This is a genomic window from Xanthomonas sp. LMG 12461 (assembly GCF_009192935.1).
Taxonomy (GTDB): Bacteria; Pseudomonadota; Gammaproteobacteria; order Xanthomonadales; family Xanthomonadaceae; genus Xanthomonas_A; species Xanthomonas_A sontii.
Genome location: NZ_NQYT01000004.1, coordinates 1 through 96,499, shown reverse-complemented (window position 1 = coordinate 96,499; position 96,499 = coordinate 1). Strand labels below are relative to the sequence as shown.

Genomic DNA, 96,499 nt, shown 5'->3' with positions numbered 1-96,499 from the left:
CCATTCCCCATTCCCCATTCCCAGCACCAAATGCCCGACCCCCGCACCCAACAGGCCGACGCCCTGATCGGCGAACTGCAGCGCGAGCGCGGCGGGCGCCTGACCGTGTTCCTCGGCGCGGCGCCGGGGGTCGGCAAGACTTACGCGATGCTGTCGCGTGCGCGGCAGTTGCAGCAGCAGGGCAGCAACCTGGTGGTCGGCGTGGTCGAGACCCACGGCCGCGCCGAGACCGCGGCGCTGCTGGAGGGCCTCACCGTGCAGCCGCGGCGGCGGCTGGAGTACCGCGGCCGCACCCTGGACGAGATGGACCTGGATGCGCTGCTGGCGCTGCGCCCGCCGCTGGTGCTGGTGGACGAGTTGGCCCATCGCAACGCGCCGGGCAGCCGTCACGAGCGGCGCTGGCAGGATGTACAGGAACTGCTCGACGCCGGCATCGACGTCTACAGCACGGTCAACATCCAGCACCTGGAAAGCCTCAACGACGTCGTCCACCGCATCACCGGCGTGCGCGTCAGCGAGACCGTGCCCGATGCGATCTTCGACCGCCTGCGCGACATCGTGCTGGTCGACCTGCCGCCACGCGAGCTGATCGAACGCCTGCAGCAGGGCAAGGTCTACCTGCCCGAGCAGGCCGGGCAGGCGCTGCAGGCATTCTTCTCGCCGTCCAACCTGGCCGCGCTGCGCGAGCTGGCGATGCAGACCGCCGCCGACCGCGTCGACAACGATCTGCGCGACGTGCAGGCCGCGCAGGGCCGCACCAGCGTGGCGCTGCGGCGCACGGTGATGGTGGCGATCGACGGGCGCGGCCAGTCCGACTACCTGGTGCGGGTGGCGCGGCGCCTGGCCGAGCGCCGCGGCGCGCCGTGGACGGTGGTCACCGTGCAGACTCAGGCGCAGCCGGATGCCGACTGGCAACTGGAGATCGACCGCGCCTTCGCGCTGGCGCGCCGGCTGGGCGGCGAGGCCGCGCTGCTGCACGGCGCCAACGTCGCCGACGCCTTGCTCGACCATGCCGCGCGCAGCGGCGTGTCCACCCTGGTGCTGGGCCGCACCCGCGAGCGCCCGCTGGCGCGCATGATCAACCGCACCCTGACCCAGCAACTGCTGCAACGCGGCGCGCACTACGAACTGGTGATCATCAGTTCGCCGGAAGCGCGCGCGCGGGCGCGGCGGCGCTGGCGCAGCCCCGCGCACTGGCTGTCGCGCGACGACCTGCTGTTCGCTACGGTGGCGTCGGCGCTGGCGGTGGTGGTGGCGTGGATCGCCGAAAGTTGGGTCGGCATCGACGACCTGTCGATGGTGTTCATCGTCGCGGTGGTGATGGTCGCGTCGAAGACGCGGATGACCGCGGCGGTGCTGGCGGCGCTGCTGAGTTTCTTCAGCTACAACTTCTTCTTCATCGAACCGCGCTTCACCTTCCAGATCGGCGCGCGCCAGGGCGTGGTCACGGTGCTGCTGTTCCTGGTCGCCGCCCTGGTCGCCGGGCGCCTGGCCTCGCGCCTGCGCATGCAGGTGCTGGCGCTGCGCGCGGTCAATGCGCAGACCACCGCACTGCAGCGCCTGGGCCGCGAACTCACCAGTGCCGCCGACCTCGGCCAGGTGCTGGAGGCCGGGCGCCGCGCGCTCGCCGGCACCCTCGATGCCGAGGCCTGGCTGCGCCTGCAGCCGCTGGAGCGCGCGCATGACGGCGCCGACGACTACGCGCCGACGATGGCCGCGGTGGACCGCAGCGCCGCCGACTGGGCGCAGCGCCACGGCCAGGCCACCGGGCGCTTCACCGATACGCTGGCCGGCGCGAGCTGGTGGTTCCTGCCGGTGCGCCACGAGCGCGGCACCATCGGTGTGGTCGGCCTGCGTTTCGGCGCCGGCGTGCAGCGCCCGGGCCTGGAGCAGCAGCGCCTGGCCGAGGCGATGGTGGAGGACATCGGCCAGGCCGCGCTGCGCACGCGCTTGGTCGCCGACCTGGAGAGTGCCCGTGTCAGCGGCGAGACCGAGCGGTTGCGCTCGGCCCTGCTGTCCTCGGTCTCGCACGACCTGCGCTCGCCGCTGGCGGCGATGATCGGCGCGGCCAGCAGCCTGTCCAGCTACGGCAAGGCGATGGACGCGGACGATCGCCGCAGCCTGCTCGAGACGATCCAACTGGAAGGCGAACGCCTGGACCGCTACATCCAGAACCTGCTGGACATGACCCGGCTCGGCCACACCGGCTTGACCTTGAACCGCGACTGGATCGGCGTGGACGAACTGATCGGCTCGGCCGCGCGGCGCCTGCAGCGCTACCAGCCGCAGGTGCGCCTGGACATCGCCCTGGCCGCGGAACTGCCGACGCTGTGGGTGCACCCGGCGCTGGTCGAGCAGGCGATCTTCAATGTGCTGGAGAACGCGGCCAAGTTCTCGCCGGCGGATGCGGCGATCCGCGTCGCCGCGGGCATGGTCGAGGACCGCCTGCGCATCGACATCAGCGACCGCGGCCCGGGCATTCCCGAGGACGAGCGCGCGCGCATCTTCGACATGTTCTACAGCGTCGAGCGCGGCGACCGCGGCCGCCATGGCACCGGCCTGGGCCTGACCATCTGCCAGGGCATGATCGGCGCGCACGGCGGCAGCGTCGAGGCGCTACCCGGCCCCGATGGCCGCGGCACCACGATCCGCATTACCCTGCCGCTCATCGAACCCGCCGCGCCGCCGTCCCGCCCCGATGCCGACTGAGTCCCACGCCGATCCGATTCCGCCGCCGCGCGTGCTGGTCATCGACGACGAGCCGCAGATCCGCCGTTTCCTCGACATCAGCCTGCGCGCGCAAGGCTACCGCGTGCTGCAGGCCGACACCGGCGCCGCCGGCCTGGCGCAACTGGCCGCGCACGGCGCCGAACTGGTGGTGCTGGACATTGGCCTGCCCGACCAGGACGGGCACAGCGTGCTGCGCGAACTGCGGCAATGGTCGTCTGTGCCGGTGATCATGCTCACCGTGCGCGCTGGCGAGGACGAGAAGGTGCAGGCGCTGGACGCCGGCGCCAACGACTACGTGACCAAGCCGTTCGGCGTGCAGGAACTGATGGCGCGCATCCGCGTGCTGCTGCGCATGCAGCCGGTGGCCGGGGAGGCCGAGCCGGTGTTCGACGATGGCCACCTGCACATCCACCTGGGCCTGCGCGAAGTGCGCCTGGACGGCGAAGCGCTGCCGCTCAGTCGCAAGGAGTACGCGCTGCTCGCCCTGCTGCTGCGACACAGCGGCCGCGTGGTGACGCAGCCGCAACTGCTGCGCGAACTATGGGGCCCCACCCACCAGGACGACACCCACTACCTGCGCATCCTGGTCGGCAAGCTGCGGCAGAAACTCGGCGACAGCGCCGTGGCCCCGCGTTACATCGCCACCGAGCCGGGCGTGGGGCTGCGTTTCATCGGCGTGAACGAACGCAGTAGCTGATTCAAGCGAGTGGACGCATCGATCACGCATGGTCGGCACCGGACGTACTCGCTGTGGAAACGGGGTTTGATCCTGGTCTGGTCCGAGTAGGCCGTCTTGCTCGCCATGCGCGTCGTAGCGACGCGCCGAAGGCGCCGTCTTGTGCAAGCGGGTGGATTTGAATAAATTCCGCGGCATCGTAGGAGCCGGGCCGGACACATGCATGTTAGGGCCATGAGTTGCTGGACGCGAGCCATCCCCGTTGTGCGGTGCCACGGGCATCGATGGCGATGGTTGAGCATCTCGATGTCTTGCCTGATCTTTGCGGCGTGCACCCGCGATGCCCAGCTAGATCGCGCTCGCAGCGTGGCGCCAGCCGTATCCGCCTCAGAGAGCAAGGAGAGTCCGATGGAACGCATCAAGCGGGTGGTGGATCGTCTGGTCGATACGCGATTCGACGACATTGCAGCAATCAACGCACAGCTACAGACTAGCCTCGGTGCCGTACAGGCGGGGGATGGTTTCGACGTGCGCACCAGCGACAGTGGCTCGCTTGGCGGGATACCCGTCAGCGACATTGAATTGCGTAGCGCGAAAGACGATGCGTCGCATGCCACGTTGCTGCTGCGTTTCCCTTTGCCGGGAGTGCCGCTTGAAAGCGCGCCATGGCCGAACGCGACGTTGTATCCGCCTCGGCCCGATGCAGTCGATTCGGCAGCTTACTGGTCCGTTGACGCCGCACCGGACACCCGCGTGATCCTGGGTCTTTCTGCCGACGAGAAGCATCTGATCCAGATGACGATTCGGAAGAACTAAGAACTGTATGCCTTTGGCAAAGGAGTTGCAGCATGGTCGAGTCGATGTCGGAACCCGGCGCTTCGCAGGCGTCGCCAAATTCCTCTCCGCCGCGCCCGGCTACACCGCTGCAGGATCCTTCGCTGCAGTCATTCCTGGAGGAGTCGCCGACGTTGCGAAGCGGATTGGCGCAGTTGCGTCACGACCGCATCGAGGTGATCTGGGGAAGGGCAGGAGGTGGAACCTATGTGGATCCTGGTCGTGCCATCGTCATCGATGAAAACGCGATGGGACATGGTGGGCGAATCGCAAGGTCGATTTCTCACGAAATAGGCCATCATCGATTTACCGAGATACCCGATAAGTCGTCGCGGGAGACCTATGTCGCCAGCATGCTGCGTGGCGAGGCCGCTGCGACGTTGAGCAATGCCAAGGTCAGACAGGAAATCCTCGCTCGTGGTGGAGCCGATATCGGCATCTCCGGCAGTGGAGATCGGCCTAGACAGTACGCGGCAATCGCGGATCAGTACCTGGCCGGTCGGCTAGGGCGGGATGCCGCGCTCAACCAGATCGGTCAGGTGTTCAAGACGGAACAGCCATCGGTCAGTCCCCATTCGACCTATGAGCAATACTACGGTGACTATTACGATCGGGCCATCGCTCCCACGCTGCGTCGACCCGGCACGCCGCAGCCTTCCGAGGTCGACGCGGTTCCGCAAGGACATGCCGTCTATTCCATGTATTCGACCTTGCGTGAGCGGTTTCCGGCGTCTGTCTCCGATGCGCACGTGCTGCACGTGTCGGTCCTGGCAAAGGCCGAAGGGATTCGCGAGAACGATGCGCAGGTCTTCATGAAGGACGATCAGGCATGGGTGGCCGCATCGTTTCCGCCTGGGACCCGCGTCCAAATCGACTTGGGCGCGGCTGCGCCTTCGATGTCCGACGCCTTGCAACAAGCCGCACAACAGGACGGGCAGCATCAGGACGCCGCGATCCATGCCCAAGCGCCGAATGTGCCATCACGCTGAAGTGGCGTTTGGGGAGTCCCTCATCCCGGCGGCAACACCTTCCCCGGATTGAGGATCCCATCCGGATCCAGCGCGCGCTTGATCGCGCGCATCGCGTCAAGGGTCGCGGCATTGAAGGCCTGGTCCATATAGTCGCGCTTGGCCACGCCGATGCCGTGTTCGCCCGAGAGGGTGCCTTCCAGCGACAGCACCAGCGCGAACAGCCGCGGCAGCGCCGCCTGCGCGCGCGCGGTTTCGGCGGCGTCGTCGGGCGCGTACATGATGTTGACGTGCAGGTTGCCGTTGCCGGCATGGCCGAAGGCGACGATCGGCAGGTCGAACTCGGCGGCCAGCGCTTCCACGCCGGCCACCAGGTCGGGGATGCGCGATACCGGCACCACCACGTCTTCGTTGATCTTGCCGGGGCGGATCGTGCGCAGCGCCGGCGACAGCGCGCGGCGCGCGGCCCACAGGCGGTCGCGCGCGCTGCCGTCGGCGGCTACGTCCAGCGCCAGCAGGCCGTCGCCTTCGGCGGCGGCGCCCAGCGCCTGCAGCGTATAGGGCAGGGTGTCGTGGTCGCCGTCGGCCTCGATCAGCAGCATCGCGCCGGCCTCGGGCACGTCGCTGCCGTTGCGGCGCAGCAGCGCGATCGCGCTGCGGTCCATGAACTCGAGCATGGTCGGCGTGCTCGGCTGCGCCATCAGTCGCGACACCGCGGCAGCGGCCGCGGCGGCGTCGCGGTACAGCGCGCGCAGCCCAGCCTGCGCCAGCGGCCGTGGCGACAGCTTCAGCGTCGCTTCCACGATCAGCGCCAGGGTGCCTTCGCTGCCGACCAGCAGGTGGGTCAGGTCGTAGCCGGTGGCGTCCTTGGTATAGGCGCCGCCACAGCGGATCAGCTCGCCGCTGCCGGTCACCGCGACCAGGCCGAGCACGTTGTCGCGGGTGGCGCCGTACTTCACCGCGCGCGGTCCGCCGGCATTGGTCGACAGGTTGCCGCCGACGCTGCAGATCTCCGCACTGGACGGGTCCGGAGGCCAGAACAGCCCGTGCGGCGCCAGGGCCTGTTGCAGGTCGCCGTTGAGCACGCCGGGTTCGACCACCGCGCAGCGGTCGGCCGGGCGCAGCTGCAGGATGCGGTTCATGCGTGCGAACGACAGCACCACGCCGCCGGAGAACGGTACCGCGGCGCCGGCGGTGCCGGTGCCGGCGCCGCGCGCCACCAGCGGCACGCGGTGCGCACGGCAGGCGCGCACGATCGCCTGCACCTGCTCGCGGGTCTGCGGCAGCGCCACCGCATCGGCCAGGGCCCAGCGCCGCGAATCGTCCTCGCCATAGCTGCGGCGGCTGTCGGCGTCGGTGCGCCAGCCCTCTGGGCCGAGAAGGGCGGAAAGGGTGTCGGTGAGCGCGGTGGGCAGGGCGGTGGTCATGGTGAAGGTGGCGACGACGAAGTGGAGGGCGAGGGCGGCTGCAGCAGTTTCCAGGTGAGCACCGCCAGCGCCAGCGGCAGCCACACCCAGCGCAGTTCGGACCACAGCGTGGCCACGCCGCGCGCGCTGAAGAAACCGTTGGCGAACGGCGAGACCCGGATCGGCCGCCATGGCGCGAACCAGCGCTGTTCGCTCCACGGCCAGGCCAGGGCCACGCCGAGGCCGCCGGAGGTCATCGCATCGAGCAGCGGATGCGAGGCGGTGCAGACGAACATCCAGACGGCCGCCTGCAGCGCGCCGGCGCGCAGGGGCCGGTGCAGCAACGCGCCGAGCATGCCCAGTACCGCGGCGAACAACAGCGAGTGGCTGGCGCCGCGATGGCCGAAGGCGTCGGCGTAGGGGATGTGCAGGGCGAAGCCGAGCACGTCGGCGTCGGGCAGCATCGCCGCGACGATGCCGGCGCCGAGCAGGCGCGTGGAGATGCGCCCGCGATCGGCGGCGGCCCACAGCGCCAGCGGCACCGCGGCGTGGGTGAAGACGCTGGGCATCTCAGCAATCCTCGGCGCGGAAGGCGTCGCGCAGCCAGGTCAGCCGCGGCGGATCGCCTTCGGCCTCGACCACGTCGAAGCGGCACGGCCAGTTGGCGTACTGCGGATGCGCGGCCAGGAACAGTTGCGCCGCCAGCAGCAGGCGGCGGCGCTTGCGCAGGTCGACCGAGGCCGCGCCGCCACCGAACGCGGTGCTGCGCCTGTAGCGCACTTCGACGAACACCAGGCTCTGCGCCTGCTGCATCACCAGGTCCAGCTCGCCGCCGCGGAAGGCGACGTTGGCGGCGATCAGGCGCAGGCCGGCGCGCTCCAGTTCGGCGCGCGCCGCCGCTTCCACCGCGTTGCCGCGTCGGCGCCGCTCAGTTTCCATCGGGCAGCGGGGTCGGGCGCCCGCCGCTGAAGGTGGACCAGGCCGGGGTGCGCACGATGTTGCCGAAGCCGTCCAGGTGCAGCACGCCGGTGGCGCCGCGCAGGCCGCTGTCCTTGCCGGTCGCCAGCTTCTCCAGGTAGGCGGTGATCTGCCAGGCGTCGTAGCCGAACGCGAACAGCCGCCCGGCCGGGCCGCGCGCGGTCGGCAGCATGTCGGCCACGCTGGTCGCCGCCGGCAGGCCGCCGACGCCGCGCACGTTCCACAGCTCGCTCGGGTAGACAATGCCGTCCAGCACCAGGTCGTCCTCGGGCTTGCCGGTGCCCAGCACCAGCTGCGAGGTCGCCACCCGGGTCTTGCCGGCGAAACCGGCCAGCGCCAGCTGCGGCGCCAGCGCGCGGGCAGTATTGCCCTTCACCGCCAGCAGCACCGAGTCGGCGGCGCCGGCGTTGCGCAGTTGCGCGCCGATGTCGCCCGGGGTGTCGGCCACGCTGACGCTGCCGGCGACCTTGCCGCCGCGCTCGCTGAAGCGGTCGCGGAACGCGGCCACCGCGCGGCGGCCGTTGTCGTCGTTGCTGCCGATCACCAGCGTATTGCGGCGTTCGTGCGCTAGCAGGTACTCGGCGGCGGCGATGCCGTCGTCTTCCGGAGCCAGCGAGAAGCCGGCGCTGCCGCCGGGCGGGGCGTGGGTGCCGCGGTTCAACGCCAGCACCGGCACCGGCAACGCGTCGCGCCCGAACAGCGCGGTGACCTCGTCGCGGCCGAGCGGGCCGACCACGAAGTCGGCGCCGCCGTCGACCGCCTTCTGATAGGCGGCCAGCGCCCCGGCCGGGGTGCCGGTGGTGTCGATGAAGTCGATCGCAGGACGCCGCCGGGTCTCGCCGTAGTAGCCGGCAAGCAGACCGTCGCGTACCGGCGCGGCCGCGGTGGCCAGGCTGCCGCTCAACGGCAGCAGCACCGCCAGCTTGGCCGGCGGGCGATAGCCGTCGCGCTCGGCCGGCGGCCGCTTGCTGGTGTCGAAACCCCACTGCTCGCCGCGGTCGAACGGACGCGGCAGCGCCAGTCCGCGGCTCAGCAGCGCGCGGCCGACGAAGTTGTACAGCGGGTCGCCGGCCGGCAGCGCGGCGGCGCGCGCCTGCAGGGTGGCGTCGTTGAGCGTGGCCAGCTGGCGCACGATGGCGCGCTGGTTGTCGCTGCGCGCCTGGCCGCTGAGGCCGTTGTCGGCGCGGGCGCGTTCGTCCAGCGCCGCGGTGGCGTCGCCGGTGCCTTCCAGCGCCTGCGCACGGGCCAGATGCCAGCGCGCGCGCAGGTTCTGCGGCACCGCCTGCGGATCGCTGCCCAGCGCCTGCAGCGCCTTGGCCGGCTGGCGGTCGGCCAGCGCTAGCTCGGCCTCGACCAGCGCCACCCGCACCTTGCTCAGTGGCGGCAACTGCCGCGGCTGCACCTGCGCCAGCAGGCTGCGCGCACGGGCGGTATCGCCGGCCTCGTACCAGGCGAAGGCGGCGTCGCCCAGCAACTGGTTGCGGGCGCTGCCGGTGGCGCCGGCGGCCTGCGCCTCGAGCTGCTGCGCCGCGTCCCGCGGCTTGCCCTGGTCCAGCAGCGCCAGCGCCGCCGACTGGGCCGGCGAAGCGCTCGGCGTCACGCTGGTGGTGGCGCAGCCGGCGACGAGCAGCGCCAGCAGCGACAGGGCGGAAATCCTTGCGAATCGCTTGTTCATTTCTGGTCCATTCGGCTGGGCACGCCGGGCGCGCCGGGGAAAACCGCTACGATTCTACCCTTGACCATGGAAAGCCGTAGATGAGCGCCCAGCCCGGAACCCTGCATGTCGTCGCCACGCCGATCGGCAACCTCGCCGACCTGACGCCGCGCGCCCAGGAGACGCTGCGCTCGGTCGCGGCGATCTGCGCCGAGGACACCCGCCGCAGCGGCCAGCTGCTGGCCCACTTCGGCATCGAGCGGCCGCTGCTGGCGCTGCACGAACACAACGAGGAGGCGCTGTCGCAGCGCATCGTCGCGCGCCTGCTGGAGGGGCAGTCGCTGGCCCTGGTCAGCGACGCCGGCACCCCGTTGGTCAGCGACCCCGGCTACCGCCTGGTGCGCGCGGCACGCGCGGCCGGGGTCCGGGTCAGCCCGGTGCCCGGCGCCTGCGCGGCGATCGCCGCGCTCAGCGTCGCCGGCCTGCCCAGCGACCGCTTCGCCTTCGAGGGCTTCCTGCCGGCCAAGGCCTCGGCGCGCCGCGAGCGCCTGGCGCGGTTGGCCGGCGAGCCGCGCACCCTGGTGTTCTACGAAGCCTCGCACCGCATTGCCGAGTCCCTGGCCGACTGCCGCGCCGCCTTCGGCGATGCCCGCCCGGCAGTCATGGCGCGCGAATTGACCAAATTGTTCGAGACCGTGCTCGACGGCACCCTGGCCGACCTGCACGCGCGGGTCGAGGCCGACGACAACCAGCGCAAGGGCGAGTTCGTGCTGATGGTGCAGGGCGCCGGCGACGACGCCGACGCGCAACTGGCCGAAGGCCGCCGCGTCTACGCCAAGCTCAGCGAACATCTGCCGCCGTCCACCGCCGCCAAGCTGGCCGCCGAACTGACCGGTGCGTCGCGCAAGGCGTTGTACGGCGGTGTCTAGCAAGGTCGCGCGTCAGCAGGCGCGGGAGTTGGCTTGGCTGAACCTTGCTAGAGCCGTTATGCCGGAAGAAATTCCTGACGGCGTTGTAGAGCAACCGCAGCCGCCTGCCCCTGACTTTTTGATTCGAAGCGATGGCACGGTCTTTGGCATTGAGGTCACTCAGCTTTTTCAGTGTGATGACCCAGCATTGCGTCTGCAGCCTCGAGAAATTGAACCGGCACAGCACAACATCGTCGATGATGCTAGATCGTTGTACGAGTCTTCGTACGGCCATCGCTTGTTCGTCAACGTCTTATTCAATGGTGCTCCGCCTGAAAAAAAGCCAGCGGTCCGCGAACTTGTCGCGCTTGTGCATAAGCATCGTCCGGAAACGGGTGAGATGTTCCAGGCATTGGATGCTCGCTCCCGCGCTCTCCTTCCCTGGTGGATCGAGGGATTGACGATCTGTGAGCAAGAACCAGACGAGCCTTCCCAGTGGATCGGTGGCTCTGTATGGAGTACGCCGGATTTGACGCACGACATGCTGCAGGCCGCAGTTTCGATAAAGAATGAAAATGTCGATAGCTACTTAGCGTGCTGTGATCAGGTGTGGCTCTTGGTCATATGTGATCTGTGGCCGATGGCCGCAAGTTTGTCGATACCGCGAAGTGCAACGGAGTGGCAGTTGGAAAGCCGTTTCGCGCGGGTACTATTGGTTTCCCGTGACGATAAGGGGATCAGCTTCTGAACGGGAAACATGCGACAATACTCATGGCGGAGCCGGCCAGACAGTCGCGTCATCCCCTCGCATTTCGGTGCGGCGGGATGCCGAGGAAAGTCCGGGCTCCATAGGGCAAGGTGCCAGGTAACGCCTGGGCGGCGCGAGCCGACGGACTAGTGCAACAGAAAGATACCGCCTACGTCTGCGCAAGCAGGCCGGTAAGGGTGAAATGGTGCGGTAAGAGCGCACCGCGAGTCCGGTAACGGACCGGCACGGCAAACCCCACCTGGAGCAAGACCAAATAGGGACCTCATGGCGCGGCCCGCGTCGGGTCCGGGTAGGTTGCTTGAGCGTACCGGTGACGGTGCGCCTAGAAGAATGACTGTCCACGACAGAACCCGGCTTATCGGCCGGCTCCGCCACTTTTCTTCTTCACAGACGCGCGCTCTGGCGCTCGCTCGCTTGCCTCGAATGCAGGGCTGGCGCTGCCCCGGCGGCGCTATGGAGCCTGGCTTGTCGCCGTTGCCGATTCTGTTCGCTTCGCCGCCGTCGCTGCTCCATTGTGGGAGGGACTTCAGTCCCGACTGCACGCACCTGACGTGCCAACACAGGTCCGCCACGCCATCGTTGCTGGAAGGTGGTGGCTGAGCGCAGGCGTTACCGCCTCCCGGTGTCCGCCCCTGGGGGCCAGTTCTCCAGCCGCGTCTCCCCCTGAAACACTCCGTCCGGGCCGAACCGGCGCTCATGGATCCAGCCGTGCCCGGCGGCATCCACCGCGACGATAGTGCTGGCGCGGGTGCCGTAGTCGTGGCCGCGGATGAAGGCCGGCGACAGCCGCCGTTCCAGGTCCGGGCCGACCCCGGTGTCGGGCAGGTCGGCCGGGTCGGCCAGGGTCTCGTCGGCCAGCGCCCGCCACAGCGGCGCCAGGTCGTCGTCGCCGGCGGCGATCCAGGCGCTCACGGCCGCGCGCAGGCGCAGGGTCTTGGGCCAGGGCGCGTCGAGCGCGCCGTTGGACATGCCGTGCACACCGGATTCCAGGGCGCTGCGGCCGGGCGGGTGGTTGCCCACGTAGGCGGCGCCGGCGGCATCGGCCAGTAGCAGGTTGAACGGCGGGTAGGCGTCGGCGCGCGCCGCCAGCGCGTCGGCGAAGGCGGCGGCCGGCTGTTCGCCGCTCAGGTAGTCGGCGATCAGGGCGCCGCGCGAGGCGCCGGACATCGACGCCAGCGGGTCGCGCACGTTGGTGACCACGGCGCAGCGGCCGGCGGCGTCCAGCCCCACCCAGGTGCCGCCGGAGCGCAGGTCGCGCCCGGCCAGCAGGCGCTGCGCCGGGGCCGGCCAGCGCTGCAGCGGCGCGGTCGGGCGCGCGTGGAATTCGTCGCGGTTGCCGACCAGCAGCAAGCGCCATCGCGGGTGCGCAGCGTGCGCGAGAACGACCAGACACATGCCCGGCAGTGTGCGCGCTTGCGCAGCGCGGCGCGAGCCCGGGCGCCATGTCGACGGCCGGTGACGACCGTCTTAACGCCGCGTACACAGGCCTGAATTTCCGTTCAATCTCAAAATTTGAGACGAAACAGTAACTTGTGGATAAGCCTTGAACAAGTCTCTAAAGATCGTTGCAAACCATTGATCCCGCTAGCGATTTACCGCTCGCAAAGTTGTTGACAACCCGTTGCGCGCTGCTAAGGTGGGCACTTGAGGGGAAACCGGGTTTTTTGTGGTTTTTCGTGGTTCAATGACCGCCCAGGCGGATTCGGAAAGGTGCAGGCGTCGTGTTTCAGGGCGAGACCGCAATCACTGTGGACGACAAGGGGCGTATGGCGGTTCCCACCGCGTACCGCGACCTCGTCGCGCGCGTGAGCGGCAATCGGCTGGTGCTGACCTACAACCCGTTCGAGGCCGGCTGCCTGTGGCTGTATGCGGAGAAGGAGTGGGAGCGGGTCCGTGACGACGTCATGGCCAAGCCCAACACCCAGCGCGTGGTGCGGGTCCTGCAGCAGAAGCTGGTGGGTTCGTCGGCCGCGCTGGAGCTGGATGCCAACGCCCGCATCACCATTCCGCCGAGCCATCGCGCCGCGGTGGGCATTGAAAAGCGCGCCGTGCTGTTGGGCATGGGCGACAAGTTCGAACTGTGGAGCGAGCAGGCTCATCGCGCACTGATCCAGCAGACGTTGTCTGACGAGGATCTGGGCGATGGATTGCTCGATCTGAAGTTGTGAGTCGGGGTGTCCGGATGCGCGGACAGGCGCAGGCCGGTCACCTCCCGGTGTCGCAACCATCGGCGGCGCATGTGCCGGTGTTGTTCGCGCAGGTCCTGGACGGGCTGCAGGTGATCGAAAACGGAATCTATCTGGATGGCACGTTCGGGCGTGGCGGACACGCGCGCGGGGTGCTGCACAAACTCGGCCCAGGAGGCCGGCTGCTGGTGATGGACAAGGATCCCGAGGCGATCGCCGAAGCCGAACATGCGTTCGGCGGCGACGCGCGCGTGTCCATCTATCGCGGCAGCTTCGCCGAGCTGGGCCAGTGGGATGCCGCCACCGCCCTGGACGGGGTGCTGTTCGACCTGGGCGTGTCCTCGCCGCAGCTGGACGTGGCCGCGCGCGGCTTCTCCTTCGGCAAGGACGGCCCGCTGGACATGCGCATGGACCCGGACGCTGGCGAGAGCGCCGCGCAGTGGCTGGCGCGCGCCGAGGAGCGCGAGATCGCCGACGTGCTGTGGACCTACGGCGAAGAGCGGCAGAGCCGGCGCATCGCCCGCGCCATCGTCGCCCGCCGCGAGAAGCAGCCGCTGACCCGCACCGCCGAATTGGCCGAGCTGATCGCCAGCGTGATGCCGCGCGGCGACAGCAAGACCCACCCGGCCACCCGCAGCTTCCAGGCCATCCGCATCCTCATCAACCGCGAGCTGGCCGATCTGGAGACCGGCCTGGACGCGGCGCTGGCCCGGCTCAAGCCCGGCGGCCGCCTGGCGGTGATCAGCTTCCACTCGCTGGAAGACCGCATCGTCAAGCAGTTCATGCAGCGCCACGCCAAGGCCCCGCCGAGCAACCGCCGCCTGCCCGAGGCCACCACCTTCGTGCCGACCCTGCGCCTGCACGGCGGCGCGATCAAGGCCGACGCCGACGAACTGGCGGTGAACCCGCGCGCGCGCAGCGCGGTGTTGCGGGTGGCGGAGAAGCTGGGAATCGGGAGTCGGGAATCGGGAATCGGGAAAGGCGAAAGCAAGAGCGCGCTTCCCGGGACGGAAGGTTTCCGTGTGCGGTCGACCGGCTCTTCCCCATTCCCCATTCCCGTTTCCCCATTCCCGCCGGCCCATGGCGCGCTCCACAGGAGCGCCCCATGAGCCGGCTGCTGCTGCTCGTGCTGCTCGCCTGCACCATCGCCTCGGCGATCGGGGTGGTGTACATGCGTCACCGCCATCGCCAGTTGTTCGTGGAGCTGTCGCGGCTGGAGCACAACCGCGACGAGCTGAACATCGAGTTCGGCCGGCTGCAGCTGGAGCAGGCGACCTGGGCCGAGAGCAATCGCGTCGACCAGGTCGCGCGCGAGCGGTTGGGGATGAAGTTCCCCGAGACCGGCGACATCGTGGTGGTGCGTCCGTGAACAAGAGCGGCCGCAATCGCCCCCGCAGCAACTTCAACCTGCGCGGCCGCCTGGTGCTGGTCGGCGCCGCGCTGGGCCTGTGCTCGGTGACCCTGATCGGCCGCGCGGCCTACGTGCAGCTGATCAACAGCGATTTCTACCAGCGCCAGGGCGAGGCGCGCTACCTGCGCGAGCTGCCGATCGCCACCTCGCGCGGCATGATCACCGACCGCAACGGCGAGCCGCTGGCGGTGTCCACGCCGGTGGAGTCGATCTGGGTCAACCCGCAGGAACTGCTGCGCAGCCCGGACCGCATCCCGCAGCTGGCGCAGGCGCTGGAGCTGCCGGTCGACGAACTCACCGCCAAGCTCTCGCAGAAGGCGGACAAGGAGTTCATGTACCTCAAGCGCCGGATCAATCCGGACAAGGCGCATGCGGTGGTCGCGCTGGGCATCCCCGGCGTGTTCTCGCAGCGCGAATTCCGCCGCTTCTACCCGCAGGGCGAAGCGATGGCGCATGTGCTGGGCTTCACCAACATCGACGACCGTGGCCAGGAAGGGCTGGAGCTGGCGTTCGATTCGTGGCTGCGCGGCAAGCCGGGCGCCAAGCGGGTGATCCGCGACCGCAAGGGCGCGATCGTCGAGAGTATCGACCTGGTCAAGCCGGCGCAGCCGGGCAAGGACCTGACCCTGAGCATCGACCGCCGCATCCAGTTCCTGGCCTACAAGGAACTGCGCAACGCGCTGGTCGAGAACAAGGCCGCCGGCGGCTCGATCGTGATCATGGACGTGGCCACCGGCGAGATCCTGGCCATGGTCAACCTGCCGACCTACAACCCCAACGCGGTCAACGGGGTCAACCCGGACGTGCGCCGCAACCGCGCGGTCACCGATCTGGTCGAGCCGGGCTCGACGATGAAGCCGCTGACCATCTCCACCGCGCTCAAGGCCGGGGTGGTGACCAAGGACACGCTGATCGACACCAACCCCGGCTACATGTCGGTGGGCCGCTTCACGATCAAGGACGTGCCGCGCAACAACGGCGTGCTGACCGTGACCGGGGTGATCACCCGCAGCTCCAACATCGGCGCGGCCAAGATCGCGGCCAAGCTGCCGGACCAGACCTTCTACGACCAGGTCCACAGCTACGGCTACGGCAGCTCCCCGCACAGCGGCTTCCCCGGCGAATCGGCCGGCGTGTTCCCGTCGCCGGCGCGCTGGAGCGGCTCGTCCAAGACCACCATGTCCTACGGCTACGGCCTGTCGGTGACGCCGCTGCAGATCGCCCGCGCCTACTGCGCGCTGGGCAACGGCGGCCGCCTGGTCACCCCGACCTTCGTCAAGGGCCAGCACGAGGACAGCAAGCAGGTGCTGGACCCGGCGATCTCCAAGGAAGTGGTGGCGATGATGGAGACCGTGGTCACCCAGGGCGGCGCCAAGGGCGCGGCGATCCTGGGCTACCACGTGGCCGGCAAGACCGGCACCGCGCGCAAGGCCGGCCCCGGCGGCTACGAGCGCGGCCACTACAACGCGCTGTTCGCGGGCCTGGTGCCGGCGAGCAACCCGCGCTTCGCCACGGTCATCGTGATCAACGACCCGCAGGGCGCCAAGTACTACGGCGGCCTGGTCTCGGCGCCGGTGTTCCACAACGTGATGGAAGGCGCGCTGCGGCTGATGGACGTGCCGCCGGACGACATCCAGTCGTGGCTGGCCGCGCAGGCCGCCGGCAAGAGCGGCCACGCGCCGCCGCCGGCGCCGGTGGAGCCGGATCCGGCGACCGTGCCCGACGCCGCCGCCGAAGTCGATGCCGCGCTGCCCAGCGCGCGCGCCGTGGCGCCGCCGGCGCCGGCCGCGTTGCCGGCTCCGCTGCAGGAGACCCGCCAGTGACCCGCGCGATGTCGCTGTCGCAACTGCTGCCGGGTGTGGCGCTGGCGCACGATGTGCAGGTGTCCGGGCTGGTCATGGACAGCCGCGCGGTGCGCCCGGGCGATGCTTTCGTGGCGATCGCCGGCTTCGGCGCGCATGGCCTTGGCTTCGCCGAGCAGGCGCGCGCCAACGGCGCGGTCGCGGTGCTGTACGACCCGCCGGCCCCGGCCGAGCTGCCGGCGCCGGCCGACGCGATCGCGGTGCCGGGCCTGCGCGCGCGCATGGGCGCGATGGCCGACCAGTTCCACGGCCATCCGTCGCAGACCATGACCATGGTCGGGGTCACCGGCACCAACGGCAAGACCTCCACCGTGCAACTGCTGGCGCAGGCCTGGCACCTGCTGGGCACGCGCAGCGGCAGCATCGGCACGCTCGGCGCCGGCCTGTGCGGGCAGGTGCAACCGACCGGCTTCACCACGCCGCTGGTGCTGCCGCTGCACGCGCTGCTGGCGCAGCTGCGCGACGCCGGCGCGCAGGCGGTGGCGATGGAAGTCAGCTCGCACGCGCTCGACCAGGGCCGCGTGGACGCGGTGCATTTCGACGTGGCGGTGTTCACCAATCTCACCCGCGACCATCTCGACTACCACGGCGACATGGCCAGTTACGGCGCCGCCAAGGCGCGCCTGTTCGCCACGCCGGGGCTGAAGTCGGCGGTGGTCAACCTGGACGATGCGTTCGGCCGCGAGTTGCTGGGCACGCTGGATCCGGCGCTGCGCCGCATCGCGGTCAGTTCGCGCGGCCAGGATGGCGCGCAGGTGCGCGCCGAGGCGCTGCGCCTGGACGCGCGCGGCATCGGCTTCACCCTGGCGATCGGCGAGGAGAGGCATCCGCTGCAGTCGCCGTTGCTGGGCCGTTTCAACGTCGACAACCTGCTGGCCGTGGCCGGCGCGCTGCACGCGCTGGACGTGGCGCCGGTGCGCATCGCCGCCACCCTGGCGCAGCTGCAGCCGATCCGCGGGCGCATGAACCGGCTCGGCGGCGATGGTGCGCAGCCGCTGGTGGTGGTCGACTACGCACACACGCCCGACGCGCTGGAACAGGCGCTGCAGAGCCTGCGCGCGCACGCGCAGGGCCGCATCACCTGCGTGTTCGGCTGCGGCGGCGAGCGCGACACCGGCAAGCGCCCGCAGATGGCGGCGATCGCGCAGCGCCTGTCCGAGCGCGTGGTGGTCACCGACGACAACCCGCGTGGCGAGGACGGCGACCGTATCGTCGCCGACATCCTGGCCGGCTTCGACGGCATGCAGGCGGTGCAGGTGCAGCGCGACCGCGCGCAGGCCATCGCCATGGCGGTCGCCGATGCCGGCGCCGAGGACATCGTGCTGATCGCCGGCAAGGGCCACGAGCCGTACCAGGAGATCGCCGGCGTGCGCCATCCGTTCGACGACACCGAGGTCGCCGCGCAGGCCCTGCGCGCGCATGCGGCGGAGGCGGCCCGATGAAGCGCCTGCCGTTGTCGATGATCGCGCACTGGGCCGGCGCCGAACTGCACGGCGACGACGTGGCGATCGACGCGATCAGCCACGACACCCGCAGCCTGGCCGCCGGCAGTCTGTATGTGGCGCTGCGCGGCGAGCGTTTCGATGGCCACGCCTTCGTCGCCGACGCCGCCGCGCGCGGCGCCAGCGCGCTGCTGGTGGAGCGCGTGCAGCCGCAGATCGAACTGCCGCAGATCGTCGTCGCCGACACCCAGCTGGCGCTGGCGCGGATCGCCGCCGGCATGCAGCGTGGCCGTGCCACCCGCGTGGCCGCGATCACCGGCAGCAACGGCAAGACCAGCGTCAAGGCGCTGCTGCTGGCGATCCTGCAGCATGCCTGCCGCATCGACGGCGGCAGCGTCTACGCCAACCCCGGCAACCGCAACAACGAGATCGGCCTGCCGCTGGCGGTGATCGAGGCGCCGGACGACGCCGACTACGCGATCTACGAGATGGGCGCCGGCAAGCCGGGCGACATCGCCTATCTCACCGACATCGCGCCGCCGCAGGTGTCGCTGGTCAACAACATCGCCGCTGCGCACCTGGAGCGCATGGGCAGCCTGCTCGGCGTGGCGCAGACCAAGGGCGCGATCTACACCGCGCTGCAGGCCGACGGCACCGCGGTGATCAATGCCGACGATGCCTTCGGCCTGTGGTTCGAGCAGCGTCTGGCGACCGGCGAGGCGCGGCCGCAGGTGCTGCGCTTCGGCCTGCAGCCGGGCGCCGAGGTCGGTGCCGCGCAGGTCCGCATGGCCGCCGACCGTACCCAGTTCGTGCTGACCACCTCGCGCGGCGACGTCGAGGCGACGCTGCCGCTGCCGGGTCGGCACAATCTGCAGAACGCCCTGGCCGCCGCCGCGCTGGCGCTGGCGCTGGACGTGGCTCCGGCGCGTATCGCCGCCGGCCTGGCGCAGGTGCAGCCGGTGCCGGGCCGGCAGATCACCCACACGCTGCCCAACGGCGCGGTGCTGATCGACGACAGCTACAACGCCAACCCCGGCTCGCTGGCTGCGGCGATCGGCGCCCTGGCCGCGGCCGGCGGCGAGCGCTGGCTGGTGCTGGGCGACATGCGCGAACTCGGCGCCGGCGCCGAGGCGCTGCACGCCAGCGGTGGGCGCCGCGCGCGCGATGCCGGGCTGACCCGGCTGTACGCGCTCGGCCCGCTCAGCGCCCACGCTGCGCAGGCGTTCGGCGAGAACGGCCGCGTCTTCGACAGCCATGCGGCGCTGATCGAGGCGCTGCAGCGCGATCTGGCTGCGGTGGCCGGGAATCGGGAATCGGGAGCCGGGAATCGGCAAGAGCAGGATCAAGAGCAGGAAGTGAAGCAGATGCATGAGAACACCAGCGCGCCGTCCGATGGCGCGCTCCCACGGGTCCCGGGTCCCGGGTCCCGGGTCCCGGCCACGCTCCTGATCAAGGGCTCGCGCGGCAGCGCCATGGACACCGTGGTGCGTGCGCTGCTGAACCAGGCACAGGAGGCGCCGCATGCTGCTTGAACTCGCCCGCTGGCTGCAGCAGCTCGAAAGCATGTTCGGGCTGTTCGGCTATCTGACCTTCCGCGGCATCCTCGCGGCGCTGACCTCGCTGTTCCTGTCGCTGTGGCTGGGCCCGGCGGTGATCCGCAAGCTGGCGCAGTTCAAGGGCGGCCAGCCGATCCGCCAGGACGGCCCGCAGACCCACTTCTCCAAGGCCGGCACTCCGACCATGGGCGGCTCGCTGATCCTGCTCACCGTGCTGCTGTCGGTGCTGCTGTGGGGCGACCTGCGCAACCGCTACGTGTGGCTGGTGCTGGCGGTGATGCTGGCGTTCGGCGTGATCGGCTGGTACGACGACTGGATCAAGATCGTGCGCCGCGACCCGAACGGGCTGAAGTCGCGCTGGAAGTACCTGCTGCAGTCGATCTTCGGCCTGGCCGCGGGCCTGTTCCTGTACTACACCGCCGACGTACCGGCGGCGATCACCTTCTACATCCCGATGTTCAAGTCGATCGCGCTGCCGCTGGCCGGGATCAGCTTCGTGGCCATCGCCTACTTCTGGATCGTCGGCTTCTCCAACGCGGTCAACCTGACCGACGGCCTGGACGGCCTGGCGATCATGCCGACGGTGCTGGTGGCCTGCGCGCTGGGCGTGTTCGCCTATGCCTCGGGCAACGCGGTGTTCTCCGCTTACCTGAAGATCCCGACCATTCCCGGCGCCGGCGAGCTGATCATCATCTGCGCGGCGATCGCCGGCGCGGGCCTGGGCTTCCTGTGGTTCAACACCTACCCGGCGATGGTGTTCATGGGCGACATCGGCGCGCTGGCGCTGGGCGCGGTGCTGGGCACCATCGCAGTGATCGTGCGCCAGGAGCTGGTGCTGGTGATCATGGGCGGCGTGTTCGTCATCGAGACCCTGTCGGTGATGATCCAGGTCGCCTCGTTCAAGCTCACCGGCAAGCGCGTGTTCCGCATGGCGCCGATCCACCACCACTTCGAGCTGAAGGGCTGGCCGGAGCCGCGGGTGATCGTGCGCTTCTGGATCATTTCGGTGGTGCTGGTGCTGGTCGGCCTGGCCACGTTGAAGGTGCGCTGATGAACGACCCCGCCCGCCAAGCGACCCGCCTGGAGGCCATCGGTGGCCGCTACGACCCGTGGCTGCTCGGCGCCGCGGTGGCGCTGGCGTCGCTGGGCGTGGTCATGGTCGGCTCCAGCTCGATCGAGCTGACCACTAGCCCGTTCTACTACCTGAGCCGTCACCTGCTGTTCCTGGCCGGCGGTGTCGGCCTGGCGATCTGGGCGATGCGCACCGAGCTGAAGAACATCGAGCAGTACAACCAGTTGCTGCTGCTGGCCTGCTTCGGCCTGCTGCTGGTGGTGTTCGTGCCCGGGCTGGGCAGCACCGTCAACGGTGCGCGGCGCTGGATCAACCTGGGCATCTCGCGCTTCCAGACCGTGGAAGCGGTGAAGGTGCTGTACATCGTGTGGCTGTCCAGCTACCTGGTGCGCTTCCGCGACGAGGTCAACGCGACCTGGCCGGCGATGCTCAAGCCGCTGGGTGTGGCGGTGGCGCTGGTCGGCCTGCTGCTGCTGCAGCCGGACTTCGGTTCCTCCACGCTGCTGCTGGCGATCACCGCCGGCATGCTGGTGCTGGGCGGGGTGAATCTGCCGCGCATGTCGATGCCGATCGTGATCGGCCTGCCGGTGTTCGCCTTCATCGCGATCCTCGAGCCGTACCGCCTGCGCCGCATCACTTCCTTCCTCGATCCGTGGGCCGACCAGCTCGGTTCCGGCTACCAGCTGTCCAACGCGCTGATGGCGGTGGGCCGCGGCGAACTGTTCGGGGTCGGCCTGGGCGGCTCGGTGCAGAAGCTCAACTACCTGCCGGAAGCGCACACCGACTTCATCTTCTCGGTCATCGCCGAGGAACTGGGCTTCGTCGGCGTGTGCCTGATCATCTCGCTGTACGCGCTGCTGGTCGGCCGCGCGTTCTGGCTGGGCATGCGTTGCGTGGAAATGAAGCGCCACTTCTCCGGCTACATCGCCTTCGGCATCGGCCTGTGGATCAGCCTGCAGAGCTTCGTCTCGGTCGGCGTGAACCTGGGCATCCTGCCGACCAAGGGCCTGACCCTGCCGCTGATCTCCGCCGGTGGTTCCAGCGTGCTGATGACCTGCGTGGCGATGGGCCTGCTGCTGCGCGTGTCCTACGAACTCAATCGCGCCGAGCGCCAGGTGGCGCTGGTGCGCAGCGACGCGGCGATGCCGGTCAAGCAGACCGTGGACAACGCCGAGGACCTGCAGGCCGCACGCGAGGCCAGCGCCAGCGCGGTCGCCGCGGCGATCCAGGGCGGCACCCCGGGGCGCGGCACCAGCCGCATGCAGCCGCGCGTGGAACCGACCTTCGGGAGGCTCGGATGAGCGCGGTGCAGGGCGATCGTCCGGTGATGATCCTCGCCGGCGGCACCGGCGGGCACATCTTCCCCGCGCTGGCCGTGGCCAAGGTGCTGCGCGCGCGCGGCGTGCCGGTGGTGTGGCTGGGCGCGGCCGGGCGCATGGAAACGCGGCTGGTGCCGGAGCACGGCATCGAGCTGGACACGATCGAGATCGGCGGGCTGCGCGGCAAGGGCGCGCTGGCCCTGTTCGGCGCGCCGGTGCGGGTGATGCGCGCGGTGCGTGCCGCCGGCTTCGTGCTGCGCCGGCGTGCGCCGCGCGCGGTGATCAGCTTCGGCGGCTTCGCGGCCGGTCCCGGCGGCCTGGCCGCGCGCCTGCTCAAGCTGCCGCTGCTGGTGCACGAACAGAACCGCGCGCCGGGCCTGACCAACAAGGTGCTGGCGCGGGTCGCACGGCGCGTGCTGACCGGCTTCCCCGGCAGCTTCGCCACGCGCGAGGAAGCGGTGGGCAACCCGGTGCGCGCCGAGATCGCCGCGCTGGCGCCGCCGGCGCAGCGCCTGGCCGGGCGCCACGGCGCGCCGCGGCTGCTGGTGCTGGGCGGCAGCCAAGGCGCACGCGTACTCAACCAGGCGCTACCGCAGGCGCTGGCCGCGCTCGGCACGGCCGTGGAGGTGCGCCACCAGTGCGGCGAAGCGCTGCGCGAGGAAGCCGCGCGCGCCTATGCCGATGCCGGCGTCGCCGCCAGCGTCGAAGCCTTCATCGGCGACATGGCCGCCGCCTATGCCTGGGCCGACCTGGTGGTGTGCCGCGCCGGCGCCTCGACCCTGGCCGAACTGTGCGCGGTCGGCATCGGCAGCGTGCTGGTGCCGTTCGCCGCCGCCGTCGACGACCACCAGACCCGCAACGCCGAATACCTGGTCGAGCGCGGCGCCGCCGTGCTGCTGAAGCAGGACGACGCCCTGGCCGGCCACCTGCAGCGCGTGCTGCCCGACCTGCTGGCGCAGCCGGCGCAGCGCCTGGCCATGGCCGAGGCCGCGCGCCAGCTGGCCAAGCCGGATGCGGCCGAGCGGATTGCGGACATCGTTTTGGAAGAAGCCGGGAATGGAGAACCGGGAATGGGGAATGGGTACAAGCACAATCAAGGGCAGAATCACGCAGTGACACACGCAGACACGAACACGCGACAGGCACGGATCGCTGCAGCCGCCGCGCTTCTTCCAATTCCCGATTCCCGTTTCCCCATTCCCGCCTCCGCAGGAGGCCAGCAATGATCCGCCGCCTCCACGACACCGGCGATCTGGTCCGCGCGTTCCCGCGCGTGCACTTCGTCGGCATCGGCGGCACCGGCATGAGCGGCATCGCCGAGGTCATGCTGACGCTGGGCTATGAGGTCTCCGGTTCGGACAACGCCGACAACGCGGCGACCCGGCGCCTGGTCAAGCTCGGTGCGCGGGTGATGCGCGGGCACTCGGCCGCCAATGTGCTCGGTACCGACTGCGTGGTGGTGTCCAGCGCGATCCGCGAAGACAACCCGGAACTGATGGAGGCGCGCAGCCAGCGCATTCCGATCATGCCGCGCGCGGCGATGCTGGCCGAACTGATGCGCTTCCGCCGCGGCATCGCGGTGGCCGGCACCCACGGCAAGACCACCACCACCAGCCTGGCCGCGGCGGTGCTCAGCGAAGGTGGGCTGGACCCGACCTTCGTGATCGGCGGGCAACTGCTCGCCGCCGGCGCCAACGCCAAGCTCGGCGGCGGCCAGTGGCTGGTGGCCGAGGCCGACGAGAGCGACGGCAGCTTCCTGCGCCTGAACCCGCTGATCTCGGTCATCACCAACATCGATGCCGATCACCTGGAGAACTACGGCAACGACTTCGCCCGGGTCCAGGCCGCGTTCGCCGAGTTCCTGCAGCGCCTGCCGTTCTACGGCCTGGCGGTGCTGTGCATCGACGATCCGGAAGTGGCCGCGCTGGCGGCGAAGACCCCGCGCCACGTGATGAGCTACGGCCTCAGCGAGAACGCCGACGTGCGCGCCGAGGACGTGGTGCAGGACGGCCCGCGCATGCGCTTCACCCTGCGCCTGCCCGAAGGCAGCAGCATCCCGGTGACCCTGGCGCTGCCGGGCCGGCACAACGTGCTCAACGCGCTGGCCGCCGCCGCCATCGGCTGGCAGCTCGGCGTGGCGCCGGAGGCGATCGCCAGCGCGCTGCAGAGCTTCGCCGGCATCGGCCGCCGCTTCAACGACCTGGGCGAAGTGACCACCGCCGGCGGCGCGCGCGTGCGCGTGGTCGACGACTACGGCCACCACCCGCGCGAGCTGGCCGCGGTGTTCGCCGCCGCCCGCGGCGGCTGGCCGGACAAGCGCCTGGTGGTCGCGTTCCAGCCGCATCGCTACAGCCGCACCCGCGACCAGTTCGACGCCTTCGCCGCGGTGCTGTCGGAAGTGGACGCGCTGGTGCTTAGCGAGGTCTACCCGGCCGGCGAGGCGCCGATCCCGGGCGCAGACGCGCGCTCGCTGGCGCGCGCGATCCGCGCGCGCGGCCGCAGCGAACCGGTGGTGGTCGGCCAGGTCGGCGAACTCGACAGCGTGCTGCCGGACGTGCTGCAGGACGGCGACCTGCTGCTGATGATGGGCGCGGGCGACATCGGTTACGTGGCCCAGCACATCGCCCAGCATGGCTTCGCCGGCGGAGCCGACGCATGAGCGCGCAGACCCTGCCGCCGCCGCGCGTCACCGACCCGGCCGCGTTCGGCCGCGTCGCCGTGTTGCTCGGCGGCACGTCCAGCGAACGCGAGGTGTCGCTGAACTCCGGCGCCAACGTACTCGAGGCGCTGCGCAGCCGCGGCGTCGACGCGCAGCCGGTGGACGGCATTCCCGCCTTGCTCGAGCGCATCCGCGCCGGCGAAGTCGATCGCGTGTTCAACATCCTGCACGGCGGCGACGGCGAGAACGGCGTGCTGCAGGGCCTGCTGCGCGCGCTGCAGGTGCCGTTCACCGGCCCCGACGTGCTCGGTAGCGCGCTGACCCTGGACAAGATCCGCACCAAGCAGGTGTGGATCGCCGCCGGCCTGCCGACCCCGGGCTTCGCCCGCATCGACGCCCAGGCCGACCTGGCCGCGGCCGCCGCCGCGCTGGGCTACCCGCTGTTCGTCAAGCCCGCCTGCGAAGGCTCCAGCGTCGGCGTGTTCCGCGTGCTGTCCGAGGCCGACCTGGCGCCGGTGCGCGCCTTCGCCGCCGACTACCGCGGCGAACTGCTGATGGAGCAGATGGTGCAGGGCGAGGAGTACACCGTCGGCATCCTCGGCGACGTCGCGCTGCCGTCGATCCGCATCGTCCCCGCCGGCGACTGGTACGACTACCACGCCAAGTACATCGCCGAGGACACCCAGTACCTGTGCCCGGGCATGCAGGGCGAGGACGAGACCCAGATCCGCCAGCTCGCGCTGCAGGCCTTCGCCGCCGCCGGCTGCAGCGGCTGGGGCCGCGTGGACGTGATGCGCGACCGCGTGCGCGGCCTGCAACTGATCGAGGTCAACACCGCCCCGGGCATGACCAGCCACTCGCTGGTGCCCAAGGCCGCCGCGCAGCTGGGCGTGGATTTCGCCGGCCTGTGCTGGCGCATCCTGGAGCAGACGCTGTGACGCCGGGAATCGGGAATCGGGAATGGGGAATGGGCAAGAGCGGTGCCGCGTGCGCGGCCGCTTGTGCCTTGCCCATTCCCCATTCCCGATTCCCCATTCCCGCGCACCGGACGGTGCGCCCATGAACGCCTCCCTGCGCATCCTCGCCTGGCTGCTGGCGCTGGCCCTGGTCGCGCTGCCGATCGTGGCCGTGCTCAACGGCTGGGTCGGGGCCGAGCGCTGGCCGCTGAGCCGGCTGCAGGTGAGCGGCGATTTCAAGCGCGTGTCCGCCGAGCAGTTGCGCCAGGTGGTGCTGCCGTATGCGCGCCGTGGTTTCTTCGCGGTGCGCCTGCAGGATGCGCAGGACGCGATCGAGCGCCTGCCGTGGGTGGAGAGCGCGCGCGTGCGCAAGCGCTGGCCGGACGTGCTGGAAGTGCGCGTCGTCGAACACCGCCCATTCGCGCGCTGGGGTGCGGACCGCATGCTGTCCGAGCAGGGCCGCATCTTCGCCCTGCCCAACGAACTGCGCGACGTGGCGCTGCCGCATCTGGCCGGCCCGGACGCCAAGGCCGCCGACGTGGTCGCGCTGTACAACACCTCGCGCGCACTGTTCGCGCCGGTCGGCCTGCCGGTGCAGGGCGTGGCACTGGACGCGCGCGGCAGTTGGTCGCTGGCGCTGGGCAACGGCGTGCAGGTGGTGGTCGGCCGCGACGACGCGCGTGCCCGCCTCGAGCGCTTCGCCCGGGTGCTGCCGCAACTGCTGCAGCCGGGCCAGCCGCCGCTGGCGCGCGCCGATCTTCGCTACACCAACGGATTCACCGTGGCATGGGTACCCGAGAGCAAAGAGCCGAGTAAGGAGCCGGGCAAGGAAAAGAAGCCTGCGGCACCGGCCCAGCCCGCGCGGCACGCGGCACTGGCCGACCCTCCATCCCATCGCGAGAGCCCGCTCTTCTCCCTTCCCCATTCCCGATTCTCTATTCCCGGCTCCAAGACATGAACCGCAAAGGCGACAAATCCCTCATCGTTGGACTGGACATCGGCACCTCCAAGGTCGTCGCGCTGGTCGGCGAATACTCGCCCGGCAACCCGATCGAGGTGATCGGCATCGGTTCGCACGAGTCGCGCGGGCTCAAGCGCGGCGTGGTGGTGGACATCGAATCCACCGTGCAGTCGATCCAGCGCGCGATCGAGGAAGCCGAGCTGATGGCCGGCTGCGAGATCCGCTCGGTGTACGCGTCGATCTCCGGCAACCACGTGCAGTGCAAGAACTCGCCGGGCATCGTGCCGATCCGCGACGGCGAGGTGACCTGGAACGACCTGGACCGCGTGCTGGAAGCGGCCAAGGCGGTGGCGATCCCGGCCGACCAGCGCATCCTCCACGCGATCCCGCGCGAGTACGTGCTGGACGATTCGCAGGAAGGCATCCGCAACCCGGTCGGCATGACCGGCGTGCGCCTGGAGGTGCACGCGCACCTGGTGGTGTGCGCGCAGTCGGCCGCCGCCAACATCAGCAAGTGCGTGCAGCGCTGCGGCCTGCAGGTGGACGACCTGATCCTGTCCTCGCTGGCGTCCTCGGTGGCGGTGCTGACCGCCGACGAGCGCGAGTTGGGCGTGGTGCTGGTGGACATGGGCGCCGGCACCACCGATCTGGCGGTGTTCGTGCAGGGCGCGATCTGCCACACCGCCTCGCTGCCGATCGCCGGCGACCACGTCACCAACGACATCGCGCACATGCTGCGCACGCCGACCCCGGAAGCCGAGCAGATCAAGGTGCGCTACGCCTGCGCGCTGGCGCAGCTGGCCACCGCGGAAGAGAGCATCCAGGTGCCCAGCGTCGGCGACCGCCCGCCGCGGCGCATGCCGCGCCATTCGCTGGCGCAAGCGGTGCAGGGCCGCTACGAGGAAATCTTCGAGATGGTGCAGGCGGAACTGCGCCGCTCCGGCTTCGAGGAACTGGTGCGCGCCGGCATGGTGCTGACCGGCGGCGCCTCGAAGATGGAAGGCGTGGTCGAACTGGCCGAGGAAATGGTGCAGATGCCGGTGCGCGTGGGCATTCCCCAGCACGTCACCGGCCTGGGCGAAGTCGTCGGCAACCCGGTGCACGCCACCGGCGTGGGCCTGCTGCTGATGGGCAGTCAGATCGAACACCCACGCCGCCCGTCGCTGCCGACCGGCCGCGCCGGCAGCTTGTTCAAGAAATTGAAGAACTGGTATCGCGGCGAGTTTTGAGAGCCGGGAATGGTGAATCGGGAATTGGGAATGGGTAAGAGCAAAAGCAAAAGGCGGTGCTGCGGTGAGATCGGTGGAGAGCGGTGAGAGAAGGTAGGTAGGCGTGGTTTTTTTGCAATTCCGCTGAGGAAAGGGTCCCGGGCTGGAGACGCGCTGTTGCGATTCCCCACTCCCGATTCCCCATTCCCAGCTTCCAAACAACAACACTCGCCGAAATGCGGGTGTCGGGACAGCGAACGGAGCGATCCGATTCCCCATTCCCGATTCCCCATTCACGGCTCAAAGAGGAAACGGACATGGCGCATTTCGAACTGATTGAAAAGATGGCACCCAATGCAGTGATCAAGGTGGTCGGCGTGGGCGGCGGCGGCGGCAACGCGGTCGCGCACATGGTCAGCAGCAGCGTGGACGGCGTGGAGTTCATCACCGCCAACACCGACTCGCAGGCGATCAAGAACTGCGGCGCCAAGCTGCAGCTGCAGCTCGGCACCAACGTCACCAAGGGCCTGGGCGCGGGCGCGAACCCGGAAGTCGGCCGCCAGGCCGCGCTGGAAGACCGCGAGCGCATCATGGACGCGCTGCAGGGCGCGGACATGGTGTTCATCACCGCCGGCATGGGCGGCGGCACCGGCACCGGCGCCGCGCCGGTGGTGGCACAGCTGGCCAAGGAAATGGGCATCCTGACCGTGGCCGTGGTCACCAAGCCGTTCCCGTTCGAAGGCCGCCGCCGCATGCAGGTGGCGCTGAAGGGCATCGAGGAACTGAGCCAGCACTGCGACTCGCTGATCACCATTCCGAATGAAAAGCTGATCACCGTGCTCGGCCGCAACGCCACCATGATCCAGGCGTTCCGCGCCGCCAACGACGTGCTGCAGGGCGCGGTGCAGGGCATCGCCGACCTGATCGTGCGTCCGGGCCTGATCAACGTCGACTTCGCCGACGTGCGCACCGTGATGTCGGAAATGGGCCTGGCGATGATGGGCACCGGCTCGGCCCGCGGCGACGACCGCGCGCAGGCCGCCGCCGAAGCGGCGATCCAGAACCCGCTGCTGGACGACGTCAACCTGGCCGGCGCCAACGGCATCCTGGTCAACATCACCGCCGGCCCGGACTTCACCATGGCCGAGTTCGACGAGATCGGCCGCACCATCGAAGGCTTCTCCTCCGAGGACGCCACCGTGGTGGTCGGCACCGTGCTGGATCCGGACATGCAGGACGAAGTGCGCGTGACCGTGGTCGCCACCGGCCTGAACCGTGCGGTGTCGCGCCAGTCGCAGCGTCCGGAGCAGCGCGCGCCGATCAAGCTGGTGCGCAACGCCACCACCGGCCAGCCGGAGTTCGGCGACTTCGAGCATGGCGGCGACGCCGTGTCCAAGGCGGTCGGCGGTGCGATGGGCCTGGGCCTGCGCCGTCCGAGCGGCGACGGCATGGGTGCAGCGCCGTCCGCCCCGGCACCGGCCGCGGCCGACCTGCCGAGCGACTACCTGGATATCCCGGCGTTCCTGCGCCGTCAGGCCGACTGATGCCGTCCCTGGCGCAGCCGTCCGGCTTGCGGATGGGCCTGCCCGGCCATCCGTGGCCGGGCGCGGGGCCGCTCGCGACGCAGTGCGTCGCAAGCGAGCGGCCCGCCCTGCGCCGCCAGGCCGACTGAGGTCGATGCGTCATCGGCCGGCGTTCGCGCCGGCCCGCAACACCGCCGTCCAGGAGCGCCTCCCTGGCCGGCGCGCCGTGTCCCTTGCTGCCGGGTCCTTGCGACCCGGCAGGTTTTTGCGACCGCGACGCCGACACGGGCCAGCGTTGCACCGATGGGATGCTGTGACCACTTTGTTAAAATTTAGCTAAACGCGTGATATTCTCGTTGTCTGTTCAGTTCCCGTGCGAACAGACGTTCCCAGACTGTCTGCCATGACCCAGCAACGCACCCTCAAGAACACGATCCGCGCCACTGGCGTGGGCCTGCACAGCGGCGACAAGGTCTACATGACCCTGCGCCCCGCACCGGCCGACCACGGCATCGTGTTCCGACGCGTGGACCTGGATCCGGCGGTGGACGTGCCGGCCGATGCCGAGCTGGTCACCGAGACCACGCTGTGCACCGGCCTCAGCCGTGGCCAGGCCAAGATCCAGACGGTGGAGCACCTGATGTCGGCGATGGCCGGCCTCGGCGTGGACAACGCCATCGTCGAACTGTCCTCGGCCGAACTGCCGATCATGGACGGCTCGGCCGGTCCGTTCGTGTTCCTGCTGCAGTCGGCGGGCATCGTCGAGCAGGACAAGGCCAAGCGCTTCATCCGCATCAAGCGCGAAATCGAAGTGCGCGACGGCGACAAGATCGCCCGTTTCGTGCCCTACGACGGCGGCTACAAGCTCGGTTTCACCATCCAGTTCGACCACCCGATGATCCCGGCCAAGCAGTCGCGCCAGGAGATCGAGTTCTCGACGATGGCCTACATCAAGGAAATCTCCCGCGCGCGCACCTTCGGTTTCATGCGCGACCTGGAGTACATGCGCGAGCGCAATCTCGGCCTGGGCGGTTCGATGGACAACGCCATCGTGCTCGACGAGTTCCGCGTGCTCAACGACGACGGCCTGCGCTACGCCGACGAGTTCGTGCGCCACAAGATCCTCGATGCGATCGGCGATCTGTACCTCGCCGGCGGTGCCATCCTCGGCGCCTACGAGGGCTACAAGTCCGGCCACGCACTGAACAACAAGCTGGTCCGTGCCCTGCTCGCCGAACAGGCGGCATGGGAGTGGGTCAGCTTCGAATCCGCCGCGCAGCAGGCGCCGGTGGCTTACGGGGCGGCGGCTTACGCCTGAACCGTTCAACCCGGTGACGGCCGGGTGGGTATCACGGAATCGGCAATCGGCCGTTCCTTCTTTTCCCCTTAACGCCGATTTAACGAATCGGTAACGACCTCGCGCCCGACGCCCGCTAGGATGCGTCGGTCGCGGCGTGCGTGTCTACGTACGTCGACGGCCACGGTCGGAGCCCGTGGTCGCATCGGGCGTCGCGGAGACGACGTCCTGCAGGGAAGCCAGGGCCTCGCGCAACCCCTTGTGCGTGGACGCAGAAACCGGAGCCGGCGTGCTTCTTGCCTGCTGCATTGGGGAATGCGCAGGTGCAGTCGCAGTCTTGACGGTCACTTTGGTGGCTTTCAGCCCGAGGGAACGGGCCGCAGCAAGGATGTCGGCCTCGGCCAGCCTGACCCGGGCGTGCCAGACCGGAGACTCAACGAGAAAAACGAGCTGTTCGCCGTTCACATTGGCCAACCGGCAACGGGGCGCCAGGTTCGGCGGCAAATGGGGGCGTAACTGCCGGTCCAGCGCGTCGAGCCACAGGGCGCGGCGCAACGGGTCGCCCGCCTTGTCCGCCAGTGCGGCGTCCAGCGCCGGCTGCGGCGTGGCGGTATGGCCTTCGCCGGACTTTCGCTTAGACATGAAAACTCATATGACCTTCAAGAAGATCGTAATCCGTTCCAGTGAAAAGGGGGTCAAGACGTTGCCGTGGCGATTGCGCGAATTCGCCGATCGTCGCCCCCTCGCCGCGCTCGGTGCGGTGCTCGGCCTCGGCATGGTACTCGGCATCGGCGTCAGCGCCGCAGCCGGATGGGGTGGTTCGGCGCAGATGCGCGCCAAGCTCGAGCGGCAGGACCAGGAACTGGCGCAGGTGCGCCGCGACGCGCAGACCCAGGTCAACGCCCTGGCGGCCCGGCTGGGCGAGCTGCAGGCGCAGGCGACCCGGCTCAACGCGCTCGGCGATCGCCTGACCCGCATGGGCAAGCTGCAGGACGGCGAGTTCGATTTCGACCAGCCGGTCGGCGTCGGTGGCGGCGACGACGAACCCAGCCACGACATGCCCGCGCAGCAGCTCGGCAAGGAACTGGACGGGCTGCAGCAGCAGTTCGCCACCTCCGGCCAGCAGCTGTCGGTGCTCGAATCGCTGCTGTTCGACCACCAGCTGGACCAGAACGCGGTGCCTTCGCGGATGCCGATCCGCAACAGCTACATCACCTCGGCCTTCGGCGGCCGCGCCGATCCGTTCGGCCGCGGCACCGGCAACCACAAGGGCATCGACTTCCACGCCAACGTCGGCGACCCGGTGCTGGCGGTGGCCGACGGCGTGGTCAGCTACGCCGGCGTGCGCGGCGGCTACGGCAACGTGGTCGAGGTCGACCACGGCAATGGCTATGTCACCCGCTACGCGCACAATTCGCGGCTGTCGGTGAAGGTCGGCGACCTGGTGCGGGTCGGCCAGGAAGTGGCCAAGGCCGGCTCCACCGGCCGTTCCACCGGTGCCCACGTGCATTTCGAGGTCTGGAAGGACGGGGTGGTGGTGAACCCGGCCAAGTTCCTCGGCGATGGCGCCATTCCGGTGGGCCGCCGCGGCCGTGGCTGAGCCGCGCGGGGGCTGGCGTGCCGGCGCTTGAATCGCCGGGCGCCGCCCCAAGCTACAATGTGCTTTGCCATCGACAGGGCGCCTCGCGCCCTGTTTCGTTTGCGGCCCGTCGATTCCCTGGGGATCGGGCCGTCGAGGCGTTCCTTTCCAACCGGTTCCTTCAATGATCAACAGTCTGCTTACTCGCGTTTTCGGTAGCCGCAACGAGCGCCAACTGCGCCAGCTCCACCGTATCGTCGCCAAGATCAATGCGCTGGAGCCGGAGATGGAGCAGCTCTCCGACGAGCAGCTGCAGGCCAAGACCCCGGAACTGCGTGGGCGCATCGCCGGCGGCGAGACCCTGGACAAGGTGCTGCCGGAAGCGTTCGCGGTGTGCCGCGAGGCCAGCCGACGCGTGCTGGGCATGCGCCACTACGACGTGCAGTTGATCGGCGGCATGGTCCTGCACCTGGGCAAGATCGCGGAAATGCGCACCGGCGAGGGCAAGACCCTGGTCGCGACGCTGCCGGTGTACCTCAACGCGCTGGAAGACAAGGGCGTGCACGTGGTCACCGTCAACGACTACCTGGCGCGCCGCGATGCCGCGCAGATGGGCAAGCTGTACAACTGGCTGGGCCTGAGCGTGGGCGTGGTGTACCCGGGCATGCCGCACAGCGACAAGCATGCCGCCTACGCCGCCGACATCACCTACGGCACCAACAACGAATTCGGCTTCGACTACCTGCGCGACAACATGGCGCTGTCCAAGGCCGATCGCTTCCAGCGCGGCCTCAACTACGCCATCGTCGACGAGGTCGACTCGATCCTGATCGACGAAGCGCGCACCCCGCTGATCATCTCCGGCCCGGCCGACGAGTCGCCGGAGCTGTACATCCGCGTCAACCGCATCGTGCCGCAGCTGGTCAAGCAGGAGTCGGAAGAGGGCGAGGGCGACTTCTGGGTCGACGAGAAGGGCAAGCAAGTGCACCTGTCCGAGGCGGGTATGGAGCACGCCGAAGAACTGCTGCGCGCCGCCGGCATCCTCACCGACGAGGAAGACCGCCTGTACGGCGCGCAGAACCTGAGCGTGGTCCACCACCTCAACGCGGCGCTGCGCGCACACGCGATCTACCAGCGCGACGTCGACTACATCGTGCGCGACGGCGAGGTGGTGATCGTCGACGAGTTCACCGGCCGCACCCTGCCGGGCCGGCGCTGGTCCGACGGCCTGCACCAGGCGGTGGAAGCGAAGGAAGGCGTGCCGGTGCAGCGCGAGAACCAGACGCTGGCCAGCATCACCTTCCAGAACCTGTTCCGCATGTACAAGAAGCTGTCCGGCATGACCGGTACGGCCGATACCGAAGCCTACGAGTTCCAGAGCATCTACGGCCTGGAAGTGGTGGTGATCCCGACCAACCGCCCGACCATCCGCAAGGACTGGCCGGACCAGGTGTTCCTCAACCGCCAGGGCAAGTTCAACGCGGTGCTGGCCGACATCGAGGACTGCGCCAAGCGCGGCCAGCCGGTGCTGGTCGGTACCACCTCGATCGAGACCTCGGAGATGCTGTCCGAGCACCTGCGCAAGGCGGGCGTGAAGCACGAAGTGCTCAACGCCAAGCAGCACGAGCGCGAAGCGCAGATCGTCGCCAACGCCGGCCAGCCGGGCGCGGTGACCATCGCCACCAACATGGCCGGCCGCGGTACCGATATCGTGCTCGGCGGCTCGCTGGAAGCCGAACTGCACGCGCTGGGCGAGGAGCTTGACGACGCGACGCGCGCGCGCCTGAAGGCGGCCTGGCAGGAGCGCCACGACGCGGTCAAGGCCGCCGGCGGCCTGCACATCATCGGCACCGAGCGCCACGAGTCGAGGCGTATCGACAACCAGCTGCGCGGCCGTTCCGGCCGCCAGGGCGACCCGGGTTCCTCGCGGTTCTACCTGTCGCTGGAAGACAACCTGATGCGCATCTTCGCCTCCGACTGGGTGCAGAAAGCGATGCGCATGATGGGCATGAAGGAAGACGACGTCATCGAGGACAAGCTGGTCAGCCGGCAGATCGAGAAGGCGCAGCGCAAGGTCGAGGCGCACAACTTCGACATCCGCAAGAACCTGCTCGACTTCGACGATGTCAACAACGACCAGCGCAAGGTGATCTACGCCCAGCGCGACGAACTGCTGGACGCCGAGTCGGTCAAGGAGAACGTCGACGGCATCCGCGACGACGTGATCTACGACATCGTGTCGCGCTTCGTGCCGCCGAACTCGGTGGACGACCAGTGGGACCTGCCGGGCCTGGAAGCCACGCTGGCCAGCGAACTCGGTCTGTCGCTGTCGATCACCGACCTGGTCAAGCGCCACGAGGAACTGGACGCGGACGGTATCGTCGAGAAGGTGCGCGAGGAAGTGGACCGCCATTTCCGCGAGAAGGAATCGGCGATCGGCGGCGAGACCATGCGCGCGCTGGAGAAGCACGTGATGCTCACCGTGCTCGACCAGAGCTGGAAGGAGCATCTGGCGCGCATGGACTACCTGCGCCAGGGCATCCACCTGCGCGGCTACGCGCAGAAGCAGCCCAAGCAGGAATACAAGAAGGAAGCCTTCGAGCTGTTCTCGGAGATGCTGGAGCACGCCAAGCGCGAAGTGGTCACCCTGCTGGCGCGGGTGCGCATCCGCAGCGAGGAGGAAGTGGCCGCGCTCGAAGCGCAGGAGCGTCAGCAGGTGGAGGCGCAGTTGCGCCAGGCCCAGTTCCAGCACCAGGATGCCGGCGGTTACGGCGCCGACGAGGAAGCCGAGCAGGTGCAGCGCGGCGAGGCGGGTGCGCCGACCGTGGCGCAGGTGACCCGCGAAGCGCCGAAGGTCGGGCGCAACGATCCGTGCCCCTGTGGCAGCGGCAAGAAGTACAAGCACTGCCACGGCCAGCTGAGCTGAGCCTGGCGTTGTGCGGACCGCTGCGCAATCGCGCGGCGGCCCCGCTTCGGCGTCGCACGCTGTGGGTGCCGGGGCGCCAGTCATGACACCCCCACGCCGGCTCGTGCACTCCCTTCGGTGAAGGAGTGAGCGACGGATGCAGGTGTCGGATCGATCACACGTTTGCGAATAGCCCCGCCTTGCGCGGGGCATTCTGTTTTTGGGAAGGGCTTGGAGCGATGCGCTTGCCGACGTGGCGTATCGTGCGTGCGGCGCGTAGGCTGGCCGATGTCGCCATTGCCTCTGTAGGCCTGCCGTGGAGCCTTCGCCCAGCCTGGAACTGAAGGTCTTCGTGCCGGCGCAGGATCTCGCGCTGTCTGCGCGGTTCTATGCCGACGTAGGCTTCGCGCCCGAGCCGCTCGGCGACGGCCTGATCTGCTTCCGCCATGGCGACCGTTGCGCGTTCCTGCTGCAGGATTTCTACCACGCGGGCCTGGCGCGCAACCTCGTGCTGCATCTGTGGGTGGAGGACGCCGATGCCTGGTGGCGGCGGCTGCATGCAGCCGACCTGGCGGGCCGTTACGGCGCGCGCCTGTGCGAGCCCGGGGACCGTCCCTGGGGCATGCGCGACTTCACCCTGCACGACCCCGGTGGCGTGCTGTGGCGGATCGGCCGCAGCCTGGGCGCCTGAGCGGGCGGCGGTGGTGGAAGTGCGGCAATCACCGCCATGCGCGCCGCCGCAGCGCGCTGCGCGTCGCGCGCCGGGCAGCGTTGCAGGTGGACAAGCGCCCACTCACGGCCATTTCTGATGACGCTCTGGCGTTGGTGCGGTAGCGCCTGCCATCAGTGGCGCGCCGCCAAAAAGGCCATCGCCTGGGACTGCCTGGCTGCGTGGGCGTCGCTGCCCTCCACAGCCGATCGGCGCCAATGTGATCCTGGTTGATTGCGCTGGCGCTGCCGGAAACGGCAAGCTTGCGCCATGTCCGAACCGCTCAGATCCATTCATGTCGTCGCCGGCGTCATCACCGATGCGCGTGGCCGTATCCTGCTGACCCGCCGTACCGAGGGCCGCGACCTCGCCGGCCTGTGGGAATTTCCCGGCGGCAAGCGCGAGCCCGGCGAGACCTCGGAGCAGGCGCTGGTGCGCGAGTTGCAGGAGGAACTGGGCATCGAGGCCGTCGTCGGCGAGTGGCTGATGGAAGTGCCGCAGCGCTACCCGGACAAGCGGCTGCGCCTGGAAGTGCGCCAGGTGGCGGCGTGGAAGGGCACGCCGCGCGGCCGCGAGGGCCAGGCGCTGACCTGGGTGAGCGCCGACAAGCTGGGTCGCTACGCGATGCCGCCGGCCGACCAGCCGGTGGTGGCGATGCTGCGCCAGCCCGCCTGCTACTTGGTGACGCCGGAGCCGGCCGAGCCGGGTCCCTGGTTGGCGGCGCTGCAGCGCGCGCTGGACGCCGGCGTGCGCCGCGTGCAGTTGCGTGCGCGCAGCCTGCCGGCCGAGCAGTGGGCGCCGCTGGCGCGGACCGCGGCGACGTTGTGCGCGACGCGTGGCGCGCAGGTGCTGCTCAACCGCGACGTGGCGCTGGCCCAGGAACTGGGTGTCGGCGTGCACCTGGGCGCGGAGCAGTTGCCGCAGTGGCAGGCGCGCCCGTTGCCGGCCGGGCAGGCCGTGGCGGCGTCCTGTCATACCGTTGAAGAATTGAAGGCCGCGCAGCGCATCGGCTGCGATTTCGCGGTGGTTGGGCCGCTGGCCCCCACCGCCAGCCACCCAGGCGCCACGCCGCTGGGCTGGGAGGCGTTCGAGCGCCTGCGCGAGCAGGTCGCCCTGCCGATCTATCCGATCGGCGGCCTGGCGTCGACGCACGTTGCCGAGGCGCGCCGCCATGGCGGCCAGGGCATCGCCGCGATCCGCGGGCTGTGGCCGCTGGCGGCCGATGTGGCGTGAGTGGGGCGACAGCAACCGCTCCCCTGGTCAACTGTCATGCAACCGCGAAACGCGAAGTGGCGTGCTTCCGATGGCGCAATGCGTCGGGACTGAAGTCCCTCCCACAGTGATCCTCCAACGAGGCTGAAGCCGCTCCTGTGCAAGGGGGAGGCGCGTACGCGGAAGCCGCTGTTGCGATTCCCCAATCCCCATTCCCCATTCCCGGCTCCTCAGAAACTGATCCAGAAGCAGTCGTACTGCCGGCGCAGGTCCAGCACGGTGGAGGCGGGGGTGATGCTGCCGGCGAGGGTCTGCTGCAGGCGCAGGCCGGTCGGATGCGGGCGCGATGGTGCCTCGCCACCGTCGGCATCCGCCGCGGCCGACGTGGCCGTTGTCGCGGACGCGGCTGTCGACGACGTGCCGGCTGCGGGAGCGGTCGTCCCGCCGGTGTCCGGCAACACCGGCACGATCGCAACCAGGGGGCGGTGCACGATCGCCTCCAGGCGGTCGAAGATGCGTTGCGCGCCGTCGTCGGAGACGCCGTTCCACCAGTACAGTGCCGATAGCCGATTGACGTCGCGGGCGTCCACGGCGCTGCGGATCTGCTGGACCAGCACGCTGAGCCGGCGCACGCACTGCGGCGGTGCCAGGCCGCGAGCGTTGCCGCCGACGTTGCCAGGTGCGGCCGGTGGCGGCAGGCGATCGATCGCGCCGACGTCCTCGCAGCGCCGATCGCTGAACACGGTGGTGCCGTCGGGCCCGGTGCAACGGTTCACCCGTTGCGCGGTGGCGGGCGTGGCGAGGCCCCACAGGCACAAGAGCAGCAGCATCGGCGGGAGCAGGCGCATCGCCGCAGGGTAGCCGCAGCCGGCGTGACCGCGGAGCGAATGCCTTACGAGCGGGGATTGGGGATTCGGGATTGGGGATTCGCCAAAGCGAGGCCTCGCGCCGCTGTTACCAATCTCTAATCCCGAATCCCTAATCCCAGCGTTCGGCCAGCGGCCGCGACACTCAGCCGGCGGCGACGTCGCCGCGCAGACGTGCCAGGACGTTGGTGGTGGGCTTGGCCAGGTTGAGCGTATAGAAATGCAGCCCGGGCGCGCCGCCGTCGACCAGGCGTTGGCACAAGGTGGCGACCACGTCGGCACCGAACTCGCGAATGGCCTCGGCATCGTCGCCGTAGGCCTGCATGCGCTTGCCGATCCAGCGCGGGATTTCCGCGCCGCACTGCTCGGAGAAACGCCGCAGCTGGCTGAAGTTGGAGATCGGCATGATGCCGGGCACGATCGGGATCTGCACGCCGAGCTTGCGCACAGCGTCGACGAAGTGGAAGTAGGCGTCGGCGTTGTAGAAGTACTGGGTGATGGCGGCATCGGCGCCGGCATCGACCTTGGCCTTGAAGTGGCGCAGGTCGCTGAGCGCGTCGTGGGCCTGCGGGTGCGTCTCCGGATACGCGCCCACTTCCAGGTGGAAGGCGTCGCCGTGCTCGGCGCGGATGAAGGCGATCAGGTCGGCGGCATAGCGCAGGTCGCCGGGGTGGCCCATGCCCGACGGCAGGTCGCCACGCAGCGCGACCAGGCGGCGGCAGCCGATGGCGCGGTACAGCTTGAGCAGCTCGCGGATCTCCTCGCGGCTGCCGCCCACGCAGGACAGATGCGGCGCGGCCTCGAAACGGTGGTGCTGCTTGAGGTGACGCACGGTCTCGGAGGTGTAGCTGAGGGTCGAGCCGCCGGCGCCGAAGGTGCAGGAGACGTACTCCGGGGCGTAGGCCTTGAGCCGCGCGGCGGTGCGGTCGAGCTGCGCGCGCTGTTCGTCGGTCTTGGGCGGATAGAACTCGAAGCTGATGGCGGTCATGGGCGCAACGCAGCGGGCGGTGTGGCGAGTATATCTCTTCATCCGGATGGATGTGCAAGAGGTCGCGGCCGCGCGATCGCCGCGTCGCCCGGGGGCGGCGAAGCGCTCCCCGCGCGGCGCGCCGGTGGGCGCGCCGCGTCCGCTCTCAGGCTCAGCGCTTCCACATCCGCGCCTGCCGCGGCGGCAGGCTGAAGGTGTAGCTGCCGCTGGAAATACGCACCACGCTGCCGGAACCCAGCGCATCGGTGTAGTCGACGTTCCAGCGCAATACGCTGCCGTTCATCGGTACCGCGGCGGTGACGGTATTGCCGCACTTGTTGATGCCGACGATGCCAAGGTCGCCGCGGCGGAACAGCAGGTAGCAGGCGCCGTGCGCCAGCACCTGCATGTCGCGGCCCTGCGCGGCGTTGTGGAAGCCGACCATGCGCTTGAGGTCGTCGCGCTGGTAGGCGTTGACCCAGCGGTTGTCGCCGCTTTCGTTGTTGTCCGAGTACACCATCGGCACGCCGCCGTCGCGGCCAAGCAGGTAGGCGTAGGCCAGGGTCTCGTCGACCGGGTCCATGATCGCGTAGCGGAAGCCGGCGTTGTTGGGGATGTCGTGGGTGATGGCGAAAGTCACCGCGCGCGCACCGGGCAGCGCCTGGCCGTAGGCGCCCGGATCCACCAGCAGGTCCATGCTGCCGCCGTAGGCGAAGGCGTTGCGCACCGAGTTGAACAGCGGGAAGTCGTAGGCCGCGTGCGGGGTGGCCTGCAGGTACGGTGCCAGAAACTGGTCGTAGTCGGAATTGCCGCTGCCGCCGCCGGTGATCACCTCGCCGAACACCATCACCCCGGAGCGCACCTGCGCATCGAGCACCTTGTTCAAATGGTCGAAGGTCATGTGCTTGGCCGCGTCGATGCGGAAGCCGGTGACGCCCAGCGCCTTCAGCGCCAGCAGGTAGTTGCGCTGCTGCTGCACCACCCAGTCGTTGCCGACCAGATCCGGCAGGCCGGGATCGTTGCCGCCGCCGCAGATGCGGTAGGTGCGCACCTGGTAGGGATCGTTGTAGTTGGTGATGCACTGCGCCGGGCCGAAATCGTTGGCGCTGAGGAAATTCTGCGAGAGGTCGCCGAACAGTCGCAGCGACGCATAGCGCTGCGGATTGGCGGCGTACTGGCCGAGCACCGCGCTGCCCGGGTAGTTCAGGTCCGAGCGCGTGGCCGCTTCGTTGGCCATGTGGTTGAGCACCACGTCGGCATAGGTCTCCACGCCCACCGCCTTCAGCGCCTGCACCATGCTGGCGAAGGCGTCGGTGTCGCCGAGCGGGTTGTCGATCAGGCGCATGTCCTGCGGCTGGTAGCGCGCCCACCAGGCGTCGCCCTGCGAGCGGTAGGCCGGCGCCACCAGCACTTTGCGGTAGCCGGCGGCGGCGATCTGCGCGGCACGCGCTTCCACGGTGGCGTAGGGCCAGTTGAAGGCATGCAGGATGACGTCGGCCTGGGCGCTGGCGGTGGCCAGGAGCAGCAGCAGGCCGACCAGCAGGCTGCGCCAGCGGTGCAGGTGCAGCAGACGATTTGCAGCGGATGGGACGCGCATCGTTCGATCTCCTCGGTGCGTGGGCGCAGGCGGGGGCCTGCAGGACAGGGGCATGATGTCGCCGCGGGGCTGGCGTGCGGCCGGAGGATGCTAAGCGCGCATCGCGGCGCAACATGCGCGCGCTACATACGTATTCATGGCGACAGCGTACGAAAGCGGGATCGGCATCCGCTTCCGCTCGGGAGCACCGTGCGCGCTGCGTTCATGGCACATGTCGCATCGCGGCCCATGCGCTTTGCTACAGTCGCCGCCCTCACCTGTCGACGCGGAGCCGCACCATGACCAGCGCAGCCTTCTATCCGATCGGAACCCCCGGCGTGCCTTGGGGCGCCGCCGAGAAGGCGGCCTGGCTGGCGGGTCAGCCGCGCCGGCGCAGCTACCAGGACGAGGTGGTCGCTGCCATCGAAGGCCTGCGCGGGCAATGGGACGTGATCGCGTACGGGGAACTGGCATACGCGCAGGAGCGCTATCCGCTGCTGGCCTTGCGCAGCCGCAACTGGGACGACGCCTTGCCGTGCATGCTGGTTACCGGCGGCGTGCATGGTTACGAGACCAGCGGCGTGCACGGCGCGCTGCAGTTCGCCCAGCAGCATGCCGGGGACTACGCCGGCCGCGCCAACCTGCTGGTGGCGCCGTGCGTGAGCCCGTGGGCGTACGAGCGCATCCACCGCTGGAACGCCGATGCGCTGGATCCCAACCGTTCGTTCCGCGCCGACAGCCCGGCGCAGGAATCGGCTGCGCTGCTGCGCCTGGTCGCGCCGTTGCGCGATCAAGTGCGCATGCACATCGACCTGCACGAGACCACCGACAGCGACGAGTCCGAATTCCGGCCGGCGCTGGCCGCGCGCGATGGCATCGCCTACGCGCCGGGCGGCATTCCCGACGGTTTCTACCTGGTCGGCGACAGCGAGAACCCGCAGCCCGCGTTCCAGCAGGCGGTGCTGGCCGCAGTCGCGCAGGTCACCCATATCGCGCCGGCCGACGCCGCCGGCGAACTCATCGGCACGCCGCTGGCGGCGCCGGGGGTCATCAACTACCCGGTGAAGCGGCTGGGTCTGTGCGCAGGCATCACCGACGCGCGCTACACCACGACCACCGAGGTGTATCCGGACAGCGCCAGCGCCACGCCGCAGCAGTGCAACGCCGCGCAGGTGGCGGCGGTGCGCGCGGCGATCGACTACGCCTTGGCGCATCCGTAGTCCCCAGGTGGATGCACGATTTGCAGCACCCCTGTCACCCAGCCGCGACGAGCGACGCCCGCTGGGTACCCAACCTTGCACGGCGTCGGGACTGAAGTCCCTCCCACAGTGCACCCAGCCGAGGTATCGCAAGTTCCGCTGAGCGCTGTTCCGCATGGCCTTGCGCCACCGGCTGCGACGGCGGCAGCGGTGGGCACCGACCCTGCCGCGCGCTACGCTTGTGGGTCCTCGTTTGCCATGCACCCCATGTCCATCGTCCTCACGCCGTTTGCCCGCACGCGTCTGTTCCCGCGCGATGGCCGCCGCAATGCGATCCAGGACTGCACGCCCGAGCAGTTCGAGCAGCACCTCAACGCGCACACGCCGCTGCAGGTGCTGGACGGCTACGCACCGTTCTGCAAGTTGCACGTGCACCGCAACTGGACCTCGACGCGCTGCCTGACCGTGCCCATCACCGACGCCAACCGGCGCCTGCTGCGCTCGGGCTACGAGGCGCGCAGCCGTGAAGAGCTGCCGGTCCTGGTGCGCTGGTTCGAAGGGGTCGAGCCGCCGGTGGCCGAGTACCTGCTGCCGATCCTCTACAGCCGCGAACAGCTCGCGCACGAGGGCGCGCCGATCGAGGCGGACTGGGGCGTGGTCGGTTGCCTGTATACCGCCGAGCCGCAGGAGATCCCGATGGCGCCGATCACCATGCTGCGCAATGCGCTGGGCGTGGAGGAGGGCGGCTCGGGCGTGCCGCTGGATCGCGACGCCTATCGGCGCAGCGTGGCGTTCTGGGAGCACAACGCCAACTGGCGGCCGTAAGCGCGGCCAGACACGGTCCGCGCGCAGTGACCTCGCCGGGCACCCATCGAGGTGCATGCGGCGCACGTTACCGCGCGCAGGCGTGATCGCCCCGGACGCGGTCACGCATTCGCGCAGCCGTCTTCACGCATCCCTGCACGTTGCCGCCGCCGGCCCGCCGTGCTGCATCCGTGCACGCGCTTTTGCACTGGCGCATAAGTGCTGAACAGAACTGCGCGCTGCCGTGCGTTTTCGCCGCGACGCCCTGTCCGTTCATCGGCATGATGCGCAACGACTATCAAGTTTGCGGACGGCGGGACGATAGCGAGAGGGTGGGTCGCCATGCAGCGGCGCCAGGACGCAATGTCCGGCAGCGCATCGTGGCCCGGTGGGGAAGGCGCCTCGGGCAGGTCATCGGCAGCGGACACGGCGCACTCGTGCCGCGCGCCGTGGCGGGCTGCCGCGTGGGGGCGTTCCCCGCGACCGTATTCCCTCCCCCACTTGCCAAGGAAGTCGTCATGTCCACTCCGTCGCCGCATCGCCGTCGCGGCAGCGTCGCCAAACGCCTGATGCTCGGTACCGGCCTGCTTGCGCTGGCCTGCTTCGGCCTGACCGCCATGATCATCTACTGGCGCAGCAGCGAGGCGTTGCTGTCGACCTCGCGCACCAGCATCGAGAACCTGGCGCAAGTGGAGGCGCAGCGGGTGTCGCGCGAAATCGGCGTGGCCTTCGACGCCAGCGACGCGCTGGCCAACAGCTTCCGCGTGCAGCACGCCGCCGGTCTGTCGCGCGCCACCGCCACCGCGGTGCTGCGCAGCCAGCTCGACGCGCATCCGCAGTGGCTGGGCATCAGCACCATGTGGGAGCCGGACGCGTTCGACGGCAACGACAAGGCCTTCGTCGGCACCGAGGGCCACGACGCCACCGGCCGCTACATGACCTGGTGGTCGCGGCAGAACGGCAAGCTGGTGCGCGAGGCGCTGCGCGACTACGAGAAGCCGGGCGACGGCGACTGGTACCTGCTGGCGCGCAACACGCACAAGCCGGTGGTGATCGAGCCCTACTACTACCCGGTGGCCGGCAAGGACACGCTAATGACCACGCTGGCCACGCCGATCCTGGAGAACGGCCGCTTCCTGGGCGTGGTCACCGTCGACTTCACCCTCGATACCCTGCAGCAGCGCATCGCCGCGCTGCGGCCGATGGGCGAGGGCCATGCCAGCCTGCTGTCGCCGTTGGGCATGGTGATGGCCAGCCGCGATCCGCAGCAGGTCGGCAAGACCCGCAGCGATGCCTGGTCCAAGGACATGCTGGCGCGCGTGGCCAAGGGCCAGGTGGTGTTCGACCACCGCCGCGCCGACGGCGAGGATGCGTTGAACGTGTTCGTGCCGCTGAAGATCGGCGATGCGCCGCAGACGTTCGCGCTTGGCGTCTCGGTGCCGTACGCGCTGGTCATGGCCAAGGCGCGTGCGCTATTGTGGACCATCGTCGCGGTCGGCCTGCTCTCGGCGTTGTTGCTGAGCGGTGCGCTGTACCTGCTGCTGCGCCGGCAGGTGCTCGACCCGCTGGCCGAGGCCGTGAGGGTGTCTTCGGCAGTCGCCGCCGGGCGCCTGGACAGCCAGGTCCGGCATCGCCGCGACGACGAGCTCGGCCAGTTGCTGGATGCGATGGGCAGCATGCAGACGCAGTTGCAGGCGGTGATGCAGGCGCAGGCGGAGATGGCGCAGCGCCACGACGCCGGCGAGATGAGCTACCGGATGGACGCCGAACGTTTCCCCGGCGAGTACGGACGCATGGTCCATGGCACCAACGCGCTGGTGGCCGCGCACGTGGACGTGCAGCGGCGCCTGGTCGAGGTGATGTCGCAGTACGCGATCGGCAACATGCAGGTGGACATGGAACCGCTGCCGGGCGAGAAGGCCGCGATCACCGAGGCGATGCGCACCACCAAGCGCAGCCTGCAGGCGATCAACCAGGCCATCACCGAACTGGCGCAGGCCGCGGCTTCCGGCGATTTCTCCCGGCGCGGCGACGCCGAGCGCTTCCAGTTCGACTTCCGCGGCATGGTGGTCGGGCTGAACCGGCTGATGGAGTTGACCGAAGGCAACCTCTCGGCCTTGTCGGCGCTGTTGCGTGCCGTGGCCCAGGGCGACCTCACCGCGCGCATGCACGGCGAATTCCACGGCGTATTCGCGCAGATGCGCGACGATGCCAATGCCACGGTAGAACAGCTGACCGGCATCGTCGGCCGCATCCAGCAGGCCACCACCGCGATCAACTCCGCCGCCAGCGAGATCGCCGCCGGCAACGAGGACCTGTCGCGTCGCACCGAGCAGCAGGCCGCCAATCTGGAAGAAACCGCGGCCTCGATGGAGGAGCTGACCTCGACGGTGAAGCAGAACGCAGAGCATGCGCACCAGGCCAACCGCCTGGCGCAGGACACCGCGGGCGTGGCTTCGCGTGGCGGCGCGGTGGTCGAGCAGGTGGTGGACACCATGTCCGGCATCGCCGAAGCATCGAAGAAGATGGCCGAGATCATCGGCGTGATCGACGGCATCGCCTTCCAGACCAACATCCTGGCGCTCAACGCCGCGGTGGAGGCGGCGCGCGCCGGCGAGCAGGGCCGCGGTTTCGCGGTGGTGGCCAGCGAGGTGCGTGCGCTGGCGCAGCGCTCGGCGACCGCGGCGCACGAGATCAAGGGCCTGATCGACGCCTCGGTCGGCAAGATCGACGGTGGCACGGCGCTGGTCAACGGCGCCGGCGACACCATGCGCGAGGTCGTGGCCAGCGTGCGCCGGGTCACCGACATCATGAGCGAGATCGCCGCCGCCTCGCAGGAGCAGAGCGCCGGTATCGAACAGGTGAGCAAGACCATCGTGCAGATGGACGAAGCCACCCAACAGAATGCCGCGCTGGTCGAGGAGGCAACGGCGGCGGCGCGGGCGATGGAGGATCAGGCCGAGGAACTGCAGCGCGCGGTGGCGCTGTTCAAGCTCGCGGCGCCTTCGTCGGGCGGCCTGGCCACGCCGGGCCGGGCGCGGCTGGAGCTGGTGTCGTGAGTGCCGTGCGCACCGTGGCGTTGCTGCTGGCGCTGGGCGTCGCCGCACCGGCCTGGGCCGGCACCGCCAGCGCCAATCTGGCGGCGACCTCGAACTACGTCTCGCGCGGATTCGAGCAGAGCTGGGGACGGCCGGTGCTGCAGGGCGGGCTGGACGTGGCCGCGGACAGCGGCTGGTATGCAGGGACCTGGGCGTCGGGCGTGAGCCCGTACTTCATCGAAGGCGGGCACGTGGAGTGGGACGTGTACGCGGGCTACGCGGCCAACCACGGCGATTGGGGCTGGCGCGCCGGCGTCTACCACTACGCCTATCCCGGCGCGCGCATGAGCGCCAGCGGCACCCGCTACGACTATGGCGAGGGCATCGTCGCCGGGCACTGGCGCACGCTGGAACTGTCCTACGCCAGCACCTGGACGCGCGACTACTTCGGCTACAACAGCGCCACGCTGGGCGTCGGCCAGGGCCGGCACTCGCGCGGCTCCGGCTATCTGGCACTGGACGCCACGCTGCCGCTGGACTCGGACTGGCAGGCGAGCGTGCATGCCGGCCACCAGCACGTGCGCAACTTCGCCGACTATGGCTGGACCGACGCGCGCGTGGGCCTGAGCCGCACCTGGCGCGGCACCGAGTTCGGCCTGAGCTACGCACGCGCCTGGAACAGCGCCGGCGTCTATCGTCGCTACACCACCGGCGTGGCGGATGGCGAGGGCCGGGTGCATGTCTCTAACCCGATCGACGGCGCCTGGTCGTTCACCATCAAGCGCAATTTCGCGTTGTAGGCGGACGCGTGCTCAGCCGTCGGCGGGTGGCGCGAACGCCTCCACGGCGAGCCGGTCCAGGTAGGCGCGCAGGCGTTGCTCGCGTTGCGCCGGGTCGCTGGGCAGCGGGCGCGCTTGCGTGCCGCCGCCGCTGCGCGCATGCACGCGTGGATACGGCTGTGCCGGCACCGGCACGCCCAGGAAGGCGCACAGCGGCTCCCAGCCCGTCTGCGCGTCGGTGTCGAGCACCAGCAGGCGCTGCGCCGGCACGCTGGCGATGACCGCCTGGTTCCAGCGGCGGAAATAGTCGGTCATGAAGCCGCGATCGCCGATGCGCGTGGCGAAGTCGCGGCGCAGGAACTGGCTCAGCCGCAGGCCCTCGGCGCCGAACAGGGCCGGCACGCTGCCGTCGCTGGCGAAGATGGTGCTGCGCACCGACTCGAACCAGGCATCGGCATCGCGCACGGTCAGGATCACCTTGGCCTGCGGATAGCGTGCGGCCAGCTCGCGCCAGAAGCAGCAGCCGGGATAGTCGACGGTGGCGGTATAGCCGGCGAACAGCGTGTCCCAGTCCGCCTGCCCGTCGATCGCCGCATTCCACAGCGGCAAGGCCTGGCGCAGGTGCGCGGCCAGTTCCATGGCGTGATAGCAGCGGCCCAGGCCCAGATGTTCCAGCGCCAGCTTCAGCGACAGGGTGCCGGTGCGGCCGAGGCCGGCGCCGATGACGCGCAGGCTCATGCTGCCGCCCCGGCACCCTGTGCCAGCCATTGCGCAGCCTCGCGGCCCAGCTCGGCCTGCGCGCGCGCCTCGTACTCGGCGGCGACGGCCGCCGGCAACAGCGCGCGCCAGCGGCCACTACGGCCCTGGTTGAAGAAGGCCTTGCCGCCCTCGCGCCACAGCCCGGCGCCCTGCGGCACGTAGCGCGCGGCGTGCTGGCGCATGTAGTCGAACCGGCAGTGCGCCAGGATGGTCTCCCAGGCCGCCTCGCGCACCGGGATCTCCAGGAACGCGGCGATGCGCCGCACTTGCCCGGGCAGATCCTGCAGCAGGTCGGCGTAGTGCACCAGCAGCACGTTCGGCTGCGCGCGCTGCTGCCACCAGCTGCGCACGCCTTCCCAGAACGGCCAGAACGGTGCGCCGTCGTGGACCAGCCAATGCGCCACGTAGGCATCCACCGGCAGGCTCGGCGGCGGCACCACGCGCAGCTTGCCCGGTTCGGCCGCCCCGGCATCCAGCCGCGCCTGCGCATCCTGGCTGACCGCACACTGGTGGTCGTACAGGCTCAGCGCGATGTCGCGGCCGTCGCGGCCGATGTACAGGTATTTGGCGCGATCGCTGACCACCAGCGCATCGGCGGGCAGATGCGTCTTGATGAAGCGCCGGTGGGTCTGCGCCTGCAGCAGCGCGAGCTTGCTCGTGCGGTCCGGGTACACACCGTCCAGCCACGGCGAGATCGCCGACACGTCGACGTCCGCCGCGCCCTCGAACAGCAACTGCGCGACGATCTGCTGCAGCCAGGTGGTGCCGGCCTTGGCGTAGCTGGCGATGACGATGTCGCCGTCGCGAAACTCCAGCTCGTTCCACGCGGCGGAATCGAAAAAGCGGTTGGAGTATTCCCGGGTCTTGGCGAAGGCAGTGGAATCAGCCATGCGGGGTTTCCGGTGTGCGGGGGAAGGGCGCCGTCGCGGGCGACTGGCGGGACAGGGTTGTCGTGCGCGGGCGCAAGGCGATGCGGACATCGAGTGGACGCAGCACCAGCGCCGGATACGGCCGTGGCCGTGCATCCGTCGCCAGGTGCAGCGTGCGCTCGCGCAACAGGCCGGCCACGACCACGGTCATCTGCACCAGCGCCAACTGGCTGCCGATGCAACTGCGCGGACCGCCGCCGAACGGAAAGTAGGTGTAGCGCGCCGGTGTCTGCGCCGGGTCCAGCCAGCGCGCCGGCAGGAAGCGGTCCGGCGCGGAGAAGTGACGCGGATCGCGCTGCACCACCCACTGGCTGACGATCAGCTGGGTACCGCGCGGCACCGCGAAGCCGCCCAGCGTGGTGTCGCGTTGCGCGATGCGCGCGGTCATCCACGCCGGCGGATACAGGCGCATGGCCTCCTTCACGCAGGAGCGCGTCAGCGGCAGGCGTTCGACGAGCGCATCGGCGCAGGGCGTGCTGGATGCGCCGTCGATACCGGGCAGGGCATCGGCTTCCTCCGCCACGGCCTGCGCGATCGATGGATGTTGCGCCAGCAGCAACAGCGTCCAGGTCAGGCCGGCCGCCATCGGCTCCAGCGCCGACATCAGCATCGCCGCCGCTTCGTCGCGGCACCAGTCGTCGTCGGCCTGCGGAGCGTCGCGTCGCAGCAGCTCCAGCACCGAGGCGTCTGCGCCATCAGAATGTGGCGACGTCAGGATCTGCGTCAGCGCGGTGTCCAGTGCGCCGCGTGCGGCACGCAGGCGGCGCTTGCCGGCACTCGGCCACCAGGCCGGCGCCGCGGACGGCGTACGCGTCTGCTGCAGGATCGCATCGACCATCGGCAGCATCCGCAGCAGCGCCGGCGCGTGCACCGCATCGCCGAGCAGGAAGCCGGCGCCCAGTTGCGCGCAGAGCGCGGTCATGGTCAGGCGCAGGTCGTGCACGTTGTCGATGTCGTCGCGCGATCGCAGCAGCGCCTGTGTGGCGGCGGCCGCCTTTGCGGCGTAGTCGCGCACCAGGCTGGCGCGGAACGCGGGCTGCAGCGCCTGGCGCTTGCGCCGCCAGGCCTCGCCCTCGCTGTTCATCACCGATGCCGGAAATGCAGCGCGCCGCGCACGCGGATCCGGATCGGATTTGGCGTAGAGGCTGCCGTCGTCGCCGAGCACCGTGGCGATCGCGCTTGGTGCTGCGAGCAGATAGGTGCGCTCGGCGATCCGCACCACGTCGCCATGCGTGCGTGCGCAGTGTTGCAGGAAGCCGAGGGGATGGGTGGCGAAAGCCTGCCGGTTGCCGAATGCCCAGTGCCCGCGCGGGCCTGGCGGGCGCGGATGCGGATCGGTCACGTGCAGATCCGCACGAATAGCCGTGTCGGCGGGTCACACCGCGACGCAGGAGGGGACATGGAGCCGATGGCGAACGGGCGTGCGGCCGTGCGAAGCGGAGAGCGCTGAGGAGAGGGGGCGGGTCGCCCCCTCTCGCACGGTCATGCCACGCGACGGTGGCGGGGGAGGTCAGTAGGTGTAGATGTAGCCGAGCTTGCGGCCACCGAGGCTCTGCACCCAACGCGACAGCGAATCAAAAAGGCGTTTCATGGCGATACTCCTGATTGAGCGGGGGATCTGTTGCGATTGTCGCGCCTGCCTCAGCGTGGCAGGCGCGGGAAAAAGCATCCTCGCTTGGATGCGGCGGCGCAAGCAAAAGACTGAAGCGCGGCCAACTGCAATGCGCATGTCATCTGCAGTTTTGTGGCGTGTGTCGCACGCGATTGCAGCGCATCGCCGCGCCTGCCATGCAGGGTGCCGCCCTGCATGTGTGGCCACTGCGTCGCCATCGCTGCGTGCTATGGTCGCGCCACTTCGGCAACGAGTGGCTGCGGATGCCCGTGACCCACGAGTACGATCGCCTGGCCGCGATCTACGACCGTTTCTACGATCGCTGGCCTGCCGCCGTCACCCAGCAGTGCGTCGGTGTCCTCGCCGAGCTGGCCGCGGGCCGTGCGGCGCTGGAACTGGGCATCGGCACTGGCCGCATTGGCTTGCCGCTCGCGCACTGCGATGTGCCGGTCACCGGTATCGACAATTCGCCTGCGATGCTCGAGGCCTTGCGTGCCAAGCCCGGCAGCGAACGCCTGCACCTGGTCTGCGCCGATTTCGCCGACATGCCGGTATGCGGCCCGTTCGGCCTGATCTACGCGGTGGCGGCATTCGGGTATCTGCTGACGCAGGCCGAGCAGCTGCGTTGCATGGTCAACGCGGCGCGCTGCCTGGCGCCCGACGGCCGCTTGCTGATCCAGAGCGCGGTGCCGGGTGCGGAGCTGTTCGAAAGCGGCGGCAAGGTCAGCCAGGTGCTGGACGTGTCGGACACCGACGGCGATGGCGCGGCAGTGATGCTGGTGTGCTCGCAGCCCGATCCGCTGCAGCAGCGCATCGACCAGCGCGTGGTGGTACTGGGCGAATCCGGTACGCGCATCTTCAGCGAGCGCCGCCGTTATGTGTGGCCATCGGAGCTGGACCTGATGGCGCAGATCGCCGGCCTGCGCCTGGAGGCGCGCTGGAGCGACTGGGCACGCACGCCGTATCACGCGCGCAGCCGGATCCAGATCTCGGTGTACGTGCCTGCCAGTGAGCGCACGGCCTGAGAGATTCACGCCGTCGTAAGCGCTTGACGGCGATGTCCGGTCTGCGAGTGGCGGCGTCGGAAGTAGTTGGGCTTTATCGCATTCGGCGTCTGCGGCCATGCCGCTGCCGGACTAGGCTATCCCGTTGGTGTATAGGCGAACCGCGCCTGCAGCCGCGCGCATCGTGTCTGGTCTGGTCGACGCCGTGCTACGACCCGGCACGGGCGCTTGGCTTCGCGATCGCCAGTTTGCGGCGGGGAACACTCAGCATGTCATCCTCGGTTGCGAAGTGCCGCGCTAGCCCGCGCCATGGGAGGCAGTGACAGCAAATCAGGCAAGCAACGCATCGACCAGATCAGCGTGGGCACCGGCCCCGGTTTCATGCATCGCGTGCATAGCCTGCTTCGCGTTGTGCGCGGATCGCCAGGACAAAGACGGTATCCAGCGCCACCACGTATCGGTAGAGGGCGATATATCCCTGAGCGCCTTGGCCAATCACCAGTTCACGCAGATCATGGCGCGTCAGCCGGCCGATCAGCGGATTGTCCGTCAGCACGTTCGATGCGCTGACGATCTCGCTCAGACGCTCTTGGATATGCTCGGCTTCGTGTTGTTCCAGATGGCCGATGATGCGCCGTAGGTCCTCGTTGACAGAGGGCAGGAACTCGACGTGCGCCATGCTATTTCGCGAACTTGCGGGCGGCGGGAGGGGGAATGTCCTTGCCCTCAATGCGTTCCATCAGATAGCGACGCATCTCGTCCCAGGGAATGCTCTCGCCGGTTTCGAGGAATTCGCCCCAACGGCGCTCGGCCTCTGCATGGAAGTCGACGCGCCGCTCGGCCAGCTCGGCCTTCTCGGCGATGGCTTCCAGGATGAAGTTGTGCGACGTGGTGCCGGCCGCTTCCGCGGCCTTGGCGACGCGGGCCTTGAGCGCGTCCGGCAGGCGGATGGTGGTGGTGCTCATGGGGAGCTCCAGGCGATTGGTGTGGAATCAATGTAGCACAGGTGTGGTACAGACGGCCTGGCTGGACAGGCGCGTCGGCCGACTGGCCGGAAAAGGCCGCTTGCAGCAGGGACTGCGCAAGGTGACGATGTCTGCGGCTTTCGCTCCTTACGAATTTCCAGCCCCCTGTCTCCACACGCTCGCAGCGCCGGTCGCACAAAAAACGGGCGCCTCGCGGCGCCCGTTCTGGTCTGCCTGGCGATGTCCTGCCGATGACTCAGTAGCGGTAGTGCTCCGGCTTGAACGGGCCGTCGACCGGCACGCCCAGGTAGGCGGCCTGCGCGTCGGTGAGCTTGGTCAGCTTCACGCCGATCTTCTCTAGGTGCAGGCGCGCCACTTCCTCGTCCAGCTTCTTCGGCAGGCGGTACACCTGCTTCTCGTAGCTGTCCTTGTTCTGCCACAGGTCGATCTGCGCCAGGGTCTGGTTGGCGAAGCTGTTGGACATCACGAAGCTGGGGTGGCCGGTGGCGCAGCCCAGGTTGACCAGGCGGCCTTCGGCCAGCAGGAAGATCGCGTTGCCGTTGGGCAGCACGAACTTGTCCACCTGCGGCTTGATGTTGATCTTCTGCACGCCCGGCAGCTTGTACAGCGCCTCGACCTGGATCTCGTTGTCGAAGTGGCCGATGTTGCAGACGATGGCCTGGTCCTTCATCTGCGTCAGGTGCTCGATGCGGATGATGTCCTTATTGCCGGTGGTGGTGACGTAGATGTCGGCCTGGCCGAGGGTGTCCTCGACGGTGTTGACCTCGAAGCCTTCCATCGCCGCCTGCAGCGCACAGATCGGGTCGATCTCGGTGACGATGACGCGGGCGCCGTAGGCACGCAGGCTGTGCGCCGAGCCCTTGCCGACGTCGCCGTAGCCGCACACCACCGCGACCTTGCCGGCCAGCATCACGTCCATCGCGCGCTTGAGGCCGTCGGCCAGCGACTCGCGGCAGCCGTACAGGTTGTCGAACTTGCTCTTGGTCACCGAGTCGTTGACGTTGATCGCCGGGATCAGCAGGGTGCCGGCTTCGGCCAGCTGGTACAGGCGGTGCACGCCGGTGGTGGTCTCTTCGGAAACGCCCTTCCAGTCCTTGACCACGCGGGTCCAGTAGCCGGGGCGCTCCACCGCCACGCGCTTGAGCAGGTTCTTGATGACCTGCTCCTCGTGCGAGGAGGACGGCTCGTCGACCCACTTGGCGCCGTTCTCCAACTCGTAGCCCTTGTGGATCAGCAGGGTCACGTCGCCGCCGTCGTCCACCACCAGTTCCGGGCCGGTCTGGGTACCGTCGGGCAGGGTGAAGGTCAGCGCGTCGAGGGTGCAGTCCCAGTATTCCTCCAGGGTCTCGCCCTTCCAGGCGAACACGGGGGTGCCGGTGGCGGCGATCGCCGCGGCGGCGTGGTCCTGGGTGGAGAAGATGTTGCACGAGGCCCAGCGCACGTCGGCGCCGATGTCCTTCAGCGTCTCGATCAGCACCGCGGTCTGGATGGTCATGTGCAGCGAGCCGGTGACGCGCACGCCGGCCAGCGGCTTGGCGGCGGCGTACTGGCGGCGGATCGACATCAGGCCCGGCATCTCGTGCTCGGCGATGTCCAGTTCCTTGCGGCCCCAATCGGCCAGGGAAATGTCGGCGACCTTGTAGTCGCCCTCGGTGGAAAAGCGCTTGAGTGCAGCGTTCATCGATAAAGCTCCGGTCAATGGCGAGAAACTCGCGAAGTCCGGGCGCCGTTGTCGCTCAAGCCTCGCGCCGAGCCTGGCCGGATCTGGAGACGGGGAATCCGGTCTCGATCCGGTCGCAGCGCCCCTCGGCGCAAGGGGTGACCGATTATAGCGGCTGCCGCGTGTGGCGCTTGAACGCGGGTCAGGGCGGGCAATGGCATGCCCAAGCCCAACCATCGACAGGGGGCGGGCCGCGCCGGCCCTGCTACCGTCGCTGGTTCGATCGATGCGAAGGAGAGGGGAAGAGATGAACCAGATCACAGTGCGCGGGCGCCGCCGTGTCGCCAGGCCGGTGTGCGGCCTGCTGTGCGCGGCCCTGGCCGCGGCCGGCAGCGCCGCCGCCAACGCGGCCCCGGCACCCGCGGCGGCGGCCGCCGATCCTGCGGATAGCGGCTACCAACTGCCGTCGGCGCCACTGCAGGCCATCGTCGATGCGCCGCGACCGCCGCAGTTGTCGTTGAGCCCGCGGCGCGATCTGGCGGCGATGCTGCAGTTGCCTGCGCTGCCCGGCATCGCCCAGGTCGCGCAGCCGGAACTCAAGCTGGCCGGGCTGCGCATCCATCCGCGCACCCGCTCGCAGAGCCGCTTCGCCTTCGGCGACAAGCTGTGGCTGCTGCGCATCGCCGACGGCAGCGAGCTGCAGATCGAGGGTTTGCCGTCGCCGCTGTCGATCGCCGGCATGGCCTGGGCACCGGACCAGCGGCATCTGGCCTTCAACCGGGTCGACGGGCGCAGCGGCGCCAACGAGCTGTGGGTGGTGGACATCGCCGCGCGGCGTGCGCGACGTGTCGCCGAGCGGCTCAACACGGTGTCCGGCGAGGGCTATGCGTGGATGCCCGACAGCCGCCAACTGCTGGTGTTGCTGCAGCCGCAGGCGCAGGGCGCGGCGCCGCCCGCCGACGCGGTGCCGACCGGGCCGGCGGTGCAGCAGACCGCCGGTGGCGGTGCCACCGCCTTGCGCACCTACCAGGACCTGCTGAAGAACGAGGCCGACGCGCGCCAGTTCGACGATCAACTACGCGCGCAGCCGGCGCTGGTCGACATCGACGGGCGGATGCAGCGCATCGCCAGCCCCGATTTGTATCTGTCGCTGGCGCCGTCGCCGGACGGCCGTTATCTGCTGGCGCAGCGCCTGCAGCGGCCGTTCTCCTACCTGGTGCCGGCCAGCGGCTTCCCGCGCACCATCGAGGTGCTGGACCGCGCCGGCAAGCCGGTGCACACGGTGGCGCAGCTGCCGCTGGTGGAAGGCCTGCCGACCGGCAACGATGCGGTGCGCACCGGCGTGCGCGACATCGATTGGCGCAGCGACGCGCCGGCCACCCTGGTCTGGGCCGAGGCCCAGGACGGTGGGGATCCGGCGCGCGAGGCGGCGGTGCGCGACGCGGTGCTGATGCAGGCGGCGCCGTTCAAGATACCGCCGGTAACGCTGGCGCGCCTGCAGTCGCGCTTCGCCGGCATCGCCTGGGGCCGCGGCGACCTGGCGCTGATCGACGAGTTCTGGTGGAAGACGCGCCAGACCAGACAATGGCGCGTGGCCCCGGACAACCCCGCGCAGGCGCCGCAGCTGCTGGTGCAGCGTTCGCAGGAAGATCGCTATGCCGATCCGGGCACGCCGGTGACGGAGCGCGATGCGGCCGGCAACCCGCGCCTGTTGATCGCCGCCGACGGCCACAGCCTGTTCCTGCGCGGCGAAGGCGCCTCCCCGCAGGGCGATCGACCGTTCCTGGATCGCTACGATCTGGACACTCGGAAAAGCACGCGCCTGTTCCAGTCGCAGGCGCCGTACTACGCGGTGCCGCAGGCCTTGCTCGATGCCAGTGGCCAGCGCCTGCTGATCACGCACGAGACGCCGCAGGAGCCGCGCAATTTCTACCGGCTCGACGCTGCGAACGCGGAGCCGGTGGCGCTGACCCATTTCACCCATCCCACGCCGCAGTTGCGCGACGTGCACAAGGAGCAGATCCGCTATCGGCGCAAGGACGGGGTGGAGCTGACCGCGACCCTGCTGCTGCCGCCGGGCTACGACGCCAAGCGTGACGGCCCGCTGCCGATGCTGATGTGGGCCTACCCGGGCGAGTTCAAATCCGCCGACGCCGCCAGCCAGGTCACCGATTCGCCGTACCGCTTCAACGCGATCGGCTACTGGGGCCCGCAGGCGTTCCTGGCGCTGGGCTATGCGGTGCTCAACGATCCGTCGATGCCGATCGTCGGCGAGGGCGCGCGCGAACCCAACGACACCTACGTCGAGCAACTGGTCGCCGATGCGCAGGCGGCGGTGGACGAGGTGGTGCGGCGCGGCGTCGCCGACCGCAACCGCATCGCCATCGGCGGGCATTCCTACGGCGCCTTCATGACCGCCAACCTGCTCGCGCACACCCGCCTGTTCAAGGCCGGCATCGCCCGCAGCGGCGCCTACAACCGCTCGCTGACCCCGTTCGGCTTCCAGTCCGAGGAGCGCACCTACTGGCAGGCGCAGCCGGTGTACCAGGCGATGTCGCCGTTCAACTATGCCGACCGGATCAAGGATCCGCTGCTGCTGATCCACGGTGCCGAGGACAACAACTCCGGCACCTTCCCGATCCAGAGCGAGCGCATGTACGCGGCGATCAAGGGCAACGGCGGCACCGCGCGGCTGGTGATGCTGCCCAACGAGGCGCATGCCTACCGCGCGCGCGAGTCGGTGCTGCAGATGCTGGCCGAGAGCGAGCGCTGGCTGCGCACCTATCTGGGACCGGCGCCCACGCCGACGTCCACGCCGGCTGCGGCAGGCGCCACGCCGCGCTGAGCCGCGCCTGCGCCACGGCCGCACGTGCGTGCCGCCGTGGCGCAGGGCGCTGCTGTGCAGTGCAAATGGTTCGCTTTGAAACCGTCGTGCGGCCGACGGGAACGCGATCCCTTTTCGGTTAGGCTTGCGGCGCCCCCACTGCCGAGCCATGCGTTTCCCGATGAACGAGTCCCGCAGCAGCATCGTCTTCGCCACACCCGACCTTCCCCTGCGCGACGACGTGCGCCGCCTCGGCGCCCTGGTGGGCGACCTGCTCGCCGAACAGGTCTCGGCGCAGTTCCTCGACGAGATCGAACGCATCCGCACCACCGCGATCGCGCGCCGCGAGCGCGCCGCGCCGCTGTCCTCGCTGAGCGAGCAACTCGCCGGCCGCGCACCGCGCGATGCCGAAGCGCTGGTGCGCGCCTTCAGCACGTATTTCCAGGTGGTCAACATCGCCGAGCGCGTGCACCGCATCCGCCGCCGCCGCGACTACCAGCGCAGCAGCGCCGACACGCCGCAGCCGGACGGCCTGCTCGATGCCTTGCGCCGGCTCAAGGCGCAGGGCGTCGGCATCGACGAACTGCGCGACTGGCTGCCGCGCATCGACGTCGAGCCGGTGTTCACCGCACACCCGACCGAGGCGGTGCGGCGCGCACTGCTGGAGAAGGAACAGTTGATGGTGGCCAGCCTGGTCGACAACCTCGACGGCCTGCGCACCCCGGGCGAGCGCGCCACCGACGCGGCGCGTTTCCGCATGGCGCTGACCGCCTCGTGGCAGACCGCCGATTCCTCGCCGGTGCGTCCCACCGTGGAGGACGAGCGCGAGCACGTCGGCTTCTACCTGACCCAGGTGCTGTACCGGGTGATCCCGGTGATGTACGAGACCCTGGAGCACGCCATCGAGCAGACCTACGGGCAGGCGCTGAGCCTGCCGCGGCTGCTGCGCTTCGGCACCTGGGTCGGCGGCGACATGGACGGCAACCCCAACGTCGATGCCGCCACCATCACCGCCACCCTCGACGCGCAGCGGCGTGCGGTGCTGGAGCGCTATCTGAAGGAACTGTGGCAGCTCGCCAGCCTGCTCAGCCAGTCGACCACCCTGGTCGCGGTCAGCGCGCCGCTGCTGGAGCAACTGGAGCGTTACCGGCAACTGCTGCCGGAGGCCGCGGCGCGCTCGCGGCCGCGCCATGGCGACATGCCGTACCGCCTGCTCAACGATCTGATGCGCGCGCGCCTGCAGGCGACCCTGGACGACGCGCCCGGTGCCTATGCCGCGCCGGCCGAACTGGAAAGCGATCTGCAGTTGATCCTGGACAGCCTGCAGGCCAACAAGGGCCTGCACGCCGGCTGGTTCGCGGTGCGGCGCCTGCTGTGGCGGGTGCGCAGCTTCGGGTTTCACCTGGCGCGGCTGGACGTGCGCCAGGAGTCCAGCGTGCATGCACGCGCGGTCGCCGCCGCGCTGGACACGCAGGACTGGGACGCGCGCGCGGTGGAAGCGCGCGCAGGCCTGCTCGGCCCCTACGCCAGCGGCGAACAGGCGCTGCCGGCGGCCGACGACGAAGGCAATGCGCGGCTGGACGCGGTGTTCGCCGCGCTCGCCGATGCGCGCGCGCGGCACGGCGCCGATGCGCTGGGCAGCTACATCATCTCGATGGCGCACGACCGCGCCGACGTGCTGACCGTGCTGGCGCTGGCGCGCCGCGGCGGCCTGGTCGATGCCGACGGCGCGGTGCCGCTGGACATCGTGCCGCTGTTCGAGACCGTGGACGACCTGCGCGGCGGCACCGCGACCCTGCGCGACCTGCTGGCCGATCCGGTCTACCGCCGCCACCTGGCCGCGCGCGACGACGTGCAGATGGTGATGCTCGGCTATTCGGACAGCGGCAAGGACGGCGGCATCGCCGCCTCGCGCTGGGGCCTGCAGCGCGCGCAGGTGGAACTGCTGCAGGCGGCGGCCGAACTGGGCATCCGCCTGACCTTCTTCCACGGCCGCGGCGGCTCGATCGTGCGCGGCGGCGGCAAGACCACGCGCGCGCTGGAGGCGGCGCCGCGCGGCAGCGTCGACGGGCGTCTGCGCGTGACCGAGCAGGGCGAGGTGATCCACCGCAAGTACGGCATCCGCGCGCTGGCGCTGCGTTCGCTCGAACAGATGACCGGCGCGGTGCTGCTGTCGAGCCTGCGCCCGCGTGCGGCCGATGCGCGCGAGGCCGGCTGGCGGCCGGTGATGGACCTGGTCGCCGAGCACAGCAGCCAGGCGTACCGCGGCTTCGTCGGCGATGCCGAGTTCATGCGCTATTTCCGCCTGGCCACGCCGATCGACGTGATCGAGCGCATGACCCTGGGCTCGCGGCCGTCGCGGCGGCTCGGCCAGGATGCGGCGCTGTCCAACCTGCGGGCGATTCCCTGGGTATTCGCCTGGAGCCAGGCGCGCGCGGTGATCCCGGGCTGGTACGGCGTGGGCAGCGGCCTGCAGGCGGCGGTGGACGCCGGCCACGAGGACGCGCTGCGCGCGATGGCCGCGGACTGGCCGTTCTTCCGCACCTTCCTCGACGACATCGCCATGGTGCTGTCCAAGGGCGACCTCAACATCGCCGAGATGTTCTCGCGCCTGTCCGGGCCGCTGCACGCGCGCTTCTTCCCGCGCATCCGCGACGAACTGGCGCTGACCAAGGGCTGGGTGAAGGCGCTGACCGGGCAGTCGTCGCTGCTGCAGCACGATCCGCGCCTGGCCTTGTCGATCCGTCTGCGCAATCCGTACATCGACCCCATCAGCGTGCTGCAGGTGGACCTGCTGCAGCGCTGGCGCGCCACCGACGGCGAAGACGAGGAACTGCTGCGGGCGCTGGTGGCCTGCGTCAACGGCGTCGCCCAGGGCGTGCAGAACACCGGCTGAGCCCAGTGCTTCCAGGGCGCCGCCGGTGGGTACCGGCGGCGGCCGACCGTGATCCGCTTGCAAGCGGACAAAATTGTCCGATAATGCCGCGCATGGAAATGCGAGCCGATACCGCCCATCGCCGCCGCCTGTTGCTGGACGCCGCCGACGAGGTGTTCTGCGCGCACGGCGTGCTGGCGCCGCTGGAACTGGTGGTGGAGCGCGCCGGCCTCGGCCGCGCCACCCTGTACCGTCATTTCGCCGACCGCACCGAACTGATGGCCGCCCTGCTGGAACGCGGCCTGGACGGCCTGGAGGGCTGCGCGCGCGAGATCGGCACGCGGCCGGACGGACTGTTCCTGCTGATGTACGACGTCGCCGAACACATCGCGATGTCGGCGCCGCTGGCCGACTACTGGCGGTCGATGCCGCGCGAGCATCCGACGATCGCCGCGGCGCATACGCGGGCGATGGCGATCCTGCTGCCGTACCTGCAGCGTGCGATCGCCGCCGGCCTGTGCCGCCCGGACCTGGGCGAGCAGGACCTGGCCCTGGCGATGGACATGCTCGGCGCCTGCCAGCGCGGCAGCGACGAGGCCGAACGCAAGGCGCTGGCGCAGCGTTGTTGCCGCCTGCTGTGCCACGCCCTGGCCACGCCCGCGGCGGCGGCCGAGTTGTGAGCGCCGACGGCGCCGCGCGTCGACGCGCCTGGCCATGGCGGCTGGCGCACGCACTGGCGATGCTGGCGGTGCTCGGCGCCAGCCTGTGGGGCGCGCTGTTCCTGAGCTATCTGCCGCATACCGGCGCGGTGGTGCGCTACGGCTCGGCGCTGCTGTGGGCCGCCTTGGGCGGCGCGGCGCTGTGGGGCCTGCGGCATCCGCGCGAGTACCGCGTGCTGCCGCTGCTGTTCGCGGTCGGCTGCGCCGGCATGGCGGTGGGCTGGTCGGCGCTGCAGCCGCAGCAGAACCGCGACTGGGCCGACGATGTCGCGCAACTGCTGCAGCCGCAGGTGGACGGGCACGTGGTGACCCTGCACAACGTGCGCAATTTCGCCTGGCGCAGCGACCACGACTACACCCCGCGCTGGGAGACGCGCCGCTACGACCTGGAACGCCTGGCCTCGGCGGACCTGGCGTTGTCGTACTGGATGGGGCCGGCGATCGCCCACACCCTGGTCTCGTTCGGCTTCGACGACGGCCGTCGCGTGGTGTTCTCGCTGGAGATCCGCAAGGAGCGCGGCGAGGCGTTCTCGGCGCTGGCCGGGTTCTTCCGCAATTTTGAGCAGGTGATGGTAGCCGCCGACGAACGCGACATCCTGGCGGTGCGCAGCAACGTGCGCGGCGAGGACGTGTACCTGTACCGGCTCAACCTCTCGCGTGCGCAACTGCGCCAGCTGTTCCTGGGCTACGTGGCGCGGGCGCAGCAACTGCAGCGCACGCCGCGGTTCTACAACACCGCCACCAGCAACTGCACCACCATCGTGTTCGAACTGGCGCGCAAGCTCGATCCGGCGCTGCCGCTCGATGTGCGCCTGCTGCTGTCCGGCTACCTGCCGTCCTACGTCTATGCGCAGCATGGCTTCATGCCCGGCTATAGCCTGGCCACGCTGCGCACGCGCGGCCGCATCGGCGAACGCGCGCGCGCGGCTGGCGTTGGCGACGACTTCTCCACGCGCATCCGCGCCGGCATTCCCGGCGACGATCCCGCCGTCGCGCCATGACCCGGTACTTACGTCTTGCGCGGTGCGCGGGCACCGCGCTGCTGGCTGCCGGGCTGCTGCTCGGCAGCGGTTGTGCGATGGTCAGCGTGCAGTCGCGCAGCGCTGCCGACTACATCGCCACCCAGCGCGGCGACGTGCTCAGCACCGGCAAACTCAGCGATGCCAGTCTGGAGACGTTGCGCGTGCTCGCGCTCGACCCCAAGACCTGCGAGGCCGACGTTGCGGCCTGCGCCACGCAGCTGCGCGCCCTGCAGGGGCTGGACCAGGAGCGGCGGCTGGCGACCCTGTCGGAGCTGTGGGTGCATGCGGCCAATGTGCGCACGCCGCGGCAGGCGAGGGCGCTGGACGATGCGACGCTGCAGGCCTGGCTGGAGGCGGCGCGCTACGCTTACGCCTACCTGTTCTACACCCAGCGCCCGGCCAGTGCGCGCGCCTTCGAGGACCGGCAGACCCAGGTGCGCGACTACTACAATTACGCGGTGCAGCAGGTGGTCGGCGAGCTGTTCCTGCGCTGGCGCGCCGGCAGCGCCAGCGGCGAGTTGCACGACGACGACACGCTGCGCACGGCCGGCTGGCAGGTGCGCGCGGACATGGGCAGCTTCCGCCTGCCGGGTGGCGTGGCACGGCCGGACGCGATGCTGCCGGCGTCGACGCTGCGCTTCGATGGCCTGCGCAGCACCTACCGCCGCGACGGCTTCGGCGCCGAACTGGTCGCGGAGATCGCGCCGGCCAAGGTCGGCGATCCGACCGCGGCGGCGGCCGCCAAGGCCGCGCCAAACCCGCACGCGCCCGCATTCAGCGAGATGCCGTATGCGCCGACCACGGTGCTGCTGCGCTTCGACGGCGACAGCCTGGCGCAGGTGCTGGATACCCGCAGCGTGGTGGTCGCGCCCTACGACCCGTACCGCGACGGCGAGGTCGAGGTGCACGGCCAGCGCCTGCCGCTGGCGGCCAACTTCACTGCCGCCTATGGCCTGTGGCTGGCCCGTGCCGGCTTCGCGCGGCAGTCGCTGCGCTCCATGCTCGGCCGCGAGGATGGCATCGACCAGCCGCATCTGTACCTGATGCAGCCGTACGATCCGGACCGACGCATCATCCTGATGCTGCACGGCCTGGCCAGCAGTCCGGAGGCCTGGGTCAACGTCGCCAACGAACTGATGGGCGACGAACAACTGCGCCGCCACTACCAGATCTGGCAGGTCTACTACCCGACCAACATGCCGATCGCCTGGAACCGCGCGCAGATCGAGACGCTGCTGCAGCAGACCCTGCGCCATTTCGATCCGCAGGGGCAGGCGCCGGCCTCGCAGCACATGGTCCTGATCGGCCACAGCATGGGCGGGGTGATCGGGCGCCTGTTGGTCAGCGACTCCGGCGACACGCTGTGGAACGACCTGATCGGCGCGCGCGGCGACCGGCGCCCGCTGGACCCGCAGGCGCTGGCGCAGTTGCAGCCGCTGCTGCGCTTCGCGCCGTTGCCGGAGGTGGACCGCGCCATCTTCATCGCCGCGCCGCAACGCGGCACCACCTTCGCCGAAGGGCGGCTCGGCCGCCTGGCCGGGCGCCTGGTGCGCCTGCCGGTGACGCTGCTCGATCGTCTGAACACCTTGCTGCAGGGGATCGACGGCCCCGACGGCGCGCCGGTGCGCGTGCCCAACAGCATCGACAACCTGCGCGACACCGATCCGTTCGTGCGCGCGGCGGCGGACCTGCCGATTTCGTCGGCGGTGCGCTACCACACCATCATCGCCCGCCGCGATCCGGCGGTGCCGCTGGTCGACTCCGACGATGGCTTGGTGCCATACCGCAGCGCGCATCTGCCGGGTGCGGTGTCCGAACTGGTGATCACCTCCGGCCACAGCGTGCAGGAGACCCCGCAGGCGATCCTGGAGATCCGCCGCATCCTGCATGCGCAATTGCAGGTGGACGCCGCCGCGACGCGCTGACGCTGCCCGCGACGTGGGCCGCGCGCTCGCGTCGTCGCACGCCGGAGTCGCAGCGTGGTCGCGCCGCGCCAATCCGCAGACGGGCGACGCAATCGCCTGCGCGCGCGGCGATGCGCGCCTGACCCGAGCGCCCGACGCGCCGCTTGCTCCTGAGTGCCACCCCTGCATCGCGGCGCACCCAGCGCCGCAGTTGTGCCGAATTGCGCAGGAAACGCGCCGAATCGCCAGGCTTTGGTTTCAGATGACATCGTTGTCATCAAATTGCAGCCGCGCCCGCCAACAATGCGCGCCGCCGCGAACACGATCGCGGCCTCTCTCCCCTCCATGCCCGGCCTGCGGCCCGTTCCGTTGGCCGCGCCTACGTTCGGATTTTTCATGTCGCACTCGATCCATCTTCAGAAACGCCTGTCACTGGCGATCGCCGCCGCGTTGCTCGGTGTCGCGCCGATGGCCTTGGCCCAGGCGCAGGATGCGCAGGAGACGCAGACCACCGCGTCCGACGCCAGCGCCAAGACCCTGGACAAGATCACCGTCGCCGTCACCCGCTACAACGCCGCGGACATGCAGATGGCCGCGACCAATACGGCCAACGTGCTGTCGGCCGAAGACCTGAAGTACACCGCCGTGCACAACATCGCCGAGGCACTGGGTCTGCTGCCGGGCGTCAACGTGGTCAACACCGGGCAGTCGTACTTCGGCGGCGTCGACGGCGCCGCGCGCGGCGAGGGCATGTTCGCCTCGGTGCGTGGCCTCAACGCCGAGTACAACGTCAACCTGATCAACGGCGTCAACGTCGCCCAGGGCCTGCCCTACAGCCGCAGCGTGCAGCTGAGCCTGCTGCCGCCGTCGGGCCTGCAGACCATCGTGTTGAACAAGACCTCCACCGCGGCGATGGACGGCGACGCGATCGGCGGCACCATCGATTACCGCACCCCCAGCGGCTTCGACTACAGCGAGGCGATGGGCGGCAGCGTCACCGCCAGCGGGCGCATGGAAAGCCGCGCGCGCGACTACGGCGACAACGGCCTGGGCAAGGGCGCGGCCGGCGAATTCCACGCCAAGTTCGGCGCCGACAACCAGTTCGGCATCTATACCAGTGCGTACTACGACGAGCGCCACTACGTGAACAGCGAAGTGGCCAACGCCGCCGCCTCGCGTGGCGACTGGGGCAAGAAGTACTTCTCGCGCACCACTGCCAGCGGCCAGCCGGCGCCCGGCTACGATCCGCAGGATCTGCTGATGGCCACCGGCGCCAACATCGGCTATTCCGCCGGCGACACCAAGCGCTACGGCGGCAACGTGTCCTTCGACTGGCACGTCGACCCGAGCCTGCAGCTGTACGCGCGCGCCACCTACGCCTACGCCAAGACCGAGCAGAACACCGGCTACACCCAGCTGGTGCCGGCCAACGTGAGCCTGGCGCAGATCGGCACCACCGGCGTGTACCAGCCGCAGATCAACCGCGTGGCGGTGCGCTACTGGTACGAGACCAACCCGGAAGTGGCGGACCTGGCCACCTTCCAGTTCGGCGCCGACAAGCAACTGGGCAACTGGACGCTGTCGCCGAACCTGTTCTACAGCTACGGCGACAACGATCGCCCGGACCACGTGGAAATCTCCGCGCGCGTGGACCAGTACGCCTCCACCCAGTTCCCGTACGGCGGTGCCAGCACCTTCTCCGGCTACGACGGCGACGGCTTCCCCAAGCCGCTGCTGACCCCGGCGCTGCAGGCCCAGGCCAGCGACATCGGCAGCCTGTATGCGCGTCGCTACGGCCAGCTGACCAAGTCCTACAGCGGCCAGACCAAGGGCGGCGCCAAGTTCGACGTGCGCTACGACTTCGACCAGGGCGCGCTGAGCAACCTCCAGTTCGGCGTGAAGTACGTCGACAGCTCCCGCGACTTCACCTCGCGCGACTGGACCAACAGCAAGTTCACCGACGGCACCCTGCTGCGCGACACCGGCCTGGTGGTCGGCCAGTACGACTCGGTGTACCCGGGCAAGTACGCATGGCCGACGGTCAAGCTCAGCAACGGCGGGCTGAAGGCGATGATCGCCCAGCACCTGACCGCGGCCAGCTTCGACACCTGCGGCAGCCTGGCGATCAACAACCAGAACTGCGCGACCATGCGTGGCGACGAGGCGGTGACCTCGGCGTATGCGATGGCCACCTTCCACACCGGCGACCTGGAAGTGATCCCGGGCGTGCGCTTCGAGCACACCAGCATCCGCAACACCTTCTGGACCATGCCCGAAGACGCCAACGGCAACGAACTGCCCGGTTTCTTCAGCAGCAACCACACCAGCTACGACGTGCCGCTGCCGAGCGTGTTCCTGAACTACCGCCCGGGCAACGGCAACACGGTGTACCGCGCCTCGGTGTGGACCAGCTACACCCGGCCGGCGCTGGTGCAGCTCGGCGGCGGCGCCAACTACGACGTCTCCAGCGACGGCACCACGGTCATCACCGAGGGCAATCCGGACCTGAAGCCGATCAAGTCGCTCAACGTCGACCTGTCCGGCGAGTGGGACAACGGCCACGGCGGCCACGCGATGCTGGCCGGCTACTACAAGCGCCTGACCGACTACATCTACGAGAGCGGCTCGGATCCGGCCAACGCCGGCACCAGCATCGGCGCCGGCAATGTGCGCTACGTGCGTCCGCAGAACGGCGGCGACGGCAAGGTGCTCGGCGTCGAGGCCGCGGTGCGGCAGACCCTGCAGGGCATGCCGGCACCGCTGGACGGCTTCGGCATCGGCGCCAACGTCACCCGCCAGACCACCCGCGTCGACCTGGGCATGGACGGCTTCCACGACGAGCGCATCCAGAACGCGCCGGACCTGATGGCCAACGCCGAGCTGTTCTACGAGAAGGGCCCCCTGTCGGTGAACCTGGCCTACCACTACTCCGGCGAGTACGTCTCGGTGTACGACTACTACAACCGCGGCGCCACCTGGGACGACCTGTGGGTCAAGCCGATCACGCGCGTGGACCTGCACGTGGGCTACACCTTCAACGAGCACCTGCGCGCCGACCTGTCGGTAGCCAACCTCACCAACCGCCTGAGCTACTGGGCGCACGTGGGCCACAACAGCACCGCGATCTCCGACATCGTCGATGCCGGCCGCACCGCGCTGCTGAACGTGAAGTACACGTTCTGAAGCGGGCGCCTGCGCACGCGGGACGTCGCCACCCGTCGCACGGCCCTGTGCCGCGCGGCGGGTGGGGCGTTGTCGGCCGCGCGCTGCTGCTCGTCTGGCTGGCGCTGATCGGCCTGCCGGGAGCGGCCAGCGCGGAAGCGGCACCGGTGACGGCGCCGATCGACGGCTTGCGCCTGGACCAGGTGCAACTGCTCGGCTCGCACAACAGCTATCGGCCGGTGCCGACCGCGCAGGTGCGCCAGCGCCTGCAGGCGCACGACGCCGCCGAATGGCCGGCACTGGCCTATGGCCATCCTTCGCTGCAGGCCCAGCTCGCGCTGGGGCTGCGGCAACTCGAACTCGACGTGGCCGCCGACCCGCACGGCGGCCTGTACGCCGCGCCGTATGCACGCGCGGATGCGGCGACCCGGGCCCGCATGCACGCGCCCGGCGCCAAGGTTCTGCACCAGCCGGGCCTGGACTACGCCAGCCATTGCCTGCGCTTCCGCGACTGCCTGGCGATCCTCGCCGCCTGGTCGCGCGCGCACCCACGGCATGCGCCGCTGGTGGTGCTGGTCAATGCGGTGGATTTCGATCCGGTGCCGGGCCTGTGGCCGCACCGTTCCGCCTTCGACGCCAACGACCTGGACGCGCTGGACCGCGACATCGTCGAGGTGGTCGGGCGCGCGCGCCTGATCGTGCCCGACGACGTGCGCGGCGACGCGCCGAGCCTGCGCGAGGCGGTGCTGGCGCATGTCTGGCCGCGGGTGGCGCAGGCGCGCGGCCGCCTGCTGTTCGTGCTCGACGGCAACCCGCGGCACGAGGCGCTGTATCGACAGGATCATCCATCGCTGCGCGGTCGCATGATGTTCGGCTGGTATGCGCCGGACCAGCCGGAAGCCGCGGTGCTGTCGATCGAGGATCCGCTGGCCGAGGCGCCGCGGATCCGCGCGCTGGTGACGCAGGGCTTCCTGGTGCGCACCCGCGCCGATACCGATGGCCGCGAGGCGCGCGCGCACGACCGCCGCCGCGCACGGGCGGCGCTGGAGGCCGGCGCGCAATGGATCAGCACCGATTACTACGCCGGCGCCCCGGATCCGCAGCGGCTGGGCTACTGGCTCGGTATCGCCACGGGTTTGCGCTGCGACCGGGTCACGGCCGCATGCGGCGCGAGCGCACCGTGAGACTTTCCATGTTGGGGACGATGATGAAAACAAGAACGCGTTGGATGCTGTGGGTCGTGCTGCTGGTGGCGGCATTGGGCGCGCAGGCGCGGCCGGCGCCGAAGCCCGCGCCCGCGCTGCAGGTCGAAAAGGTCTGGATGCTGTTCCGCCACGGCGTACGCGCACCCTTGCCGGGCGAGGCCGCGGCCGCCGCGCTGGCGTCGCAGCCCTGGCCGGTGTGGGACACGCCGCCGAGCCTGCTCACCGCGCACGGCCGCACCGCGGTGGAACGCAGCGGCGACTACACCCGGCAATGGCTGCTGCGCGATGGCGTGCTGCCGGCGCAGGGCTGCCCGGCCGATGGCACGGTCAGCATCTACGCCAACACCGACCAGCGCACCATCGTCAGTGCGGAGCTGCTCGCCGACACCCTCGCGCCCGGCTGCCATCTGCAGGCCGGCCACCAGGCCGAGGGCAGCGACGATCCGCTGTTCCGCCCGGTGGAAGCCGGCGCGGTGGAGTTCGATGCCGCCGCCGCGGTGGCATCGATCCAGCGCCAGACCGGCGGCCCGGGCGCGGTGCTGGCACCGTATGCGCGCGAACTGCGCACCATGCAGGAGATCCTCGGCTGCACGGAGCGCTGCGACTTCGTGCACATGCCCTCGTCGCTGACCCCGGGCGCGAACGGGCGCAGCCTGGCCTTGCACGGGCCGCTGGACCTGACCTCGGGCACGGCCGAGGTGTTCATCCTGCAGTACGCGGAAGGCATGCCGCTGGACCAGGTCGGCTGGGGCCGCGCGACGCCGGCGCGCATCGCCGCGGTGTCGCGACTGCACGCCTTGCTGTTCGAGATCTACGCGCGGCCGCAGTACATGGCCGCGCGCGCGGGCGCGCCGCTGGCGCACCGCCTGCTGGACACGCTGGGCGCGGACGACGCGCCGCGGCTGAGCGTGCTGGTTGCCAGCGACACCCACATCGCCGCGCTCAGCGGCCTGCTCGACCTGCATTTTCATCTGCCCGGCTTCGGCCGCGACGACGCGCCCCCCGGCGGCGCGCTGGTGGTGGAGCAGGTGCGCGACCCGCGCAGCGGCCAGCGCTACGTGCGTGTGCGCTACCAGGCGCAGTCGCTGGACCAGTTGCGCGCGCTGACCCCGCTGAGCCTGCGCCATCCGCCGCTGCTGCAGACCCTGCAGATTCCGGGTTGCAGCGATGCCGCGACCGGGCTGTGTCCGCTGCCGAAGTTCCAGGCGCTACTGCAGGCCGCGCTGCAGCGCCGCGGCTGAGGCGATCCCACCGTGACCATCGCTGCTGCCTGGCGGACCAGGGCGAAGCACACATGCCGTGCCGCCTGTACGGCCGCCCTTGAGCGCACGCCGACGATGCGGTAGCGCGCGTGTCTGCCTGCGGGAGTCGACTGTCATGCAGCCGCGGCAAGCGCCGCCGACAGCCGACTGACACCCTCCGTCGTCGGGACTGAAGTCCCTCCCACAAGGAGGCCCAGTCCATCCTGCGGAACGGCTTCCGTTGCGACGCGCGTTCCAAGCAACGCCTGTCGCGGCCGAAGCCGCTCCTGCGCGGAAGCGTTCCTGCGGCATGGCACACCCCTGCCTGCATGGCCGTTGCCAGTGTCCGCCACTGGCCAGTTCCCACCACCCCAAACGCAGAACGGGCCGCAATGCGGCCCGTTCTTTCTTGCAAGCGCGGTCAGGCCGGCTTACTTCAGCTTGGCATCCGCGCGCAGCGCCTCGGCGCGGTCGGTCTTCTCCCACGAGAACGCGGTGGCCTGGTGCTGGGCGCCGGTGCCGTCGGTGTAGGTGAAGGCCTTCGGGGTGCGGCCGAAATGGCCGTACGAGGCGGTCTGCTGGTACATCGGGTGGATCAGGTCGAGCATCTGGATGATGCCGAACGGACGCAGGTCGAAGTGCTTGCGGATCAGCTTCTCGATCTTGTCGTCGGCGATCTTGCCGGTGCCGAAGGTGGTGACCGAGATCGAGGTCGGCTCGGCTACGCCGATGGCGTAGGAGACCTGCACTTCGCAGCGGTCGGCCAGGCCGGCGGCGACCACGTTCTTGGCGACGTAGCGCGCGGCGTAGGCGGCCGAACGGTCGACCTTGGACGGATCCTTGCCGGAGAACGCGCCGCCGCCGTGGCGCGCCCAGCCGCCGTAGGTGTCGACGATGATCTTGCGCCCGGTCAGGCCACAGTCGCCCACCGGCCCGCCGATCACGAACTTGCCGGTCGGGTTGATGTGGAACTTGGTGCCCTTGTGCAGCCACTTGGCCGGCAGCACCGGCTTGAGGATTTCCTCGCGCACGGCCTCGACCAGGTGCTTCTGCTTGATGTCCGGATCGTGCTGGGTGGACAGCACCACTGCGTCGATCGCGGTCGCCACGCCGTCTTCGTAGCGCAGGGTGACCTGGCTCTTGGCGTCCGGGCGCAGCCACGCCAGCGGCGAGTTCTTCTTCTTGCGCACCTTGGCCTGCTGTTCGACCAGGCGGTGCGACAGGTGGATGGCGGCCGGCATGAAGCTGTCGGTCTCGCGGGTGGCGTAGCCGAACATCAGGCCCTGGTCGCCAGCGCCCTGTTCTTCCGGCTTCTTGCGGTCCACGCCCTGGTTGATGTCCGGCGACTGCTTGCCGATCAGGTTGAGCACGCCGCAGGTCTCGCCGTCGAAGCCGACGTCGGAGCTGTTGTAGCCGATGTCCAGGATCACCTTGCGGGTCAGCGCTTCCAGATCGATCCAGGCGCTGGTAGTGATTTCGCCGGCGACGATCGCCACGCCGGTCTTGACCAGCGTTTCGCAGGCCACGCGCGCGCGCTTGTCCTGGGTCAGGATCGCGTCGAGCACCGCATCGGAGATCTGATCGGCGATCTTGTCCGGGTGGCCTTCGGAGACCGACTCGGAGGTGAAGAGATAGCTGGACATCGCGGCTATATCCTTGTATTCGGATGAAAAGATGGAGGCGAATGATACACGGGCGCCGGGCGGCGTGCATGCTGCCCGGGGCGGACGTTGCCCAAGGTTAACCGGTTGGCGCGCCATGGTGCGCCCGTCACCTTGCCGTAGTCAGATTGCAAGATCGGTGTCGCCGCCGCGGCCGAAGCTGTGCGCAGTCAGCAAGGGGGCTTGCCGTGCTCGCACTCGAACGCCGTCTTCAGGACCGCTACCCGCACTGGTTTGCCGGACGCCGCTCGCGGCTGGTCCGGCCATTGCTGCGCGGCCTGCAGAAATGGTCGGGACTGGACGCGCTGGACGCGTTCCTGGAGGCCAACCGCGACCTGCGCGGTTTCGCCCTGGTCCAGGCCGGACTGGATTTCCTGCAGGCCCGCTACGTGGTCGCACCGACCGCCGCCGAGTGCATCCCGGCGCGCGGGCGCCTGCTGATCGTCGCCAATCATCCTTCCGGGGCGCTGGATGCGCTGGCGCTGCTGGACTGCGTGGGCCAGGTGCGGCGCGACGTGAAGATCGTCGCCAACGATTTCCTGTGGGCGCTGGAAGGCCTGCGCGACCTGCTGCTGCCGGTGCGCATCCTCGGCGGCGCACCGTCGCCGGCCAGCGTGCGGGCGATCGAGCAGGCGCTGGCGCAGGAGCAATGCGTGATCGTGTTCCCGGCCGGCGAGGTCTCGCGGCTGGGCTGGGGCGGCGTCGCCGACGGGCGCTGGCGTCGCGGCTTCCTGCGCTTCGCTCTGCGCACCGCCGCGCCGGTGCTGCCGGTGCGCATCCACGCACGCAATTCGGCGCTGTTCTACGGCGCCTCGGCGCTGTTCAAGCCGGCCGGCACCGCGCTGCTGGCGCGGGAGATGTTCGCCCGCCGCGAGCGCCGCATCGCGCTGAGCCTGGGCCGCGCCCGCGCGCTGCCGCAGGACCTGCCCGAAGCCGAATTGATGCGGCGCCTGCGCAGCGAGCTGTATGCGCTCGGCCGCAGCGGCGGGCAGACCGCGCCGAACGAAGAAGCGTTGGTCGCCGCCGAGGACCCGGCGCAACTGGCCACGGAAGTGGCCGGCCTGCGCAGCCTCGGCCATACCCTGGACGGCAAGCAGATCCGCGTTGGCCGGCTGCGCGCCGGCTCGGCGCTGCTGCGCGAGATCGGCCGCCTGCGCGAGCTGACCTTCCGCGCGGTGGGCGAGGGCACCGGCCGGCGCCTGGACCTGGACGACTACGACACCTGGTACGAACACATCGTGCTGTGGGATGGCGCCGCCACCCGCGTGGTCGGCGCCTACCGGGTTGCCCGCGGTGCACCGGTGCTGGCAGAACGCGGCCTGGCCGGCTTCTACACCGCCGAACTGTTCCGCTACGGCGAGGGCATGCTGCCTCGCATCGCCGCGGGCATGGAACTGGGCCGCAGCTTCGTGGTGCCGGATTACTGGGGCAGCCGCAGCATCGACTACCTGTGGCAGGGCATCGGCGCCTATCTGCAGGACCATCCGCAGGTGCGCTACCTGTTCGGTGCGGTGTCGATCAGCGCCGCGTTGCCGTACGCGGCGCGCGAGCAGATCGTGGCCTACTACGCGCGCTACTACGGCGACGCCAGCGGCGAAGCCGCCTCGGCGCGGCCGTTCCCGTATCCGGAAGCGCCGCCGGCGTTCGACGAACTGGATGCCGACACCGCCTTCAAGGTGCTCAAGGGCAACCTCGACGCGCTGGGCGCGGCGGTGCCGATGCTCTACAAGCAGTACACCGATCTGTGCGAACCCGGCGGTGCGCGCTTCCTCGCCTTCGGCGTGGATCCGGCGTTCAACGACGCCGTCGACGGCCTGATCGAGCTGGATCTGCAGCGCATCCGCAGCAAGAAGCGCGCGCGCTACCTCGAACGTCCCCGCAACGAAGCAGAGGTGGTGGCATGAGTCCGCTCAACAGCCTGGCGCCGCGCCGCGCGGTGTTCGTCTCCGATGTGCACCTGGGCGCGCCGCATTGCCACGCACGCGAGCTGGCCGATTTCCTCGGCGGCCTGCGCTGCGACCAGCTGTACCTGGTCGGCGACATCGTCGACTTCTGGTGGATGGCGCAGCGCCGCGCGGTGTGGAGCGCGGCGCACCAGCGCGTGGTCGATGCGCTGCACGCGCTGGCCCGCGGCGGCACCGAACTGATCTACGTCCCCGGCAACCACGACCGGCCGATCCGCCGTTTCTGCGGGCTGGCGCTGCCGGCGATGCAGGTGCGCCGGCGCGCGGTGCACGCCACCGCCGACGGGCGCCGCCTGCTGGTGGTGCACGGCGACGACTACGACAGCGTGACCCAGTTCGGCGGCCTGCAGGAGAAGTTCGGCGACTGGCTGTACTACCGCATCCTCACCGGCAACCAGTTGACCAACCGCGTGCGCCGCCGCCTGGGCATGCGCTACTGGTCGCTGGCGGACTACCTGAAGCGGCAGAGCAGCGCCGCCGAGCGCTACATCGAGCGCTTCGTCGCCGCCGGCCTGGACGACGCGCGCCGCCGCGGCCTGGACGGGGTGATCTGCGGCCACGTGCACCGCGCCGGACTGTTCGAGCGCGACGGTCTGGTCTACGCCAACGACGGCGACTGGGTGGAAAACCTCACCGCGCTCGCCGAAGAGGCCGACGGCACGCTGCGCCTGCTCTCGCACCGCGGCGACGTGCTGCGCGAACTGCCGCCGCGCCTGCGGCTGGTGCAGGAGAACGTCTGGCCGCGCGCGGCCTGAATCAGCCGATCGTGCCAGGCGGCGCTGCACAGCCTGGCGCGTGACTGGCAGGTCGTGCGTTCAACTGCTGCCGCGTCTGCGCCCCGCAGTTGCCCTTGTCGCGAATCGCCCTGGGCGTGGCACCGCCGTCCCTGCAGTGGACGGAAGCGTAGAACGCGGCGTGACCGCTATTCCACGATGACCCATGTGTGGTGTGCATCACCACCGCGCGTGCTTGCCCGGCTTCCGTGGCATCGGGTCTACTGCGATGCGTCGGCGCGACATGCCCGGGCAGGAACCCACGTTCGCGCCCGGGCCTCACGCTGATCCATGTCGCTGCGGCGCGCGTGCGCCGCATCCCGATCCGTTCTGGAGTTGTGGAGACAGTGAAACCAGGGAAGGCGTTGTGCGGCCGGTCGCGCAGATCCATGGGGACATGGTTCGGCTTGGCCTGGTCCGCCGTTTCTGGCGATTCCGTCCAGGCGAACGTCACCGCGCCTGGCACGCGGCCGCGGACATGCCTGCGATGGGCGTGCCTGGGCGTCCTGCTCGCGGCGAGCGCGGCCGCGATTGCGCAGAACACGATCTATGGCTGCGCGGAGCCCGCCGCGCCGCGTCCGCTTCCCGATCCGCTGCTGTGCGTGCAGCAGGCGGGCGTGTCGACGCCGCACTCGGCGGGCGATGCGCGGGTCGAGGCATTGTTCGCACGTGCCAAGCAGCAACTCGACGGCGGCCGCTTCGACGCCGCCGAGCAGGCGCTGGATTGCGCGCAGGCCAACCTCGGCGATGCCGGCGGCGCGCGCTTGCGCTACGAGCTCACTCGCCGCCGCGGCATTCTCGATTTCCGCCGCGAACGCCTGCCGCAGGCGCTGGCGCGCTTCGAGTGTGCGGCCACGCTGTCCCGCTCGCTGCACGACCGCATGGGCGAGGCGCGCGATCTGAACAACGTCGGTGCGGCGCTGCGCCGGCTCGGGGATTTCCGCGGCGCCCTGCGCAACCTGACGCTGAGCCTGGACATCCAGCGCGCGCGCGGCGCGGTCTCTGCGTCCGTGCTGACCAATATCGCCGACGTGTATCGCGAACTGCGCGAGTCCGACACTGCGATGCGTTACTACCGCGATGCGCTTGCCGCCAACCGCGCGCAGGGCGACGCCATCGAGGCCGCGCACGTGCAGGAAACCATGGCCGAGCTGGCGCTCGACAGCGGCGACACTCCGCAGGCGCTGGCCTGGCTGCAGGAGGCGCTTGCCGTGTACCGGGCGCAGGGCCGCCGCGTGTACGAACTGCGTGTGCACGATGGCCTGATCCGCGCGGCATTGGCGCTCGGCGACGTCGCGCAGGCGCAGCGCTGGAGTTCCAGTGCGCTGGCGCTCGCCGAGGCATGGGCGCTGCCGCTGCCGTCCGCGCTGCAGTTGCAGCTGGCGCGGACGGCCCGCCTCGAAGGCAACGCCGCTGCCGCCGCGGCCCGCTTGCGCGCGGCGCTGGCGGCGGCCGCCGGCGGCGATCCGGTGCGGGTGCCGTTGCTGGAGGAGTTGGCGCGGCTGCAGGAAAGCGGTGGCGATACGGCGGCGGCCATCGCCACCCTGCGGCGCGCGAACGCGGAGGCCGCGGCGCTGGTCCGTGCGCAGCACGATCGCCAACTGGACTGGCTGCGGATCCGCTTCGACACCGCCGAAAAGCAGCGCACCATCGACGCCCTGCAAAGCGAGAACCGCCTGCGCCAGGTCCAGCTGCGCCAACGCACGTTGCTGCTGTGGCTGGCATTGGTGTCCGGCGTCGCCGCCGCGCTCGGCCTGTGGCTGTGGCTGCAGCGTCGCCGCCAGCGCGAACGTTTGCTGCAAGCCGCACGGCAGGTCCGCCACGAGGAGCAACTGGCCCGCTATCGGCGAGAGGCGGACGCGCTGGCCGAGGATCGCAGCCTGCTGCAGACCCTGCTCGACAGCCGCGAGGACGCGCTGTGCCTGCTCGATGCCGAAGGCCAGGTCCTGGCCACCAATCGTGCCGGCCGCCTGCTGCTCGGCGGTGCGGACGACGCCGAACCGGTCGGGCAGCCGGTGTTCGCCTGCGTTGCCGAGGGCGACCGCCCGGCGTTGCAGGCGGCGCTGGAGCGGATGGAGGACAGCGCGGCGCAACGCCTGGAGATCGTCGCACGGCATGGCACGCCACTCGCCGTGACCTTCACGCCCTGGCGCGGCGGCGATGGGCTGGTCGTCCTCGGCCTGCAGGAACGCGACCGTGGCGCGGTGGCGGACACCGCGCAGGCCGAGCACACGCCAGCGGAGGCCGCCGCGCCTGCGTTGCGCGATGCCTTCCGGCGCGCGCTGGTCGACCTGATGCTGGCGGTCATCGACACCTGGGAGCGCGCCACCGCGACCGGTCGCCTGGAGTTGGCCGAGCGCAGCCGGATCTGGCGCGTGAACATCGACGACGGCCGCCTGCGAGCGCGGGCGATGGAGCGCTACCTGGCGGTCTCCAAATTGCCTAGCAACCCGCGCTGGCGGGACGTGCTGCGCTCGGCCTATTTCGTGCTCGCGCACTGCGGAGAGCTGTCGGCGGAGGCGCGCGCCGCCTTGCAGTCGAGGATCGACACGGTGCTGGCCTACACCCGCCGGGACGCGCTCGGCTGAGCAAGCCCGGCACTTCTCCTGCCGGCGATCGTCGGCTGCGCTAACCGGCGAGCGCGCCTGCATGGTGCGTCAGCGCCCGCGCTTGGCCGGGCAGACCACGCAGGCGCCCTTCAAGCCTTGCTCCATGCGGTAGGCGCTGTGGTGGTCGCGTGCCAGGAAGGTCGTCGGGCCGAGCACGATGGGCTTGGCCGAGCGCGATGGCGCCACCACCTCGCAATAGGCGGCAATGGTGTTCAGCGTATTGGTGTACGGCTCGTGGCTATCGACTACGCCGCACTTGTCCATCGTCTGCCGCAATTGCTCGCCGTCGAAATCGAATTTCACCACCACGTCCGGTTCCTGGCTCTCCTCCAGACACCAGTCCGGCGGCAGGGTGTCGTGGCCGTGGGCGATCAGGGGCAGGGCAAGCAGCACCGCGACGAGGGCGGCATGGAAGAGGGAACGGTGGGTGGGCATCGGAACCTCGCAACGCGCAGAGAAGAGACTGCAGCCTACGAATGGCGGCGGCGCGGATGCCAGCGCATCCGCGGGTATAGACCGGGAACAAATCCGCCTAAGGCCTTGATTTTTCGGCAGTGGCATCCGTGCCGCAGGCGCGAGGCGCGCCACCGTGCAGTCGCTCCGCCTGGCACGGCGTCGCCAATCCGACCCGGTTCGTTCCGTGGGCGGCCCGGCTTCGCCCTCGTGCCACGCCGACGCGCTGCCTAGCCTGGAATCGCCGGATCGCAGCGTGTGCCGATGCGGCGGTGGCCATCCCCCGGGGGCGATCCACGCACCCCAGCCATCTCCAATCCCTTCCATATAGCGAGAGAACGCTCATGAAGAAGAAGTTCCTTGTCGCAACCGCTCTGCTGGTGGGCAGTGTCGTCGGCGCCCCTGCGCTGGCGGCCGAAAACCCGGTCGACCAGGCTGGCATCCAGCACAACATGTACTTGGGCTGCCTGATGGACCTGAATGCCACGGCCGAAGACGCGCTGACCCTGCTGGTCAAGAAGTGCGGCTACGCCCCCGGCGTGCCGCTGGAACGCTTCGTCGCCACGCAGCAGCCCATCGTCGATGGCGTCGATCCGACCCGGCCGATGACCGAGAACCTGGCCGGGCTGCGCCAGCAGCTCAGCGCCTACGAATACTCGTTCATCGAGAGGATGGACCAGATCGTGCAGAACGCCGAGGACTTCGACGCGGCGGCGTTGCAGTTCGAGGAACTGGAGCGGGAAGGCATTGCGCGGCTCGACCCCAAGTCGAAGAATGGCGCGCTTGTCCTGGGCGCGCTTAGCGTGGCCAGGCACTCCACGCAGTACTGGTCCAAGTATGCCGCCGAGCATGGGGAGTCCACCGCTGGCGGAGCTACCTCGAAGAAGGGCTTCTGGAAGTGGTTTGCCACCATCGGCTCGGACGTGGTCGGCTATGCGCTCTCAAGCAACATCGGCGTGGCGGCAACCGTCTCCAATGTTGTCCACGGATGGTTCAAGTGAGCGGCTGATTCAAACAGCGCATGAAGAAGGGCAGGGCGTCCCAGCGGGCGCCTTGCCTGTTCTATTTGGCATGTAGTGGAGCGTGTTCGCCCATCCGCTCGTCAAGGCGCAGCACGCCCGCCACGGCTACCGCTGTGCCTCGATCGCCGCATCGCTGCTAGCATCGGCCGATGGATTCCCTCACCCAGATCGTCCTCGGCGGCGCCATTGCCGCCGCCATCGCCCCGGCCGCACATCGGCGCGCGGCACTGCTTGCCGGCGCCGCGCTCGGCACCCTACCGGATCTCGATGCGCTGATACTGCTGCCGCTAACCCGCGATCCGGTCACGCTGATGACGGTGCATCGCAGCGTCAGCCATTCGCTGTTCGTGCTGCCGTTGCTCGGCTGGCTGATCTGGTGGCTGTTCCGGCGCTTCGGCCATGGACGCGTGGCCGAAGCACCACACCGCTGGTTCTGGGCGATCCAGCTGGCGCTGATCACCCACCCGCTGCTGGATGCGTTCACCGTCTACGGCACGCAGCTGTGGTGGCCGCTGCGGCCATCGCCGACGATGTGGTCGAGCGTGTTCATCATCGATCCCGCCTACACGCTGTGGCTGCTGCTGGCCTGCGCCATCGCCTGGTTCGCCCGCGCGCGGCGCGTGGCGCAGCAGGCGTTGCTGGTCGGACTGCTGTTGAGCAGTGTCTACCTGGGCTGGTCGCTGCTGGCCAAGCAGCTGGTCGACCGCGAGGCCGACCGCGCGCTGGCGGCGATGGGCCTGGCGCAGGCGCCGCGCTTCTCGGTGCCGATGCCGTTCAACACGCTGCTGTGGCGGGTGGTGGCGATGACCCCGAGCGGCTACGTGATCGGCGAGCGCTCGCTGGTCGCCGATCGCGGGCCGATGCGCTTCCAGGGCTATCCCTCCAACACCCAGGCGCTGGCGCAGGTGCGCGACCTGCCGGCGGTCCAGCGCCTGACGTGGTTCAACCGCGGCTTCATGCGCGCGCAGGCCAAGGACGGCGAACTGGTGCTCAGCGACCTGCGCATGGGCCTGGAGCCGGACTACAACTTCAACTTCGCGGTGGCGCGACAGCAGGGCGACGGCTGGGCGGCGATGCCGCCGCGGCAGCTGCAGGCCGCGTACCGGGCGCCGGTGGCACGTGGGCAGATTGGTGCAGCGCTGGCGCGGATGTGGCAACGGATCTGGACCGAACCGGCATCGCCCGCGCCGGTGAGCGCGCAGGTGCCTACCGCGGCGCCGTAAACGCCGCTCAATACACCGTCGCGTGCGCCTGCACGAACGAATAGAAGAACACCGCATCCGGGTCGCTCTGCACCTGGGCCATTTCCCGGCGCATGCCGGCCACGGTCTCCTCATCCACCGCGCCGGCCTGCAGCAGCCGTTCGGCCGCCGACAGCAACAGTTCCTCCCAGAACCCGATCATGGTCTTGCGCCGCGCCGGCTCGCGGTTGTCCAGGTGCAGCGTCTTGATCTCGGTGCTGACGTCGCGATAGCCGCCGGCCAGCAACAGGTTGCCGAGCTTGGCACCGACGAACGGGTCGCCGCCGTGGTCGTACTGGAAGTCGTTGAACGCCATCCAGTAGCGCCACACGTTCGGCGAGTACGGATGCAGCAGGAACGAGGCGTTCATCACCTCGGTCACGTACACCGGCGACCCCGGTGCCAGCACCCGCCGCACTTCGCTGAGCACCCGCGCCGGCGACGGCACGTGCTCCAGCACCCAGCACAGGAACGCCGCATCGAAGCTGCGCGGCTGGAACGGCAGGTCGCCGGCGTCGGCCTGCTGCAGCGTGTAGCGGTCCTGGCACCAGGGCATGCGCTGCAGGTTGTCGCGCGCGGCCTGCAGTTGCGCCTCGCTCAGGTCGATGCCGGTGACGTGCAGCTCCGGGAAGCGCCGCAGCAAGACTTCGGTCTGGGCGCCGACGCCGCTGCCCACTTCCAGCAGGCGCCGCGCGCCGGTGTAGTCGATCTGGTTGAACAGGGTGGCTTCGAGCAGCCGCGCCTGTTTCAACAGGCGTGCCTGTTCGGTGTCGGAATAGCCGTGCAGATAGGTCGGGGTTTCGGGAGACGTGCCCATGGCGATGCTCCAGGGAGAAGAAGACGTCAGGCGGCGGCGGACAAGGCCGGCGGCACCCCGGCGATCAGCGCATCGAAGTACTCGGCAGTTAGCGCCAGTTGCGCCTGCGCGCTCTCGGCGCGGTTGACCACGGCGCGGAACGCGGCGTTCTTGGGTTGATCCTTGGCATACCAGCCCAGGTGCTTGCGCGCGATGCGCACGCCCTGCGCCTCGCCGTAGAACGCGTGCAGCGCCTGCAGGTGGCCGAGCAGGGTGTCGCGGACGAACGTCAGCGACGGCGCCGGCCGCAGTTCGCCGGTGACCAGGTAGTGCGCGATCTCGCCGAAGATCCACGGCCGGCCCTGCGCCGCACGCCCGACCATCACCGCATCGGCGCCGGTCGCGGCCAGCACCTGCGCCGCCTTCTGCGGCGAATCGATGTCGCCGTTGGCGATCACCGGAATGCGCAGCATCGCCTTGATCTGGGCGATGGTCGCGTACTCGGCCTGGCCGCTGTAATGCTGGTCGCGGGTGCGCCCGTGCACTGCCAGCGCGGCGATGCCGCAGTCCTCGGCGATGCGCGCGATGACCGGGCCGTTGCGGTGGTCGCAGTCCCAGCCGGTGCGGATCTTCAGCGTCACCGGCACTGGCGAGGCCTTCACCACTGCACTGAGGATGCGCGCCACCAGCGCCTCGTCGCGCATCAGCGCCGAGCCGGCCCAGGCGTTGCACACCTTCTTCGCCGGGCAACCCATGTTGATGTCGATCAGTTGCGCGCCGTGGTCGGCGTTGTAGCGCGCGGCCTCGGCCAGTTGCTGCGGTTCGGTACCGGCAATCTGCACGCTGACCGGGTCCGGCTCGCCGGCGTGGTCCATGCGCTGCAGCGACTTGCGGGTCTGCCAGAAGCGCGGATCGGAGATGGTCATTTCCGACACGGCCAGGCCCGCGCCCAGCCGCTTGCACAGCAGCCGGAACGGCTTGTCGGTGACCCCGGCCATCGGTGCCAGGATCACCCTCGGTTCGATCGTGTAGGGGCCGATACGCATGCGCGTAGTGTAGCGGGGCGCATGCGCTGGCGGGCCGGGCGGCCCGCGCGGCCGTCAGCGCATCAGTTGGTACAGCTCGAAGCCGTTGTCCTTGCCGTCCAGGATCAGCAGCAGTTCGTCCGGACCCAGCGCGACCAGGCGGCCGACGCTGTTGCCGTGCGTGCCGTCGGAGGCATGGCCGCGCACGTAGGCCGCTTCCGGCTCGTCGTTGACCGTGCTGGCGCCGAGGAAGGCCAGCTCATGGCTGCCGGCGGACAGCGGAGACAGCGTGCCGCTGCGGCGCTGCGAGCCGCTGGTCTTGCTCAGGTGGTAGCCGCAGGGATCGCGGCGGATCTCGGCCTTGAAGTAGGGATAGGCGTAGGCGAAGTGCGGGTCGACCTGGATCGAGCGCACCTTCCAGCGGCCTTCCAATGCGCCCGGCTGCTGCGGCGTCTGCGCGCGCTGCAGCAGGGTCCGCGCCAGCGCCGCGCCCTTTTCCTGCTCGGCATCGTCGTAATGCGCCGCGATCACCTGCTGCAGGCGTTTGGCGGAGACGGTCACCGCGGCGCGGTCGGCGTCGGTGGCCAGGCTGTTCCAGTCGCAGCGCGGTGCCGCGGCGGCGGATAGCGGGAGCAGCAGCGCACACAGCACGGCGAACGGGATGACGGAAAGTCGGGGCATCGGCAACTCCTTGTCGGATGCGTGGCCGGCGCAGCGCCGGCGCTGGTTTGTGATGGCAGGCGACGGCGACGGCCGGCACCGTCGCGCCGATCGCTCAGCCGGCCTCGGGCGTCAGCCGCGGCATCGATGCCGCCGCGCCTTCGGCCTCGGTGGATCGCGCCGCGTAGTGGTTGGCGAAGCGCACGTGGGTGGCGAACGCGGCGTTCGGCGACTGCGCCAGCGACGCCACCAGGGCGCCGTTGAAGGCATCGCCGGCACCGGTGGTGTCCACGGTATGCGCGGTTTCGGCGCCGATCCGGTAGTAGGGCTGGGTGTCGCCGAGCAGGCGCTCCTCGGGGTGCGAGATGAACGCACCGACCGCGCCCAGCGTCACCACCACGGTGCCGCCCGGCAGCAGCTTGCGGCACAGCGCGTGCAAGCTGCCGCCATCGGTGGCGGCGACGTCGTCGGCGTCCACGCGCACGCCGACATGGCGGGCGAGCAGGGCGGCGAACTCGGTTTCGTTGGGGGTCAGCACGTCGGCCAGCTTGAGCAGGCCGATGCTGGTCTGCGCGTTGGCCGGGGCGGCGTTGAGCACCGTGGTCAGGCCGGCCTCGCGGGCCAGCGCCAGGGTGCCCTCGATGGTCTCGATCGGCGATTCCAGCTGCGCCAGCAGCACCCGCGCCGAGCCCAGCAGCGGACGCTGCGCCTGCACGAAGTCCAGGCTCAGCGCGGCGTTGGCGCCGGCGCCGATGACGATGGTGTTGCGGCCGTGGCCGTCGACGTAGATGCCGCCGGTGCCGGTCGGCTCGCTGCTGGCCTCGGCGACCAGGGCGATACCGTCCTGCGCGGCCAGGCCGCGCGCCATCGCGCCGCCGGCGTCGTCGCCGAGCGCGCAGACGAAGCTGGTACGCGCGCCGGCGCGCGCCGCCGCCACCGCCTGGTTGAAGCCCTTGCCGCCGGGGCCGGTGCTGTAGCGGCCGGCGATGGTCGCCCCCGGTGCGGGCAGATTCTCGCAACGCCACACATGGTCGACATTGAACGAACCGACGACGATGACCGAACTCATAGGCATGTACTGCTTCTCGACTGGAACTGAAAAAAAGAAAGACGGGTGCGGCGGATGCCGCGGCCGGATCAGGCGAAGTGCGACAGCACCCCGGCGATGGTCGCGGTCATGAAGGTGGCGATCGAGCCGCCCAGCACCGCACGCAGGCCGAAGCGAGCCAGGTCGTGGCGGCGCTCGGGGGCCAGGCCGCCGATGCCGCCGATCTGGATCGCGATCGAGCTGAAGTTGGCGAAGCCGCACAGCGCGTAGGTGGCGACCAGCCGGCCTTCCGCGCTCAGGCTCACGCCCGGCACCTGGCCCTGGACGATACGCGACAGCTCGGTATACGCGACGAACTCGTTGATGACCACCTTCTGGCCGATCAGCGAACCGACCGTGGTTGCATCCGGCCACGGCGTGCCGATCACCCAGGCCACCGGCGCCAGCACGTAGCCGAAGATGGTGGACAGGTTGGTCGGGCGGCCGATCACGCTGGCCAGGCCGGTGACGTCGCCGATCCAGGTCAGCGGCGCATTGACCAGCGCGATCAGGGCGATGAACGCCAGCAGCATCGCGCCGATGTTCAGCGCCAGGCGCAGGCCGTCGCCGGCGCCGGCGGCGGCGGCATCGATCACGTTGCTGGTGGTCTTCTCCACTTCCATCTTGACCGTGCCGCGGGTCAGCGGCGTGCCGGTCTCCGGGATCAGCAGCTTGGCCACCACCAGCGTCGCCGGCGCGGCCATGATGCTGGCCGCCAGCAGATGCTTGGCGTAGAACGCCTGCTGCGCCGGATCGCCGCCGCCGAGCATGCCCACGTAGGCCGCCAGCACGCCGCCGGCGATGTGCGCCATGCCGCCGATCATCATCGTCAGCAGTTCGGACTCGGTCATGCGCGGGATGTACGGACGCACCGTCAGCGGCGCCTCGGTCTGGCCGATGAACACGCTGGCGCAGACGCTGGTGGTCTCGGCGCCGGACACGCGCATCACCTTGGTGATCGCCCAGGCCATCACCCGCACCACCGCCTGCATCACCCCCAGGTGGTACAGCACGCCCATCAGCGCGGAGAAGAAGATGATGGTCGGCAGCACCTGGAAGGCGAAGATGAAGCCGTAGGTCTTGGTGTCGAGCAGGCTGCCGAAGATGAAGCTGGAGCCTTCGTTGACGAAGCTCAGCACCTTGACGAACACCTGGCCGAGCCAGTCGAACACCTCACGGCCGCCCGGGACCAGCAGCACCAGCGAGGCGAACCCGATCTGCAGGACCAGGCCGGTCGCGACCAGCTTCCAGTCCACCGCGCGGCGGTTGTTGGAGAACAGCCAGGTGATCCCGATCAACACCGCCAAACCGAACAGGCCGAAGCCGATCCTTCCCAATCCCTCGACCATCTGCGTCCCCGGTCCCCGACCAAAGACGGGAAGCCTAGTGCAGGGGGTGACGGCCGGCAAGGCGAGGCGTGTTCAGTCGGGGGATTCGGGATTGGGGATTGGGGATTCGCAAGAGCGGGGCGCCTGGCTGCCGACGGCGTGGCGGCGCCGACGGGGCCTTGCGGCAGCGCCGCTACACTGTGCGGCCGCCCGCCGGCCGTGCCGCGGGTTCGCTCAGCAGGAGGAGTTGCCATGCAATACCGTCGCCTCGGTGCCACCGGGCTGCAACTGTCGGCGCTGTCGTTCGGCGCCTGGATCAACTTCGGCGGGCAGACCGGCCGCGACGAAGCGCGCAATCTGATCGCCGCCGCCTGGGACCACGGCATCAACTTCTTCGACAACGCCGAGGTCTATGCGCACGGCCGCGCCGAGCAGGTGATGGGCGACGTGATCGCCGACCTGCGGCTGCCGCGCGACGGCTTCTGCGTGTCCAGCAAGGTCTACTTCGGCGCCGTGGAATCGCCGCGCCCGACCCAGCGCGGGCTGTCGCGCAAGCACGTCACCGACGCCTGCCATGCCGCGCTCAAGCGCTTGCGGGTGGACTATCTGGATCTGTACTACTGCCACCGCCCCGATCCGGACACGCCGGTGGAGGAAACCGTGCGCGCGATGGACGCGCTGATCCGCCAGGGCAAGGTGCTGTACTGGGGCACCTCCGAATGGCCGGCCGAGCGCATCCGCGAGGCGGCGCAGGTGGCGCGTGCGCTGGGCCTGCATGGGCCATCGATGGAGCAGCCGCAGTACAACCTGCTGCACCGCGCGCGCGTCGAGCAGGAATACGCGCCGCTGTACGCCGAGCTCGGCCTGGGTACCACCATCTGGTCGCCGCTGGCCTCGGGCCTGCTGACCGGCAAGTACAACGACGGCATCGATCCGGCCTCGCGACTGGGCCAGGAGCGCAATGCCTGGCTGCAGCAGGAGGTGATCGGGCCGCCGGCGCAGCGCCGCATCGAGCGCGCGCGCGCCTTCACCGCGCTGGCCGCGGCCGAGGGCGTGGCGCCGGCGTCGCTGGCGATCGCCTGGTGCCTGCGCAACCCGCACGTGTCCACGGTGATCCTCGGCGCCAGCCGGGTGTCGCAGCTGCTGGAGAACCTGGCCGCGCTGGAGTTGGCCGCGCGCGACGACGCGGCGTGGTGGGAACGGGTCGACGCTGCGGTGCGTTGACGACGGCATGCGCTTGCGCCGCCGCAGTGCAGCGGTGGCGCGGCGGCGAAGGCGTTGATGTGTGGCGATCTTTGGAATCTTTCGTGGTCGGCATTTCGATCGGGACTGCGAATCGAATCGGGCGAGAATGGGTCTTGATTAAGTATTGAGAATCATTATCATCTCGATGCACCCCGTGGATGGAGTTCGACCATGACCGCTCAACCCGTGCTGTTGCGTCACCCCGAGACCCTGAGCCTGCGCGAGCGCACCGTGCCGCGCGCAGTCCCGGCCGAAGAAACCATCAGCAGTCAGGCGCTGCTCAAGGGCCGCCGCGAAGTGCTGATCCAGCACGGCGACCGCGTCTATCGTCTGCGCCACACCAGCAACGACAAGCTGATCCTGACCAAGTGATGCCCTCCGGCCGCCGCGCGCGGCCGGTCTCCCCGCCCGATCTGCCGCCACCTGGCCCACGCCCTTGCGCGTCGGCCGCGGCCGCCTCGCAGTCGCGATCCTTCTCTCCCCCTCGGCCAGGCGCGGACCCCGTGCCGTGCCGGTCGAGGGTCTTCCGCGACCACCGATGCTCCCCATGTTCCGTACCGCCCCGCTCACCGGCGCGCTGTGGCTGGCCCTGGCCGCCTGCGCGCATGCCGCTCCCGCATCCGCCTCTGCCTCCGACGCTGACGACGCCGCCAGTGCGGCGGCCGCCATCCGCGATTTCGATCGCCTGCAGGTCACCGCCACGCGCACCCAGCGCGCCATCGTCGACGTACCCGGCAGCGTCGATGTGATCGACCGCGAACAGATGGATCGCGCACTGGTCCACGACCTGAAGGATCTGCTGCGCTATACGCCCGGCGTGTCCGCCACCGGCAACAGCGGCCGCTTCAGCGGCATCTCCGGCGTCCGCATCCGTGGCCTGGACGGCAACCGCGTGTTGATCCAGACCGACGGCATTCCGGTCTCGGACACCTTCAGCTTCGGCAGCTACCTCAACGCCAACCGCAACTTCGTCGACATGGACACGCTCAAGCGCGTGGAGATCGTGCGCGGTCCGGCCAGCGCGTTGTACGGCTCCGATGCGCTCGGCGGGGTGGTCGCCTACGTCACCAAGGATCCGGCCGACTACCTGGCGCCGGGCAAGGACCGCTACGTCGGCCTGAAGTTCGGCTACGAGAGCGAGTGGAAGGGGTTGTTCGCCGGCGCGCTGGTCGCCTTCGGCGGCGACCGCTGGAGCGGCATGGCCGCGCTCAGCCACCGCCAGGGCCAGGAAAGCGAGACCCAGGGCGACAACCGCAGCGTCGGCGCCGCCCGCACCGCGCCCAATCCGCTCAGCAGCGACGGCCGCAGCCTGCTCAGCAAGCTGGTCTACGCACCCAGCGCCAACCAGCGCTTCAAGCTGACCGTCGAAGGCAACGAGGACTATTCCCGCATCGATGCGCTGAGCAACGTCACCGCCAGCATCCTGTCGCAACGCGGGCGCGACCATCAGACCCGCGCCCGCGTGTCGCTGGCGCACGAGGTGGACCAGCTCGACACGCTGCTCGCCGACGACCTGCAGTGGCAGCTGTACCGCCAGGACAGCCAGAGCCTGCAGCGCACCGACGAACGCCGCAGCAACGGCACGCTGCGGCACATGGAGCACGACTTCGACCAGCGCCTGTACGGGCTGCAGGCGAATCTGCACAAGCGGGTGGACCAGGGCCGCGTCGTGCACGACATCAGCTACGGCATCGACCTGTCGCACACCGACACCCACGAGAAGCGCGACGGCCACACGCTGAACCTGCGTACCGGCGCGATCAGCAAGACCGTGGGCATGGAAACCTTCCCGGTTCGCGACTTCCCGATCACCGAAACGATCAAGGCCGGTGCCTACCTGCAGGATGAGATCGCGCTGGTCGACGGCCGCTTCAGCCTGATTCCGGCGCTGCGTGCCGACTACTACCGGCTGTCGCCGCAGGTCGATGCGATCTTCGCCACCGACAATCCCGGCGTGGCGGCGAAGAAGATCAGCGACCGCAACGTCTCGCCCAAGCTCGGCGCGATCTGGCGCCTGGACGATGCCTGGTCGCTGTACGCCAACTACGCGCACGGCTTCCGCGCGCCGCCCTACAACGACGTCAATATCGGCTTCACCAATCTGCTCATCGGCTACACCGCGATCGCCAATCCCGACCTGAAGCCGGAGACCAGTCGCGGCGCGGAGTTGGGCGTGCGCTATGCCGGTCCGGCGGTCTACGCCGGCTTGAGCGCCTACCGCAACGCCTATCGCGACTTCATCGAGTCCTACCGCTTCGTCGGCTTCAACGCCGACGGCCTGATGCTGTATCAATCGCGCAACGTCGACCGGGTGACCATCCGTGGCGTGGAGGCCAAGGCCGGTGTCGACTTCGGCGCACTCGATGCGCGCTGGGCTGGCTGGTCGCTGCAGGCCAGCGCGGCCTATGCGCGCGGCGACAACCGCACCGACGGCACCCCGCTCAATTCCGTGGATCCGCTGCGTGGCGTGCTCGGCCTGGGCTACGACCACAGTACCTGGGGTACGCAACTGGTCGCCACCGCGGTGGCGAAGAAGCGCCGGCCGGAACTGGCGAGCTATTACACGCCGGCCGGCTACGCGACGCTGGACCTGCTCGCACACTGGCACTTCACCGAAGGCGCGCGCCTCGACGTCGGCGTGTTCAACCTGGCCGACCGCCGCTACATCGACTGGAACATGCTGCCCGGCGCGACCCTGGCCCGCAGCAGCGTGCTCGACCGCTACACCGGCGCCGGGCGCAACGTCTCGGTCAGCCTGGCTCTGGACTGGTAGCCCTACATGCGCATCGCTGCGCCAGCGCGTACCGGCCCGGAGCGGATCGCCGCGCCGCTTCCGCGCCCGGCGCAGCTGGCCGCACTGGGCACGGTGTTGTGTCTGTACCGCGCCCACACCGGCGCCGAACTGATCGGCTGGCGCCACGCCTGCAGCGTGGCCGCGCACCTGGATGTGGACAGCGACGGCGTGCTGGAGAGCCTGCGCTTCTACGATCGCCAGCAGCAGTGCTGCTGGCGCCTGTACCTGCTGCCCGACAGCGATTTCGTCGCCTGGGACATGCTGCTGTCGGCGCTACCCGCGGCGCAGGATGCCGCCGACGGCGGCGTCGCCGAGCGGCTGTGGCGGCGCGTCGCCGGCCGCCTGCGCGGCGATGGCTGGCATGCGCGGGCGCTGCGCCTGCACGCAGCCGATGGCGTGCTGGCGGCCAGCGTCGCCGGCGTGTCGCCGCTCGGTGCCAGCATCGCCCGCCGCATCGCGCGCCTGGAGGCGGCCGAGGGCGATGTGCTGGTCGACGACTGCTGTTGCGCCCGCGCCGGACGCCCTGCGCCGCGCCCCGATCCCGAGCGGCCGTGGCCACTGCTGCGGTTGTGAGCGGCCGCTGGCGTTTCCTCGTTTCCCATCAACCAAGACGCCTCTCTCGATGATGAAAGCTCCGCCCCTGTTCTGCGCCTTGCTGCTTGCCGGCAGCCTCCCCGTCCACGCCGAGAGCGCCGACCCGGCGCGCGACCGTGCCAGCATCCTGGCGATGCAGGGCGAGTACACGGTGGCGTTCGCCTTCGACGAGACCGTGCTGCTGAAGCCCGGCTACGCGCGCGCCGCGCCAATGCGCAGCGGTGGCGACGAAGTGGTGATCGTGGTCGAGGACAGTCCGCGCAAGGTGGTGCTGCAGCATCTGCTGGTGGAGCCCAAGAGCGGGCACGTGACCAAGCACTGGCGCCAGGACTGGATCTACGAGGCGCCGCAACGCTTCGAGTTCAGCGCCGACCAGACCTGGCAGGTGCGCCCGCTCGACGCCGCGACCACCCGTGGCGCCTGGACCCAGTGCGTGTACGAGGTCAGCGACTCGCCGCGCTACTGCGGCACCGGGCGCTGGGACTACGCCGATGGCCATCCGACCTGGACCAGCGACCTGAGCTGGCGCCCGTTGCCGCGCCGCGAGTACACCAAGCGCAGCGACTACAACGCGCTGGCGGTGGTCAACAGGCACACGCTGACCCCGGCCGGCTGGACCCACGAGCAGTTCAACACCAAGGTGCTGCGCAAGCCCGATGGCAGCCAGCAGGCCATCGCCCGCGAGTTCGGCTTCAACGACTACGTCAAGACCACGAGCGTGGACTTCACCCCGGCCCGCACCTACTGGAGCGCAACCCGGGACTACTGGGCCAGGGTGCGCGCGCGTTGGGACGGCCTGCTCGGCAAGCCGCCGGGCGTGCAGCTGAAGACCAAGGTCGATGGCATGGCGATCATCGTGCCGCTGTTCGCGCAGGCCGAGGCGGTGCAACAGGGCAAGCCGGTCAGCGATGCGCAACTCGATGCGGTGTTCGCGCAATGGACGGCGCCGGCGCCGGCCGCGCGCTGAGGCCAGCGCCGGCAACACAGCCAGGGTGGGGAAGGCGGCCGGGATGGCGTCTTCCCCTTTTTCTTGCGCGTGTCAGCTCGATGTGGAGCGTGTTTAGCCCGGGACGACTTGCGGTGACAGCGGCACGCGGCGGCTGCACAAGCGCGGCGTCGCGTGGCGGCGTCAGTGCTTTGACGTGATCGCCACGGGTGTGATTGACGTTGTTGGCGGCGATACCGCATCCGCGGATGTGGAGATCACTTGCGCGATCCAGAGCGGATCGCACGACACGCGCAGGACCTGTGGCGCTTTTCCAATCCCCACTCCCGATTCCCCACTCCCGGCTTCACTCACTGCTCGCGCAGCGCCAGCGCCGGCGGCGTGCGCAGGATGCGGCGGGTGCCGGACCAGCCGGCGAGCAGGCTCAGCGCCACGCCGCCCAGGCCGCCGAGCAGCAGCGCCGGCCACGGCGGCGACAGCGCGAGGTCGAAGGCCTGCCTGGCCACCACCACGCCGATGATCGCCGCCGCGCCGACCGCGAGGATCGCGGCGAGCAGGCCGAGCGCGCCGAACTCCACCAGCACCGCACCGCGCAACTGCCCGCGCCGCGCGCCCAGGGTGCGCAGCACCGCGCTGTCGTAGCGGCGCTCGCCGGCAGTGGCCTGCAGGGCGGCCAGCAGCACCAGTGCGCCGGCCAGCAGGCTGAAGCCCATCACCAGTTGCACTGCCTGGGCGACGCGGTCGATGACCTCGCGCACCCGCTGCAGGATCGCGTCGATGTCCAGTAGCGACACGTTCGGATAGGCGCGGCTGAGCCCGCTCAGTTGCGCGGCCGAGGCGCGCGGCAGGTGGAAGGCGGAGATCAGGTTGTACGGCGCGTCCTGCACTGCGCCGGCGTTGAGCAGCAGGAAGAAGTTGACCCGGAACGAATCCCAGTCGGCCTTGCGCACATTGGTGACGGTGAAACTGCGCTGCTGGTCGCCGAGCAGCAGGGTGATGCGGTCGCCGAGCTTGAGCCCGTAACGCTGCGCCCAGCCTTCCTCCACCGAGGCTTCGGCGGCGATGCTGTCGGCGGCCCAGAAGCGTCCGGACAGCAGCCGGTTGGCCGCGGGGAACTCGTGCCGCCAGGAGAAGTTGATCGGCCGGTCGCTGCCGTCGCCATCGTCCTCCGGCCCCTGCTCGCGGCGCTGTGGCGGCTTGCCGTTGATCGCCACCAGCTTGCCGGTGCTGAACGGCTCGACCGCCGCATCGGCGACACCGAGCGTGCGCAAGGTGCCGAGCACCTGCTCGGCCTGATCGGGCTGGATGTTCATCAGGAAGTAGTTCGGCGTGTCCGCCGGCAGCCGGTCGCGCCACTGCCCGAGCAGGCCGGGGCCGATCACCGCCAGCAACAGCAGGGCGCACAGCGACAGCGACAGGCCCACCAGTTGCACCACGCTCAGTGCGCGGCGCCGGGTCAGCGCCGCCAGGCCCAGTTTCCAAGGCCCGCGCAGCTGTCCCTGCAGTCGCCGCAGCACCGCCAGCAGCACGCCGCCGACCGCCGCGGCCAGCGCCGCCAGCAGGGTCAGGCCGCCCAGCACCCAGGCCGCCAGCACGCCGTCGCCGGTGGCGTAGACCGCCAGCACCACGGTGGCGACCAGGGCCGCGGCGTAGACCAGCAGCGAGGTTGGCGGCAGTGCGGCGAAGCTGCGATTGAGCACGCGCATCGGTGGGACGTCGCGCAGGCGCAGCAGCGGCGGCAGGCCGAAGCCGAGCAGCAGCAACAGGCCGATGCCGGCGCCGGCCAGCGCCGGGGTCGCCTGCGGCAGCGGCAGGCGGTCGGGAATCAGGCTGCCCAGCGCTTCGACCAGGCCGACCTGGGCCAGCATGCCCAGGCCCACGCCGAGCGCGCAGGCGGGGATCGCCAGCAGCAGCAACTGCACCGCCAGCGCACCGAGAATGTCGCGTTGGCGCGCGCCCAGGCAACGCAAGACCGCGACCTGATCGATGCGGCGCAGGGCGAAGCGGTTGGCGGCCAGCGCGGTGGCGACGCCGGCCAGCAGCACGGCCAGCAACGCGGCCAGCGCCAGGAAGCGCCCGGCGCGATCGAAGGCGCCGCGCACGCCGCGCTGGGTGTCCTCGATGCCGACCAGGCGGTAGGCCTTGGCGCGCGGCGCCAGCCATTCGCGCAGGGCGGCGATCTCGCCGGGCGCGCCGGCGAACATCAGTCGATAGGAGGCGCGGCTGCCGGGGCCGAGCAGGCCGGCGGCATCGACGTCGGCGCGGTTGACCAGCAGCGGCGGCGACAACTGCATCAGTTCGCCGGAGGCATCCGGTTCGGCGCGCAGCACCCGGGTCACGCGCAGCGTGCCGGCGCCGAACTCCAGCGCATCGCCGAGCTTCAGCCCCAGCGCTTCGAGCAGGCGCGGATCGGCATAGGCCTCGCCGCGTGGCGGCGGCCCGGCGCGTTCGCTGCCGGCACCGACGGTGTCGCGCGCGACCAGCAACGCGCCGCGCAGCGGATAACCCGCGCCCACCGCCTTGATGTTGGCCATCTGGCTGGCGTCGCCATGGAACAACACGCTCGGGAAACTGACCATGCGCGTGCTGCGCAGCCCGCGCCGCTGCGCTTCCTCGGCGAAGGCGGCGGGGATGTCCTGGCGCCCGCTGACGCCGAGGTCGCCGCCGATCACCTCGGCGGCGCTGCCGGTCAGCGCCAGGGTCACTCGGTCGACCAGGGTGCCGACCGCGGTCATCACCGCCACGCCCAGCACCAGCGCGGCGAACACGGTCAGCAGATCGCCGGCGAACAGTTCGCGGCGCAGTGCGCGCGCGGCGTGGCGCAGCACGTTCATGCGGCATCCGCCGCGTCGGCGGCGCGCAGGCGGCCGCCGTCGAGCCGGTAGCGGTGTTCGCAGCGTTGCGCCAGGCGCATGTCGTGGGTGACCAGCACCAGGGTGGTGTCGCTGCCTTCGTTGAGCGCGAACAGCAGGTCGCTGATCTGTTGTCCGGTGGCCTGGTCGAGGCTGCCGGTGGGCTCGTCGGCGAACAGGATCCGCGGCCGCGCCACGAACGCGCGCGCCAGCGCCACGCGCTGCTGCTCGCCGCCGGACAGTTGCCGCGGGTAGTGCCGCGCCCGCGCGCTCAGCCCGACCGCCTCCAGCACCTCGCGCACCCGCGCCGGATCCTCGCGTCCGGCCAACTCCAGCGGCAGCGCGATGTTTTCCGCCGCGGTCAGCGACGGCAGCAGGTGAAAACTCTGGAAGACGAAGCCGACCTCGCGCGCGCGCAGCGCGGCGCGCGCTTCCTCGTCCAGCGCATTGAGCGACTGCCCGGCCAGCACGATCTCGCCGCGCGTCGGCAGGTCGAGGCCGGCCAGCAAGCCGAGCAGGGTGGTCTTGCCGGAGCCGGAGGCGCCGACGATGGCGACGCTGTCGCCTTCACCGATAGTCAATCCGACCTTGTCGAGAATGTGGACCGTACCCTCCGGTCCGCTGACGGATTTGCCGACATCGCGTACGTCGATGGCGATGCTGGCGCGAAGCGTGAGGGCCTGACTGTCGATGAGGGAATCTCCAATGCGTGGCGACGAGACGAGAAGCAAGCGGGCCTGGATGCGCCGCGCCTGGCTGCTGCTGGCATGGTGGGTGCTGCTGCCCGCCATCGCCTGTGCCAAAGGTGCGACGGGGCCGGTGCTGGTGCTCGGCGACAGCCTCAGCGCGGCGCACAACATCCCGGTGCAGTCCGGCTGGGTGGCCTTGCTGGACAAGCGCCTGCAACAACAGATGCGGGCGCCACCGGCGGTGGTCAATGCCAGCATCAGCGGCGAGACCTCGTCCGGCGCACTGACCCGCCTGCCGGCGCTGCTGCAGAAGCACCGGCCGTCGGTGGTGGTGATCGAACTGGGCGGCAACGACGCATTGCGCGGGCTGAGCCCGGCCGAACTGCGTGGCAACCTGGAGAAGATGATCGTGCTGAGCCGTGACGCCGGTGCGAAGGTGCTGTTGCTGGGCATCGATGTGCCGCCGAACTACGGACCGGGCTACCGGCAGCGCCTGCGCGCGGTCTATGCGGACCTGGCCAGGCAGTACCGGACGGGCCTGCTGCCGTTCCTGCTGGAGGGCGTGGCGCTGAACCCGTCGCTGATGCAGGGCGATGGCCTGCACCCCACCGCGGCGGCCCAGTCCAAGGTGCTGGATAATGTCTGGCCTCAGCTCAAGCCATTGATCACGCAGTAATTTTTTTGTCGCTCAGGCAGATGAAGCGGTCTTCACGCCGCCACCACCGCACATCCGGCATGTTTCACAAAGCTGAAGACTGAGGAAGCGTTATGCGTCAGACCAAGGAAACATCCGGGCTCGTGCTGGTCGTGGAGGACAACCGCAATATTTCCGAGATGATCGGCGAGTACCTGGAAGGCCGCGGGTTCGAAGTGGATTACGCCTGCGACGGCCTGGACGGCTACCGCCTGGCGGCGGAGAACAGCTACGACGTGGTGGTGCTGGACCTGATGCTGCCGCGTCTGGACGGCATCGAAGTGTGCCGCCGCCTGCGCAACGACGCGCGCAAGTCGACCCCGGTGCTGATGCTGACCGCGCGCGACACGCTCGACGACAAGCTCACCGGTTTGGGCTTCGGTGCCGATGACTACCTGACCAAGCCGTTCGCGATCCAGGAACTGGAGGCGCGCCTGCGTGCGTTGATCCGCCGCGAGCGCCGCCAGGTCGGCTCGGAAGTGCTGAAGGTGGCCGACCTGGTGCTGGATCCGGTGAGCATGCGCGCCACCCGCGCCGGCACCGAGCTGCAGCTCTCGCCGATCGGCCTGCGCCTGCTGACCATCCTGATGCGCGAATCGCCGCGCGTGGTCACCCGCCAGGAAATCGAGCGCGAGATCTGGGGCAACGGCCTGCCGGACTCGGACACCCTGCGCAGCCATCTGTACAACCTGCGCAAGATCATCGACAAGCCGTTCGACCGCCCGCTGCTGCACACCGTGCAGAGCGCCGGTTACCGCATCGCCGACATCGCCCAGCCGATGAGCTGAGGCGGCGCCCGATCGTGGATGCAACGCGGCCCCGCTGAACGGGGCCGCTTGCACGAAAGGCTCACGATCGGCCTTCCTATAATCGCGGCAACGATCACGGATGCCGTATGCCGCACGGGTTGCCGCGCAAACTTCGCCTCGCCCTGATCGCCCGCATCGTGTTTGCGGGCTGTGTGGTCACGCTTGCCAGTTATCTGGTGGTCGCGATCGTGCAGCATTCGCTGGTCGGCTCGATCCTGAAGCAGGAGGCGCGCTACTACTGGCGCCTGCGCGCGCAGCTGCCGCAGCAACCGCCGCCCAACAGCCACAGCCTGCGCGGTTATCTGGTGCCGGCCGGGCAATCCGATGCGGCGGTGCCTGCCGACCTGCGCGGGTTGGCGCCAGGCCTGCACGAGGATCGCCCCGGCGGCGAGATGGTGCTGGTCGACCAGACCGAGAGCGGGCGCCTGTACCTGGTGTTTTTGCGCGCACCGGCGCAGCGGCTGGCGTTCTGGTTCGGCGTGGTGCCGACGTTGCTCACCCTGATCGCGGTGCTGGTGGTGGCCTGGCTGACCTGGCGGGTGTCGCGGCGCTTGCTGTCGCCGATGAACTGGCTGGCGCGGCGGGTCTCGCGTTGGGATCCGCGGCATCCAGCCGCCGCCGAACTGGCCCCGGAAAACCTGCCGACCGACGTACAGGGCGAGGCGCGGCAACTGGCCGCCGCCCTGCATGCGCTGGCCCTGCGCGTCACCGACCACGTCGCCCGCGAACGCAACTTCACCCGCGATGCCAGCCACGAGCTGCGCACCCCGCTGACGGTGATCCGCGTCGCCACCGACATCGCCATGACCGAGCAGGAACTGCCGCCGCGCCTGCACCGCAGCCTGCAGCGCATCCAGCGCGCCGGCCGCGACATGGAGGCGGTGATCGACGCCTTCCTCATCCTGGCGCGGGAAGCGGACGTGGTGCCGCAGAGCGAATTCTTCGAGATCGCCGACGTGGTCGAGTACGAGGCCGAGAACGCGCGCGAACTGCTGATCGGCAAGCCGGTGACCCTGAGCGTGCGCGTGCTGGCCTCGGCGACATTGCATGCGCCGCCACGCGTGCTGCACGTGGTGGTCAGCAACCTGCTGCGCAACGCCTGCAGCTACACCGACGCCGGGCGCATCGAGGTCGAGGTCGAGGCCGACCGCATCCGCATCCGCGACACCGGCATCGGCATGTCCGAGGACGCTTTGCTGCATGCCTTCGAGCCGTTCTTCCGCGCGGAGCCGGAGCGCCCGCAAGGCACCGGGCTGGGCCTGTCGATCGTGCGCCGGCTGTGCGACCGTTTCGGTTGGCAGGTGGCCCTGGAGAGCGCCGAGGGCGGCGGCATTCTTGCGACCGTGCGGTTCCCGCCGGTCACGTGAGCGCCCGCGCACGGCGGCGCGGGCGCGTCACGGTTCAATCCTTCAGGTACGGACGCAGGGTGTCGCGCCACAGCGCGTAGCCCGCCGCGTTCATGTGCAACTTGTCCGGTCCGAACAGCTCGGCGCGCGGCTGCCCGTCGGCACCCAGCATCGGCGTGTACACGTCGACGAACTGCACCTGCTTCAGGCTTGCGGCGGCCTTGCGGATCAGCGCGTTGGCCTCGGCCATCTTCGGCATCAGCGCCGCGCGCGAGGGGCTGGGCTTGATCGACAGATAGACGATGCGGGTCTTGGGCAGGTCGCGGTGCACGCGGGTCGCGAAGGCCACGAAGTCGTCGCGCACCTGCTGCGGGCTGCGGCCGCTGTTGAGGTCGTTGTCGCCGGCGTAGAACACGATCAGGCGTGGCTTGTACGGCACCACGATGCGGTCGGCATACCAGGTGCTGTCGCGGATCTCCGAGCCGCCGAAGCCGCGGTTGAGCGTCTGCACGCCCGGAAAATCCGTGGCCAGCGAGGTCCAGAAGCGGATCGAGGAACTGCCGACGAACAGCACGCCACCGGGTTTGACCGGATGCGCGGCATCGTCCTTGGCGAAACGCGCCATGTCCTCTTCCCAGGCGGCATTGGAGACCTGGTCGGGCACGCTGGGCGGCGGGGGTGGGGTGAGCGCCAGTGCCGGCGACAGGCCCAGCAGGGACAGACTGAACAGACTCAGGGCGAGCAGCGGTGCGCGCAGCGGCGAACGGGGCATGACGCCTCCTCGAAGCAAGGGGATCGGCGATGGTGCCGCAGGCACGACATGCAGGCAAATCCGCGGCGATGCCGGCGGTGCTGCGGGGCTTGTGGCAAAATTGCCGCCTATCCCGCTGCGCCTTGCCCATGACCGATTCCTTCCGGCCGTCGTCGTCGCGTCCCCGTTCCCTGGGGCGGGGCTGAGCCGTGGCCGACCAGTTCGGGCATCTGCCGCGCGGGCCGCGCCGCATGCTGATGGCGGCGCGTTGGTCCTGGCAGGGCTTGCGCGCGGCTTGGCTGCACGAATCCTCCTTCCGCCTGGAGGTGTGTCTGTTCCTGATCCTGGCACCGCTGGCGCTGTGGCTGGGGCAGGGGCCCGTGCAGCAGGTGCTGATGATCGGCTCGCTGCTGCTGGTGCTGGCGGTGGAACTGCTCAATTCGGCGATCGAAGCGGTGATCGAGCGCTACGGCCCCGAGCATCACGAACTGGCCGGGCGCGCCAAGGACATGGGCTCGGCCGCGGTCTTCGTGATGCTGGCCAACGTGGTGCTGTGCTGGGGCCTGATCCTGCTGCCGCGCCTGCTGTGATCGCCGCCCGTTTCTTCTTCCGTTAAAGGATCCGACGCCATGGCCCTCGAGTTTCTTGCCGACCCCAACACCTGGCTGACGCTGTTGACGCTGAGTGCGTTGGAGATCGTGCTGGGCATCGACAACCTGGTGTTCATCTCCATCGCGGTGGGTAAACTGCCGGAAGCGCAGCGCCCGGCCGCGCGCAAGTTCGGCATCGCGGTGGCGTGCCTGACCCGCATCGCGCTGCTGGTGTCGCTGGCGTTCCTGGCGCGCATGCAGGGCGAGCTGTTCAGCGTCGCCGGCATGGGCATCTCGATCCGCGACCTGGTGCTGATCGTCGGCGGCCTGTTCCTGCTGGTGAAGGGCACGATGGAGATCCGCGAGCTGATCACCGGCGGCGAAGACGAAGACCCCACCACCAGCAAGGCCTCGGGCGTGTTCTGGATGGTGATCGCGCAGATCGCGGTGATCGACATCGTGTTCTCGCTGGATTCGGTGATCACCGCGGTGGGCATGGCCCAGCACATCCCGGTGATGATCGCCGCCGTGCTGCTGGCGGTGGCGGCGATGCTGCTGGCGGCCAATCCGCTGGGCCGCTTCATCGACGCCAACCCGACGGTGAAGATGCTGGCGCTGGCCTTCATCCTGATGATCGGCGTGGTGCTGATCCTGGAAGG

78 protein-coding genes, 1 other RNA gene and 1 riboswitch are annotated in these 96,499 nt (G+C 69.8%); of the genes, 54 read left to right on the top strand and 25 right to left on the bottom strand.

Going from position 1 to position 96,499, the window contains the following annotated elements:
- Positions 1-30 precede the first annotated feature (30 nt).
- The 4 genes from CEK68_RS01740 (at position 31) to CEK68_RS21170 (ending at position 5,229) form a co-directional block, all read left to right on the top strand.
- Positions 31-2,709 (top strand): sensor histidine kinase KdpD, encoded by a 2,679-nt coding sequence (locus CEK68_RS01740; protein WP_152238339.1) that lies wholly within the window; start codon positions 31-33, stop codon positions 2,707-2,709.
- On the top strand, positions 2,699-3,427 hold the full coding sequence (locus CEK68_RS01735) for a response regulator (protein WP_152238338.1): 729 nt from the start codon (positions 2,699-2,701) through the stop codon (positions 3,425-3,427). The genes CEK68_RS01740 and CEK68_RS01735 overlap by 11 nt, the downstream gene beginning before the upstream one ends.
- A gap of 387 nt (positions 3,428-3,814) precedes the next feature.
- Positions 3,815-4,222 carry a hypothetical protein gene (locus tag CEK68_RS01730; protein WP_152180394.1) on the top strand — a complete coding sequence of 136 codons (408 nt, stop codon included), beginning with the start codon at positions 3,815-3,817 and terminating at the stop codon, positions 4,220-4,222.
- A 32-nt stretch (positions 4,223-4,254) separates the two neighbouring features.
- Complete coding sequence (locus CEK68_RS21170) at positions 4,255-5,229, top strand: hypothetical protein (RefSeq protein ID WP_226977727.1); 975 nt, start codon at positions 4,255-4,257, stop codon at positions 5,227-5,229.
- Between the two features lie 20 nt (positions 5,230-5,249).
- On the opposite strand, the gene CEK68_RS01720 is transcribed toward CEK68_RS21170, so the two are convergent.
- The 4 genes from CEK68_RS01720 to CEK68_RS01705 are packed head-to-tail and all read right to left on the bottom strand — an operon-like array spanning position 5,250 to position 9,267.
- Positions 5,250-6,635: an FAD-linked oxidase C-terminal domain-containing protein gene (locus CEK68_RS01720; protein ID WP_152238337.1), complete on the bottom strand. Its 1,386-nt coding sequence runs from the start codon at positions 6,633-6,635 to the stop codon at positions 5,250-5,252.
- The gene (locus CEK68_RS01715) at positions 6,632-7,183 is read right to left on the bottom strand and encodes a metal-dependent hydrolase (RefSeq protein WP_152238336.1); all 552 of its coding nucleotides are present in this window, start codon (positions 7,181-7,183) and stop codon (positions 6,632-6,634) included. Before CEK68_RS01715 ends, CEK68_RS01720 begins: the two co-directional genes overlap by 4 nt.
- A 1-nt stretch (position 7,184) precedes the next feature.
- Complete coding sequence (locus tag CEK68_RS01710) at positions 7,185-7,553, bottom strand: YraN family protein (protein WP_017914048.1); 369 nt, start codon at positions 7,551-7,553, stop codon at positions 7,185-7,187.
- The gene (locus CEK68_RS01705; RefSeq protein WP_152238335.1) at positions 7,543-9,267 is read right to left on the bottom strand and encodes a penicillin-binding protein activator; all 1,725 of its coding nucleotides are present in this window, start codon (positions 9,265-9,267) and stop codon (positions 7,543-7,545) included. Before CEK68_RS01705 ends, CEK68_RS01710 begins: the two co-directional genes overlap by 11 nt.
- Before the next feature lie 80 nt (positions 9,268-9,347).
- Here CEK68_RS01705 and rsmI point away from each other — a divergent pair, with 80 nt between their 5' ends.
- From rsmI to rnpB, 3 genes are all read left to right on the top strand, one after another.
- A complete protein-coding gene (gene rsmI, locus CEK68_RS01700; protein WP_152238334.1) occupies positions 9,348-10,175 on the top strand; it encodes a 16S rRNA (cytidine(1402)-2'-O)-methyltransferase in 828 nt (275 codons plus the stop codon).
- The gene (locus CEK68_RS01695) at positions 10,168-10,902 is read left to right on the top strand and encodes a hypothetical protein (RefSeq protein ID WP_152238333.1); all 735 of its coding nucleotides are present in this window, start codon (positions 10,168-10,170) and stop codon (positions 10,900-10,902) included. The genes rsmI and CEK68_RS01695 overlap by 8 nt, the downstream gene beginning before the upstream one ends.
- 28 nt (positions 10,903-10,930) lie before the next feature.
- An RNA gene (gene rnpB, locus CEK68_RS01690) (RNase P RNA component class A) lies at positions 10,931-11,297 on the top strand.
- Positions 11,298-11,532: 235 nt separating this feature from the next.
- Here rnpB and CEK68_RS01685 read toward each other — a convergent pair.
- Entirely contained in the window at positions 11,533-12,318 is a 786-nt protein-coding gene (locus tag CEK68_RS01685; protein ID WP_152238332.1) for an NRDE family protein, read from the bottom strand.
- Between the two features lie 326 nt (positions 12,319-12,644).
- Between CEK68_RS01685 and mraZ the strand changes: the two genes are divergently transcribed.
- The 15 genes from mraZ (at position 12,645) to lpxC (ending at position 30,396) form a co-directional block, all read left to right on the top strand.
- Positions 12,645-13,091 (top strand): division/cell wall cluster transcriptional repressor MraZ, encoded by a 447-nt coding sequence (mraZ, locus tag CEK68_RS01680; RefSeq protein ID WP_026144304.1) that lies wholly within the window; start codon positions 12,645-12,647, stop codon positions 13,089-13,091.
- A gap of 14 nt (positions 13,092-13,105) precedes the next feature.
- Positions 13,106-14,218 carry a 16S rRNA (cytosine(1402)-N(4))-methyltransferase RsmH gene (gene rsmH, locus CEK68_RS01675; RefSeq protein WP_152238345.1) on the top strand — a complete coding sequence of 371 codons (1,113 nt, stop codon included), beginning with the start codon at positions 13,106-13,108 and terminating at the stop codon, positions 14,216-14,218.
- Positions 14,215-14,478: a cell division protein FtsL gene (ftsL, locus tag CEK68_RS01670; protein WP_010344441.1), complete on the top strand. Its 264-nt coding sequence runs from the start codon at positions 14,215-14,217 to the stop codon at positions 14,476-14,478. The genes rsmH and ftsL overlap by 4 nt, the downstream gene beginning before the upstream one ends.
- Positions 14,475-16,343, top strand: coding sequence for a penicillin-binding transpeptidase domain-containing protein (locus CEK68_RS01665; protein WP_043093186.1), 1,869 nt, complete (start codon positions 14,475-14,477; stop codon positions 16,341-16,343). The genes ftsL and CEK68_RS01665 overlap by 4 nt, the downstream gene beginning before the upstream one ends.
- Entirely contained in the window at positions 16,340-17,824 is a 1,485-nt protein-coding gene (locus CEK68_RS01660) for a UDP-N-acetylmuramoyl-L-alanyl-D-glutamate--2,6-diaminopimelate ligase (protein ID WP_152238331.1), read from the top strand. The genes CEK68_RS01665 and CEK68_RS01660 overlap by 4 nt, the downstream gene beginning before the upstream one ends.
- Positions 17,821-19,356 carry a UDP-N-acetylmuramoyl-tripeptide--D-alanyl-D-alanine ligase gene (gene murF / locus CEK68_RS01655; protein ID WP_152238330.1) on the top strand — a complete coding sequence of 512 codons (1,536 nt, stop codon included), beginning with the start codon at positions 17,821-17,823 and terminating at the stop codon, positions 19,354-19,356. Before CEK68_RS01660 ends, murF begins: the two co-directional genes overlap by 4 nt.
- Positions 19,346-20,431: a phospho-N-acetylmuramoyl-pentapeptide-transferase gene (gene mraY, locus CEK68_RS01650; RefSeq protein ID WP_010344435.1), complete on the top strand. Its 1,086-nt coding sequence runs from the start codon at positions 19,346-19,348 to the stop codon at positions 20,429-20,431. Before murF ends, mraY begins: the two co-directional genes overlap by 11 nt.
- Positions 20,431-21,753 carry a putative lipid II flippase FtsW gene (ftsW, locus tag CEK68_RS01645; protein ID WP_017910425.1) on the top strand — a complete coding sequence of 441 codons (1,323 nt, stop codon included), beginning with the start codon at positions 20,431-20,433 and terminating at the stop codon, positions 21,751-21,753. The genes mraY and ftsW overlap by 1 nt, the downstream gene beginning before the upstream one ends.
- Complete coding sequence (gene murG, locus CEK68_RS01640; RefSeq protein ID WP_267081995.1) at positions 21,750-22,997, top strand: undecaprenyldiphospho-muramoylpentapeptide beta-N-acetylglucosaminyltransferase; 1,248 nt, start codon at positions 21,750-21,752, stop codon at positions 22,995-22,997. The genes ftsW and murG overlap by 4 nt, the downstream gene beginning before the upstream one ends.
- Positions 22,994-24,430, top strand: coding sequence for a UDP-N-acetylmuramate--L-alanine ligase (gene murC / locus CEK68_RS01635; protein ID WP_010340124.1), 1,437 nt, complete (start codon positions 22,994-22,996; stop codon positions 24,428-24,430). The genes murG and murC overlap by 4 nt, the downstream gene beginning before the upstream one ends.
- On the top strand, positions 24,427-25,368 hold the full coding sequence (locus CEK68_RS01630; protein WP_148827894.1) for a D-alanine--D-alanine ligase: 942 nt from the start codon (positions 24,427-24,429) through the stop codon (positions 25,366-25,368). The genes murC and CEK68_RS01630 overlap by 4 nt, the downstream gene beginning before the upstream one ends.
- Before the next feature lie 121 nt (positions 25,369-25,489).
- On the top strand, positions 25,490-26,344 hold the full coding sequence (locus CEK68_RS01625) for a cell division protein FtsQ/DivIB (RefSeq protein ID WP_017912956.1): 855 nt from the start codon (positions 25,490-25,492) through the stop codon (positions 26,342-26,344).
- Complete coding sequence (gene ftsA, locus CEK68_RS01620; protein WP_010340121.1) at positions 26,341-27,576, top strand: cell division protein FtsA; 1,236 nt, start codon at positions 26,341-26,343, stop codon at positions 27,574-27,576. The genes CEK68_RS01625 and ftsA overlap by 4 nt, the downstream gene beginning before the upstream one ends.
- 296 nt (positions 27,577-27,872) lie before the next feature.
- Entirely contained in the window at positions 27,873-29,099 is a 1,227-nt protein-coding gene (ftsZ, locus tag CEK68_RS01615; RefSeq protein ID WP_017909650.1) for a cell division protein FtsZ, read from the top strand.
- A 382-nt stretch (positions 29,100-29,481) separates the two neighbouring features.
- On the top strand, positions 29,482-30,396 hold the full coding sequence (lpxC, locus tag CEK68_RS01610; protein ID WP_152238329.1) for a UDP-3-O-acyl-N-acetylglucosamine deacetylase: 915 nt from the start codon (positions 29,482-29,484) through the stop codon (positions 30,394-30,396).
- 144 nt (positions 30,397-30,540) lie between these two features.
- Here lpxC and CEK68_RS01605 read toward each other — a convergent pair whose 3' ends face one another.
- Entirely contained in the window at positions 30,541-31,017 is a 477-nt protein-coding gene (locus CEK68_RS01605; RefSeq protein ID WP_152238328.1) for a DUF721 domain-containing protein, read from the bottom strand.
- 10 nt (positions 31,018-31,027) lie between these two features.
- Between CEK68_RS01605 and CEK68_RS01600 the strand changes: the two genes are divergently transcribed.
- From CEK68_RS01600 to CEK68_RS01585, 4 genes are all read left to right on the top strand, one after another.
- Complete coding sequence (locus CEK68_RS01600) at positions 31,028-31,975, top strand: M23 family metallopeptidase (RefSeq protein WP_017916714.1); 948 nt, start codon at positions 31,028-31,030, stop codon at positions 31,973-31,975.
- 163 nt (positions 31,976-32,138) lie between these two features.
- Positions 32,139-34,880 carry a preprotein translocase subunit SecA gene (gene secA, locus CEK68_RS01595; protein ID WP_017909647.1) on the top strand — a complete coding sequence of 914 codons (2,742 nt, stop codon included), beginning with the start codon at positions 32,139-32,141 and terminating at the stop codon, positions 34,878-34,880.
- A 295-nt stretch (positions 34,881-35,175) separates the two neighbouring features.
- On the top strand, positions 35,176-35,550 hold the full coding sequence (locus CEK68_RS01590; RefSeq protein WP_152238327.1) for a VOC family protein: 375 nt from the start codon (positions 35,176-35,178) through the stop codon (positions 35,548-35,550).
- 288 nt (positions 35,551-35,838) lie between these two features.
- Positions 35,839-36,801, top strand: a complete 963-nt coding sequence (locus CEK68_RS01585) for a Nudix family hydrolase (RefSeq protein ID WP_152238326.1) — start codon at positions 35,839-35,841, stop codon at positions 36,799-36,801.
- Between the two features lie 209 nt (positions 36,802-37,010).
- Here the strand turns inward: CEK68_RS01585 and CEK68_RS01580 are convergent, their stop codons facing one another.
- From CEK68_RS01580 to CEK68_RS01570, 3 genes are all read right to left on the bottom strand, one after another.
- The gene (locus CEK68_RS01580) at positions 37,011-37,628 is read right to left on the bottom strand and encodes a DUF4124 domain-containing protein (RefSeq protein ID WP_152238325.1); all 618 of its coding nucleotides are present in this window, start codon (positions 37,626-37,628) and stop codon (positions 37,011-37,013) included.
- Between the two features lie 163 nt (positions 37,629-37,791).
- Positions 37,792-38,634, bottom strand: coding sequence for a methylenetetrahydrofolate reductase [NAD(P)H] (gene metF, locus CEK68_RS01575; protein WP_017909642.1), 843 nt, complete (start codon positions 38,632-38,634; stop codon positions 37,792-37,794).
- A gap of 151 nt (positions 38,635-38,785) precedes the next feature.
- Positions 38,786-40,156: an alpha-amylase family protein gene (locus CEK68_RS01570; protein ID WP_173003390.1), complete on the bottom strand. Its 1,371-nt coding sequence runs from the start codon at positions 40,154-40,156 to the stop codon at positions 38,786-38,788.
- Between the two features lie 332 nt (positions 40,157-40,488).
- Here CEK68_RS01570 and CEK68_RS01565 point away from each other — a divergent pair, with 332 nt between their 5' ends.
- From CEK68_RS01565 to CEK68_RS01550, 4 genes are all read left to right on the top strand, one after another.
- Complete coding sequence (locus CEK68_RS01565) at positions 40,489-41,409, top strand: M14 family metallocarboxypeptidase (protein ID WP_152238323.1); 921 nt, start codon at positions 40,489-40,491, stop codon at positions 41,407-41,409.
- 246 nt (positions 41,410-41,655) lie between these two features.
- Positions 41,656-42,213: a DUF3228 family protein gene (locus tag CEK68_RS01560; protein ID WP_017912964.1), complete on the top strand. Its 558-nt coding sequence runs from the start codon at positions 41,656-41,658 to the stop codon at positions 42,211-42,213.
- A gap of 497 nt (positions 42,214-42,710) precedes the next feature.
- Positions 42,711-45,251 carry a methyl-accepting chemotaxis protein gene (locus tag CEK68_RS21425; protein WP_152238322.1) on the top strand — a complete coding sequence of 847 codons (2,541 nt, stop codon included), beginning with the start codon at positions 42,711-42,713 and terminating at the stop codon, positions 45,249-45,251.
- Positions 45,248-46,030, top strand: coding sequence for a TorF family putative porin (locus CEK68_RS01550; RefSeq protein ID WP_152238321.1), 783 nt, complete (start codon positions 45,248-45,250; stop codon positions 46,028-46,030). The genes CEK68_RS21425 and CEK68_RS01550 overlap by 4 nt, the downstream gene beginning before the upstream one ends.
- 12 nt (positions 46,031-46,042) lie before the next feature.
- Here CEK68_RS01550 and CEK68_RS01545 read toward each other — a convergent pair whose 3' ends face one another.
- Genes CEK68_RS01545 through CEK68_RS01535 form a run of 3 tightly spaced genes read right to left on the bottom strand, consistent with a single transcriptional unit; the run spans position 46,043 to position 49,039 of the window.
- Positions 46,043-46,747 (bottom strand): sulfotransferase family protein, encoded by a 705-nt coding sequence (locus CEK68_RS01545; RefSeq protein ID WP_152238320.1) that lies wholly within the window; start codon positions 46,745-46,747, stop codon positions 46,043-46,045.
- Positions 46,744-47,658, bottom strand: coding sequence for a sulfotransferase domain-containing protein (locus CEK68_RS01540; protein ID WP_152238319.1), 915 nt, complete (start codon positions 47,656-47,658; stop codon positions 46,744-46,746). Before CEK68_RS01540 ends, CEK68_RS01545 begins: the two co-directional genes overlap by 4 nt.
- Positions 47,651-49,039 carry a cytochrome P450 gene (locus CEK68_RS01535; protein WP_152238318.1) on the bottom strand — a complete coding sequence of 463 codons (1,389 nt, stop codon included), beginning with the start codon at positions 49,037-49,039 and terminating at the stop codon, positions 47,651-47,653. Before CEK68_RS01535 ends, CEK68_RS01540 begins: the two co-directional genes overlap by 8 nt.
- 533 nt (positions 49,040-49,572) lie before the next feature.
- Here CEK68_RS01535 and CEK68_RS01530 point away from each other — a divergent pair.
- On the top strand, positions 49,573-50,334 hold the full coding sequence (locus CEK68_RS01530) for a class I SAM-dependent methyltransferase (RefSeq protein WP_152238317.1): 762 nt from the start codon (positions 49,573-49,575) through the stop codon (positions 50,332-50,334).
- Between the two features lie 358 nt (positions 50,335-50,692).
- Here the strand turns inward: CEK68_RS01530 and CEK68_RS01525 are convergent, their stop codons facing one another.
- The 3 genes from CEK68_RS01525 to ahcY all read right to left on the bottom strand — a co-directional run bounded on the left by CEK68_RS01525 (position 50,693) and on the right by ahcY (position 52,980).
- The gene (locus CEK68_RS01525) at positions 50,693-50,992 is read right to left on the bottom strand and encodes a type II toxin-antitoxin system RelE/ParE family toxin (RefSeq protein ID WP_017912972.1); all 300 of its coding nucleotides are present in this window, start codon (positions 50,990-50,992) and stop codon (positions 50,693-50,695) included.
- Position 50,993: 1 nt separating this feature from the next.
- Positions 50,994-51,278 (bottom strand): ribbon-helix-helix protein, CopG family, encoded by a 285-nt coding sequence (locus CEK68_RS01520; RefSeq protein ID WP_017909630.1) that lies wholly within the window; start codon positions 51,276-51,278, stop codon positions 50,994-50,996.
- 256 nt (positions 51,279-51,534) lie between these two features.
- Positions 51,535-52,980 carry an adenosylhomocysteinase gene (gene ahcY / locus CEK68_RS01515; protein ID WP_017909629.1) on the bottom strand — a complete coding sequence of 482 codons (1,446 nt, stop codon included), beginning with the start codon at positions 52,978-52,980 and terminating at the stop codon, positions 51,535-51,537.
- A 33-nt stretch (positions 52,981-53,013) separates the two neighbouring features.
- A riboswitch (S-adenosyl-L-homocysteine riboswitch) is annotated at positions 53,014-53,113 on the bottom strand.
- Positions 53,114-53,266: 153 nt separating this feature from the next.
- Here ahcY and CEK68_RS01510 point away from each other — a divergent pair.
- The 8 genes from CEK68_RS01510 (at position 53,267) to CEK68_RS01475 (ending at position 67,911) form a co-directional block, all read left to right on the top strand.
- Positions 53,267-55,804: a prolyl oligopeptidase family serine peptidase gene (locus CEK68_RS01510; RefSeq protein ID WP_226977726.1), complete on the top strand. Its 2,538-nt coding sequence runs from the start codon at positions 53,267-53,269 to the stop codon at positions 55,802-55,804.
- Between the two features lie 160 nt (positions 55,805-55,964).
- Positions 55,965-58,679, top strand: coding sequence for a phosphoenolpyruvate carboxylase (ppc, locus tag CEK68_RS01505; RefSeq protein ID WP_152238316.1), 2,715 nt, complete (start codon positions 55,965-55,967; stop codon positions 58,677-58,679).
- 83 nt (positions 58,680-58,762) lie between these two features.
- Positions 58,763-59,338 (top strand): TetR/AcrR family transcriptional regulator, encoded by a 576-nt coding sequence (locus CEK68_RS01500; protein WP_017909185.1) that lies wholly within the window; start codon positions 58,763-58,765, stop codon positions 59,336-59,338.
- A gap of 59 nt (positions 59,339-59,397) precedes the next feature.
- Positions 59,398-60,378, top strand: coding sequence for a DUF4105 domain-containing protein (locus CEK68_RS01495; protein ID WP_226977728.1), 981 nt, complete (start codon positions 59,398-59,400; stop codon positions 60,376-60,378).
- Positions 60,375-62,324, top strand: coding sequence for an alpha/beta fold hydrolase (locus tag CEK68_RS01490; protein WP_152238315.1), 1,950 nt, complete (start codon positions 60,375-60,377; stop codon positions 62,322-62,324). Before CEK68_RS01495 ends, CEK68_RS01490 begins: the two co-directional genes overlap by 4 nt.
- A 447-nt stretch (positions 62,325-62,771) precedes the next feature.
- Positions 62,772-65,486 (top strand): TonB-dependent receptor, encoded by a 2,715-nt coding sequence (locus tag CEK68_RS01485; protein ID WP_152238341.1) that lies wholly within the window; start codon positions 62,772-62,774, stop codon positions 65,484-65,486.
- 47 nt (positions 65,487-65,533) lie between these two features.
- A complete protein-coding gene (locus tag CEK68_RS01480; RefSeq protein WP_152238314.1) occupies positions 65,534-66,649 on the top strand; it encodes a Ca2+-dependent phosphoinositide-specific phospholipase C in 1,116 nt (371 codons plus the stop codon).
- Positions 66,650-66,693: 44 nt separating this feature from the next.
- Positions 66,694-67,911 carry a histidine-type phosphatase gene (locus tag CEK68_RS01475; RefSeq protein ID WP_152238313.1) on the top strand — a complete coding sequence of 406 codons (1,218 nt, stop codon included), beginning with the start codon at positions 66,694-66,696 and terminating at the stop codon, positions 67,909-67,911.
- 431 nt (positions 67,912-68,342) lie between these two features.
- Here CEK68_RS01475 and metK read toward each other — a convergent pair whose 3' ends face one another.
- Positions 68,343-69,554: a methionine adenosyltransferase gene (gene metK, locus CEK68_RS01470; RefSeq protein WP_010342184.1), complete on the bottom strand. Its 1,212-nt coding sequence runs from the start codon at positions 69,552-69,554 to the stop codon at positions 68,343-68,345.
- Positions 69,555-69,760: 206 nt separating this feature from the next.
- On the opposite strand from metK, the gene CEK68_RS01465 reads away from it, so the two are divergent.
- From CEK68_RS01465 to CEK68_RS01455, 3 genes are all read left to right on the top strand, one after another.
- Positions 69,761-71,476: a GNAT family N-acyltransferase gene (locus CEK68_RS01465; RefSeq protein ID WP_193314073.1), complete on the top strand. Its 1,716-nt coding sequence runs from the start codon at positions 69,761-69,763 to the stop codon at positions 71,474-71,476.
- Positions 71,473-72,291 (top strand): UDP-2,3-diacylglucosamine diphosphatase, encoded by an 819-nt coding sequence (locus CEK68_RS01460; RefSeq protein ID WP_017915584.1) that lies wholly within the window; start codon positions 71,473-71,475, stop codon positions 72,289-72,291. The genes CEK68_RS01465 and CEK68_RS01460 overlap by 4 nt, the downstream gene beginning before the upstream one ends.
- Before the next feature lie 635 nt (positions 72,292-72,926).
- Complete coding sequence (locus CEK68_RS01455) at positions 72,927-74,897, top strand: tetratricopeptide repeat protein (RefSeq protein ID WP_193314072.1); 1,971 nt, start codon at positions 72,927-72,929, stop codon at positions 74,895-74,897.
- A 69-nt stretch (positions 74,898-74,966) separates the two neighbouring features.
- On the opposite strand, the gene CEK68_RS01450 is transcribed toward CEK68_RS01455, so the two are convergent.
- Positions 74,967-75,353 (bottom strand): hypothetical protein, encoded by a 387-nt coding sequence (locus CEK68_RS01450; protein WP_152238311.1) that lies wholly within the window; start codon positions 75,351-75,353, stop codon positions 74,967-74,969.
- A gap of 362 nt (positions 75,354-75,715) precedes the next feature.
- Here CEK68_RS01450 and CEK68_RS01445 point away from each other — a divergent pair, with 362 nt between their 5' ends.
- Entirely contained in the window at positions 75,716-76,372 is a 657-nt protein-coding gene (locus CEK68_RS01445; RefSeq protein WP_017907553.1) for a hypothetical protein, read from the top strand.
- 170 nt (positions 76,373-76,542) lie between these two features.
- Complete coding sequence (locus CEK68_RS01440; RefSeq protein ID WP_152238310.1) at positions 76,543-77,616, top strand: metal-dependent hydrolase; 1,074 nt, start codon at positions 76,543-76,545, stop codon at positions 77,614-77,616.
- 7 nt (positions 77,617-77,623) lie between these two features.
- On the opposite strand, the gene CEK68_RS01435 is transcribed toward CEK68_RS01440, so the two are convergent.
- The 5 genes from CEK68_RS01435 to CEK68_RS01415 form a co-directional block, all read right to left on the bottom strand.
- Positions 77,624-78,451 carry a class I SAM-dependent methyltransferase gene (locus CEK68_RS01435; protein WP_152180365.1) on the bottom strand — a complete coding sequence of 276 codons (828 nt, stop codon included), beginning with the start codon at positions 78,449-78,451 and terminating at the stop codon, positions 77,624-77,626.
- 26 nt (positions 78,452-78,477) lie between these two features.
- The gene (dusB, locus tag CEK68_RS01430) at positions 78,478-79,476 is read right to left on the bottom strand and encodes a tRNA dihydrouridine synthase DusB (protein WP_152238309.1); all 999 of its coding nucleotides are present in this window, start codon (positions 79,474-79,476) and stop codon (positions 78,478-78,480) included.
- Between the two features lie 54 nt (positions 79,477-79,530).
- Positions 79,531-80,136, bottom strand: a complete 606-nt coding sequence (locus tag CEK68_RS01425) for a DUF4893 domain-containing protein (RefSeq protein WP_152238308.1) — start codon at positions 80,134-80,136, stop codon at positions 79,531-79,533.
- A 94-nt stretch (positions 80,137-80,230) separates the two neighbouring features.
- Positions 80,231-81,184, bottom strand: coding sequence for a ribokinase (locus tag CEK68_RS01420; protein ID WP_017907558.1), 954 nt, complete (start codon positions 81,182-81,184; stop codon positions 80,231-80,233).
- 68 nt (positions 81,185-81,252) lie between these two features.
- Positions 81,253-82,551, bottom strand: coding sequence for a nucleoside transporter C-terminal domain-containing protein (locus tag CEK68_RS01415; protein ID WP_017911618.1), 1,299 nt, complete (start codon positions 82,549-82,551; stop codon positions 81,253-81,255).
- Positions 82,552-82,782: 231 nt separating this feature from the next.
- On the opposite strand from CEK68_RS01415, the gene CEK68_RS01410 reads away from it, so the two are divergent.
- The 5 genes from CEK68_RS01410 (at position 82,783) to CEK68_RS01390 (ending at position 88,130) form a co-directional block, all read left to right on the top strand.
- Positions 82,783-83,754: an aldo/keto reductase gene (locus CEK68_RS01410; RefSeq protein ID WP_152238307.1), complete on the top strand. Its 972-nt coding sequence runs from the start codon at positions 82,783-82,785 to the stop codon at positions 83,752-83,754.
- 192 nt (positions 83,755-83,946) lie between these two features.
- A complete protein-coding gene (locus tag CEK68_RS01405) occupies positions 83,947-84,147 on the top strand; it encodes a hemin uptake protein HemP (protein ID WP_017907561.1) in 201 nt (66 codons plus the stop codon).
- A 175-nt stretch (positions 84,148-84,322) separates the two neighbouring features.
- On the top strand, positions 84,323-86,548 hold the full coding sequence (locus CEK68_RS01400) for a TonB-dependent hemoglobin/transferrin/lactoferrin family receptor (RefSeq protein ID WP_152238306.1): 2,226 nt from the start codon (positions 84,323-84,325) through the stop codon (positions 86,546-86,548).
- 6 nt (positions 86,549-86,554) lie between these two features.
- Positions 86,555-87,142: a hypothetical protein gene (locus tag CEK68_RS01395; RefSeq protein ID WP_043093125.1), complete on the top strand. Its 588-nt coding sequence runs from the start codon at positions 86,555-86,557 to the stop codon at positions 87,140-87,142.
- Between the two features lie 49 nt (positions 87,143-87,191).
- Positions 87,192-88,130, top strand: a complete 939-nt coding sequence (locus tag CEK68_RS01390; RefSeq protein ID WP_152238305.1) for a DUF6607 family protein — start codon at positions 87,192-87,194, stop codon at positions 88,128-88,130.
- Positions 88,131-88,459: 329 nt separating this feature from the next.
- Here CEK68_RS01390 and CEK68_RS01385 read toward each other — a convergent pair whose 3' ends face one another.
- Complete coding sequence (locus tag CEK68_RS01385) at positions 88,460-90,943, bottom strand: FtsX-like permease family protein (protein WP_152238304.1); 2,484 nt, start codon at positions 90,941-90,943, stop codon at positions 88,460-88,462.
- Positions 90,940-91,542, bottom strand: coding sequence for an ATP-binding cassette domain-containing protein (locus tag CEK68_RS01380; RefSeq protein ID WP_152180359.1), 603 nt, complete (start codon positions 91,540-91,542; stop codon positions 90,940-90,942). The genes CEK68_RS01385 and CEK68_RS01380 overlap by 4 nt, the downstream gene beginning before the upstream one ends.
- 160 nt (positions 91,543-91,702) lie before the next feature.
- On the opposite strand from CEK68_RS01380, the gene CEK68_RS01375 reads away from it, so the two are divergent.
- The 3 genes from CEK68_RS01375 to CEK68_RS01365 all read left to right on the top strand — a co-directional run bounded on the left by CEK68_RS01375 (position 91,703) and on the right by CEK68_RS01365 (position 94,520).
- Entirely contained in the window at positions 91,703-92,326 is a 624-nt protein-coding gene (locus CEK68_RS01375; protein ID WP_226977725.1) for an arylesterase, read from the top strand.
- Between the two features lie 92 nt (positions 92,327-92,418).
- Complete coding sequence (locus tag CEK68_RS01370) at positions 92,419-93,132, top strand: response regulator transcription factor (protein ID WP_003481607.1); 714 nt, start codon at positions 92,419-92,421, stop codon at positions 93,130-93,132.
- Between the two features lie 107 nt (positions 93,133-93,239).
- Positions 93,240-94,520: a HAMP domain-containing sensor histidine kinase gene (locus CEK68_RS01365; RefSeq protein WP_152238302.1), complete on the top strand. Its 1,281-nt coding sequence runs from the start codon at positions 93,240-93,242 to the stop codon at positions 94,518-94,520.
- A 34-nt stretch (positions 94,521-94,554) separates the two neighbouring features.
- Here the strand turns inward: CEK68_RS01365 and CEK68_RS01360 are convergent, their stop codons facing one another.
- Positions 94,555-95,271: an SGNH/GDSL hydrolase family protein gene (locus tag CEK68_RS01360; protein WP_017913678.1), complete on the bottom strand. Its 717-nt coding sequence runs from the start codon at positions 95,269-95,271 to the stop codon at positions 94,555-94,557.
- 188 nt (positions 95,272-95,459) lie between these two features.
- On the opposite strand from CEK68_RS01360, the gene CEK68_RS01355 reads away from it, so the two are divergent.
- Together CEK68_RS01355 and CEK68_RS01350 are read left to right on the top strand one after the other, a co-directional pair.
- Complete coding sequence (locus tag CEK68_RS01355; protein WP_010342212.1) at positions 95,460-95,840, top strand: diacylglycerol kinase; 381 nt, start codon at positions 95,460-95,462, stop codon at positions 95,838-95,840.
- A 39-nt stretch (positions 95,841-95,879) separates the two neighbouring features.
- Positions 95,880-96,499, top strand: a 620-nt coding sequence (locus tag CEK68_RS01350; RefSeq protein ID WP_152238301.1) for a TerC family protein, incomplete at its 3' end; no start/stop codon positions are given.

What these genes read in the sequence shown, in the direction of transcription:
- rsmI (WP_152238334.1), top strand. Translation starts at nt 9,348, where the DNA reads ATGAGCGCCCAGCCCGGAACCCTGCATGTCGTCGCCACGCCGATCGGC.
- ahcY (WP_017909629.1), bottom strand. Translation starts at nt 52,980, where the DNA reads ATGAACGCTGCACTCAAGCGCTTTTCCACCGAGGGCGACTACAAGGTC.
- CEK68_RS01540 (WP_152238319.1), bottom strand. Translation starts at nt 47,658, where the DNA reads ATGGCTGATTCCACTGCCTTCGCCAAGACCCGGGAATACTCCAACCGC.
- CEK68_RS01580 (WP_152238325.1), bottom strand. Translation starts at nt 37,628, where the DNA reads ATGCGCCTGCTCCCGCCGATGCTGCTGCTCTTGTGCCTGTGGGGCCTC.
- CEK68_RS01360 (WP_017913678.1), bottom strand. Translation starts at nt 95,271, where the DNA reads ATGCCCCGTTCGCCGCTGCGCGCACCGCTGCTCGCCCTGAGTCTGTTC.
- CEK68_RS01425 (WP_152238308.1), bottom strand. Translation starts at nt 80,136, where the DNA reads ATGCCCCGACTTTCCGTCATCCCGTTCGCCGTGCTGTGTGCGCTGCTG.
- CEK68_RS01405 (WP_017907561.1), top strand. Translation starts at nt 83,947, where the DNA reads ATGACCGCTCAACCCGTGCTGTTGCGTCACCCCGAGACCCTGAGCCTG.
- CEK68_RS01395 (WP_043093125.1), top strand. Translation starts at nt 86,555, where the DNA reads ATGCGCATCGCTGCGCCAGCGCGTACCGGCCCGGAGCGGATCGCCGCG.
- CEK68_RS01720 (WP_152238337.1), bottom strand. Translation starts at nt 6,635, where the DNA reads ATGACCACCGCCCTGCCCACCGCGCTCACCGACACCCTTTCCGCCCTT.
- CEK68_RS01370 (WP_003481607.1), top strand. Translation starts at nt 92,419, where the DNA reads ATGCGTCAGACCAAGGAAACATCCGGGCTCGTGCTGGTCGTGGAGGAC.
- CEK68_RS01385 (WP_152238304.1), bottom strand. Translation starts at nt 90,943, where the DNA reads ATGAACGTGCTGCGCCACGCCGCGCGCGCACTGCGCCGCGAACTGTTC.
- CEK68_RS21425 (WP_152238322.1), top strand. Translation starts at nt 42,711, where the DNA reads ATGTCCACTCCGTCGCCGCATCGCCGTCGCGGCAGCGTCGCCAAACGC.
- CEK68_RS01400 (WP_152238306.1), top strand. Translation starts at nt 84,323, where the DNA reads ATGTTCCGTACCGCCCCGCTCACCGGCGCGCTGTGGCTGGCCCTGGCC.
- CEK68_RS01500 (WP_017909185.1), top strand. Translation starts at nt 58,763, where the DNA reads ATGCCGCGCATGGAAATGCGAGCCGATACCGCCCATCGCCGCCGCCTG.
- mraY (WP_010344435.1), top strand. Translation starts at nt 19,346, where the DNA reads ATGCTGCTTGAACTCGCCCGCTGGCTGCAGCAGCTCGAAAGCATGTTC.
- CEK68_RS01410 (WP_152238307.1), top strand. Translation starts at nt 82,783, where the DNA reads ATGCAATACCGTCGCCTCGGTGCCACCGGGCTGCAACTGTCGGCGCTG.
- CEK68_RS01605 (WP_152238328.1), bottom strand. Translation starts at nt 31,017, where the DNA reads ATGTCTAAGCGAAAGTCCGGCGAAGGCCATACCGCCACGCCGCAGCCG.
- murF (WP_152238330.1), top strand. Translation starts at nt 17,821, where the DNA reads ATGAAGCGCCTGCCGTTGTCGATGATCGCGCACTGGGCCGGCGCCGAA.
- CEK68_RS01510 (WP_226977726.1), top strand. Translation starts at nt 53,267, where the DNA reads ATGAACCAGATCACAGTGCGCGGGCGCCGCCGTGTCGCCAGGCCGGTG.
- ftsZ (WP_017909650.1), top strand. Translation starts at nt 27,873, where the DNA reads ATGGCGCATTTCGAACTGATTGAAAAGATGGCACCCAATGCAGTGATC.
- CEK68_RS01415 (WP_017911618.1), bottom strand. Translation starts at nt 82,551, where the DNA reads ATGGTCGAGGGATTGGGAAGGATCGGCTTCGGCCTGTTCGGTTTGGCG.
- CEK68_RS01585 (WP_152238326.1), top strand. Translation starts at nt 35,839, where the DNA reads ATGTCCGAACCGCTCAGATCCATTCATGTCGTCGCCGGCGTCATCACC.
- CEK68_RS01600 (WP_017916714.1), top strand. Translation starts at nt 31,028, where the DNA reads ATGACCTTCAAGAAGATCGTAATCCGTTCCAGTGAAAAGGGGGTCAAG.
- CEK68_RS01530 (WP_152238317.1), top strand. Translation starts at nt 49,573, where the DNA reads ATGCCCGTGACCCACGAGTACGATCGCCTGGCCGCGATCTACGACCGT.
- CEK68_RS01520 (WP_017909630.1), bottom strand. Translation starts at nt 51,278, where the DNA reads ATGAGCACCACCACCATCCGCCTGCCGGACGCGCTCAAGGCCCGCGTC.
- CEK68_RS01485 (WP_152238341.1), top strand. Translation starts at nt 62,772, where the DNA reads ATGGCCTTGGCCCAGGCGCAGGATGCGCAGGAGACGCAGACCACCGCG.
- CEK68_RS01475 (WP_152238313.1), top strand. Translation starts at nt 66,694, where the DNA reads ATGCTGTGGGTCGTGCTGCTGGTGGCGGCATTGGGCGCGCAGGCGCGG.
- ftsL (WP_010344441.1), top strand. Translation starts at nt 14,215, where the DNA reads ATGAGCCGGCTGCTGCTGCTCGTGCTGCTCGCCTGCACCATCGCCTCG.
- CEK68_RS01565 (WP_152238323.1), top strand. Translation starts at nt 40,489, where the DNA reads ATGACCAGCGCAGCCTTCTATCCGATCGGAACCCCCGGCGTGCCTTGG.
- murC (WP_010340124.1), top strand. Translation starts at nt 22,994, where the DNA reads ATGATCCGCCGCCTCCACGACACCGGCGATCTGGTCCGCGCGTTCCCG.
- CEK68_RS01705 (WP_152238335.1), bottom strand. Translation starts at nt 9,267, where the DNA reads ATGAACAAGCGATTCGCAAGGATTTCCGCCCTGTCGCTGCTGGCGCTG.
- dusB (WP_152238309.1), bottom strand. Translation starts at nt 79,476, where the DNA reads ATGCGTATCGGCCCCTACACGATCGAACCGAGGGTGATCCTGGCACCG.
- CEK68_RS01490 (WP_152238315.1), top strand. Translation starts at nt 60,375, where the DNA reads ATGACCCGGTACTTACGTCTTGCGCGGTGCGCGGGCACCGCGCTGCTG.
- CEK68_RS01740 (WP_152238339.1), top strand. Translation starts at nt 31, where the DNA reads ATGCCCGACCCCCGCACCCAACAGGCCGACGCCCTGATCGGCGAACTG.
- CEK68_RS21170 (WP_226977727.1), top strand. Translation starts at nt 4,255, where the DNA reads ATGGTCGAGTCGATGTCGGAACCCGGCGCTTCGCAGGCGTCGCCAAAT.
- CEK68_RS01365 (WP_152238302.1), top strand. Translation starts at nt 93,240, where the DNA reads ATGCCGCACGGGTTGCCGCGCAAACTTCGCCTCGCCCTGATCGCCCGC.
- CEK68_RS01545 (WP_152238320.1), bottom strand. Translation starts at nt 46,747, where the DNA reads ATGAGCCTGCGCGTCATCGGCGCCGGCCTCGGCCGCACCGGCACCCTG.
- rsmH (WP_152238345.1), top strand. Translation starts at nt 13,106, where the DNA reads ATGCGCGGACAGGCGCAGGCCGGTCACCTCCCGGTGTCGCAACCATCG.
- ppc (WP_152238316.1), top strand. Translation starts at nt 55,965, where the DNA reads ATGAACGAGTCCCGCAGCAGCATCGTCTTCGCCACACCCGACCTTCCC.
- metK (WP_010342184.1), bottom strand. Translation starts at nt 69,554, where the DNA reads ATGTCCAGCTATCTCTTCACCTCCGAGTCGGTCTCCGAAGGCCACCCG.
- CEK68_RS01460 (WP_017915584.1), top strand. Translation starts at nt 71,473, where the DNA reads ATGAGTCCGCTCAACAGCCTGGCGCCGCGCCGCGCGGTGTTCGTCTCC.
- CEK68_RS01625 (WP_017912956.1), top strand. Translation starts at nt 25,490, where the DNA reads ATGAACGCCTCCCTGCGCATCCTCGCCTGGCTGCTGGCGCTGGCCCTG.
- lpxC (WP_152238329.1), top strand. Translation starts at nt 29,482, where the DNA reads ATGACCCAGCAACGCACCCTCAAGAACACGATCCGCGCCACTGGCGTG.
- ftsW (WP_017910425.1), top strand. Translation starts at nt 20,431, where the DNA reads ATGAACGACCCCGCCCGCCAAGCGACCCGCCTGGAGGCCATCGGTGGC.
- metF (WP_017909642.1), bottom strand. Translation starts at nt 38,634, where the DNA reads ATGACCGCCATCAGCTTCGAGTTCTATCCGCCCAAGACCGACGAACAG.
- CEK68_RS01730 (WP_152180394.1), top strand. Translation starts at nt 3,815, where the DNA reads ATGGAACGCATCAAGCGGGTGGTGGATCGTCTGGTCGATACGCGATTC.
- ftsA (WP_010340121.1), top strand. Translation starts at nt 26,341, where the DNA reads ATGAACCGCAAAGGCGACAAATCCCTCATCGTTGGACTGGACATCGGC.
- CEK68_RS01560 (WP_017912964.1), top strand. Translation starts at nt 41,656, where the DNA reads ATGTCCATCGTCCTCACGCCGTTTGCCCGCACGCGTCTGTTCCCGCGC.
- CEK68_RS01495 (WP_226977728.1), top strand. Translation starts at nt 59,398, where the DNA reads ATGCTGGCGGTGCTCGGCGCCAGCCTGTGGGGCGCGCTGTTCCTGAGC.
- CEK68_RS01710 (WP_017914048.1), bottom strand. Translation starts at nt 7,553, where the DNA reads ATGGAAACTGAGCGGCGCCGACGCGGCAACGCGGTGGAAGCGGCGGCG.
- CEK68_RS01525 (WP_017912972.1), bottom strand. Translation starts at nt 50,992, where the DNA reads ATGGCGCACGTCGAGTTCCTGCCCTCTGTCAACGAGGACCTACGGCGC.
- CEK68_RS01685 (WP_152238332.1), bottom strand. Translation starts at nt 12,318, where the DNA reads ATGTGTCTGGTCGTTCTCGCGCACGCTGCGCACCCGCGATGGCGCTTG.
- CEK68_RS01435 (WP_152180365.1), bottom strand. Translation starts at nt 78,451, where the DNA reads ATGGGCACGTCTCCCGAAACCCCGACCTATCTGCACGGCTATTCCGAC.
- CEK68_RS01440 (WP_152238310.1), top strand. Translation starts at nt 76,543, where the DNA reads ATGGATTCCCTCACCCAGATCGTCCTCGGCGGCGCCATTGCCGCCGCC.
- secA (WP_017909647.1), top strand. Translation starts at nt 32,139, where the DNA reads ATGATCAACAGTCTGCTTACTCGCGTTTTCGGTAGCCGCAACGAGCGC.
- CEK68_RS01375 (WP_226977725.1), top strand. Translation starts at nt 91,703, where the DNA reads ATGCGCCGCGCCTGGCTGCTGCTGGCATGGTGGGTGCTGCTGCCCGCC.
- murG (WP_267081995.1), top strand. Translation starts at nt 21,750, where the DNA reads ATGAGCGCGGTGCAGGGCGATCGTCCGGTGATGATCCTCGCCGGCGGC.
- CEK68_RS01420 (WP_017907558.1), bottom strand. Translation starts at nt 81,184, where the DNA reads ATGAGTTCGGTCATCGTCGTCGGTTCGTTCAATGTCGACCATGTGTGG.
- CEK68_RS01630 (WP_148827894.1), top strand. Translation starts at nt 24,427, where the DNA reads ATGAGCGCGCAGACCCTGCCGCCGCCGCGCGTCACCGACCCGGCCGCG.
- CEK68_RS01715 (WP_152238336.1), bottom strand. Translation starts at nt 7,183, where the DNA reads ATGCCCAGCGTCTTCACCCACGCCGCGGTGCCGCTGGCGCTGTGGGCC.
- CEK68_RS01445 (WP_017907553.1), top strand. Translation starts at nt 75,716, where the DNA reads ATGAAGAAGAAGTTCCTTGTCGCAACCGCTCTGCTGGTGGGCAGTGTC.
- CEK68_RS01390 (WP_152238305.1), top strand. Translation starts at nt 87,192, where the DNA reads ATGATGAAAGCTCCGCCCCTGTTCTGCGCCTTGCTGCTTGCCGGCAGC.
- CEK68_RS01450 (WP_152238311.1), bottom strand. Translation starts at nt 75,353, where the DNA reads ATGCCCACCCACCGTTCCCTCTTCCATGCCGCCCTCGTCGCGGTGCTG.
- CEK68_RS01735 (WP_152238338.1), top strand. Translation starts at nt 2,699, where the DNA reads ATGCCGACTGAGTCCCACGCCGATCCGATTCCGCCGCCGCGCGTGCTG.